Annotated in this window: 93 protein-coding genes and 3 tRNA genes (2 of these 96 only partly in view); 49 read left to right on the top strand and 47 right to left on the bottom strand. The window is 32.2% G+C overall.

Annotated features, from left to right (window positions below):
- On the top strand, nt 1-634 hold the 3' portion of the coding sequence (hutI, locus tag OZP06_RS15685; protein ID WP_269222698.1) for an imidazolonepropionase. 611 nt of this gene lie to the left of the window's left edge; 634 of the gene's 1,245 nt are visible here — the last part of the coding sequence; its start codon lies off the left edge, out of view; it ends in the stop codon at nt 632-634.
- A gap of 159 nt (nt 635-793) precedes the next feature.
- Here hutI and OZP06_RS15680 read toward each other — a convergent pair whose 3' ends face one another.
- A complete protein-coding gene (locus tag OZP06_RS15680) occupies nt 794-1,669 on the bottom strand; it encodes a hypothetical protein (protein WP_269222697.1) in 876 nt (291 codons plus the stop codon).
- Nucleotides 1,670-1,754: 85 nt separating this feature from the next.
- On the opposite strand from OZP06_RS15680, the gene OZP06_RS15675 reads away from it, so the two are divergent.
- The 3 genes from OZP06_RS15675 (at nt 1,755) to OZP06_RS15665 (ending at nt 4,770) form a co-directional block, all read left to right on the top strand.
- Nucleotides 1,755-2,795, top strand: a complete 1,041-nt coding sequence (locus OZP06_RS15675; RefSeq protein ID WP_281239823.1) for a formimidoylglutamase — start codon at nt 1,755-1,757, stop codon at nt 2,793-2,795.
- A 98-nt stretch (nt 2,796-2,893) separates the two neighbouring features.
- Nucleotides 2,894-4,144, top strand: a complete 1,251-nt coding sequence (locus tag OZP06_RS15670) for a DEAD/DEAH box helicase (RefSeq protein ID WP_281239824.1) — start codon at nt 2,894-2,896, stop codon at nt 4,142-4,144.
- 158 nt (nt 4,145-4,302) lie between these two features.
- Entirely contained in the window at nt 4,303-4,770 is a 468-nt protein-coding gene (locus tag OZP06_RS15665; protein WP_281323952.1) for an Hsp20/alpha crystallin family protein, read from the top strand.
- 30 nt (nt 4,771-4,800) lie between these two features.
- On the opposite strand, the gene OZP06_RS15660 is transcribed toward OZP06_RS15665, so the two are convergent.
- The 3 genes from OZP06_RS15660 to aroC all read right to left on the bottom strand — a co-directional run bounded on the left by OZP06_RS15660 (nt 4,801) and on the right by aroC (nt 9,579).
- Complete coding sequence (locus tag OZP06_RS15660) at nt 4,801-7,011, bottom strand: response regulator (RefSeq protein ID WP_281323951.1); 2,211 nt, start codon at nt 7,009-7,011, stop codon at nt 4,801-4,803.
- A 174-nt stretch (nt 7,012-7,185) separates the two neighbouring features.
- The gene (locus tag OZP06_RS15655) at nt 7,186-8,451 is read right to left on the bottom strand and encodes a cation:dicarboxylase symporter family transporter (protein WP_281239827.1); all 1,266 of its coding nucleotides are present in this window, start codon (nt 8,449-8,451) and stop codon (nt 7,186-7,188) included.
- A 66-nt stretch (nt 8,452-8,517) separates the two neighbouring features.
- The gene (aroC, locus tag OZP06_RS15650; RefSeq protein ID WP_269222692.1) at nt 8,518-9,579 is read right to left on the bottom strand and encodes a chorismate synthase; all 1,062 of its coding nucleotides are present in this window, start codon (nt 9,577-9,579) and stop codon (nt 8,518-8,520) included.
- A 320-nt stretch (nt 9,580-9,899) separates the two neighbouring features.
- Between aroC and OZP06_RS15645 the strand changes: the two genes are divergently transcribed.
- Nucleotides 9,900-10,400: a hypothetical protein gene (locus tag OZP06_RS15645; RefSeq protein WP_269222691.1), complete on the top strand. Its 501-nt coding sequence runs from the start codon at nt 9,900-9,902 to the stop codon at nt 10,398-10,400.
- Nucleotides 10,401-10,442: 42 nt separating this feature from the next.
- Here OZP06_RS15645 and bshA read toward each other — a convergent pair whose 3' ends face one another.
- The 12 genes from bshA to OZP06_RS15590 form a co-directional block, all read right to left on the bottom strand.
- A complete protein-coding gene (gene bshA, locus OZP06_RS15640; RefSeq protein WP_269222690.1) occupies nt 10,443-11,576 on the bottom strand; it encodes an N-acetyl-alpha-D-glucosaminyl L-malate synthase BshA in 1,134 nt (377 codons plus the stop codon).
- A gap of 162 nt (nt 11,577-11,738) precedes the next feature.
- Complete coding sequence (locus OZP06_RS15635) at nt 11,739-13,724, bottom strand: heavy metal translocating P-type ATPase (RefSeq protein ID WP_281323950.1); 1,986 nt, start codon at nt 13,722-13,724, stop codon at nt 11,739-11,741.
- A gap of 63 nt (nt 13,725-13,787) precedes the next feature.
- Nucleotides 13,788-14,942, bottom strand: a complete 1,155-nt coding sequence (locus tag OZP06_RS15630) for an efflux RND transporter periplasmic adaptor subunit (protein WP_269222689.1) — start codon at nt 14,940-14,942, stop codon at nt 13,788-13,790.
- Between the two features lie 9 nt (nt 14,943-14,951).
- Nucleotides 14,952-19,253, bottom strand: a complete 4,302-nt coding sequence (locus tag OZP06_RS15625) for a CusA/CzcA family heavy metal efflux RND transporter (protein WP_281323949.1) — start codon at nt 19,251-19,253, stop codon at nt 14,952-14,954.
- A 106-nt stretch (nt 19,254-19,359) separates the two neighbouring features.
- A complete protein-coding gene (locus OZP06_RS18040) occupies nt 19,360-19,677 on the bottom strand; it encodes a DUF6660 family protein (RefSeq protein ID WP_348651435.1) in 318 nt (105 codons plus the stop codon).
- Nucleotides 19,678-19,753: 76 nt separating this feature from the next.
- The gene (locus OZP06_RS15620) at nt 19,754-20,368 is read right to left on the bottom strand and encodes a phosphatase PAP2 family protein (protein ID WP_281323948.1); all 615 of its coding nucleotides are present in this window, start codon (nt 20,366-20,368) and stop codon (nt 19,754-19,756) included.
- 19 nt (nt 20,369-20,387) lie between these two features.
- A complete protein-coding gene (locus OZP06_RS15615) occupies nt 20,388-20,870 on the bottom strand; it encodes an ABC transporter ATPase (protein WP_281239834.1) in 483 nt (160 codons plus the stop codon).
- A 77-nt stretch (nt 20,871-20,947) separates the two neighbouring features.
- Complete coding sequence (locus OZP06_RS15610) at nt 20,948-21,724, bottom strand: phosphatase PAP2 family protein (RefSeq protein WP_269222686.1); 777 nt, start codon at nt 21,722-21,724, stop codon at nt 20,948-20,950.
- A 2-nt stretch (nt 21,725-21,726) separates the two neighbouring features.
- A complete protein-coding gene (locus tag OZP06_RS15605) occupies nt 21,727-22,518 on the bottom strand; it encodes a (Fe-S)-binding protein (protein ID WP_269222685.1) in 792 nt (263 codons plus the stop codon).
- 82 nt (nt 22,519-22,600) lie between these two features.
- Nucleotides 22,601-23,935 (bottom strand): (Fe-S)-binding protein, encoded by a 1,335-nt coding sequence (locus OZP06_RS15600; RefSeq protein ID WP_269222684.1) that lies wholly within the window; start codon nt 23,933-23,935, stop codon nt 22,601-22,603.
- Nucleotides 23,936-23,951: 16 nt separating this feature from the next.
- Nucleotides 23,952-24,902: an MlaD family protein gene (locus OZP06_RS15595; RefSeq protein ID WP_269222683.1), complete on the bottom strand. Its 951-nt coding sequence runs from the start codon at nt 24,900-24,902 to the stop codon at nt 23,952-23,954.
- Between the two features lie 57 nt (nt 24,903-24,959).
- The gene (locus OZP06_RS15590; RefSeq protein WP_281323947.1) at nt 24,960-26,096 is read right to left on the bottom strand and encodes an N-acetylmuramoyl-L-alanine amidase; all 1,137 of its coding nucleotides are present in this window, start codon (nt 26,094-26,096) and stop codon (nt 24,960-24,962) included.
- Between the two features lie 128 nt (nt 26,097-26,224).
- Between OZP06_RS15590 and OZP06_RS15585 the strand changes: the two genes are divergently transcribed.
- From OZP06_RS15585 to OZP06_RS15575, 3 genes are all read left to right on the top strand, one after another.
- Entirely contained in the window at nt 26,225-28,900 is a 2,676-nt protein-coding gene (locus tag OZP06_RS15585; RefSeq protein ID WP_281239839.1) for a putative LPS assembly protein LptD, read from the top strand.
- Between the two features lie 123 nt (nt 28,901-29,023).
- A complete protein-coding gene (locus OZP06_RS15580) occupies nt 29,024-29,929 on the top strand; it encodes an IS1595 family transposase (protein ID WP_269222159.1) in 906 nt (301 codons plus the stop codon).
- A gap of 81 nt (nt 29,930-30,010) precedes the next feature.
- On the top strand, nt 30,011-30,391 hold the full coding sequence (locus OZP06_RS15575; RefSeq protein WP_269222681.1) for a RidA family protein: 381 nt from the start codon (nt 30,011-30,013) through the stop codon (nt 30,389-30,391).
- On the opposite strand, the gene OZP06_RS15570 is transcribed toward OZP06_RS15575, so the two are convergent.
- The 5 genes from OZP06_RS15570 to OZP06_RS15550 form a co-directional block, all read right to left on the bottom strand.
- Nucleotides 30,372-30,746, bottom strand: a complete 375-nt coding sequence (locus tag OZP06_RS15570) for a methylglyoxal synthase (protein WP_269222680.1) — start codon at nt 30,744-30,746, stop codon at nt 30,372-30,374. The two genes, OZP06_RS15575 and OZP06_RS15570, sit on opposite strands and share 20 nt — an antisense overlap.
- Before the next feature lie 4 nt (nt 30,747-30,750).
- Complete coding sequence (locus OZP06_RS15565; protein WP_269222679.1) at nt 30,751-31,602, bottom strand: N-acetylglucosamine kinase; 852 nt, start codon at nt 31,600-31,602, stop codon at nt 30,751-30,753.
- A 135-nt stretch (nt 31,603-31,737) separates the two neighbouring features.
- Nucleotides 31,738-32,742, bottom strand: a complete 1,005-nt coding sequence (gene gap, locus OZP06_RS15560) for a type I glyceraldehyde-3-phosphate dehydrogenase (RefSeq protein ID WP_269222678.1) — start codon at nt 32,740-32,742, stop codon at nt 31,738-31,740.
- Nucleotides 32,743-32,785: 43 nt separating this feature from the next.
- Nucleotides 32,786-33,772, bottom strand: coding sequence for a 6-phosphofructokinase (gene pfkA / locus OZP06_RS15555; RefSeq protein WP_269222677.1), 987 nt, complete (start codon nt 33,770-33,772; stop codon nt 32,786-32,788).
- A gap of 305 nt (nt 33,773-34,077) precedes the next feature.
- Nucleotides 34,078-38,598 carry a translocation/assembly module TamB domain-containing protein gene (locus OZP06_RS15550; protein ID WP_281323946.1) on the bottom strand — a complete coding sequence of 1,507 codons (4,521 nt, stop codon included), beginning with the start codon at nt 38,596-38,598 and terminating at the stop codon, nt 34,078-34,080.
- Between the two features lie 121 nt (nt 38,599-38,719).
- Between OZP06_RS15550 and tsaD the strand changes: the two genes are divergently transcribed.
- From tsaD to OZP06_RS15515, 7 genes are all read left to right on the top strand, one after another.
- Nucleotides 38,720-39,742: a tRNA (adenosine(37)-N6)-threonylcarbamoyltransferase complex transferase subunit TsaD gene (tsaD, locus tag OZP06_RS15545; protein ID WP_269222675.1), complete on the top strand. Its 1,023-nt coding sequence runs from the start codon at nt 38,720-38,722 to the stop codon at nt 39,740-39,742.
- 3 nt (nt 39,743-39,745) lie between these two features.
- Nucleotides 39,746-40,453: a 16S rRNA (uracil(1498)-N(3))-methyltransferase gene (locus OZP06_RS15540; protein WP_269222674.1), complete on the top strand. Its 708-nt coding sequence runs from the start codon at nt 39,746-39,748 to the stop codon at nt 40,451-40,453.
- 30 nt (nt 40,454-40,483) lie between these two features.
- Entirely contained in the window at nt 40,484-41,125 is a 642-nt protein-coding gene (locus OZP06_RS15535) for a DUF4159 domain-containing protein (protein WP_269222673.1), read from the top strand.
- 333 nt (nt 41,126-41,458) lie between these two features.
- Nucleotides 41,459-42,409: a zinc metalloprotease gene (locus OZP06_RS15530; RefSeq protein WP_269222672.1), complete on the top strand. Its 951-nt coding sequence runs from the start codon at nt 41,459-41,461 to the stop codon at nt 42,407-42,409.
- Nucleotides 42,410-42,484: 75 nt separating this feature from the next.
- The gene (locus OZP06_RS15525) at nt 42,485-43,576 is read left to right on the top strand and encodes an AI-2E family transporter (protein WP_281323945.1); all 1,092 of its coding nucleotides are present in this window, start codon (nt 42,485-42,487) and stop codon (nt 43,574-43,576) included.
- A 2-nt stretch (nt 43,577-43,578) separates the two neighbouring features.
- The gene (locus OZP06_RS15520; RefSeq protein WP_269222671.1) at nt 43,579-44,757 is read left to right on the top strand and encodes a class I SAM-dependent methyltransferase; all 1,179 of its coding nucleotides are present in this window, start codon (nt 43,579-43,581) and stop codon (nt 44,755-44,757) included.
- Nucleotides 44,758-44,762: 5 nt separating this feature from the next.
- Complete coding sequence (locus OZP06_RS15515) at nt 44,763-45,329, top strand: hypothetical protein (RefSeq protein ID WP_269222670.1); 567 nt, start codon at nt 44,763-44,765, stop codon at nt 45,327-45,329.
- Nucleotides 45,330-45,394: 65 nt separating this feature from the next.
- Here the strand turns inward: OZP06_RS15515 and OZP06_RS15510 are convergent, their stop codons facing one another.
- Nucleotides 45,395-45,574 (bottom strand): hypothetical protein, encoded by a 180-nt coding sequence (locus OZP06_RS15510; RefSeq protein ID WP_269222669.1) that lies wholly within the window; start codon nt 45,572-45,574, stop codon nt 45,395-45,397.
- A 450-nt stretch (nt 45,575-46,024) separates the two neighbouring features.
- On the bottom strand, nt 46,025-46,678 hold the full coding sequence (locus OZP06_RS15505) for a M15 family metallopeptidase (RefSeq protein ID WP_281323944.1): 654 nt from the start codon (nt 46,676-46,678) through the stop codon (nt 46,025-46,027).
- Nucleotides 46,679-47,179: 501 nt separating this feature from the next.
- Here OZP06_RS15505 and cfa point away from each other — a divergent pair.
- Nucleotides 47,180-48,298: a cyclopropane fatty acyl phospholipid synthase gene (gene cfa, locus OZP06_RS15500; protein WP_269222667.1), complete on the top strand. Its 1,119-nt coding sequence runs from the start codon at nt 47,180-47,182 to the stop codon at nt 48,296-48,298.
- A gap of 227 nt (nt 48,299-48,525) precedes the next feature.
- Here the strand turns inward: cfa and OZP06_RS15495 are convergent, their stop codons facing one another.
- The 3 genes from OZP06_RS15495 to OZP06_RS15485 all read right to left on the bottom strand — a co-directional run bounded on the left by OZP06_RS15495 (nt 48,526) and on the right by OZP06_RS15485 (nt 54,267).
- Nucleotides 48,526-49,671, bottom strand: coding sequence for a hypothetical protein (locus OZP06_RS15495; RefSeq protein WP_269222666.1), 1,146 nt, complete (start codon nt 49,669-49,671; stop codon nt 48,526-48,528).
- Between the two features lie 37 nt (nt 49,672-49,708).
- A complete protein-coding gene (locus OZP06_RS15490; RefSeq protein WP_281323943.1) occupies nt 49,709-52,342 on the bottom strand; it encodes a DUF5916 domain-containing protein in 2,634 nt (877 codons plus the stop codon).
- A 68-nt stretch (nt 52,343-52,410) separates the two neighbouring features.
- Nucleotides 52,411-54,267, bottom strand: coding sequence for an alpha-amylase family glycosyl hydrolase (locus tag OZP06_RS15485; protein WP_281323942.1), 1,857 nt, complete (start codon nt 54,265-54,267; stop codon nt 52,411-52,413).
- Between the two features lie 205 nt (nt 54,268-54,472).
- On the opposite strand from OZP06_RS15485, the gene OZP06_RS15480 reads away from it, so the two are divergent.
- On the top strand, nt 54,473-55,543 hold the full coding sequence (locus tag OZP06_RS15480; RefSeq protein WP_269222663.1) for a histidine kinase: 1,071 nt from the start codon (nt 54,473-54,475) through the stop codon (nt 55,541-55,543).
- Nucleotides 55,530-56,267, top strand: coding sequence for a LytTR family DNA-binding domain-containing protein (locus OZP06_RS15475; protein WP_269222662.1), 738 nt, complete (start codon nt 55,530-55,532; stop codon nt 56,265-56,267). Before OZP06_RS15480 ends, OZP06_RS15475 begins: the two co-directional genes overlap by 14 nt.
- 117 nt (nt 56,268-56,384) lie before the next feature.
- Here OZP06_RS15475 and OZP06_RS15470 read toward each other — a convergent pair whose 3' ends face one another.
- From OZP06_RS15470 to OZP06_RS15450, 5 genes are all read right to left on the bottom strand, one after another.
- Nucleotides 56,385-58,601 carry a glycoside hydrolase family 3 C-terminal domain-containing protein gene (locus OZP06_RS15470; RefSeq protein ID WP_269222661.1) on the bottom strand — a complete coding sequence of 739 codons (2,217 nt, stop codon included), beginning with the start codon at nt 58,599-58,601 and terminating at the stop codon, nt 56,385-56,387.
- A 210-nt stretch (nt 58,602-58,811) separates the two neighbouring features.
- Nucleotides 58,812-60,389: a DUF6377 domain-containing protein gene (locus tag OZP06_RS15465; RefSeq protein WP_281323941.1), complete on the bottom strand. Its 1,578-nt coding sequence runs from the start codon at nt 60,387-60,389 to the stop codon at nt 58,812-58,814.
- A gap of 310 nt (nt 60,390-60,699) precedes the next feature.
- Nucleotides 60,700-60,773, bottom strand: a tRNA-Arg gene (locus OZP06_RS15460).
- A gap of 20 nt (nt 60,774-60,793) precedes the next feature.
- Nucleotides 60,794-60,868: transfer RNA gene (locus OZP06_RS15455), tRNA-Pro, on the bottom strand.
- Between the two features lie 67 nt (nt 60,869-60,935).
- A tRNA-Ser gene (locus OZP06_RS15450) sits at nt 60,936-61,019 on the bottom strand.
- A 475-nt stretch (nt 61,020-61,494) separates the two neighbouring features.
- Here OZP06_RS15450 and OZP06_RS15445 point away from each other — a divergent pair.
- Both OZP06_RS15445 and OZP06_RS15440 read left to right on the top strand, forming a co-directional pair.
- Nucleotides 61,495-62,679, top strand: coding sequence for an acetyl-CoA C-acyltransferase (locus OZP06_RS15445; protein WP_269222659.1), 1,185 nt, complete (start codon nt 61,495-61,497; stop codon nt 62,677-62,679).
- A 191-nt stretch (nt 62,680-62,870) separates the two neighbouring features.
- Nucleotides 62,871-63,632, top strand: coding sequence for a C40 family peptidase (locus tag OZP06_RS15440; RefSeq protein WP_269222658.1), 762 nt, complete (start codon nt 62,871-62,873; stop codon nt 63,630-63,632).
- Nucleotides 63,633-63,692: 60 nt separating this feature from the next.
- Here OZP06_RS15440 and OZP06_RS15435 read toward each other — a convergent pair whose 3' ends face one another.
- The 3 genes from OZP06_RS15435 to gyrA form a co-directional block, all read right to left on the bottom strand.
- On the bottom strand, nt 63,693-64,760 hold the full coding sequence (locus OZP06_RS15435) for a tetratricopeptide repeat protein (protein WP_269222657.1): 1,068 nt from the start codon (nt 64,758-64,760) through the stop codon (nt 63,693-63,695).
- Nucleotides 64,761-65,371: 611 nt separating this feature from the next.
- The gene (locus OZP06_RS15430) at nt 65,372-66,640 is read right to left on the bottom strand and encodes a hypothetical protein (RefSeq protein WP_269222656.1); all 1,269 of its coding nucleotides are present in this window, start codon (nt 66,638-66,640) and stop codon (nt 65,372-65,374) included.
- 37 nt (nt 66,641-66,677) lie between these two features.
- Nucleotides 66,678-69,323 (bottom strand): DNA gyrase subunit A, encoded by a 2,646-nt coding sequence (gyrA, locus tag OZP06_RS15425; RefSeq protein WP_269222655.1) that lies wholly within the window; start codon nt 69,321-69,323, stop codon nt 66,678-66,680.
- Nucleotides 69,324-69,583: 260 nt separating this feature from the next.
- On the opposite strand from gyrA, the gene OZP06_RS15420 reads away from it, so the two are divergent.
- The 3 genes from OZP06_RS15420 (at nt 69,584) to OZP06_RS15410 (ending at nt 74,287) form a co-directional block, all read left to right on the top strand.
- Nucleotides 69,584-72,151 (top strand): ATP-dependent Clp protease ATP-binding subunit, encoded by a 2,568-nt coding sequence (locus OZP06_RS15420; protein WP_281323940.1) that lies wholly within the window; start codon nt 69,584-69,586, stop codon nt 72,149-72,151.
- 139 nt (nt 72,152-72,290) lie between these two features.
- Nucleotides 72,291-73,661, top strand: a complete 1,371-nt coding sequence (rimK, locus tag OZP06_RS15415; RefSeq protein WP_269222654.1) for a 30S ribosomal protein S6--L-glutamate ligase — start codon at nt 72,291-72,293, stop codon at nt 73,659-73,661.
- 110 nt (nt 73,662-73,771) lie between these two features.
- A complete protein-coding gene (locus OZP06_RS15410) occupies nt 73,772-74,287 on the top strand; it encodes a YetF domain-containing protein (protein WP_269222653.1) in 516 nt (171 codons plus the stop codon).
- Nucleotides 74,288-74,443: 156 nt separating this feature from the next.
- On the opposite strand, the gene OZP06_RS15405 is transcribed toward OZP06_RS15410, so the two are convergent.
- The 4 genes from OZP06_RS15405 to hutH form a co-directional block, all read right to left on the bottom strand.
- Nucleotides 74,444-75,604 carry an IS110 family transposase gene (locus OZP06_RS15405; protein ID WP_269222240.1) on the bottom strand — a complete coding sequence of 387 codons (1,161 nt, stop codon included), beginning with the start codon at nt 75,602-75,604 and terminating at the stop codon, nt 74,444-74,446.
- A 532-nt stretch (nt 75,605-76,136) separates the two neighbouring features.
- The gene (locus tag OZP06_RS15400; RefSeq protein ID WP_269222652.1) at nt 76,137-77,471 is read right to left on the bottom strand and encodes an inorganic phosphate transporter; all 1,335 of its coding nucleotides are present in this window, start codon (nt 77,469-77,471) and stop codon (nt 76,137-76,139) included.
- A gap of 28 nt (nt 77,472-77,499) precedes the next feature.
- On the bottom strand, nt 77,500-78,144 hold the full coding sequence (locus OZP06_RS15395; protein WP_269222651.1) for a DUF47 family protein: 645 nt from the start codon (nt 78,142-78,144) through the stop codon (nt 77,500-77,502).
- Between the two features lie 49 nt (nt 78,145-78,193).
- Complete coding sequence (hutH, locus tag OZP06_RS15390) at nt 78,194-79,708, bottom strand: histidine ammonia-lyase (protein ID WP_269222650.1); 1,515 nt, start codon at nt 79,706-79,708, stop codon at nt 78,194-78,196.
- Nucleotides 79,709-80,364: 656 nt separating this feature from the next.
- Between hutH and thrA the strand changes: the two genes are divergently transcribed.
- The 3 genes from thrA (at nt 80,365) to thrC (ending at nt 85,196) form a co-directional block, all read left to right on the top strand.
- Nucleotides 80,365-82,812 (top strand): bifunctional aspartate kinase/homoserine dehydrogenase I, encoded by a 2,448-nt coding sequence (gene thrA, locus OZP06_RS15385; RefSeq protein WP_269222649.1) that lies wholly within the window; start codon nt 80,365-80,367, stop codon nt 82,810-82,812.
- A gap of 88 nt (nt 82,813-82,900) precedes the next feature.
- Entirely contained in the window at nt 82,901-83,821 is a 921-nt protein-coding gene (locus OZP06_RS15380; protein WP_269222648.1) for a homoserine kinase, read from the top strand.
- An 85-nt stretch (nt 83,822-83,906) separates the two neighbouring features.
- Nucleotides 83,907-85,196, top strand: a complete 1,290-nt coding sequence (thrC, locus tag OZP06_RS15375; protein ID WP_269222647.1) for a threonine synthase — start codon at nt 83,907-83,909, stop codon at nt 85,194-85,196.
- A 218-nt stretch (nt 85,197-85,414) separates the two neighbouring features.
- Here thrC and OZP06_RS15370 read toward each other — a convergent pair whose 3' ends face one another.
- Both OZP06_RS15370 and OZP06_RS15365 read right to left on the bottom strand, forming a co-directional pair.
- On the bottom strand, nt 85,415-86,269 hold the full coding sequence (locus OZP06_RS15370; RefSeq protein ID WP_269222646.1) for a DUF4249 family protein: 855 nt from the start codon (nt 86,267-86,269) through the stop codon (nt 85,415-85,417).
- A gap of 4 nt (nt 86,270-86,273) precedes the next feature.
- A complete protein-coding gene (locus OZP06_RS15365; RefSeq protein ID WP_281323939.1) occupies nt 86,274-88,469 on the bottom strand; it encodes a TonB-dependent receptor in 2,196 nt (731 codons plus the stop codon).
- 923 nt (nt 88,470-89,392) lie between these two features.
- On the opposite strand from OZP06_RS15365, the gene OZP06_RS15360 reads away from it, so the two are divergent.
- Together OZP06_RS15360 and OZP06_RS15355 are read left to right on the top strand one after the other, a co-directional pair.
- A complete protein-coding gene (locus tag OZP06_RS15360) occupies nt 89,393-89,839 on the top strand; it encodes an SRPBCC family protein (RefSeq protein ID WP_269222644.1) in 447 nt (148 codons plus the stop codon).
- Nucleotides 89,840-89,975: 136 nt separating this feature from the next.
- Complete coding sequence (locus OZP06_RS15355) at nt 89,976-90,383, top strand: VOC family protein (protein WP_269222643.1); 408 nt, start codon at nt 89,976-89,978, stop codon at nt 90,381-90,383.
- A gap of 331 nt (nt 90,384-90,714) precedes the next feature.
- Here OZP06_RS15355 and OZP06_RS15350 read toward each other — a convergent pair whose 3' ends face one another.
- From OZP06_RS15350 to OZP06_RS15340, 3 genes are all read right to left on the bottom strand, one after another.
- Complete coding sequence (locus OZP06_RS15350; RefSeq protein WP_269224626.1) at nt 90,715-91,098, bottom strand: DUF3037 domain-containing protein; 384 nt, start codon at nt 91,096-91,098, stop codon at nt 90,715-90,717.
- Nucleotides 91,076-91,870 (bottom strand): HipA family kinase, encoded by a 795-nt coding sequence (locus OZP06_RS15345; RefSeq protein ID WP_269222642.1) that lies wholly within the window; start codon nt 91,868-91,870, stop codon nt 91,076-91,078. Before OZP06_RS15345 ends, OZP06_RS15350 begins: the two co-directional genes overlap by 23 nt.
- A 300-nt stretch (nt 91,871-92,170) precedes the next feature.
- Entirely contained in the window at nt 92,171-93,019 is an 849-nt protein-coding gene (locus OZP06_RS15340) for an NAD(P)H-hydrate dehydratase (RefSeq protein ID WP_269222641.1), read from the bottom strand.
- Between the two features lie 362 nt (nt 93,020-93,381).
- On the opposite strand from OZP06_RS15340, the gene OZP06_RS15335 reads away from it, so the two are divergent.
- From OZP06_RS15335 to OZP06_RS15260, 16 genes are all read left to right on the top strand, one after another.
- Nucleotides 93,382-93,963 (top strand): hypothetical protein, encoded by a 582-nt coding sequence (locus tag OZP06_RS15335; protein WP_269222640.1) that lies wholly within the window; start codon nt 93,382-93,384, stop codon nt 93,961-93,963.
- Nucleotides 93,964-94,311: 348 nt separating this feature from the next.
- Complete coding sequence (locus OZP06_RS15330; protein WP_269222639.1) at nt 94,312-95,358, top strand: serine hydrolase domain-containing protein; 1,047 nt, start codon at nt 94,312-94,314, stop codon at nt 95,356-95,358.
- 45 nt (nt 95,359-95,403) lie between these two features.
- Complete coding sequence (blaOXA, locus tag OZP06_RS15325; protein ID WP_269222638.1) at nt 95,404-96,213, top strand: class D beta-lactamase; 810 nt, start codon at nt 95,404-95,406, stop codon at nt 96,211-96,213.
- 216 nt (nt 96,214-96,429) lie between these two features.
- Nucleotides 96,430-98,289 (top strand): U32 family peptidase, encoded by a 1,860-nt coding sequence (locus OZP06_RS15320; protein WP_269222637.1) that lies wholly within the window; start codon nt 96,430-96,432, stop codon nt 98,287-98,289.
- Between the two features lie 170 nt (nt 98,290-98,459).
- Nucleotides 98,460-99,014, top strand: coding sequence for a hypothetical protein (locus OZP06_RS15315; RefSeq protein WP_269222636.1), 555 nt, complete (start codon nt 98,460-98,462; stop codon nt 99,012-99,014).
- 222 nt (nt 99,015-99,236) lie between these two features.
- A complete protein-coding gene (locus OZP06_RS15310; RefSeq protein WP_281323938.1) occupies nt 99,237-99,812 on the top strand; it encodes a DJ-1/PfpI family protein in 576 nt (191 codons plus the stop codon).
- Nucleotides 99,813-99,958: 146 nt separating this feature from the next.
- Entirely contained in the window at nt 99,959-100,465 is a 507-nt protein-coding gene (locus OZP06_RS15305; RefSeq protein ID WP_269222634.1) for a GNAT family N-acetyltransferase, read from the top strand.
- Nucleotides 100,466-100,519: 54 nt separating this feature from the next.
- Entirely contained in the window at nt 100,520-100,984 is a 465-nt protein-coding gene (locus OZP06_RS15300) for an Mpo1-like protein (RefSeq protein ID WP_269222633.1), read from the top strand.
- A gap of 165 nt (nt 100,985-101,149) precedes the next feature.
- The gene (locus OZP06_RS15295) at nt 101,150-102,727 is read left to right on the top strand and encodes a phage tail sheath C-terminal domain-containing protein (protein ID WP_269222632.1); all 1,578 of its coding nucleotides are present in this window, start codon (nt 101,150-101,152) and stop codon (nt 102,725-102,727) included.
- Between the two features lie 40 nt (nt 102,728-102,767).
- Nucleotides 102,768-103,232: a phage tail protein gene (locus OZP06_RS15290; RefSeq protein ID WP_269222631.1), complete on the top strand. Its 465-nt coding sequence runs from the start codon at nt 102,768-102,770 to the stop codon at nt 103,230-103,232.
- Complete coding sequence (locus OZP06_RS15285) at nt 103,225-103,686, top strand: phage tail protein (RefSeq protein ID WP_269222630.1); 462 nt, start codon at nt 103,225-103,227, stop codon at nt 103,684-103,686. Before OZP06_RS15290 ends, OZP06_RS15285 begins: the two co-directional genes overlap by 8 nt.
- Nucleotides 103,687-103,777: 91 nt before the next feature.
- Complete coding sequence (gene vgrG / locus OZP06_RS15280; protein WP_281323937.1) at nt 103,778-105,250, top strand: type VI secretion system tip protein VgrG; 1,473 nt, start codon at nt 103,778-103,780, stop codon at nt 105,248-105,250.
- Nucleotides 105,251-105,324: 74 nt separating this feature from the next.
- Nucleotides 105,325-106,221 (top strand): IS982 family transposase, encoded by an 897-nt coding sequence (locus OZP06_RS15275; protein ID WP_281323936.1) that lies wholly within the window; start codon nt 105,325-105,327, stop codon nt 106,219-106,221.
- A gap of 43 nt (nt 106,222-106,264) precedes the next feature.
- Entirely contained in the window at nt 106,265-106,507 is a 243-nt protein-coding gene (locus tag OZP06_RS15270; protein WP_269222627.1) for a hypothetical protein, read from the top strand.
- 5 nt (nt 106,508-106,512) lie between these two features.
- Nucleotides 106,513-106,812, top strand: coding sequence for a PAAR domain-containing protein (locus OZP06_RS15265; RefSeq protein ID WP_269222626.1), 300 nt, complete (start codon nt 106,513-106,515; stop codon nt 106,810-106,812).
- A gap of 157 nt (nt 106,813-106,969) precedes the next feature.
- On the top strand, nt 106,970-107,920 hold the full coding sequence (locus tag OZP06_RS15260; RefSeq protein WP_269222625.1) for an NmrA/HSCARG family protein: 951 nt from the start codon (nt 106,970-106,972) through the stop codon (nt 107,918-107,920).
- 290 nt (nt 107,921-108,210) lie between these two features.
- Here OZP06_RS15260 and hypE read toward each other — a convergent pair whose 3' ends face one another.
- From hypE to OZP06_RS15240, 4 genes are read right to left on the bottom strand one after another with little or no spacing between them, the layout of a single operon-like run.
- Nucleotides 108,211-109,221 (bottom strand): hydrogenase expression/formation protein HypE, encoded by a 1,011-nt coding sequence (hypE, locus tag OZP06_RS15255; protein WP_281323935.1) that lies wholly within the window; start codon nt 109,219-109,221, stop codon nt 108,211-108,213.
- Between the two features lie 10 nt (nt 109,222-109,231).
- Complete coding sequence (locus OZP06_RS15250; protein WP_269222623.1) at nt 109,232-109,468, bottom strand: HypC/HybG/HupF family hydrogenase formation chaperone; 237 nt, start codon at nt 109,466-109,468, stop codon at nt 109,232-109,234.
- A 4-nt stretch (nt 109,469-109,472) separates the two neighbouring features.
- Nucleotides 109,473-110,309, bottom strand: coding sequence for a hydrogenase nickel incorporation protein HypB (gene hypB, locus OZP06_RS15245; RefSeq protein WP_281323934.1), 837 nt, complete (start codon nt 110,307-110,309; stop codon nt 109,473-109,475).
- A 5-nt stretch (nt 110,310-110,314) separates the two neighbouring features.
- Entirely contained in the window at nt 110,315-110,659 is a 345-nt protein-coding gene (locus OZP06_RS15240) for a hydrogenase maturation nickel metallochaperone HypA (RefSeq protein WP_269222620.1), read from the bottom strand.
- Nucleotides 110,660-110,795: 136 nt separating this feature from the next.
- Between OZP06_RS15240 and OZP06_RS15235 the strand changes: the two genes are divergently transcribed.
- The 5 genes in view from OZP06_RS15235 to hypF are tightly spaced (at most 21 nt apart) and all read left to right on the top strand, a layout consistent with a single transcriptional unit that may run on beyond the window.
- Entirely contained in the window at nt 110,796-111,917 is a 1,122-nt protein-coding gene (locus OZP06_RS15235) for a hydrogenase small subunit (RefSeq protein ID WP_281239887.1), read from the top strand.
- Between the two features lie 20 nt (nt 111,918-111,937).
- Entirely contained in the window at nt 111,938-113,674 is a 1,737-nt protein-coding gene (locus tag OZP06_RS15230) for a nickel-dependent hydrogenase large subunit (RefSeq protein ID WP_269222618.1), read from the top strand.
- 21 nt (nt 113,675-113,695) lie between these two features.
- A complete protein-coding gene (gene cybH, locus OZP06_RS15225) occupies nt 113,696-114,427 on the top strand; it encodes a Ni/Fe-hydrogenase, b-type cytochrome subunit (protein WP_281323933.1) in 732 nt (243 codons plus the stop codon).
- The gene (locus OZP06_RS15220) at nt 114,424-114,954 is read left to right on the top strand and encodes a hydrogenase maturation protease (protein WP_269222616.1); all 531 of its coding nucleotides are present in this window, start codon (nt 114,424-114,426) and stop codon (nt 114,952-114,954) included. Before cybH ends, OZP06_RS15220 begins: the two co-directional genes overlap by 4 nt.
- Nucleotides 114,944-115,343, top strand: partial view of a carbamoyltransferase HypF gene (hypF, locus tag OZP06_RS15215; RefSeq protein WP_281323932.1) — the 5' portion only. 1,883 nt of this gene lie beyond the right edge of the window; the window shows 400 of its 2,283 coding nt (coding positions 1-400); the start codon lies at nt 114,944-114,946; the stop codon falls past the right edge of the window. The genes OZP06_RS15220 and hypF overlap by 11 nt, the downstream gene beginning before the upstream one ends.

Below are 115,343 nucleotides of genomic sequence, written 5' to 3'. Positions count from 1 at the left end.
GCTGCCAGAAATTGCAGAAAATAAATTAGCTGATTTCATTGACGTTTTTTGCGAAACAGGTTATTTTTCTGTTGAAGAAACAGAACAAATAATGAAGGCAGGGATTCGATTAGGTTTAAAACCAAAAATACATGTTAATCAATTCAACTCTATTGGTGGAATTCAAGCTGGAGTAAAATACAACGCACTATCTGTAGACCATCTAGAAATCATGAAGCCCGAAGATATTGAAGCTTTAAAAAATAGCAACACTATACCTGTAGCTTTGCCTTCTTGTTCGTATTTTTTAAGCATTCCTTACACACCTGCACGTGATATAATTGCTGCTGGACTTCCTTTGGCTCTTGCAACCGATTATAACCCTGGCTCTACTCCTTCTGGAAATATGAATTTTGTAGTTGCCACAGCTTGTATCAAAATGAAAATGACTCCTGAGGAAGCTATAAATGCAGCTACCATAAATGGCGCTTATGCTATGGGGATTTCAAAAACACATGGAAGTATCACTTTAGGAAAAAAAGCAAATTTAATCATTACTAAAGAAATCCCATCCTATTATCAATTGCCTTATGCATTTGGAAGTAATTTAATTGATACTGTAATTCTGGATGGTGAAACATATAATTCAAAATAGACTTAAACAGATTCCATACTTAAAATCTACTTTACCTGGATTATTAAACTTCATAACGAATTCAAAATCAAGTTACTAACATAATCATTTTGATTCAGGGACAAAAAAAAGAGCGACATTCAAAATTGAATATCGCTCTTTTTTTTATAGTATAAAATATTATCTCAATGAGAAATTAGTTGAAGAAACCAATTGATCTTTATCGAAAACATTTACAGTATACATTCCTTTTGCAAAGTCTTTACCCGCTAAATCTTGAGAAACTTGAACAGTTTTATTTTCATATTTCACACTAGAAATAAAGCTATATGATAACATTTTTTCTCCAAAAGATATTGTTTTAGCCTCACCCAAAACATTGTTTTTACTGTCAATTACTTGAACATAATAATCTTTATCTCCTGATTTTGCAATAGAATTTTCAGCAATAGTAAAACTAATTTTAAGAACATTAGCTCTACTAGCTTTATCAGTTGCAATTTCTTTACCTGAACTTTTTAATTTATAAGCAGCAGTTTGTAAATTTAACACCGATAATCTAGATCCTTTTTCAACTGTTTTAGATAAATCTTCATTTTGACCTACTAAAACTTCATTAAATTTTTGAGCTTGACCTAATACAACTACAGTACTATCACGAGAAATTGTTAAACTTGTATTTTGTTTTTTCAATCCTTCATTTTCTTTCATCAATACTTTCAAATTACCTTGAAGCGTTTGTACTTGATTTTTATATTTTGATAAATCCCCGTTTGATTGTTTCAAATCATCCATCAATTTTACCACTTTGTCTCTTTCTTGTATTAATTCTTCAGACATTGAAGTATTTTCAGCTATTGCAGCATCATAAGTTGCTTTTAGATCTTGCAAATCTTTCATAACTGATTCTTTTTCAGTACTTACTTTTGTAATTTCTGTATTAACCGTTTCAACTTCTGAGGACATTTTAAAAATATACACTAAACTTCCTACTAATAAAATAGCTAAAACTGCGATAACGGCTTTTAGACTTGAATTGTTTTTTTGATTTTCCATTTTAAAATATAATTGTTTTTACAAATTTAATAATATATATAACGCAACTTAATACATTTATATTATTTTTGGGAAATATATTTTTATGGAAAAACTTATCACATTCAGTATTAACGATCTAGCCAAAATCACAAACCATCGTAATGGTGAAATCAAATTTGGTGAAAAAATGCTTACAATACCTAAAGGCATTGATCCGATTGATTTTATTAAATCAAGTGAAGCAAAGTTTGTTTTATTTGGCATTCCAGAAGACATTGGAGTTAGAGCTAATTATGGTAGACCAGGAGCTGCATCCGCATGGGAAAGCGCCATAAAAAGTATCGCTAATATACAACACAATCGTTTTTCAAAAGGCAATCAAATTATTGTATTAGGACAGCTGAATGTAAAACAAGAAATGAAAGAAGTTGAAGAACTTGATTTTAATGATATTGATGATCGATCAAAATTGAGCCAATTAGTTGAGAGAATTGACAAAGAAGTTTCTCATATAATATGCAAAATCATTCAATCTGGCAAAATACCAATAGTTATAGGTGGTGGACATAATAATTCCTACGGAAATATTAAAGGAGCTGCTTTAGCCAAAGGAAAATCCATTAATGCCATTAATTTTGATGCACATTCTGATTTCCGAATTCTAGAAGGTAGGCATAGTGGAAACGGTTTTTCATATGCTTACGAAGAAGGCTTTCTGAAAAAATATTTCATTTTTGGTTTACACGAAAATTACACTTCTAAAAGCGTATTGGATATAATAAAAAAAATAGAAGACCGGGTTCGTTACAACACCTATGACAGTGTAAATATTAGAAAAGAAAAAGATTTTCATCAGGAAATGGTTAATGCTCTCGATTTTATAAAAAATGATCCTTTTGGCATTGAAATTGATTTGGATGCAATACCAAATATTGCCAGTAGTGCTATGACGTTAAGTGGTTTTTCGATAGAAGAACTTCGACAATTTGTTTCTTTTTTTGCAAAAAATAAAAACGTTGCCTATTTGCATATTTGCGAAGGAGCACCAGATTTAGGAGAAGAAAAAAACAATCATTTAATTGGTAAACTTATTGGGTATTTAGTCACAGATTTCATGAAATCACAAAAAACAATTATAGAATAAATCTTACCTATTGAACCGGATCACTAATCAACAAAATAATAACACTATCTTTGTAACCTTATCTATGTAATTAATACAAGATATTTAATATATAAAATATGTTATTCGAAGATTTATCACTTTCCAAAAGTATACAAAAAGCCGTATTTGAAGAAGGCTATACCAATGCAACTCCCATACAAGAAAAAGCCATACCGTTAGTTTTGGCCGGCAAAGATTTAATCGGTTGTGCACAAACTGGAACTGGAAAAACTGCTGCATTTGCTATTCCCATAATACATCAATTGCATCGAATTGTAGGTTCGTCAAAAAAATCAAAAGTAATACGTGCTCTAATTGTAACTCCAACAAGAGAATTAGCGGTACAAATTGGACAAAGTTTTGATATCTATGGAAAATATACCAACTTAACACAATTAACGCTTTTTGGAGGTGTTTCTCAAAACCCACAAGTAGATGCATTAAAAAACGGAGTTGATATCCTAATTGCAACCCCTGGAAGACTATTAGACTTGCACAAACAAGGTTTTATTGATTTAGACCATCTTCATACTTTGGTTCTTGATGAAGCGGATCAAATGCTAGATATGGGTTTTGTTAATGATGTAAAAAAAATCGTAAAGCTTACACCAAAAAACAGGCAAACTCTCTTCTTTTCGGCAACAATGCCAATGGCTATTCGCGAATTAGCAGAAATGTTTCTTACCGATCCTGAAACTGTAACCGTATCTCCAGTTTCATCAACTGCTGAAAATGTAGAACAAAGAGTCTATTTTGTTGAAAAAACTGAGAAAAGAAACTTACTTTATCATTTAATAAAAAATGAGAATTTATCGGATGTTTTAGTTTTTTCAAGAACTAAACATGGTGCCGACAACGTGGTAAAAGCATTGAGAAAAAACAATATTGCTGCAGAAGCAATTCATGGTGACAAATCTCAAAATGCAAGGCAACGCGTTCTTGATGCTTTCAAAAACAAAGAAGTTGGTGTACTTGTAGCAACAGATATTGCTGCCCGTGGAATTGATATTGATCAACTACCATTTGTCATTAATTTTGACTTGCCAAATATTCCAGAAACATATGTACATCGCATTGGAAGAACTGGGCGTGCAGGTAATGGTGGAATCGCTATTTCTTTTTGCAGTAAAGACGAGCATGGGTATTGGAAAGATATTCAAAAATTAATAAAAGTAGACGTTAAAACAATTAATGAGCATCCATATCCATGGCATTCGGGAAGTCCATCAAGTGAAAATACTGCTCCAAAAAACTCAAATCGAAGCGGCGGAGCTCACAAATCTAGAAAATCTGAAGCTTCAAAACAGAACAAAAAACGTTGGTATTAAACCAACATAAATTGCTCCATAAATTATAAAAAAGCACTTCATAACAACACGTTAAAAAGTGCTTTTTTTTAATGTTAAAATATTATTTATCAACTATTTACAAGTTTAATATAACTACTTTTGATATAGTAAAATAATAACTTTAATAAATCAAATTTATGGAAACTTTAGTAAAAAGAGACGGAATGTTTCCGTCCATTATTAGTCAGTTTGCAAACCCACTTTTTGAAGATTTTTTTACAAGAGATATCTCTGATTGGGCTGACAGAAGTATTTCGGCAATTGGGGTTAATTTACCATCTGTTAACTTAAAAGAGACAGATACAAAACTTGAAATTGAACTAGCTGCGCCTGGTTTAAAAAAAGAGGACTTTAAAATTGAACTTGAAAACAATATGCTTAGTATTTCTGCTGAGAAAGAAGAAAAAAAAGAAATAACTAATAAAAAAGATGATTATGTTCGAAAAGAGTTTAATTATAAATCTTTTTACAGATCCTTTAATCTTCCAGATTATGCAGATGAAAACAAAATAGAAGCTACATACAAAGATGGAATTCTAGATGTTATCATTGCTAAAAAACCTGGAGATAGAAAAAAATTATCAAAATCTATTTCAATTAAATAAATATAATATTGAAAAAAAAAAAGCGTTGTATTAACTTACAACGCTTTTTGATTTTAATATGAGACAATTAATTACTTTAAACAATTGAATTGTCTCAAATGGCTTAACAATAATATCATTCATTCCTGCCATAATTGCTTCGTCCGTAATTTCATTCTTATCAAATGCAGTTAATGCAATTATAGGGGTTTCTATACCAATTTGTCTAATTCTTCTTGATGTTTCGAACCCATTCATTAATGGCATATTGATATCCATCAAAATAACATCAAATTGTTCTTTCTCTAATATTTCCAATGCCTTATAACCATCATCTACTACTTTACAAGAATAATTATTTTTTTCGATAGTTTTTTTTGTAATCAATTGGTTGATGTGATTATCTTCGACAACTAACACATTAAAAACTTGACTTGAAGTTAAATCAACTTGAATATTATTTATAATTTCTTTAGACTTATCCAAATCACATTCAAAGTCTATAACAAAAGTAAAAGTAGTACCGACCCCTAACTCACTTTCAACAGTAATATCACTCTCAAAAAGCCCCAAAAGCCTCTTAACAATTGATAATCCAAGACCTGTTCCTTGATAATCTAATTGCTTCCTTCCTACTTGAACAAATTTATCAAATATTTTATCTTGATCTAATGGAGAAATCCCAATTCCATTATCTTTTATCATTACTTTAATAGTATGCTTTTTGCCAACAACTTGAACTTGATTGGCTATTAAATACACTTCGCCATTTTTAGTAAATTTCAATGCATTACTTACTAAATTCATCATAATTTGAGCAAATCTCAATTTATCTCCTATCAAGTTATCAGGAATCGAGTTATCTATTTTTAAAAAAACTTTATTATTATTTTTTTTTGCAATAAATGATAATGAATTTACAATCATATTAAATTCATCTATCAAATTAAAGGTCAAATTATCCAAGACAATTTTATTTTCTTCAATTTTATTAATTTGCAAAATATCGTTTACTAGCGACAGCAAATAACGAGCAGAAAATTTCAATGAATTGAGATGAGGGCTTGAGGCAAGTTCTTTATGTTCTTCTAAAAGTAAATCGGTAATCCCAACAACTCCATACAGCGGCGTCCGCAATTCATGACTAATTGTAGAGACAAATTGTGTTTTCAGAATTGAAGATTCTTGAGCTTTCTGATTGGCAATTTTTAATTCTTCGTTAGCTAATAACAAATCTGCATTCGATTTAATACGAAATCTATTATTTTTTATTAATGAATTTAGAAACAATAATAAAACAAAAATTGCTATAATAAAGAGTAATACAATAATTCTAGATTTTTTTAAACTTTGATACTGTAGATCCTTTTCATTCTCGATTTTATCAATTGTTCTTTTATATTCATCCAACTCTAAGTTAATCCCTTCAATATTGGCTTTAGATAATTTTTCTTCAGCGTATAATTCTTCTGTTAGATTATTGTAAAGTGCTAAATTTTCGTAAGCATTTTTATATTTTTTATTTTTTAATAAAAACTTAGAATATTCGTAATATGAAACGGCTAAATCTGATTTTTCATTTCTTTCTTTCCCGATTTTTATGGCTTCTAAAAAGTGTTTTTCTGCTTTATCTGTATCATTTTTATAACTGTAATACATCCCGTTAAGCATGCTAATTATACCAGTTAAAGTAACATCTTTGTTTTTTTTATAATACGAATTCACAAATAACAATTCATCTTCTCCTTCTTTGAAATTCCCTATATCAAAAAAAGCCCAAGCCATATTAAGGTTTGTAAATGCCATTTGAGAAGTGTCTGAAATTCTTTTGCTACACTCTAAAGCTTTTTTGTAATAAAGAATACCTTTTTCGTATTTCTTTTTTTCAAAACAATACATATTTCCCAAATTATTATTGACTCTTTGTTTTACAGAATCATTTTCGGATAAATTGGCATAAACTAAAGCTTTATTGTAATAAAAAATAGCTTTATCAAATTCTATTAGCTCATTATAATTTGCTGCAACATTATTATAATTATCAGCAATAAGTTCGTTGTCTTTTATTAAAATTGCTTTACGCAAAGCAACTCTTGAAATCAATAAGGATTTTTCAAAATTTCCTGATTCACGTAGTTTAGATGCTTTTGAAATTAATTTATTAATTTCACTATTGGTTGGTAAATTAGCTTGAGCAATTACTACAGTTCCCGAAATATTAAACAAAAAAACAATTAATAGAGTTATTCTTATTAGGGGCATAAAAGTGGTTATTTTTTCAAATATACAGCATAATCCATAGATATATCACATTTTATGCAAGATTTTTTCACAATTGCAACATAAATTTACATACAAAAAAGCAGTTACATTATAGATGTAACTGCTTTTCTTTTAAAAAATAATGTCTGAAATAAAAGAGTATTGAGTCCTATTTTAACTATTCTCTTTTTCATCTTCCCATTTCCCCACTACTGAAGTTGCTAATGCATTTCCTAATACATTGGTTGCACTTCTAAACATGTCGCAAAAATGGTCAATTGGCAATATTAAAGCAATACCTTCTATTGGAATTTTAAACATCCCACAAGTAGCGGCAACTACTACTAAACTTGCTCTTGGTACACCTGCAATTCCTTTACTAGTCAGCATTAATACAAAAAGCATCGTAAACTGTGTTGGATAATCTAAATGTACACCATAAGCTTGTGCAATAAAAATACCTGCAAAAGTCATATACATCATACTACCATCAAGGTTAAATGAATATCCTAAAGGCAACATAAAAGAAACAATTTTATCTTTTACTCCAAATCGTTCAAGCTCTTCGGTAAGCTTTGGAAAAACGGCTTCTGAACTTGTAGTTCCAAAAGCTATAATCAATGGACTAACGATATGCTTTAATAATGTTTTCATTCTTTTTCCAAGAAAAAAGAATCCGATAGCAATAAGTATTATCCATAATGTTCCAATTCCGATAAGAAATGAACCAAAAAATTTAAAATAAGTAAAAGCTAATTCTTGAAAATCTCTTACAGCAAAAACTCCTGCAATAGCACCAAAAACACCAATTGGAGCAAATTTCATTACAAAATTCACCATTTTTAAAACAATATGCGAAGTTCTGTCTAAAAAATCAATTACTGGTTTTGCATGATCTCCTATTGAAGCGGCAGCTAATCCAAAGAAAATTGAAAAAATTACTATTTGTAAAATTTCATTGGTTGCCAGTGCTTCAAATAAACTCTTAGGGACAATATGTTCAATAAAATTTTCAAATGATAAACTTTGTGTTTTAGCTGTAACATCAGAAGCTGCAGTCAAATCTACATTGGATAAATTTAATCCAACTCCAGGTTGCAATAAATTCACGTACAACATGCCTATTAACAGCGAAATAAAGGAAGCTGTAAAAAACCAGGCTAAAGCTTTTCCTCCAATTCTTCCAACGGCTTTTATATCTCCTAATTTTGCAATTCCAACAACAAGAGTCGTAAAAACCAATGGAGCAATAATCATTTGAACTAAACGAATAAAAATTGTTGCTAACATTTTTATTTTGTTGCTAAATTCTTGAGCCGTTTCAATTGTAGCCGAATTATGAATAATCACTCCTAATACAGCTCCTAAAAGCATTGCAATTAAGATCTGACCGGTAAGGCCTTTAAAAAAGGGTTGTTTTTTGGTTGTAATCGTATTCATTAAATTAATTTCAAGGTTAAATCTCAATATTTAGCTCGTCAAAATACTGAGTATGCTTTATTTTAATTAAAGATAGGTTTTATTTATCAGATAAAAATCTGCTAAGACAATTGCAGCCATAGCTTCTACAATTGGTACGGCACGAGGAACTACACAAGGATCATGTCTTCCTTTACCTGTCATTTCTGTAATATTTCCTTTATTATCTAATGATTCTTGTTTTTGCATTATAGTTGCAACTGGTTTGAAAGCAACACGAAAATAAATATCCATTCCGTTACTTATTCCACCTTGAATTCCGCCAGAAAGATTCGTTTGTGTTGTCCCATCTGGATTATATAAATCATTGTGTTCACTCCCTTTCATTTTAACTCCTTCAAAACCACTTCCAAATTCGAAACCTTTAACAGCATTAATAGACAACATTGCTTTTCCTAGCTCTGCATGTAATTTATCAAAAACAGGTTCTCCCAAACCAATAGGCACATTTTGAATAACACAAGTTACGGTCCCTCCTACTGTATCGCCTTCTTTACGAATTTGACGAATGTAATCTTCCATAATTATGGCTGATTCTTCATCTGGACAACGAACAGGATTGCTTTCAATTTTTGAAAAATCCAATTCTTGGTATGGTTTTTCTAGAAAAATAGGCCCTACTGAAGATACAAACGCATTAATTTTAATATCTGGAAGCATTTGCTTAGCAATGGCACCAGCAACTACTCTACTAGCTGTTTCGCGAGCAGAACTTCGGCCACCACCGCGGTAATCACGCACACCGTATTTTTTTTCATAAACATAATCAGCATGACTGGGTCTATAATTGTCTTTTATATGCGAATAATCATCTGATTTTTGATTGGTATTTGGAATGATAAAACCTATTGGTGTCCCAGTAGTTTTGCCTTCAAAAATTCCTGATAGAAATTGAACATCGTCTGGTTCTTTTCTTTGTGTAACAATTGCTGATTGACCTGGTTTACGTCTAGACATTTCAAATTGAATTGCATTCAAATCCAATTGAATTCCAGAAGGACAACCATCTATAATTCCTCCTAATGCTTCACCATGAGATTCACCAAAAGTAGTTACTCTATATAATGTACCGTAGCTATTTCCTGCCATTGTAATAAAATTTTAGGCAAATGTAAGTCTTATGAATTAAAGAAAAAATTTTAAATTAGTAATATTTTGATATAATTTGACTCAAATTCGTTATAAAAAAGATATTTTTTTACAAATAGTAGAAATCAAATTCTTAAAATACAATGTAATATTCTTTATAAAAACACTAAAAACTATAATTTAAAATACTATTATATCATTTTATATTATGAAAAAACAAAACTTAACAATCTGATTAATCAATCATTAATTAAATATTCAAGTATTTTTTTTATTATATTTATAAAACTTAAGGATTTCAAATACTAAATAAATTAGAAATGAATAAAAATCTTTACTCCATTTATACAGTGATCGTTTTTTCATTAACTGTTCAAGCACAAGAAATTAGTTCTAAAAATACAATCGGATTGCGTTTTGGTAACAATCATGGTTTTGGAGTTGAGATTACTTATCAAAAAAAGATTTCTCTAAAAAATCGATTAGAACTAGATTTTGGTTTTACTAATGATAACCATACCGATGCACTCAAAATATCAGGTATTTATCAATGGTATTGGAAAATTGAAAAAGAATTAGATTGGTATGCTGGTTTTGGAGGTGGTTTAGGGTCTTGGAATACCAATGATAATTACAATAATGAATATGCTGGTGACAATGGACTATTTGCGGTACTAAATGGTAATATTGGAATTGAATATAATTTTAAAGAAATCCCAATACAATTAGCCATGGATACAAGACCTGAATTTGTTTTTAATAATTATGAAAAAAACGATTTTGGTTTTAATGTCGGATTGGCAATACGATATAGATTCTAAAAAAAACCCATCTTATTGTAAAACAAGATGGATCTACTAAAATTACTGATACTGATTTATTGCCTTTTCATAAAGAGCTTCATAAATAGGAAGTATATTTTTAATATCGAATTTCTCTGCTACGTGCAAAGCATTCTTTTTGAATTGAGCAAGAACGGCATCCTCTTTTAATATTTTTAAAGCATTTTGCGCCATTTCATTTATTTTTCCAACATCACTCAAATATCCAGAAACACCATCCATATTCACTTCAGGTAAACCACCAGAATTACTTGATATTACAGGCACACCACAAGCCATTGCTTCTAAAGCAGCCAATCCGAAACTCTCTGTTTCTGATGGTAAAAGAAACAAATCTGTAAGACATAAAATGCGATCTATTTCATTACTATTTCCAAAAAATATGACTTTATCCTGTATCCCAAACTTTCGACACATTTTTTCAGCCTTTTCTTTTTCTGGTCCATCTCCTACCATCATCAATTTCGCAGGGATTTCTTTCTGAATTTTATAGAATATTTTAATAATATCTGGAATTCGTTTTACTTTTCTAAAATTACTGATATGCGTAATGATTCTTTCATTAGGATTGGCCATTACCGAACGACTACATGGAACAGTAGGATCGTACTTGTTTTTATCTAATTCTATAAAATTAGGGATTACTTGAATTTCATTTTTTATATTGAATAATTTCAAGGTATCGTCTTTCAAACTTTGAGAAACCGAAGTCACAAAATCAGATTTATTGATACTAAAAGTTACTGCTGGTTTATAAAAAGGATGATTCCCAACCAATGTAATATCCGTACCATGCAACGTTGTTACCATTGGAATATTAATGCCTTCGTCTTTCAACATTTGCTTGGCCATATAGCCTGCATACGCATGAGGAATAGCGTAATGCACATGCAACAATTCTATTTTATACAATTTTACCATATCCACCAATTTACTTGACAAAGCCAATTCATAAGGCTGAAAATGGAATAATGGATATTCTGGAACTACTACTTCGTGATAATGAACGTTGGGATTTAATAATGCCAATCGCACAGGTTGGCTGTATGTAATAAAATGAATTTCGTGACCACGTCTGGCTAATTCAAGACCTAATTCTGTAGCAACTACGCCACTTCCGCCAAATGTTGGATAACAAACTATTGCTATTTTCATGTATAGATAATATTTAAATTTTGGAAACATGGTATCGCCATATTGTATTGGTTTATCACAACAAACTTGTTGTTAATGGCGATTTCATGTATGTTTTTTAAGTGGAACGAAATTAAGGAGATTAGGTCTCTTTAAGTATAAAATTAAGTTAAAATTTAACTTTTAAAATTTCATTCTCTGAATCCGAACAGCATTCAAAATGGCTAATAACGCTACTCCTACATCTGCAAAAACGGCCTCCCACATTGTTGCTAAGCCTCCTGCGCCAAGAATTAAAACAAATGCTTTCACTACAAATGCCATGGTTATATTTTGCCAAACAATTTTTTTCGTTTGTTTCCCTATATGTATCGCTGTGTAAATTTTTGTCGGTTGGTCGTTTTGAATGACAATATCAGCCGTTTCGATAGTGGCGTCACTTCCTAATCCTCCCATTGCAATTCCAGCATCGGCAAGGGCAATCACTGGCGCATCGTTTACGCCATCGCCAACAAAAGCCACTTTTAAATTTTGTGATTTTAATGCTTCAACTTTTTCTGCTTTATTTTCGGGTAATAAATCCCCATAAGCCAATTCGATATTCAGTTCTTTTGCAACAGCATCAACAACGACTTGCTTATCACCCGAAAGCATTATGGTTTTAACATTTATTTTATGTAAACTTTCAATAGCTGCTTTGGCATCTTCCTTTATTTCATCGGCAATTAAAAAATAACCTGAATACACATTATTTATGGCAACAACTATAATGGTAAATGGCGAATTATCCAGTTCCAAATCATAATTAATGTTGAAACGCTGCATCAACTTTACGTTTCCAACTATTATTTCGGCATCATTTACCTTTCCTTTCAATCCGTGTCCTGGGATTTCTTCTACTTCAGTAACTTTTAAAGTTGCATCTAATCCTTTTGCAAATTCTACAATTGCCGTTCCCACAGGATGTGTAGATTTAGATTCTAAAGCAGCTGTATAATGAACCAAATCATCTTCTGAAATACCTACGGCCTCCACTTTTTGAACTGTAAATATGCCTTTTGTCAACGTACCCGTTTTATCCAAAATCACCACTTGAATAGCAGACATTATATCTAGAAAATTGGAACCTTTAAATAGTATTCCATTTTTGCTGGCAGCTCCTATTCCTCCAAAATATCCCAATGGAATGGAAATCACCAACGCACAAGGACAGGAAATTACCAAGAAAACCAAAGCTCGATACAGCCAATCACTGAACACATAATGGGCAACAAAAAATAGGGGCAACAAACAAATTGCCATTGCCAAATAAACTACAATTGGAGTGTATATTTTTGCAAACTTTCGAATAAACAATTCAGTAGGTGCTTTTTTGGCAGTTGCCTCTTGCACCATTTCCAAGATTTTAGAGAGCTTACTATCGGTATAAGCAGTCGTAACTTCAACTTCAACAACTGTGTTTAAATTGATCATCCCAGCCAATACAATTTCATTTTTTTTCTTACTATCTGGCTTGCTTTCACCAGTTAAAGCGGCAGTATTAAAAGTAGCACTTTCAGAAATAAGTTTTCCGTCTAAAGCTAATTTTTCTCCTGGTTTTAATTGAATAATGGCTCCAATACCAATTTCGGATGCTTTAACTGAAACCGTTTTATTGCCTTCTAAAACAGTTGCAAAATCAGGTCTTTGATCTAATAATAATTTAATATTGGACTTGGCCCTTTTAACCGCTAGCCCTTGAAAATTCTCACCAATACCATAAAATAACATTACGGCAACACCTTCTGGATATTGACCAATAGCAAACGCTCCTAAAGTAGCTATTACCATCAATGAAAATTCTGAAAAAAACTGCCCGGTTTTAATACCTTCAAAAGTTTCTTTTAAAACTGGAAAACCAACTGGAATGTATGCAACAATATACCAACCAATTCGAACCCAATTTGTAAACCAAGTTTGAGGAAAATAATTATCCAAAACAATTCCAATTAGCAATAAACAAAAAGAAATTACAGATGGAAAGAACATTTGAAAATAACTTCCATCTCCGTGCGAATGGTCGTGGTCATGACTATCATCATCTGAATGTATGTGTTCATCATGAGTCGAACAGCAACTATCCGATTTATTTGTTTTTATATTTATAGAATCTTTAAATGTCTTATCCATTTTGTTTATTTATATCAAAATTATAACATAATAACCAATATTACAGTTAGTAAAATAACTGTTTTATTCTTCTCCACTACCTTTCGTCAATTCTGACAATAAATAATACGCTCCTTTGATTACAACTTTAGCTTCGGCTGGAACTTCATCTATTACCTTAACTTCGGTAAAACCTAAATCTGTAGTACCAATAGTCACTTTTATTTGTTGAAAGGTATTTTTACTTACTGAAACAAAAATAAAATGGTCGTTTCCGTTGTTCACTATTGCTTCTGTTGGTAGTGCCGTTGTGTTGTTATTATCAATTTTTACTCTCGCCTCTATATACATTCCCGGCAACAGCGTTTCAGTAGTTTCATTTATTTTGGCGTGTACCAAAACCGCTTGTTCATTGGGTTCAAATGCTTTGTTAATAGCATAAATTTTAGCTGGATGTGTATGCGAAACATCATTCGCATCACTAAAAGTAATTGATTGACCAATTTTTATTTTGTGAATGTCTTTTTCAAAAACTTTTAAATCCAAATGTAAAAAGTGATTGTCAATGATTTCAAACAAGACAGCGTTGGCTTCTGCAAATTTACCCATACTTAAATTAATATGCTGAATATACCCGCTTATTGGTGCCGAAATTGCAATACTCGAAGCAATATTTTTTGATGATAATTTACTTGCATTAATACCCAATTGTGCCAATTTAGAACTTAATGTTACTTTTTTAGCTTGGACAATTTGTAATTCTCTTTGAGCTTGCTGATACGTTTTTCCTGCATTGATATTATCATCTCTCAATTCTTTTTGGCGTTGGTATTCTTTTTCCAAATAATTAAGGTTAGCATTGTTCTCTAAGTAATCTTGTTGCAATTGTATCACTTCAGCATTGACAATGGTTGCCAAGGTTTTTCCGGCTGTTACAAATTCCCCTTCTTGAACCAAAATGTTTTTTACTACACCTCCCATCAATATACTCACTTGCGCTTGATGTTGTGGTGGCAATGATAATTTTCCATTTATCTTTAAAGTTGTGGTCAAGTTTTTCTTTTCAAAATTACCTAACTGTAAGTCTATCGCCTTTATTTGAGAATCCGTAAAAGTTACAACTAATTTTTCGGTTACATCCTCCTTCGAATCATTAGTTATTGGTGCTTTCTCTGCATTATTTTTGCAGGAGATTAGAGCTAAAACTAGAAAGAACAAGATTGCTATATTATTTTTCATTGCTGTATTTTATTTGTTTACTAAATATTGAATGTTGATTATCGTTTGATTGTAATTGTTCATTGCAATCAAATAATCACTTTTAATTTTGTTGGCATCTTTAAGGTTTTGGGTATATTCGATATAACCAATATCTCCTGATTTGTATAGCCGTTGCGCCGAATTGATAATCATTTCTGCCATTGGAATTCCCTCCGTTTTATAATAATTGAGTTGCTCTAAATATTGTTTTTGGAGTTGGTATTGTTGCAAATAGACAGTTGCCAATTCCTGTTGCGATTTCTCTAATTCTTTTTTAGCGATTTCAGTTTCTAATTTTGCCACCTGTGTTTTTTCCTCAATTCCATTTCTAAATAATGGAATATTAATCCCTACACTTCCATAATAAAACGGAGTTTCTTTGTCCAGACTTTGTGCATTGACACCCAAATTGAATGATGGATTTGCCTTTGCCTTTTCAGATTTAATCGCCAATTCTTTAGCAATAATTTGCTGTTGTAAAAACTGTAAAACGGGATGATTTTTGACTAAAGTACTATCGCTTAGATTAATTTCGGGTAAAGATTCATATTTTGTTGGGGCTTGATACTCTATATTATTTCGAGTCCATTTTTGCAATTCTGCCAAATAAAAAGATACATGAGTATTAACTTCTGCCAATTGCAATTTTAAATCCTTGTGTTGCAATTTGACGTTTATTTTTTCGAGTTTATTGCTTTCGCCAACCTGAAATTTCTTGTCTGCATACTTTTCATAGTCTGCAAAAATGTTGTCTATTTCGAGCAGCAAATTGTATTGTTGCACATTATAAATCCAAAATAAATAAGCACTTGAAACGTTTTTGATCAGTTCATTTTTGGTAACGGCTTCAAAAGATTTGGCAACGGTTACATTTTGATTCAGCAGATTTCTATCTGCTTTATTCGATAATTTAAAACCTTGTGCAACTCCTACATTATAATCAAACAATTTACTGTTCATTTGACCCAAATTACTATTAATATTGAATGGGTCCAGAATAGTAGCTATTTTTGTTAATGCTTGTTGCTGCTCTGTTTGCAAAGTTGCCTGTTGTATGGTTGGATAATTTTTCAACGCAGATTCTATCGCATCGTTCAATTGCAAAGGACTATTTTGTGCATTAGCATTAAAAGAATAACAACTAAAAAGCAAAACAACAATTGATGCAATTTTAGGATTAACTTTTATTTTTTTTGAAGACATAACTAAATAGTATAAAACGGGTAAAACAAACAAAGTCAGTAATGTTGAAGTTAACAAGCCTCCAATTACAACTGTTGCCAAAGGTTTTTGAACTTCTGCACCTGCACTTGTACTCAAAGCCATTGGCAGAAAACCTAATGAAGCTACTGTTGCCGTTGCTAAAATTGGTCGTAATCTCGCGCTACTTCCTTTGTAAATACGTTGCAAAAGATTGTCTTCACCTTCTTCTTTAAGTTGGTTATAATAGCTAATTAATACTATTCCATTCAAAACAGCAACGCCAAAAAGTGCAATAAAACCAACTCCTGCCGAAATACTAAAATTCATTCCACGGCTCCACAAAGCAAATATGCCACCTATTGAAGCTAAGGGAATTGCAGAGAAAATTATAGTAGCTTCTTTGAGGGAACGGAACGACAAAAAGAGCAGAAAGAAAATAAGCAAAAGCGCTAAAGGAACAGCCAATAGCAATCTCCCTTTGGCTTCTTGAAGGTTTTGAAATTGTCCTCCGTATTTTATAAAATAGCCTTCCGGTAATTTTAATTTGGCATCTAATTTTTTCTGAATTTCCAAAACTACACTTTCTACATCACGGCCACGAACATTGGCTTCGATAACAATTCTGCGCTGTGCTTCCTCCCTGCTTATTTGTGATGGTGCAGTTTTAAAATTGAGTTCGGCGACTTCGTTCAACGGAATTTGATTCCCTTTTGGTGTTGGTATCAATAAAGATTTTAAAGCATCAATGTCGGTATTTTCATCTTTAGGAATACGAACAACCAAATCAAATTTTCGTTCGCCCTCATACACTACACCCGTTGTCCCGCCTGCGTAAGCCGTATTCAGAATTCGATTCACCTCTGCAATATTCAAGCCGTATTGCGCAATTTGGTTTCGATTGTATTTCACAACTAATTGTGGCATTCCTGTAACTTGCTCGACTTTTATATCGGTCAAACCCTCTATTTTGTTAATAATTGAAACCGCTTTGTTGGCTTCTGAAAAAAGTTTATCCAAATCATCACCAAATATTTTTATGGCAATATCTGATTTCACCCCAGCAATCAATTCGTTAAAACGCATTTGAATGGGTTGCTCAAAAGATATATTACAACCTGGAATTTGGCTTAATTTTTCATTCATTTTATCGGCTAAATCTTCTTTATTATCGGCTGTTGTCCATTCTTTTTTGTCTTTTAAAACCATTATCAAATCAGCACTTTCAATAGGCATTGGATCTGTTGGTATTTCACTGCTCCCAATTTTGCTAACTGCTTCTTCAACTTCAGGGAATTCCTTTAAAAGTCTTTCTAATTGGGTGCCAACTTCAATGGTTTGAGGCAAACTGCTTCCTTGTCTAATGGTATAATTTGCAGCAAAATCACCTTCGTCTAATTCAGGAATAAACTCTCCACCCAATGAATTGAAAAGAAATAATGAAGCAATGAATAAAAAAACTGCACTACCAATAACCTCAAATTTTCGTCTTATAGCAATAACTAAAACTGGTTGATACCAATTATTTAATTTATTGATAAATCGGTCCGTAAAATTGGGTTCATTACTGATTTTTTTGCTTAAAAAAAGACTGCTCGCCCAAGGCACATACGTAAGAGAAAGTAATAATGCCCCAACGATTGCAAAACTTACCGTTTGCGCCATTGGCATAAACATTTTACCCTCGACACCGCTTAGCATAAACAACGGAATGTAAACAATCAGGATTATAATTTGCCCGAAAATGGCAGAACTCATGATTTTTGATGAACTTTTTATTACTTCATGGTCCATTTTATTTTGAGAAAGTGTATTGTGCTTATAATGCTTTGAAAAAATATGCAAAGTGGCTTCGACAACAATAACGGCGCCATCTACAATTAATCCAAAATCCAAAGCACCCATACTCATCAAATTGGCGCTTAAACCAAGCAGGTTCATTATGATTATGGCAAAAAGCATAGCTAACGGAATAACAGATGCAACTATCAAACCGGCTCTCAAACTTCCTAAAAACAATACTAAAACTAAAATTACAATTAGGGCTCCCTCTAACAAATTGGTAGAAACCGTACTAACGGTTTTCTCAATAAGTTTGGTTCTATCAACAAAAACATCAATTTTGACGCCTTTGGGCAATGATTTTTCAATTGATTGCATCCTTTCTTTGACACGCTCAATTACTCTAACAGCGTTCTCCCCTTTTTGCATTAAAACAACACCTCCAACAGTTTCTCCTTTTCCATTTCTGGTCATAGCTCCATAACGAGGTGCAAATCCAAATTTAACTTCGGCAATATCTTTTATTAAAATGGGAACACCCGAATTGTTTTTTACAACGATGTTATTAATGTCATCGATGTTTTGGATTAATCCTTCGCCACGAATGAAATAAATATTGGGGCCTTTGTCAATATAACTTCCTCCTGTGTTTTCATTGTTGTTTTGCAAAGCATCAAAAACATCAATAAGCGTAAGATTGTTGGCCGCCAATCGTTCAGGCTTTACCGAAACTTCGTACTGCTTAAGTTTTCCACCAAAACTACTCACATCAACTACTCCAATAGTTCCTAGTAATTGACGCCTTACAATCCAATCCTGAATGGTTCTTAATTCAGTTAAATTGTATTTTTCTTCATAACCTTTATCAGGAACTAATACATATTGAAAAATTTCGCCAAGTCCTGTAGTTGGAGGCAATAATTCTGGCATTCCGTATTGTTTCGGAATATTATCCGTCGCCATTTTTATTTTTTCATCAACACGTTGACGAGCAATGTTCACTGGCACGTTATCTTTGAAAACAATTGTAATTACAGACAAACCCGAACGGCTTGTACTTCGTAATTCAACCATTTCCGACAATGATTTGAATTCAGTTTCTAATGGATAAGTTATAAATTGTTCTACTTCTTGAGTAGCAAGGTTTGGTGTAGTGGTTATTACTTGCACTTGATTATTGGTTACATCTGGCAATGCATCAACACTTAATTGCGTAAATGAATAAACGCCAAACATAACAAAAATCGACAATAGAACTCCTGTAATCAGTTTGTTATTAACTGAAAATGCTATTATTTTATATATCATTTTTTAAATATAATGAATGAGAAATTGGACCTAAATGGTCTATTATTTTGTGGAAAAGCCACAACTCTCTATCCTAATATTCAATACTAATTGAAATCAGGTTTCATTATACTATTTGAGGGGGTTGCCAAATACTTCCGAAGAAATTGGAAGCAAGTATGGATTTATATTCTGGGATTTTGTTTTCTTCAAACTTTTTAAAAATAACAAAATCTAAATTTTTAATAGTTGTATCAATTGCAAAAATTTGAGAATTACAGCAGTTGCAAAAGCAAAAAGGGGAACAAGAATCATTATCTTGATTATGATTTGAGCTACTTTTTTCAACAACAGTGTGCATTGAATTATTCCCTTCTATATCTGCACAAGGCAAACACGAGAGTAGAATAAACAGTACTGACAATATTGAACTAGTCCATTTCACAAAAACAAAAATACATTTTACAATTAAAACTCAATACTTTTAAACTTAACACTTAAACTTTAAATCCTTAAATAAATTATTCCCAAAGCTTTTTCTGGTGAGGAGCTCTTTTTTTATTAATCCACTTATTCAATTTATAACACAAAAAAGCAGAACCACTACCTACAATAGCACCCGCTAAAACATCTGTGGGATAATGTACGCCAAGATACATGCGGGAATAGCCTACCGCACCTGCCCACAAGAAAGACGGAGCAATAACATACCATTTCGGGTAAGCCATACTCAAAGATATGGCTGTTGCAAAAGCAGCTGAAGTATGAGCCGAAGGAAAAGAATAACTGCTTTCTTCAGTAACATTATCTATCTCTGGATAAGTTTCGTAAGGTCTGTCTCTTTTAGTACTGCTTTTTAAAGCTATAGAAACAAACGCCGAAGCAGCTAATGTTTCTCCAATAAAAATTGCTTTTTTCTTAGTAGTACTATCTTTTTCTATTAATCCAACTGCATAAATAATTACCGGAGTACCGATACTGACAGGCATAGCACTATTGGTAATGCCAATCATTGTCGACTCGATACCAGTATTTCTATTGCTATTTATTTTCTTTAAAAGATCAATATCTGAATTTTGTGCATTTGAAATTGAAAAACAAAAAAAGAATATAAAAAGGGACAGAATTTTTGACATATTGACTTTGTGAATTGGTTTAAAAAAAACGGCTGTGCCAGCTATCTATGGCAGGAACTTCCCATGATTCATTAAACTCTTCAATATTATTAACCAAATTATTAAAGACAATAGTATTTTCAGTAACAGCTTTGTCTTTAACCATTTTTTTAAAATCAATTAATGGTTTATGTGCAATATGCTCTCCAAGTTTGAAAGTAACATTCATTTTGTCTAATAAATCTACATTGTATTTTTTTTCTAGACTTTGAATGAATTCTACAGAGGAGTCGATAGAACAACCCGTTGCTGCTTGCACTTCTTGATTAACAGCAATTATTATAAAACGATTGTATTTCAACAAATACGATGATTCAAGACTTGTTCCGTGTGCAGCCCATTCGTTAAGAAATGCTTGTAAATCGGTTTCGATTTCAGAAAACTCTGCATCCGAGAATTTTCTATTCGATTGATAAATCCAAATTCTAGATTCTTCGGGTAAATTTTCAAAAGGAACGTACATGGTATTTATATTTTAGATTGCAAAATTAATTTTATTGAGATTTATTTTTAGTTTCATCAAAACTAAAATTTTATTTATTAAAATGATGAAACAAATCCAAATCCAACTTGCTTGCCATTGTAATAAGGGATGAACGCAGATTTTTTATTTGGATTACTTTTTGATGCGAATATTTTATTTATTTTAGGAAACAACCAATAACCCGCTTTGGCACTTAAAATTCCTATTCCTGCACCTGCAGCTACATCGGTGACCCAATGCCGATTATTATATACTCTGAAGGCACCTGTGGCTGCGGCAACAAAATAGCCCGAAACACCATACCAAACAGAAACATCTTTATATTCTTGATATAGAAATTCAGCGCCCATAAAAGCAGTTGCGGTATGTCCTGAAGGAAAAGAATTATTACTTGTCCCGTCAGGCCTTTCTACTTTTGTGATTGACTTTAAACTTAAAACGGTAATATTCATTATTAAAAATGAACTGGCAAGAATAATTGATTTATCTTTCAAATTATTTTTTCCTTTTACACCAAAGGCACCCAAAGCATAAACAGCAGCTCCTGGGGCATATTGGGTAAAGTCATCAATTGTTATTTGTTTATCGATGTGCTCTACTACTTCTTCACTAACTTCAGAATTAAAATCTTTAATTTGATCACTATTAATACCAATTACACCAAATCCTATTAATGTAGCAGGAAGTATTAATTGTTTGGGATTGAATTTAAATTGCTTAACAGCACTCGAATCAGGAATTGAATCTTGAAAATTTGTTTTTACCAATGTCTGAGCAAATAAGGAACTCCAAATTGGCATTAACAGTAGTAAAACAATTTTTCTAAAATTCATATTTAAAGATCTTGAGCGTTGGCAATCAATTCGGCAATATCCATCACTTTAACATCGCCTTCTCTTTCTTTGTTTTTAACACCGTCGGTTAACATCGTATTACAAAAAGGACAACCAGCAGCAATAATATCTGGCTTCGTTTCAAGAGCATCTTCTGTTCTTTCTACATTGATTTCTTTATTGCCTGGCTCTGCATCTTTAAACATTTGCGCACCACCAGCTCCACAACATAAACCATTAGCTTTAGATCGTTTCATCTCTAGCAATTCAACATCCAATTTCTGAATTAATTCTCTTGGTGCTTCATAAACATTATTAGCTCTTCCTAAATAACAAGGATCATGAAATGTAATTCGCTTTCCTTTAAATTGGCCGCCTTCTATAGTCAATCGTCCTGAATCTAGCAATGATTTAAGGAATTCTGTATGATGTACTACTTCATAATGACCTCCTAATTCTGGATATTCATTTTTTAAAGTATTGAAACAATGCGGACAAGCAGTAACAATTTTTTTTGCTTCATACGCATTTAGCACTTCTATATTCATCATGGCTTGCATCTGGAACAAAAATTCATTTCCAGCTCGTTTTGCAGGATCACCAGTACAGCTTTCTTCGGTACCTAAAACAGCAAAAGAAACATTAGCACGATTTAATATTCGTACAAAAGCTTTTGTTATTTTCTTAGCTCTATCGTCAAAACTTCCTGCACAACCTACCCAAAATAAAACTTCTGGTTGTTTTCCTTGAGCTAGCATTTCGGCCATTGTTGGCACTATTAAACTTTCTGACATAATTTTTATGTTTTTTTTGCATTAAATGCCAAAACATTTATTGCTTGTATTTTTTTTCTTTTAAAACGAAATATTTATAAGTCTAATTTTCATCTTTCCAATTCAAACGATCCTGTTGGCTGTATTGCCAAGGTGCACCATTATTTTCAATATTGGTCATCATTGCATTTATCGGCAAAGGAGCAGCACTTTGTTCCATTACTAGATAACGTCTCATATCCATAATAATTGAAAGTGGACTAATACTTACAGGACATTCCTCAACACAAGCATTACAAGACGTACATGCCCACAGTTCTTCAGGAGTAATATAATCATTCAACAAAGCTTTGTTGTCTGGTACAAAAACACCTTTGTTTGCATCTATATTTTTCCCAACTTCTTCAATACGATCTCTTGTGGACATCATAATTTTACGAGGAGACAATTTTTTTCCAGTTTGATTTGCTGGGCAAGCTGACGTACAACGTCCGCATTCTGTACACGTATAAGCATTTAATAATTGAACCCAATTTAAATCTTGAATATCACTAGCACCGAATTTACTTGGGACATCATTTTCAGATATAGGTGCTGCTGCAAAAGGATCGGCATTGGGATCCATCATCAATTTTACTTCGGCAGTTACCGAAGCTAAATTATCAAATTGTCCTTGTGGATTTAAGTTGGCGAAATAAGTGTTTGGGAAAGCCAATAAAATATGTAAGTGTTTTGAAAAATACAAATAGTTCATAAAAATCAAAATCCCTACAATGTGTAACCACCAAAAACCTTCATTTAATAACATCACTAATTCATTGGTCATTCCGTTGAAAACAGGGGCAATAAATTGGCTTACCGGAAAAGATCCTGCTTTTATAAAATGAGAAAAACCTCCAGGTATATTTTGCAAATGCAAATCAGTAGCGTTCATTAATAAAAACAAAGTCATTAAAACTACTTCGAAATACAAGATGTAATTAGCATCATTTTTCGGACTTCCAATTAAATCTGAACTGATGAATCTTTTAAGTTTTATAATATTTCTTCTGATCCAAAAGGTAAAAACAGCAACCAAAACAAGAAGTGCTAATATTTCGAAAAAACCAATTAACACATCATAAACAACTCCAAGAGGAGCAAAAACTCTATGAGTACCAAATAACCCATCTATAATAATTTCTAATAATTCGATGTTGATAATAATGAAACCAACATATACAATAATATGAAGAATACCTGCAACTGGTCTTTTAACCATTTTGGATTGCCCAAGAGCAATCATAGCCATATTTCTCCATCTTACTTTTGCATTATCTTTGCGATTAACAGCAACACCCAGATTTATATTTCTGATGATTTTTTTAACATTCAAATAAAAATATCCGAATCCAATAAACAAAAGAATGGCAAATAACACATTACTTAGATAACCCATAAATAGTAGTTTTTTTTTATTTTGTGATAGAATCTTTAGGAGCACTATAAGGTTTGTTCTTCTTTCCAAAAACAGACACATTTACATAACGCGTAGGATTTAAGCGAACGTCTTGTAATAATAATTCTAACTCTTTAGACGTTTTGGATAAGTTTTCATATAGTGCGTCATCCTTCATTAATTTGCCCATTGTACCTTTACCCGATTCTAAACCTTTCATCAAAACGTCGACTTTAGTCAATGTTGCATTTAAATTACGAACAGTTAAACCTAAATCTGCTTTATTTAAAGAATCAGAAATTTGAACAAAGTTTTCAGATACTTTTTTGAAATTAGATACAACGCCTTTCAATTGTCCTTTATTTTCATCTAGAATTAAATTTGCACTTAATCCAGCTTTGTGAAACTGTTCCATTGTAGCACTAAGTTCTGCTAAAGATTTTTTTAAATCGGCTTGACCTTTAGCATCTAAAACAGTATTAAAACTAGAAATCAATTGATCAGCACTAGTCATTACCTTTTCAAGTTTAGCCATAACAGGTGTTGCTTTGTCTCCTAGCGAAGCTATTAAACTAGCTTCAATAATACCTTTTAAATAATCACCACTTTCGGCAATATTTTTATCGGAATAATTGGGTTGAATCGATATTTGCTTACCACCTATAAGACTAGCATCATAAATTGAAGCAGTACTAGTTTTAGATATTGGAAAATCAGTATCAATCTGTAATTCAACCAATAAAACCCCTTTATCACCTATGGAAATAGTTTTGACTTTTCCAATCGTAAGGCCATTTATTGTAACCAATGCTGATGGTGCAAGACCTTCTACATTTGTGTATTCAACATAAAAAGTTTTATAATTATTAAAAAGATCTTTCCCTTTTAAAAAATTATAGCCCCAAATGAACAATAAAATTGATGTGATAACTAAAATGGCAGTCTTTAACTCTTTTGTAATTTTCAAAATATCTATTTTTTTTTATAATGCGCAAATTTAATACAAAATATTCGAAAGTATAATCTATTTAATAGCTTCTTGAATGCTAATTTTTTTTCCGTTTTTAAAAGCGATTAAAAAAGCAGAATTATATCCTTTAGTTCTTGCCTCCTTTAACTGATTTTTAGCCATTTCATAATCGGATGTTTCTCCATATAAGTACTTATAAATATTATCTTCGTATACTATTGAAACATTTTTCAATCCATTAAAATTTTTCGGTTCCAAAGCCAACTTTTTTTTACTTGCTGAAAGTTGAATCTTATAAATAGAACCAAGAGTATCTTTTTTTATTTTTACTTTGTCTGCATCTATCATCTCATTAGTTTGCACTGGATTTTCTTTTAAAATTTGAGATGGTTTTTCTCCAAAAATTTCAGCACCTCCATCACCAAAGTATTCATTTTTATAACTTATAATAGCATCTGCAATTGCTTTAGCAATATCATATTGTCCCTCTTCAGAATTTAACAATTCACCTTCAGTAGGATTGGAAACAAATCCAGTTTCTACCAATACTCTTGGCATATATGCTTTATGCAACACCATAAAAGGGGCTTGTTTTACACCACCATGTCTTATTTTTTTTCCTAATAATGCAAATGCATCCTCAACTTTACCCGCTAAAGAAATACTGTTATCTAAATACTCTTCTTGCATCAAAGTCATTCCTATCATCGTTTCTGGAGAGTTTGGATCAAAACCTTCGTATTTTTGTTTATAATCTTTCTCCATAGTAATTACAGCATTTTCAGCTTTTGCAGCTTCTAGATTAGAGGCTATTTTATTCATCCCCATAACATACGTTTCTGTACCATCTGCTGCAGTATTTCTGTTAGCATTTAAATGTATAGAAACAAAAATATGCGAATCTGCTCTATTGGCAATATTAGCACGTTCTATTAAACCAATAAAAACATCGGTCTTTCTTGTATAAATAACATCAATTTTAGGATACGATTCTAAAATTTTACCCACTTTTAAAACAATAGCTAATGCAATATTTTTTTCAACACGTCCGCTATAATTTGCTCCAAAATCATGTCCTCCATGACCAGCGTCTAATGTCACTTTAAAATTATTGGATTGGCTGTATGAATTTATAGCAAACATTACTATTAAAAATGAGAATCCAATTTTTATTTTTTTTGATAAATACATCTAATAGTTAATTTAATTATAAGACTTCCGTTATAAATTTATGATTTGATTATTTTTGCCAAAAAATTATAGTAATTTTGGCTCGCGAATATTCGAGTCTTCATTTTACAAAAATAGCATTTAAACCTTTGCATACAAACTTATTTAATATCGTTTTACTATCATTTTTCCTATCTTTAGGCAGTTCTAATTTATATTCACAAGATATAAAAAAGAATCAAACTTCTATACCTTCTAAAAAACAAGAAGTTAAAAAAACTATTGAAATAGATAGTAGTAAAAATTCTTTGGCTCAAACCCCAACTGACACTGTAAAGTTAGACACTATTAAAGTTAAAAAAAACTTCCTTAATGGTAAAGTAAAATACAAAGCAGAAAAGTCCGTAAAAATTGAACAGAAGAAAAAACTCATAACATTATACGATAAAGCCGAATTATATTACCAAGATGTGGAATTGAAATCGGGTATTATAGTTATGGATTATGAAAAAAATGAAGTTTATGCTGGAAGAATTAAAGATTCCGTAGGCAATTATACTCAATTTCCAAATTTCAAACAAGGATCTAATGTTATAGAACCCGATTCCATTCGCTTCAATTTTAAAACCAAAAAAGCATTGATTTGGAATTCTAGATCTTCACAAGGAGAGTTTAATGTAAAAGCGGCCATTACTAAAAAAGAAAATGATTCGGTTTATTTTCTAAAAGGAGCACGATTTACAACTTCAAAAGACATAGACAACCCCGAATATTATTTTCAAACCAATAAAATTAAATTTACACCTGGTAAAAAAATTGTAACTGGTTTCACCAATATGGTTATTGCGGGAGTACCTACACCCCTATTCCTTCCTTTTGCCTATTTCCCTCTATCCAAAGAAACAAGTACTTCTGGTATAATTCTACCTTCCTATAATGATTCAAACGATAAAGGATTTTCACTACAAAATGGAGGATATTATTTTGCACTAAGTGACTATTATAACCTAACAGTCACAGGAGATTATTATACAAATGGGAGTTATGGAATAGGAATGCAAAGTTCTTATGCTAATCGTTATCATTTTCAAGGAAATTTTAATTTTAGATTTGAAAATAATATTATTAGTGAAAGAGGATATCCTGATTACTCAAAAACTAAAATTTACAATATTCAGTGGTCGCATTCCCAAGATTCAAAAGCCAACCCAAATTCTACATTTTCAGCTTCTGTGAATCTGGGAAGTAGTGAATATTTTAAACAGACTATAAATCAAGTCAATGTTGGTTCTTCATTAAACAACACTTTGAGTTCTTCGATCTCTTATAGCACTGTTTTTCATTCGGTTCCCGAAAGCAGAATATCGTTAACTGCTACTCATTCGCAAAACACCCAAACAAAAGAAATAAACATGACTCTACCTACATTACAGTTTAGTGTAGATAGAATTTATCCTTTTGCTTTAAATGATGGAGCAAAAAAAGGCCTACTTAAAAATATCAACTTGCAATACAATTTAAACGGAAGAAATAGTTTTGTAACCACTGATTCATTGTTTTTTTCAAAAGAGATGTTTAGTAATGCCGAAATTGGATTTCAACACAATATTCCATTAAGCACTAACTTTAAAATCTTCAAACATTTTAGTGTTTCTTCTTCAGTAAATTATCAAGAAGTTTGGTATTTTAATACCATCAAAAAAGAATTCAATGATCAACTAGGTACCGTTGTTACAACTGACATAAAAGGTTTTGATGCATTTAGAACTTATTCATCATCAACAAGTTTGGGAACTACAATTTATGGTACATTTAATTTTGGAGCAGACAAGAAAATACAATCCATAAGACACGTTATGCGTCCTGCTATTTCGCATAGTTACACACCTAGTTTTGAAAAATACTATGATACGTACGCAACAGATGGTAGTGGTACAATGAAAAAAGATTACACCCGTTTTGAAGGCGGAATGTACGGAACACCAGGCAATACAAGTTCCAACAATATAGGATTTAATCTTAGTAATACTTTTGAAGCTAAAGTAACGGATAAAGACAGCACAAAAGTAGAGCCAAAGAAAATTATGCTACTTAATAATTTAAACTTATCCACAAGCTATAACATCGAAGCCAAGGAACTTGCATGGTCACCTGTTAGAGTAAGTGGCGGTACCCAATTTTTTGACAATAAATTAAATGCCAATTTTGGGGCTACATTAGACCCTTATGCTATTGATAATTCCGGAAATAGAATTAACACTTTCAATATTAACAATGGAGGAAGTCTGTTCAGAATGACAAGCGCCAATTTGACCATGAATTATGCACTTTCAAGTGAGAGTGGAAAAAAAGATAAAAAATCTTCGCAAGGTAAAAGAAATGGTGGACGAGAAGATGATTTATTTGGTTCAGATATTGATGTTGGTAGTGTTAGAAATAGCCAATTCAATAATGAGGAGGAAAATGAAGACACCTTAACTGAATTCTTTAGATCAAAATTACCATGGGACATGACGTTTGCCTATTCTTTGACGTACGGAAACAATAATAGAGAGAAAAAGATAATTGGTAATTCAATTATGATTTCAGCCAATACCGATTTAACTCCAAAATGGAAAGCGGGTATTTCAACGGGTTATGATTTTGTTCAAAAAGGAGTTACTTTTACTCAATTGCGTTTTGAAAGAGATTTATTGAGCTGGAGAATGGATTTTAACTGGACCCCTTTTGGTGATAATGCAAGTTGGAATTTTTTCATTGGTATTAAATCTGGGGTGTTAAGTGATATTAAATGGGAGAAACGAAATCTAACAAATCAAAGATAATAGCCATCTAATACACGAATTATCTTCAATTTTATCTCAAAAACTATTTCAAATAAAGAATTTTTTGATTGTCCGTAATCACTCATAATTAATAAAAAGTGTTATATTTGATAAAAAAAAGCGATGAATTTATTCAGTTTTACAGCAAATTTCGGGAGTGAAGAATCTTGTAGACTTCATTTTAAAGAGGAAAGAGATAAAATCGGAGTTCAATGTAAATGCGGATGCAAAGAACATTTTTGGATAAAAAGCAGATGGAGTTATGAGTGTAAAAAATGTAGAAGTAGAATATCATTACGAAGTGGTACGATAATGCAAAGCTCTAATTTGTCATTTTTGATTTGGTACAAAACCATGTTCTTATTAACGGCAACTAAAAAAGGTTTTTCAAGTAAAGAAATTCAAAAACAATTGGGATTGAAGCGATACGAACCGGTTTGGTCTATGGTTCATAAGTTGCGAAAAGCAATGGGCAATAGAGATGCGCGTTATACTTTGGAAGGGATGATTGAATTTGATGAAGGATATTTTACAATTGAATCTACCGAAATAGAACAAGAAAAAGGAATTCGTGGACGTGGTGCTGTTGGTAAATCTAACGTTGCAATTATGGCTGAGTCGACTGTTTTAGAAGATATTGAAACTGGTAAAAAATCAAATCAATGCAGGTATTTTAAAGCAAAAGTTTTGACTGATCACACATCAGAACTGATAAATCAAACAATTCAGGAATCCATTTCGGAAAAAAGTATTCTTTTTACAGACAAAAGCACATCATATATAGATATTGCAGATTACGTGGAAATTCATATTACTGAAAAATCGAATAAAGAAACAACTACGGAAACTTTAAAGTGGGTGCATATTGCAATTAGTAATGCTAAAAGGAATTTTCTAGGAAATTATCATAAAATTAAAGGCAAATATCTTCAACTGTACCTAAATGAGTTCGTCTACAAGCTTAATAGAAGATATTTTGAGGAACAATTATTCGATAGGCTAGTAATAGCAAGTATTACAGGGTTATGACTAAAAACGGACAATCAAAAGAATTTATTCAAATAGTGATACTTTTAATATAATATACTCCAATAATTAAATTTTTAATCTATGAAAACAATAATTTACACCGAAAAAGCTCCCGCACCTATTGGACCTTACAATCAGGCAGTTTTAAAAGGGAACACTTTATATACTTCTGGTCAAATTGCACTACATCCTGAGACTATGGAGTTGGTAATCGATACTATCGAAGCAGAGACCAAGCAAGTAATGGAGAATATGAAAGCCGTGCTTGAAGCAGCAGGAATGACTTTTGAAAACGTTGTAAAAACAACCATTTTCATTATGAATATGAATGATTTTGGAAGTATAAATACAGTTTACGGATCTTATTTTAACGAAAAAACCGCTCCAGCTCGTGAAACGGTTCAAGTGGCTTGCTTGCCAAAAAACGTAAATGTTGAAATATCTATGATTGCAGTGCTATAGCATTCAATAATAACTGTGCCGTTGCTTCATTAGTTGCCAACGGTACATTATGAACATCGCATACCCGTATAAGCATATTAACATCTGCTTCATGAGGATGACTTGAAAGTGGATCTTTGAAAAAGAAAACCATTTGAGTTTTACCTTCAGCTACTCTACCTGCAATTTGCGCATCACCTCCCAAAGGACCAGAAAGCATTCTTTTAGTTTTAAAACCTACTTCTTCAGCTCTCCCGCCAGTTGTTCCTGTTGCTATAAGCTTTATGTTTTCTTGACTTAAAATCTCACGATTCTTTATAAGAAATTTAACAATATCCTCTTTCTTACCGTCATGTGCAATTATAGCTATTTCCATGAAATTATTTATTGGTAATGTGATAAGCAATAAGGCCATCAATTGGTCTTCTTAGAACATTTCCTAATTGAAGTTCATATTTTTCAAAAATTTCTGCTAATTCCTCTTTTAAGTAAAAAGCAATTGAACCTACAAAATGCACAGGAACTTCTTTACAATTTTCGAATTGCTTGATGTAATTTTTAATGAATGATTTCATTGCTTTAAAAATAATTTTTCTGCAAAATTCATGCTCTTTATTTTGAATCAAAAACTTAGCAAAAGTGGCCAAATAAGCATTAGGATTAGGCTCTTTATATAATTTATTTTTAATATAATCCGGTTCAAGATTGTATTCCTTTTCAAAAACATCCGCTAATTCCTTTGGCATTTTATTGAAGTAATATTTTCTAATTAATTCTTTACCAAAAACATTTCCACTACAATCATCCATTACGATATACCCTAATGATTGCACTCTTTGTTCCAATACTTTACCATCAAAATAACTGCAATTTGAACCAGTACCTAATATACTTACAATTGCTTTTTCTCCTTTTGGTGTAGTTGCAAATACTGCAGCATAAGTATCTTCTTCAACAACAACTATTGCATTTGGAAAATAGGATTTAAAAATTTCAGAAAGCATTAGTTTCATTCTATCTGTACCACAACCAGCACCATAGAAAAACAAATGGGTAGCTGTTTTTTTATTTTGCAATAAATCAAAACGGTCATTTATACGCTCAAGTATTTCATCACCATTAAGAATTTCTGGATTCAACCCTAAAGTTTGGGTAGTAAACATCACTTTTCCACTTTCATCTATTGCAATCCAATCTGCTTTAGTAGAACCACTATCAACTATTAATCTCATATTATATGATTTATGGGGTTACAATTTTTTGTTCCGTATTTATATCAATACTTTCACTCATAAAGGTATTAAATTGAACAAAAAAAATAAAATCCCATTAATTTTACTTAATGGGATTTTGTAAAATTAAAATTATTATTTTAATGAAGTAATATGAACAGCTAAGTCAATTAATTTACTTGAATATCCATATTCATTATCATACCAAGAAATGATTTTAAAGAAAGTAGAATTCAAACCAATTCCTGCATTTGCATCAACAATAGATGTTCTTGAATCAGAAACGAAATCTTGAGAAACCACTAAGTCTTCTGTAAATCCTAAAACACCTTTCATTGTAGTTTCAGAAGCTAATTTAAATGCAGCCATAATTTCAGCATAAGTAGTTTCTTTTGCCACTTTTACTGTTAAATCTACTACAGAAACATCAACAGTTGGTACACGCATTGACATACCTGTTAATTTTCCATTCAATTCTGGAATTACTAAACCTACTGCTTTTGCAGCTCCTGTAGAAGATGGGATGATATTACAAGATGCAGCACGTCCACCTCTCCAGTCTTTTCTAGACGGACCATCACAAGTCATTTGAGTTGAAGTAGTAGCATGAACTGTAGTCATCAAAGCCTCAACAATTCCAAAATTATCATTCAATACTTTAGCAATTGGAGCTAAACAGTTTGTTGTACAAGAAGCATTAGAAACAACAGTATCAGTTGCTAAAGCTTTAGTATGATTTACTCCCATAACAAACATTGGAGCATCAGCAGATGGTGCAGAAATAATAACTTTTTTAGCCCCACCAGTAATATGTCCATTAGCTGTTTCAATTGTAGTAAAGAAACCAGTACATTCTGCAACTACATCAGCACCAACTTCATTCCATTTTAAATCTGCTGGATTTCTTTCAGCTGTAACGCGAATATGTTTTCCATTTACATGTAATTGTCCTTCTATTACTTCAACAGATCCATTAAAACGACCGTGAACTGAATCATATTTTAATAAATAAGCCAAATGATCTACATCTAACAAATCATTAATTGCAACAACTTCAACATTATCTCTATTGAAAGATTCTCTAAAAACAATTCTTCCAATTCTACCAAATCCGTTTATTCCTAATTTTACTTTTGACATTGTATTTAATTTAAATTATTTTTTATTTTATTTTTTTTCTATTTTATATAGACATTATATCTGAAACACGAAGTAATTCTTCATCGATTTCACTATGTCCTTTGATCGCTTGTTCTAATGGAGTTAATTCAATTTTATCACATAATAAACCAACCATAAAATTTGATTTTCCATCTAATAAACTCTCTACAGCTTTTACGCCTAAACGGCTTGCTAAAACTCTATCAAAACAAGATGGAGCACCACCTCTTTGCATGTGTCCTAGTACAGAAACACGAACATCGTATTCTGGGAAATTAGATTCCACGTAATCTTTTAATTCAAATACTGTTTTTCCAATTTTATCTCCTTCAGCAATTACCACAATACTAGATGATTTTCCAGCTGCTTTGCTTTTACGTAAAGAATCTAACAATCGATCTAATCCTAAATCTTCTTCTGGTATTAGAATTTCTTCAGCTCCAGCTCCAATTCCTGCATTTAAAGCAATATGTCCTGCATCACGTCCCATAACTTCAATTAGAAATAATCGATTATGAGAACTTGCTGTATCACGTATTTTATCAATTACATCTACAACGGTATTTAATGCGGTATCATATCCTAAAGTATGACTTGTACCAAATATATCATTATCGATTGTTCCTGGAATTCCCATTACAGGAAAATCATACTCTGAATTAAATAACAGAGCTCCTGTAAAAGAACCATCACCACCAATTACTACCAGCGCATCAATACCAGCTTTAACTAAATTTTCATGTGCTTTTTTTCGACCTTCAGGAGTTCTAAACTCCAAAGATCTAGCAGATTTTAAAATAGTTCCACCTTTATTCACTATGTTATTTACTGAACGGGGACCCATTTCTTTAAAATCTCCTTCAATCATTCCTTGATAACCTCTATAAATACCAACACATCCTATGTTATGAAAAGCACATGTTCGTACAACCGAACGAATAGCAGCATTCATTCCTGGAGAATCTCCTCCAGAGGTAAGTACACCTATCTTTTTTATTGTTTTTGACATTTTTTTAAGTATTAAAGTGTAAATTTAGCAAATAACATAGACATTTTAGGGGTGCTTTCTAACATTTTAATAAAATAACCGAAATTCAAACGTTTTCGTTGATAAGTTTTTTTGAATCAAAAAAGTCTATCATTTAATTCATTTTTAAAATAAAAAATAACTTAAAAATGAACTCATTTTACAATTTAAACCTTCTTTTAAAAAGTCATTAATCTAATAAAACAGAAAAGGATACTAATTTAAGTTATAAAGTTAACTAAAATTAACCACAAAACCACAACACTCTAAATATCATATATTTACAACTAATCTTCCTCAGGAAGTACAGCGTCTTGATTTACTTTGGGTTTTTCAGGATTTTTTGTTTTGGATTTTGGAAAATTTATAAAATCAGGGTTCAAATTAGAATCAGAGTTATCTTCTTTGTTATTAGATTTATTTTCTTTAGTCAATTTCCTATTACCAAACATTTTATCCACTAACTCCCTAAAGGTATCAAAATCTATTTCATAAATTATACCTCCTCCTTGCGTATAACCAATATCTTGACCTATGTAATTCAAATCATTTTCTTTGTTGAAAACATGAAAATTAAAAGACCCATCATCATTTACTCTATATTTCACATCAACAGCACCAACAATAGCAGATTCGTTTACTCCACCAAAGGGAACACCAATTTTACCATTTATCGTAATTCTCTCATTCACCTTAGACGAAACAATAGCTTCCACCCTTCCGTCTGTTTGTGAGCTGGGTCTATTATCAGGAGAAACCACATTGATATTCATTTCAAATTTTTCATCATTAGATTGAATAATGCTACCCAACATACTAGATGCCGTTTCGTACATACTAGAAGTTACAGCTTGATTTGAACCATCTTTACTTAAAAAACTACCTGTTGATAGCAAATACAACGCTTGCGTTTGTCTAACATCTTTATCGGCTAATTCTGTTTGCAGTTCAGATTTTAAAACACTAGTAATTGTTGGGAAATCAATCATAAAATCTGGTTCAGGTCGAGTTAAATCTCCTCTTATACCAATAACAACTTCAACATCAACTTTTTTATTTACACTGGAGTTTTCTAATAATAAAGCTGGATTGGCAGATGTTTTATATACAGCTTCAAGATTTAATTGGGCTTTCATTGGATTTCCTTCCCAAATAATCGACCCTCCTTTTTTAACTTTAAATTTTTTATCAATTAATCCGCCATATTTAAAATTATAAGTCCCATCATAAGGCAAGAAATCTCCCCACATATTAAAATTCCCTAAGGTGTTGATTTTAAACAAAAGAGTTCCGTTGCCTCTTCCTTTCATTCCATGTCCTGAATTCCTGTCCAAAATTACTTCTACTTCAGCATTAGGATTGATTTCTAAATCAAAATCCAATTCTAAACCATTATAATTTTTAGTTTTATCAACAATCCCGTTAAATAAATTGAATTTTTCTTTTGGAGTTATAAAATGAATGAAGCTATTCTCACTAACACTTTCTGCATTATTAATTGGAATTTTCAAAGAAGATCCTTTTTCGGATTTAGCATCTACTTTTATCACTAAACCATTTGCTGGTCCTTTTATCGATGCATTTCCATCAATAAATGCAGTCCCAAAATAAGCCGCATCCTCACTATCTTTTGTATCTAACACCAGCAACCTTTTTGAATTTATCAACAAATCCAGTTTCCAATCAGAAAAATTCTTATGCTCTACAACACCATTTAAACTACCTATTGTATTGTATTTTGTATCTATTAAGGTATTGTTTCTAAAAAGAAACTTTTCGTTTGTGAGATCTACAATTGTTTTATCCTTTAAAGCATAATCAACATTTAAGTATGGAATTGCCAATCCTCCATCATTTACATACAAACGACCATTAATATCAGGTTTATTCAAAGACCCACCTATGGATGCATTACCAGAAACTAAACCTCTTATATTTGATATCACATCTCCTCCCAACGAACTTAATGTAGCTAGATTAAAGCGATCAAATTTTAAATTCAAATCGAACAATGTTTCTTTACCTACAATTTCAAAATTTCCATCTGCACTAAATGATTCGGAATCTTTATTTTCAATAGTAGAATACAAAGTGAATTTTTTGAAATTTTCATCCCCTTTTATATCAAAATTTAATTTTCCTAAACTATAATTATTTACATCTAAACTGTCAATAACTAAAGAAGCTGTGGGTTTATAAACGTTTTTATTTTGATTAAAATTTACTGTTCCATTTAGATTTCCATTAATAACAAAACTATCTTGTGCAGACGTTAATGCATTAACATCAAAATTTTTGAAATAAAAATTTATATCTTTATAGGAATTACCTTTAAATCCTCCATTTAGTTTTACTTCTTGATTTTTATTCGAAAGTATAAAATCATCAAGTGTAAATTCGTTTAACTTTTTATCAAATATCAGACGATTATTGGACGAATTTGCTTCATTTAAAAACCACAAACTATTTTTTAATTTAATTTCAGATTTACTAAAACCAATTACATTTTTATTTTCTTTATTAATAGTATGGTATAAATCCAAATTAAAATAATCTGCTCCTTTGGTACCTCCTTTAAATTCGGTTCTAAAAAACAATGTATCTTTTGAGGTTACGTTAATTAGATTAAAATCGCGGATTTTATAATCCTTATATTTTATGGTATCCATTTCAATATAAGCATTGTATAATGGATTCTTATTATCTAAGGAAAATCTAATATTATCAAATAAAACATCGTAAGCCGTTATTTTTGGAGAATTAAAATTAAATCTGAATTCATTGGTATCAGCATTAATATTTCCTTTAACCAATGTATTTTCACTGAGTTTAATTTCAGGAAAAAATACTTCAATGATCTTATTGTAGATTTCAAAATTAAACTTCAAAAATTGCCCTTTTTTTACTTTTACAGGCTTGTAATTAGTATAAAGACTTCCCAATGAATTAGCAACTAAGCCTTTTAATTCAGCATATTTGTATTTCCCCACAACAACACCATTGGCTATATCAGGAGCTGAAATTTTTATCGTACGAATTCTAGAATCATCAAAACTCGAATTTAAATTAATATCATTGAACTGATAGGTATTTGTAGAGTTTACATACGACGCATTATTTGCATATATATTCCCGTACATATCATCAAATGAATTTCCTCGAATATCAACAATTATATCCCCATTAAATTTGGAAATAGTATCTTTTACAAAATTTAATTTATGCAATTCAGCCTTATCAATTTTTATCTGAAAATCGTAATGACTTTCTTTTTTGCTAAGATCAACCAAGCCATCAAAGTTCATTTTTAAATTAGAATCATTTACTTTGACAGCTCCTTTATAAAATGGTAATTTAAAATTTCCATCTAAAGTTATATTTTTATAATTATACCCATTATAAGCAAAATTTGACACCAGCCCTTGTATTGATGTATCTAAATCTTTGACAGAAAATCCTTTACCATCGATATCGACATTTAAACTAACTTTTGTCAAATCCTTGTTATCTAACAAGTTTCCAACATTAAAATCATTCAAAACAACATAACCTTTATAAGCTGCTTTATCACTTTGATCCATATTAGCTATGGTAAATTTTGATTTTACAAGACCCAAATCTGTATTTGCAGCAAGATTAGCTCGAATTGAAGTTGTCGTAAGTTGAGTATTTCCTATTAACGATACATCTCCAAACTTTTTAAGAATTATTGGTAATCTCTTACCTAAAATATTAGGCAAAATGCGAACTAAAGCTTCGTAATTAGTGGTTAATTTATCAAATTTACCATTCATGTAAAATTCCTGAGTTTTATCCCCTAAAATATTTTTGAAATTAATAAAACCCATTAATTGAGTTCCTTTATTATCTTTTAGATTTAAATCCAGAAACTTCAAATTGTTCAAAGTACCTGTTATATGAGATTTAAGATTAAAATATTGATGTTTACCCAACTCATTATAAAAACAACGAATATCATTTGAAGCTAATTTTGATTTTTTTATTTTGAAATCAAACTCTACTTTATTTACAAAATCAGAGAAATCCTCAATTACATAATTTAAAGCTGCATATCCTTTGACACTAGATTCTTTGGTTTCAATCTCCATTTTATCTAATATCATGTGTTGTTGCGTAAAACTGTAATTACCTTTTAAACTCTTTACATACAAACCTCTATGATCCAAAAAAGACATTTTTTGAATATTGGCATACACTTCGGGTCCATAAACTTTAAAATTGGAAACTAAAATATTTAGTTTTGTAAAATCAACAGATTTTGGTGTTTCGTGATTTTCATCAGTCAAAATAAATCTACCGTTAGATAAATCAATACTGGTAGCGGTCAACAAAAAATGTTTTTTAGAAGGAACTTTACTTTTGCCAAAAGCATCAATAAAATAATCTAAATTGGTTTTCTTTTCTTTTTTGTAGGTCTTTAAGTTAAACAAAACGCCATTCATTGCTAAATCACCAAAAATCAGATCACCATCTAATATTTTTTTGGCTCCCAAAATAGAAGTATTTATTGTTTTGACAGAAATCAAAGTGTCTTTATGATGGTCAATTATCAATACTTTTTTTAACTTAACGCCACCAAAAAGCGTTAGTTGAACTTCATCAATTTCCAAATGAATGCCATAGTCTTTGCTGATGCTCTTCATGAAATACTGTGCTACAGCTGTTTGAACAATAGGCAAAGTAATCGCTATGAAAAATACTAGTAAAAGTAATATTAATCCAAGTAAGGTGCGGAATACTATTTTTTTAATCTTTTTGATAAGTATCGTTTTTATTTTTTTGTACAAATAAATAATTTGCCTTTAGAAATGGTAAAACCTTAATTAAAAATCTTTAATTTTGGCACAGCTGTAAAAATACTATTTTTATAGTAATCCATCAAATATACTTCAAAAATCATCTGTTGATATGCAAATTAAAGAGGTTTTCATCCTTGCCATAGAAAGTTCATGTGATGATACTGCTGCTGCCGTATTATGTAACGACAAAGTTTTGTCAAATGTTGTTGCCAATCAATTAATCCACAACCAATATGGTGGTGTAGTTCCAGAACTTGCGTCTCGTGCTCATCAGCAAAACATTGTTCCTGTAATTGAAGCGGCATTAAAAAAAGCAAACATCAAAAAAGAGCAATTATCAGCTATTGCATTTACACAAGGTCCTGGACTAATGGGATCACTTCTTGTTGGAAGTTCATTTGCTAAATCAATGGCGTTGGCATTAGATATCCCACTAATCGCAGTTAACCACATGCATGCCCATATTTTGGCTCATTTTATTTCGGAAGAAGGATTTGACAAACCAACTTTTCCTTTTCTAGCCTTAACTATCAGCGGTGGACATACGCAAATTGTACGAGTAAATGATTTTTTTGATTTAACTATTATCGGAGAAACTACAGATGATGCAGTTGGAGAAGCCTTTGATAAAAGTGCCAAAATACTAGGACTTCCATACCCTGGTGGACCTTTGGTTGATAAATATGCCCAATTAGGGAATCCAAAAGCATTTCCTTTTACAAAGCCAAAAGTTCCAGGTTTAGATTTCAGTTTTTCGGGTTTAAAAACAGCAATTTTATATTTTATTCAAAAGAAAAAGATAGAGAACCCTCAATTTATTGAAGAAAATTTAAATGATATTTGTGCTTCTATCCAACATACAATTATAGAAATTTTGATGGATAAATTAAAAATAGCCGTCAAGGAAACAGGTATAAAGCAAATCGCGATTGGCGGAGGTGTATCTGCAAATTCTGGAATTAGAAACACATTAAAAGCTACTGAAGAAAAATACGGTTGGAAAACTTTTATCCCTAAATTTGAATACACCACTGATAATGCTGCAATGATTGGAATTGTAGGTTATCAAAAGTACTTATCACAAAAATTTGAAACAGCAACAGTTGTTTCTAAAGCACGAATTCAATTCTAAACTATGCAATTATTTTATAACCCTAACATAAACGAATCCACAGAAACTTTTTCTTTTGATAAAGAAGAAAGTAAACATATAATTAAAGTATTACGAAAAAAAGATACCGATATATTATTTGTAACCAATGGATTAGGACTTTTATTTAAAACTGAAATTACATTAGCATCTGACAGTAAGTGCACGGTACAAATTTTATCTTTTGAGAAAACGCTAACACCAAAACACAAATTACACCTTGCGGTTGCACCCACAAAAATGAATGATCGATATGAATGGTTTCTTGAAAAGGCTACTGAAATTGGCATACATGAAATCACTCCAGTTTTTTGTGATCGCTCCGAAAGGAAAGTCATAAATCCTGAAAGATTTGAAAAGATTATCCTTTCTGCAATGAAACAATGCAATCAGATGTATTTACCTAAATTAAATCCTGCAATTTCATTGAAAGAATTTTTAAAAAAAGAAGATACAGGGACACTATTAATTGCCCATTGTGAAGAAACCAATAAGAAATCACTTAAATCTATTCTACAACCCAATACTGATTACACGATTTTAATAGGACCAGAAGGTGATTTCTCAAATAAAGAAATAGAATTGGCACTTGATAAAAATTATATCCCAGTTTCTTTAGGTGAAACAAGATTACGTACAGAAACAGCTGCAATTGTAGCTTGCCACTCTGTTGTTTTTATCAATGAGAATTAAATTAAAAAAAACTTATCAGTATAAACCATTATGAAAAAAACAATATTTTTAATTCTATTGTTTGCTACTTCAAGCTGTTTCGCACAAGAAATTGCTTTGCTTAAGTATAATGGTGGCGGTGACTGGTATGCAAACCCAACCTCATTACCAAATTTAATTAAATTTTGTAACGCTACAATTAATACAAAATTAAAATCAAAACCTAGAACTGTAGAGCCAAGTAGTCCAGATTTACTCTCCTACCCTTTTATTCATATGACTGGACATGGGAATGTTGTCTTTAACGATGCAGAATTAATTAATTTAAGAAATTATTTGCTGGCAGGCGGCTTTTTACATATCGATGATAATTATGGCATGGATGAATATATTAGAAAGGAAATAAAGAAAATTTTTCCTAATGATAATTTAATTGAGATTCCATCAAACCATGTTCTTTTTCAGAAGCCTTTTATTTTCAACAATGGATTACCAAAAATCCATGAGCATGATGGAAAAAGACCCCAAGCATTTGGTATATTCATTAAAGGAAAATTAGTTTTACTATACACATATGAATGTGATCTTGGAGATGGTTGGGAAGATTCTGAAGTACATAATGACCCCTATGAAGTTAGAGAGAAAGCTTTAAAGATGGGTGCCAATATTATTAATTATATTTTCACGAATTGACCTTTTACAACATTCTAAATCATTTATATAATTCATATTCAATACTTTTATATTGTAAACTATTTTAAACATTGCTCTTCTGTAATTTTTTTAACAAGATTTAAATTACTTATATTTGATTATTTTTTAAAAAATTCAAAACATAACTATTATTTATTAGGTTTTTAGCTACGTAATTTCCCCTAAATTACTATGTCTCAAGTCAATAAAACCGATAATTTTAACAAATAAAGAAAAAATAAAGTTACTAATATTAGAAATAATAAAGCTTTTGTTATAAAATTGTAAAATAATTAACCAAACAAACTTTTATTTAACAAATTTATTAGTATTATGAAAAAATTGATTTTATCAGCAACTGTATGTTTTATGTTGTTTTCATGTCAAAACGAACAAACTGAATTAACAACTGATGCTACAAATGCTATTACCCAAAGAACTTGTGCCTCACAAGATGTTTTAGAAGCACAAATGAAAGCTGATCCAACATTAGCCATTAGAATGAATCAAATAGAAGCATTTACTCAAAATGCATTATTGACAAAACGATTAGTTAATGGAAAAGTTGAAATTCCAGTTGTTGTCAATGTTTTATACAGAACTACTGCTGAAAATATTTCAGCAACGCAAATTCAATCACAAATTGATGTGCTAAATAAAGATTTTAATGCTTTAAATTCTGATTACAACTCAGTACCAGCACTTTTTTCAGGTGTAAAAGCTAATGTAGGAATTACATTTGTATTGGATCAAGTAATTAGAAAATCGACTACTAAGACATCTTGGGGAACTACTGATGCCATGAAAAAAACGAGTAAAGGTGGTCTAGCACCAACATCTCCGACAACTAAACTTAATTTATGGGTTTGCACAATTGGAGGAGGAATTCTTGGATATGCTCAATTTCCTGGGGGTGCATCTGCAACAGATGGTGTAGCTATCGATTCAAAATATTTCGGATTATCTGGATCTGCAAATGCTCCTTATAATTTAGGTAGAACAGCAACTCATGAAGTAGGACACTGGATGAATTTGAGACACATTTGGGGAGATGCAAATTGTGGAAGTGATTTAGTATCTGACACTCCTACACATAATGATGCAAATTATGGTGTTCCAACTTACCCACATTATAGCACTTGTACAGGTACTCCTGTAGAAATGACAATGAATTATATGGATTATACTGATGACAATGCTATGTATATGTTCTCTACTGGTCAAAAAAGCAGAATGTCTGCCATATTTGTTTCAGGTGGAGCAAGAGCTGCTTTTGGAGTATAATTTAATTTGTTATTCCTTTTTAAAACTCGCTACTTGTTAGCGAGTTTTTTTATCTTTATAACCTAAAATAAAGACATGATATCATCAAAAATTATTGCTAATGGAATTTTAAGAGCTATTGCCACTTTGGTTTTAGTACTAGCTTTACTATATTTTCTATTTCAAATTCAAAATGTATTAATTTATTTAATTGTTTCCTTAATTCTAACTTTGATTGGGATACCAATTCTTGATTTTCTAAAAAAAAGATTAAAATTCAGACATACAATTGCAGCCATTTTTGTTTTAACATTTTATGTTTTAATTATATTTGGATTTATAATGCTCTTCATTCCCTTAATTATTTCACAAGGTCAAAACTTATCCCTTCTGAACACAGCTGAAATTGAAAGAAATAGTCTGGAATTAATCAAACAAATCAATTCTTTTCTAGAACAACACCATATTGATTCTTCGGCAATATTTGATGGTAAAAACTTTAAATCAATATTTAATTTCAATTTAATTCCCAACTTTTTAAACACTGTAATAGGAACAATTAGTAATTTTGGAATGGGATTGGGATCTGTACTATTTATTACATTTTTCTTTCTTAAGGACAAGTCAATATTTTTGAACGGTGCAAAACTACTGATTCCTGACTCACACGAAGAAAAAATTTTAAATTCATTAAATAAAATAAACCTCTTATTATCTAGATATTTTATTGGATTACTTTTGCAATTACTCATTGTCTTCATTCTTTATATTATTGTTTTATCAATTTTTGGAATACCCAATATTTTTGTGATCGCATTTTTGTGTGCAGTCCTTAATATTATTCCATATATCGGGCCATTAATAGCTTCAATTTTAGCGGCCGTTTTAACCATGATTAGCAATTTAGGTTCCGATTTTCAAAGTGAAATTTTACCAACAACCATTTATGTTTTAATAGGTTTTTGGATCGTTCAGGTAATAGACAATAACCTATCACAACCTATCATTTTTTCTAAAAGTGTAAGTTCTCATCCATTAGAAATATTTTTGGTAATCTTGATTGCAGGTTTCTCCTTTGGTATTTTAGGCATGATCATTGCGGTTCCTTTATATACAATTATCAAAGTAATCGTTAAAGAGTTCTTCCCAGACAATAAGTTCATTCAACTGATAACAAAAAACATATAACATTGAATTTAGACATTTTAGAACCTAAAATACAAGCGTTTATAGAATTAAATATTGGAGTTGAAGTTTCAAAATTGGCACTTCAAAAAAATCCATTTCCTAGTGTAGAATGGATTTCTATTTTAAATCAAATTTCAGCAAAATCAAAAGCTAAAGATAAACTTCCAACTTGGTTTTTGACCCCAAATATTATTTACCCCAATAAAATTTCTGTAGAACAAACATCTTCAGAAAAAACAGCGCTATACAAAGCCAGTATCGTTTCAGGTGAAAATTTAATCGACCTAACGGGAGGTTTTGGTGTAGACGACTATTATTTTTCAAAAAAAATAAAAAATGTAGTCCATTGTGAAATCAATGAAGAATTATCGAATATTGTACAGCACAATGTTAAACAATTAAATATAGCTAATATCAATTGTTTAGCCGGAGACAGTTATGATACATTGACCAAAATAAACATTAATTGGGACTGGATTTACATAGATCCATCAAGAAGAAATGATGTCAAGGGAAAAGTTTTCATGCTAAAAGACTGCCTTCCAAATGTACCTGAAAATTTAGAATTCTATTTTAAAAAAAGTAATTCTATTTTAATAAAAACAGCTCCAATACTCGATATTTCGGCAGGAATAAATGAACTTGACTATATTAAAAAAATACATATCATAGCAATTGAGAATGAAGTAAAAGAACTTTTATGGGAATTACATAAAAACTACAAAGGCAATATTACCATAAAAACAATAAATCAAACAAAAGATACGAAAGAAACATTTGATTTTATACTAAACGAAAACACTACTTTATCTTCTTATAATTTTCCAGAAAAATATCTGTATGAGCCCAATAGTGCTATCATGAAATCGGGAGGTTTTGATGAAGTAGGACTCTTCTATAAATTGAATAAGTTGCATAAACACTCCCATTTATATACCTCGAAAGATTTGAAAAATTTTCCAGGTAGAGTTTTTGAAATAAAGAATAGCTTTTTTTATACTAAAACCAACATGAAACTATATTTGGAAAATAAAAAGGCTAATATTACAACTCGAAATTTTTCTGATTCAGTTGATCATATTCGAAAAAAATGGAAAATAAAAGATGGAGGAAATGAATATTGTTTTTTCACAACAGATGTAAATGATAATAAAATTGTTTTAATTTGCAGCAAAAAATAAAAAAAATGAAACAATTACTTTTACTTGCTTTTTGCATTTCAAGTTTAAACCTATTTGCCCAAAAAAATTGTGAATATTCAACGAATGTCACTGATTCTATAGGCACCTATAAAGCAACTAAAGAATATTTGATAAATGAAAAAGTTTTTGCCGGAAACTCAAATTACATATTTTATTTTTTAGCATTAACTGATGGAATCCCGACCCTAAATGTTCAATTTATACAAAAAAGTAAAGATTTCATGAAGGCGACATGTTTTGATAAAAATTCAAAAATATATTTACAACTTCAAAATGGAAAAATAGTTACATTAATTCATATTGATCAAGAAAATTGTGGTTCAATGGTACGAGATGATAAAGGATTTGACAATAGAATTAAAACTGGAATCTTTATGTTTACAAAAGAAAATTATGAAGATCTAAAAACTATACCTGTAACATTAATGCGAATAAAATCCTTGACAGAAGCAGAAGATTATATAATTAAAAAAGAATTCACAGCAGAACTGGACGGAAAAGTTTACCATCCTGAGAATTATTTTATAGATAATATGCGCTGTATAGAATAAACTAATTCATTTTATATAAAAAAAAACATTTTCAAAAGATAACTAATCCATTTGAAAATGTTTTTTTATGCTGTAAATTGTTCCTGATTTTCATTATGTTTATCAATATTGAAAACATAATTCTTAACATTTTTTACTACGATAGGCATCAAAACACCTACTACTACTACTTCGATAAATGTAATTCCTGATTTATTTTCTGGGCCAATGCATTTAAAAAAACTATTTTGCAATATCCTTTTCATCTTCAATATGTATTATTCTTTAATATGGTTGGATAATGAAATATCAACTTTTCATAATGATGATGTCAATTCCACATTTTAACCAAATCAAAAAATTGAATTCAAAAGCAACTTTTAAGCGTACTATTATATTCAATATGGGGGTTACTGATTTTTTAACTTCAAACCATTGTTTTTAAATGATTTATGGCGCAAAAGTAAATATATAAAACAATAAAAACACAATTTTATCGATGAAATGCGTATTTTTACGCATTTTTAAAGTATTAACCTACATAAAAGCTAACATTCAAGCTTTAAGTTACTTAGTATTTATATTTTTTTTCACAAAAAAATCATTTAAAATAAACACAACTGCAACTTCCTAAGTATAAGAAAACAAGAAAAAAGAAATCTTTATTTAAAATAAAACAACTAATAATGGTGTTTAAAATTAAAAACAAACGTATATCAATTGCAATTCCATTTAAAATTAGAGACGGTATCATTCAATCCTGCTTTCAAATTATAATGCCACCATTCAGAATCAAATGAATTAAAATGAGATTTTTTCATTATTTTTCTTAATTGATTTCTATTGTACTTTATAGTTGAAGAAAATTCAGGATAATCATGACTGGCTTCTTTTCCAAAGAAATCAAAAGTTGTCCCCATATCCAATTCATTTCTATTAATATCAACTAAAGTTATATCTACAGCACCTCCTCTATTATGAATAGAACCTTTACTCGGATTTGCTACATATTGGGGATTTGGAACAATCGCCCACATTCTTTTTTGAATATCTAAGGGGCGATAACAATCAAAAATCTTTATTTTCAAACCACTTTTCATAAATCTACGATTTGCCTCAATCAATGCTTTTACAGTTTTATAACGCAAATAACATTCGGCACAATCATACACTTTAGATTTTAGAAAATTATCATCGGTAGCATATTTCATATCATAAACAAAATCTTGACTGTAATCTTTTAAATTAACAAATGTTGTATCATTGATATCCGTCTTAGATTTAGAAATATTCAAAATAGTTTGAGAAAAACAGCTTATTGCACTTGACAGAAAAATGAAAACCAAGAAATTTTTAAAATAGGGGATCATATTAATTAAATTTTCATAAAAATAGCAAAATAAAAAGTAATGAATAAAAAGCGACTAAATTAGTAAAGATTTTTAAAGGATTTTATCAGTATTGATGATTCATCTTTTTTTTCAACTCTAAAAAATACGCAATTAAATATTAAAGATAACAGATTATATATTAATGTTTTAAAATTAAAATAAATACTCTTTTTTTTATTTATATAACTGATTAAACTTAAAATTGTCTGTTTTTTTTGTACTTTTAATAGTCCCAAATTTAAAATAATTCCTATTGATTTAATAGCAAGATATAAATAAATGCAAGTATTATTAAATAATATTTAGACTAAAATTACTTCGCTTTTTTTGAATTATTTTATAAAAAACTAACTATACCCAAACATAATATACAGAATGCCTCAAAGAATCTAACATGCATAATGAAAGCCTATTATTCATTTCATTTGAATTAATTTATAAAGATTATAAGTAATATTTTAACAACTTAAATTAATAGACATGAATATTAATAAAGTTTTAATAGAACGATTATTATCAGAAGCTGGAATTACTATTGATGGGAAAGAATCATTTGACATTCGCATAAAAAATTCAAAATTTTACGAACGTGTATTACGTGATGGATCAATTGGATTAGGAGAAAGTTATATGGAAGGCTGGTGGGAATGTGATGCTCTAGATGATTTTTTCTGTCAACTTTTTTTGAAACAGATTGAAAAAAAATTCTCTGATAATTTTAGTCTTAAGTTGCAAATTTTTAAGGCTAAACTATTCAATCTTCAAACCAAATCAAAAAGCCAATGTGCAATTGAGAGCCATTATGACATTGGCAATGATTTATATAGTAAAATGCTTGATCCATTAATGATGTACTCCTGTGGCTATTGGAAAAATGCAACAACTTTGGAAGAAGCGCAAGAACAAAAACTAAAACTGATATGTGAAAAATTGCATCTTAAACCTGGACAAAAAGTGCTTGATATTGGATGTGGATGGGGTGGATTTGCCTATTACGCAGCAAAAAACTATAAAGTAAATGTTGTTGGAATTACCATATCAAAAGAACAACATGAATTAGCAAAAAAACGTTGCATTGGGCTGAATGTTGAGATTCGCTTTCAAGATTATAGGGATATTGATGAACAATTTGATCGTATCGTTTCTATTGGAATGCTTGAACATGTGGGCCACAAAAACTACACTACTTTTATGGAAACTATAAATAAAAACCTGAATGATACCGGCATATGTTTGCTACATTTCATCGGAGGAAATGAAACCAATCTTGCATTAGATAGTTGGATCAATAAATATATTTTCCCTAATGGATTAATTCCTTCATTGGCACAGATAGGTAAAGCGATGGAAAACCAGTTGATCATCGAGGATCTTCACAATATTGGTATCCACTATGATAAAACCCTCATGGCTTGGTATATGAATTTTAAAAACTCTTGGAATGAAATCAAAGAAAATTATAACAATACTTTCTATTTAAAGTGGATGTTTTATCTTATGTATTCAGCTGCATCCTTCCGTTCTAGACGCCTAAGCCTCTGGCAAATTGTCATTAGAAAGCCGGGTCTTCTTGTGGAATATGAAAGTGTACGTTTTTGATTTTTTTAATGATTATACAGAAATAACTAAACTTTTTACGATCACAGATTAATAACATTTACTACGTAATCAAATCAATTATGTAAACTAACAATTATAACTTCATCCACTTTTAAAAGATAAAAAAAGAAATATATTCAATAAATTTCTTTTATAAAATTTTATATTTAGACAAAAAAATAAAGGAAAAATCTAAATCTGATATGTTATATAATCATTACTACCTTTTAATATTTATCTACCTCCGAATAATTTTTAGGCACATCAGCATACTCTAAGATTTGCTTCCAATATTCCACAAGACTTTCCGGTCTTGGTCTCCAATCAGGATCTGCAATGTTTTCTTTGGCTGCTTGCCAATTCTTTTCTGTAACAAAAGAGAAATCAATATCACAACCTGAAAGTTTATTCATGGGTTTTAAAAATACATACCCATCAGTAATGTCTTCTAAAGCTAAGTTTGCATGCCCTATGGAATAATAACTGTCATCAGGCAACTTCCCTAATGGGGTATTAATTACATCAAAACCTATAGGTATATTATTCAATTTTCGCATTATAGTTTCAATTGCACCATTCGCAGGAGAAATTAATAATGGCTTAGTATCAGGTCTATTCATGAATGGTTTATGTAATAAGATAGTATATACATTCTGTGGATATTTAGCATATAAAATGTTCCCAAAATAACCATTTTCCAATCGTACAAAATCCATTCCCAAAAAATCATACACTGGAAATCTATACTTTGTAAAAGCATGAATATCTCCGGTAAGAATTAAAATCTTTTCTCCTTTCTTTATAATTTCTTTCTCAACAATTCCAAATCTATATACTTCTGTATTTCCTTTGTAAAATACTTTCTTCATCTTTTCTGGAGTTCGGTAACCTGAAAAAGAAGACCAATTGTATCGATAACTTAAATTTAAAATACGAAATTTCTTTGCTGAAATAGGTATTGTTTTATTAAAAGCCCATACTGCTTGATAAACATCCGTATATCCTTTAAAAGCCCAACCTGAATTATAATTGAACATCAATTTTCGGGCTATATCTTCGTTATATTCTGGTGCCAAAAGTAAAGAATCAAGTGTCTTTTGATTTTCGCTGGCTCCAAATTCCATCCCAATTGTATAAACTCCTTTATTATATAAAAAAGGAACCAAACTTTTTACCAATTCTAAATTCTCCTTAACCCTATGTTCTTCGGACAAAAGGACTATATCTTTTGTTCTAAATTTAGAAGCAATATATTCTTCAGGGGACATTTTGTTTGCTGACAAATATCGAATTGAAGTTTCTATAATTTCCGATTGTGAAAACGAAAAAATCGGAACTAATATAAAAATAAACAGAAATATTTTTTTTGGCATAATAAAAATTTTCTTTTAAAATTAATAAAACTTTCAATTATAACAAAAAGCGATATGTTGCTTTTAGTACAAATGTATTTTGAGGTTTTTTTCCTAAAATTTGTGCATCCAAATTCACAAACAAATCATCTAAGGGGTTTCCTGAACCATTAGTTCCTTGTGACCACACCAAATAAATTTCGGAACCTGGTATGTATTCCCAACGCAAAACCAAATTGGAACGAAATTGAACAAATGAAAAATTAGGATTCAAAAAAGAATAATCCGTTGATCCATTTTGATTCTCATCTACTTTATAACTATTTGTATTGCTGTCATAAGAAATTTGATTTTTTGCATACGAAACTGTTCGGTTCCCAAAATAAGAAGCTCTTGGGTTGGTAACATAATTAAATTCTGAATATTTACCTGTTGACGCAAATGGCTGTCCATAATACTGTATGGTGAAATTTGGATTTATATTATAATTTAATCGCAAAGAAGCACTAATAGTCTGTTGATCCAAATGCGAAGTGACATAACGTATCCCTTTTTCAAAAGAAGATTGGGTCACATATTGTGTTTTGCTTTGGTTGATATTAAAATTAGGATTAATAGTAATCGACAACGAATTTGTAGGTTGGTATGTAACACTTGGATCCAATTCCTTGTATGAAAACGAATTGTTTTTTCCCTGCGCAAAAAAAATACCTGTTTGAAAACGAATTTTTTTTCTCGTGTCGGTGCCGAAAACGTTATAACTTACAAACTCTTCTGAGAATCTGAATTTTGGTCCACCTTGTAAATACGCATTATTGAATATTCTGGGTTTGTATGAAAAACCAATATTTGCCCACCAATAATTTTTAAATTCTGCTTTTCCTAAGAGATCATAATACGTTCTATTATGAAAACCCCCAAAATCATAAGTTGTAAAAGGCTCAAAACGAACCATACCACTTCTAAAAGCGGCAAATGGTTTTAAGGACTGATAGCTAACATATAATGTTTGTTTAATTTCATCGGCCTGACGAAGAAAACCTATGTCATTGAGTTCTAATTCCGGTGAACGCCAAGTCACACTTGCATTGTATCGCCAATGTCCATCAGACACCTTGCCTGCTTCGATTTTTCCTCCCGTTCCTGTTAATGATGTTCGATTAGTATCTACCGAAACATAATCTGCATCTACGCGCTGGAACAAATGTGTTATTTCCTTTTGCGTATTGGTAATGGATTCTTTTGATCCAAAAACATGGCTACCTACAATATTTCCTGCAATAAAATACTTCCTGTTTTTCCAATTGTGCTTAAAATCCAATCCTCCCGAATATGCCGCTTCTCTTAATAATGAAAATTGTGGCTCATCCGTCTTTCTATTGGTTGCAGTTACAATTGCACCCAAAAAACTATTTCTATCATTAAAATCTTTTTGGGCACGTCCAACCAAATAATTGGTAAGCGGTTCTACCAACACATCGCTACGTTCCGACCCCTTATCAATTTTTGCATATTCATTTCCAGTAATGCTTTCTAAAATACCTAATGACCAGCCATCCTTTGTTTTACCACTAAATTTTGCAGCACCCAAAATAGAGGTATTTTGTGGTCGCTTGACAAATTCTCCAGTTGAAGTAGAAATAATACCTTGAGGGCTTCTGCCGATACGTCTAGAATAAAAAAGATTATCTTCATTATTTCCAAAATTATAATCGAAAATATTTTTGTTTTCGATGAAAAATGGACGCTTTTCCTGATGAAATACTTGAAATCCATCCAGAGCAATTACCGCTGGATCAGCTTCTACCTGACCAAAATCGGGCTTGATAGTTAGGTCTAAAGTCAAGTCATTTGTAATTCCAATTTTAGCATCAAGACCCGCTTTCAAACTAAAATCTTGCCCTTCTCGAAAAGGATTCCCTATTTCTTGTTCATATGTATCTAATTGCGTTAAGAAATAGGGCTGAATTTCAATCTGTTTTTGCGGTTTCAAATTAATTAATCCTCGTAATTCTCCAAACTCACTTACCCATCCAGGGGCATCTGCCGGAATGCGTTGCCAAATGGAACGTTCCTGTTTTCGAAAATACCGGCGAGTTGCTTGAAAACCCCAAACCTGATCTTCGCTGGCACTAAATTTTAACTGACTCAATGGTATTTTCATTTCCGCAGTCCAGCCTTCGGTATCCATGTTGGTTTTTACATACCAAATTGGATTCCAACTCGAATCCCAAATATTACCATTATCAGCAATAAATTCATCACTTTTAACTCCTGAAGCTGATATTGTAAATGAAAATCCTGTTCTTTTATCATGATAGCTATCGATATTTACCTCTACAAAATCACCATCAAAACCATCTCGTCTCGAAAGCCGTTTTACAATTTTATCTGGTTCCTTATCATAACACTTGAAAGCAACATACAAAAACTTGGAATCATACACTATTTTAAACTTGGTCTGCTCCGTGGGAGGCGTATTTTCATCTGGCAAATTTTCAATAAAATCCGTTTGCCACTCCACAATATCCCAACTAGCATCTGTTAAAAGTCCGTCAATAGTTGGCGAAGTATTATTTTCTAATGATTTCGTGGTGTAAAACCTTTTTTCTACACTTTTAGAGCTCTGCCCAAAACTGAATTGAAATAGCAGGAATAAAAGAAATAGGTATTGATTTTTGTATGTTTTCATTTCAAAATTATTGTTAATCAAAGAAATATATGGGTATACTAAAATCCAATATTAAAATAATCATTACTTTATTTTTTTAATTCTAAGACCCACATTTTCATGGCAGGAATAGTTGTTATATTCGAAGTATTCAAGCCATCCTCAGTAATAACATTTTTTGCAGTTGTAAAACCAGCTGTTCTTTCGTCATACTTATGAAAGTCAATTTCTTTTTCAGAATTGCTCGTATTCATAACACACATTATGGTTTGATTTTCATCATATCTAAAATAAACATACAAACCATCTACAGGAACATAGTGCATCATTTTTCCTGTTTTAAGCGCCGATGCTGTTTTCCTGAAATTGGCTAATTTTCGAACTAAATTTTGAGTTGATTTTTCATCCTCTGTCATTCCTTTTCCTGTAAACGCGTTTTTAGCATCTTCTTTCCATCCTCCGAGAAAATCAGCACGAACCAATCCATCTGGAGCTTTAAGTCCTTTCATCAACACTTCCGAACCATAATACAGTTGTGGGATTCCTCTACAAGTTAGTAACCATTGAAAACCAATTTTTTGCTTTTCGACATTCTCTCCCATTAATGAAAAAAAACGGGATTCATCATGATTATCTAACAACAGTACTTTTTGCATTGGGTTTTTACTTAAAAAATCACTGCTCAAAGTATAGTACAACCTGTTCACTCCTTCTTTCCATCCAAAAGGTTCTGTCAAAGCAGGAATAATTCCATAATATAAACTTTGAAAATCCACCACCGAAGGCAAGTTGCTTTTGAAACTAACATCCATATTATTTTGCTCAAAATACGACTGATTTGCCACGCCATGAACCATAATTTCACCAAAAATGGTTATTTTCGGGAATTCATCCATTATCGCTTTATTGCAACGATTCGCAAAATCCAAATCATTATAAGTATAGGTGTCGAGGCGAACTCCATCAATACCAAACTTTTCAATATGCCAAATGCAGTTTTGAATAATGAAGTTTGCCATAAATGGATTGTCTTGATTAATATCTGGCATTATTTTATCAAACCAACCATCGCTCATTCTTTTTTTATCCGATTTTGTTCCATAAGGATCAAACAAAGGAATCTCTCTATAATTTGTTTGTGTATAAATAGGCCAACGATGTACCCAATCATTTGCAGGTGGATCCATTTCTAAAAAGTGAAAAGATCCTAAATGATTATAAACCGCATCAAAAATAAGTTTCATACCTCGTTTGTGCAATTGATCACTTAATTTTTCATACATAACATCTCCACCGTATCGAGCATCAATTTTATAATGATTGGTAATGGCATATCCGTGTTCAGTCCTTTTCTCCATATCATTTTCCATGATTGGAGTAAACCATAAAGCAGTAACACCAAGTTCTTGAATATAATTTAAATTATTTAGCACTCCTTGTAAATCACCACCATGACGATCATACATTTCATTTCTATTAAGAGATTGATCACGCATTCCTTTTACCTGATCATTCGAAGTGTCTCCATTGCTAAAACGATCCACCATTATCAAATCAATAAAATCACTCGAAGTTACTCCCTGTGCATATTGTGTTCCATTACCTGATCTTCGATTATACAACGGCCACTTTATTTTATGCTTACCTCCTTTTTGATTTAATTCGATAATTACATTTCCAGCAACTGCTTCAGGCCCAATAACAATATCTATGGCAATGTATTTTTGGTTCGGAAATGAATACGTTTTGCCAACAGTTATTCCCGGATAATTTATTTCTACTTTGTCTGAAATAAATGGATCATCGGTACTTCGAATGAGTAATTGAATTGAATTAGTCTTCATACCTGTCCACCAGTTTGTGGGATAGACTTCGGTGTTTTGGGCATTTGTTACCAAAGAAAAACCAAATAATAGCATTAAAATATAAGTTGTTTTCTTGATCATAATTTCTAAAGTTTTTAAAAGTCTGTTAAAGTTATTTTACTTTTCGGATATCAAAAAGCAACTTATTTAAACAACCTGATTTGAGTTGTAAACAACATAAGTGCAACTAATGTTATTTAAACACAAAAAAGTGTTTTCTAAACCAGATCAATTTTTATTGTAAAACAAAACCCTTAGCTTTACATGACAGAAAATTAATTCTACAATGAACAATTCAGCTATGTATTCCGGAAGTACATCTCAAAAATTGAAAATATATACAATCTATTGGTTGGGATATATCTTATTATTTAGTTTGATACAAGGACTACCAACAGCAGATTTTTTGAGAGCATTATCCAATGAATTTTATAGCGTGTTCCCGAAAATATTATTTGTTTTACTGATTGTTGAAGTAGCTATGCCGGTTTTGTTCTTCCAGAAAAAAAAGACACTTTTTATTTTTACCTATATATTATCAATCCTTTTCTTTGCCTTCATTCAGCGATTAATAGACAATTACATAATTATTGCTTATAATTTAACCGAATGGAAAAGTGAACCATTACTATCGGCACCCGTATATTTGTACAATGTGATTAAATTACAGTTTGTAGTCACCATCCCTTTAGCGATAAAACTGGTCTATTACCTTGCTGAAGAGAAAAACAGGGTGCAAAAAATCCTGTCAGAGAAATTAAAAGCTGAATTATTTTCATTACGAAATCAATTTCACCCTCATTTTTTATTCAATGTACTCAACGGTTTGTATTCTAAAATTCTAAGTAAATCGGATGATTCTGCGGATATTGTTCTTAAAATCTCTGATTTTCTTCGGTATTCCGTCTATGAGGTAAATACCAAACATATCCCTTTAGAAAAAGAAATTGAATATCTAAAAAATTATATTTCGCTACAACAATTGCGATTTGACAATCGACTCGAACTAAGTTTCAGTACCAATGGAATTATAAAAAACCAAGTAATCGAACCTTTCTTAATACTTCCATTCATTGAAAACAGTTTTAAATATTGTTTAAATGATACGAATTCCCAAGCATGGATTACCATTTCTATAACTGCTTCAGAAGAATGGCTAAGCATTAAGATTGAAAACAGTTTATCTTCTAATTGTATGAAAAATAAAAATAGTGAAACCCAATACAGCGGCGTTGGAATTAATAATGTGAAAAGAAGATTGGAATTACTATATCCAAATCAACATATTTTGACCATAAAAAATGACGTTGATTCCTTTTTTGTTTCTTTAAAAATTAAAATTAATGACATCCCATAAAATCAATTGCATCATTATAGAAGATGAACTTCCAGCCTCCATATTACTTGAAATGCATATGGCTAAATTTGATTTCTTGGATTTGAAAGGTAAATTCATGAGTACAAACAATGCTATAAATCTTATCAAGAGCCAAAAAATAGATTTACTATTTTTGGATATTAATTTACCAGGAAAATCAGGAATTGAATTTGCAAAATCGTTACCAAAGGAGATCGGAATCATTTTCACTACTGCCAATCCACAACATGCAGTAGAAGGATTCGAATTGGATGCTATTGACTATTTATTGAAACCAATTTCATTTGAACGTTTTTCGAAAGCAGTACATAAATACTGTAAAATCAAGAAAACAAATCAGGAATTTGAACAACTCAAACAAGCAGAAACCGAACGTCCTTTTATATTTGTTAAGTGTGAAAGAAAAACTATTAAACTTTATTTGGACGAAATTGACTATTTTGAATCACAAGGCAATTATTTAAATGTCCATACCGAAACTGATTGTTTTAAGACACACCAATCCATTACCGAAATGATTGAGAAATTACCCGAAGGATTATTTTGTAGAATTCATCGTTCTTTCTTGATTACAATTAAAAAAGTTACTCAATTCAATAGTCGTTCAGTTACTATAAAAAATAAAAAATTACCTATTGGACGATTTTATGCTTCAAATGCAAATGATTTATTGCATTCTATTGTAAAACCAAAAATAATTTGAAGCCTTAGGATCAATTAGCTACTATTATTTTAACTATTTTCCTTGTATTAAATAATAAAAGCTACAATTTTTAAAAAATCGTAGCTTTCACAACTAACTATAATCACTAAAATGATCTTATTTCAGTATAAAACTCACTTTCGATTTTATATCTGTAGAGGATGATCCAATTAAAGCTTCAAAATCACCTGGCTCAGCAATCCATTCGTGTTTTTTATCATCAAAAAAACTTAGAGCAGTTTTATCAATCACAAAAGTCACTGTTTTTTCTTCCCCTGCTTTAAGAGAAATTTTCTCAAAACCTTTTAATTCTTTTACTGGGCGAGGCAAAGATGATTTTAAATCACTAATATATAACTGAACTACTTCGGAACCTTCACGAATTCCAGTATTTTTAACTTTAATTGAAAATGAGATTTGATCTCCACTTGACAATTGTTTTTTATTGGCAATTGCTTTACTATATTCGAAAGTCGTGTAACTTAACCCATGACCAAAAGAAAATAAAGGTTTTATCTTTTGTTTGTCTGTCCAACGGTATCCTACAAAAATACCTTCTTTGTAAGTTACATCATCTCCGCCTGGAAATTCACCTAATTGGTGAGCACCGTTATCGTTTATTTTTACTGGAAAAGTAAATGTCAATTTTCCAGATGGATTCACATCCCCGACCAAAACTGCCGCCAAAGCAGTTCCAGCCTCACTACCCAAAAACCAACCTTGAATAATACCTGGAACATCCTTTATCCATGGCATAGCTACAGCATTTCCCGAAATATTTACAAAAATCACATTTTTGTTTACCTTAATCAATTCACTAATTAATCGATCCTGATTGTACGGAAGGCCTAAATCTTTACGGTCGTTTCCTTCCGCGTCTTGAAAATCACTTTTGTTCAAACCTCCAATAAAAAGGACAACATCAGCATCTTTGGCTACATTTACGGCTTCGTTAATTAATTCTGCCGCAGATCGTTTGTCTTCCAGACTCACTTTTGCCACTACACCATTATAATTACTGGTTGGATCTCCCACATAACCACGCGCATAAACCACTTCAGCTTGATTTCCAATTCTTTTCTTTAATCCTTCAAGTGGTGTAATTTCATATTTTGCTTTAAGCGAAGAACTTCCACCACCTACCGTCATCATTTTAATTGCATTCTCACCGATAACTGCGATTTTTTTTGTTTTAGATAAATTAATTGGAAGAATATTATTTTTATTTTGTAATAAAACAATTCCTTCTTCAGCAATTTTTAAACCAGCTTCAGCATGTTCTCTTGTTCCGAATGACCCATACGGTCTGTCTTTATTCATTGTAGTTAAAAATGATAAACGCAAAATACGTCGTACTTTTTCATCAAGTTCTTTTGTTCCAACTTCACCAGATTTAATCATAGTTGAATATGGTTTTGCCAAATAATAGTTATCATACGCATTACTGGTTCCCCATGAAAGTCCATTTGTCCAAGAACCAAATTCCATATCCAATCCATTATGAATAGCTTGTTTGGTATCATGAACTCCTCCCCAATCTGAGATCACAACACCTTTGAATCCCCATTCACCACGAAGAATATCATTCAATAAAAACTCATTATGGCAACAATGTTGTCCTCTATATTTATTATATGATCCCATTATTGCCCACGCATCACCTTCTTGAACAGCTGCTTTAAAAGCGGGTAAATAAATCTCATACAATGCACGATCATCGACAATCACATTAACGGCATTACGATTTGTTTCTTGATTATTTAATGCAAAATGTTTTACACAGGCAGCAACTCCGTTAGATTGTACTCCTTTTATGTACGGTACCACCATTTTGGAAGTTAGAAAAGGATCTTCTCCCATATATTCGAAGTTACGGCCGTTTAATGGTGTTCTATAGATATTTACTCCAGGTCCCAACAATACATTTTTGTTTCGGAAACGAGCTTCTTCTCCTATTGATTTCCCATACAAGGAAGCCAATTCTTTGTTCCAAGTTGCTGATAAAGCTGCAAGTGCCGGAAATGCAATGCAAGAATCATTTGTCCAACCTGCTTGATCCCATTCGTCCCATAAAACTTCAGTACGAATTCCATGAGGTCCATCAGTCATCCAATTATCAGGAATTCCTAAACGCGGAACACCTGGCGAACTGAATTTTGATTGTGCATGAATCATCGCAATTTTTTCTTCAGTCGTCATTTTAGAAAGTGCATCTTCTACACGCTCTTTAATATTCTTTGCATCATCAAGATAAACAGGAACTTTATTTTGTGCATTCAAACTGAACGAACTCAACAGCAGTAAAACAACAATTGTTTTAACATTTTTAAACATAACTCTTAAATTTATTAAAGCATTAAAATTTACAATTTAGGATACCAATTTTCGAAAGTATCTTTATTAGGATATTGTAAAGCTAAAACCTAATAATGCAGCTTTTAATTTTAAATAAAAAAAGTAGTGATTCTAAAAATCAATCAATTATATATCAATTATTTACTAGATTACGAACACAAAAAAAAGTAGTGAATTTAAAACTTATAGTTAACTTTTGAATGCTACTAATCCAATTTTCATGACCGTTTCTTCAAAATTATTTCGGTCAATTACAGCTTTGTTCCGAGCTCTTGTGCGGTAATTATAAATAGTACTTAAGGAATAACGAAGAAAAGCAGCGATTTTTACACTATCTGATATCCCAAGACGAATTAAGGCAAAAATACGAAGTTCAGTATTTAACAACTCTCCTTGTTTCAATACAATTTGCTCATCCTTAATAAGTAATGCATTAAAATCTTTTACAAAAGTGGGATATAGATTTAAAAAAATCACATCGAAATTCTCGTATAATTCTTCGAGCTCTTTCTCAACCAAAGTGGTAGATTTTAGCATTTTATAAATATCATCAAACTGTTTGACAGCAGCTTTTTTGTTTAAAATAATGCGATAATTTTCTAACTTATTAATGTAAGATGAACACAGATTAAAAAAATGCGCAATATATTCTTCCTTAATGTGATTGGATTCCGATAATTGTGCGTTTCGTTCCTGCAGCTGATTGTTAGTTTTAGTAATATCTTTATTTAATTCGGCTAATTTCTCACTGGTTTTAAAAAGTTCTTCTCGAATGCGAGATACTTTTTTCATTTGTTTGTAAACATAAATCACCGCCACAATCAAAAACCCAGATAGCAAACTGATGCATACCAAATAAAATTGCAATTCGTTTTTTCTTTGGGCTTCCCTTTCTAAATAAGCTGTATTAATTATCGAATAGACCTCAGACATGAGCAGCGTTCGAAACTGAACATTACAATAAAGAGCATCTTCAATGGCCGATTGTGTGAGTTTATAAGCCATATCTACATCTCCAATTTCATAAAAAACTAAAGCCAATTCCTGTAGCGAAGCATTATCTTTTATGGCATTTTTTATATCTGCTGTTGCTGAAAGTGCAAAATATTTTTTTCTTAACTCTAATTGATTTTTACTTTCATAAATATACCCAAGAAGGTATGTAATCATAGCATATTGTGAATCTTCCAGTTTTGTATCTTTTAATAAAATCAATAATTGCTTTTCAGCAAGAGTTCCCTTTTTAGTGAAAATATTTTTCTGAATTTGATTGATTTTATAATTCAAGGAATTAGGTTGTAGAACACCTAATAAAGAATCCCTATATTTTATTATTTGATCAATGTGTTCTTTACTATTACTATTTGCATTGTAATGTTCGAAAAACTCTTTATACACTAAATAATAATAAGGAAGTAGCGATTTGTCTAATGCTTTTTTAGTTATGCTTCGCAAAATAGACTCAGATTCACGGTATTTCCCAGATGAAGAATAGAGGTTGGCCAATTGCAATTGAGCTAAATCTAACAAATATTTATTTTTAAGCTCTTTAGAAATCAAAAGATTCTTTTTAACATATAAAATTGCCGAATCAGAATTGAATTTTTGGTATTCTGTATATAAAGTTTTATTATAATTATACTCTTGCTCTTTCGATAAATCTACTGATTTAATTTTTTTGAAGTTAACAATGCGTTCTTCTTTTAGTAAAACATATTGCTGTTTATTTTTTAATGCATCATTTAGCTTATCAAAAATAGAATCCATATTACCCGATGAATAACCAGAATAACTTATCGCAAAAAACAAAAAAAATTGAAGATAATTTTTCAAACTATAATAACTAAAAGATGTGAGTTACAAATATAATAAAGTAGCTATGAAAAAAATGGTTTTAGATTTCAAAATACAACAGCAACTTCATTATTAGATATCAAATAAGATATTTTGTAATAGTTTCTTTTTGTTCAAATTAATTAATCTTTTTGCTTAATCACCAACTTTTGTACATGATCCCATGAACCATTAATATCAACATATATAAACGCAAAAAACCCACTAAAATAGTGGGTTTTTGTGAAGGCAGAAGGATTCGAACCTTCGACCGCCTGCTTAGAAGGCAGGTGCTCTATCCAGCTGAGCTATGCCTCCATTGCTCTTGAATAATAGTGTCGGGGTGGCAGGATTCGAACCTGCGGCCTCCTGCTCCCAAAGCAGGCGCGATAACCGAGCTACGCTACACCCCGAATTTCAAAACTTTAAATTCTATGATAATTATTGAATCTTGCTAAAATCCTTATCATAAAAAAATCGCGGAGAGACAGGGACTCGAACCCTGGCACCGATCACTCGATGACAGTTTAGCAAACTGCTCCATTACCACTCTGGCACCTCTCCAAAACCTTAGGAAACGTGTCCTGTTTTGCGGTTGCAAACTTAAGACATGTTTACGTTTCTCACAACTTTTTAAGCAACTTTTTTCATATTTTTTTTATGATTATTTAAAACATCTTAACTATCAAACAAATAGACACGAATAAAAAATGGCATTATTTATCATTTATCAGCCAAAAGCCACATTAAGGACATTTTGAAACTAAAATAAAAATTAAATTATAAATAATTCACTTTACTACTAATTCTTGAAATATAATATAGACTCCTGAAAACAGCAAAAACATTATTTTATTTAAAAACCCTAATATCTATTCATTAATATTAGTAGAATTTTTAAATTCATCTCATTATTGATTTACCCATAAAATTCAAATAAACCATACAATTATCATTAAATCATTAATTATAATTTGAATAAAATTTGAATCTATCAAAAATAGTTTAAATTTGCTTTATAAATCAACATATAATAAACATGAGCAAAAGAGTTGTTATCGTTTCGGCTGTTAGAACACCTATCGGCAGTTTTATGGGTGGATTATCTACAATTACAGCACCAAAATTAGGGGCAACTGCTATAAAAGGGGCGCTAGACAAAATAAAATTAGATCCAAACTTAGTCCAAGAAGTATTCATGGGAAATGTTGTGCAAGCTGGCGTTGGTCAAGCACCTGCACGCCAAGCTGCGCTATTTGCCGGTCTATCTAATGATGTTATTTGCACAACAGTCAATAAAGTTTGTGCTTCTGGAATGAAAGCATTAATGTTAGGTGCTCAAGCCATTCAATGTGGTGATGCCGAGATTGTAGTTGCTGGAGGGATGGAAAACATGAGTTTAATTCCACATTATATGCACTTAAGAAACGGAACTAAATTTGGACCAAGCACCATGATTGATGGACTTCAAAAAGATGGCCTTACAGATGCATACGATAATAACGCTATGGGTGTAAGTGCCGACTTATGTGCTGCAGAATATAATATTTCTAGACAAGAGCAAGATGATTTTGCAATTCAATCATACAGTCGTTCAGCAAAAGCTTGGAGTGATGGTAAATTTGACAACGAAATAGTCCCTGTAGCTGTACCTCAAAGAAAAGGAGAACCACTATTGTTCTCAAAAGATGAAGAGTACACAAATGTATCCATTGAAAGAATACCTTCTTTAAATGCCGTTTTCACAAAGGATGGCACTGTAACAGCTGCAAATGCCTCAACCATCAATGACGGTGCAGCTGCAGTTATACTAATGAGTGAAGAGAAAGCAATTTCGCTAGGTTTAAAACCATTAGCTTACATAAAAGGATATGCTGACGCCGCCCAAGAACCTAAATGGTTTACAACAAGTCCAGCCAAAGCTCTACCAAAAGCGTTAGCAAAAGCGAATTTAACTATAGAAGAAATTGATTTTTTTGAATTTAACGAAGCTTTTTCGGTTGTTGGAATTGCTAATGCTAAAATACTTGGCTTAGATAATAATAAAATAAATGTAAATGGAGGCGCAGTATCATTAGGCCATCCCCTTGGATGCTCTGGAGTTCGTATTATTGTAACACTGCTCAATGTACTAGAACAAAACAATGCTATATATGGCGCAGCTGCTATTTGCAATGGTGGCGGTGGAGCATCAGCATTTGTAATCGAAAGATATATTTCATAAGTAGATATTATTTGTTTTTTATAGGAATATGGCATCGCCAGACTTTCATTGGCGTTTACGACATCTTCTTTCATGCGATTTCATAGCTATTTAATTCAAATAAATATAAAATATTAAAAAATACAATTTGAAAATGACTATTTTTACAGCCATCTTTGATTTGTATTTTTTTTTAATTCTAATTTATATAAATGTTTGGAATTTGTAATTTAGCCATGATTCCTCTTCGCGCGGAAGCTAGTGACAAAAGCGAAATTGTATCTCAAATTTTATTTGGGGAACATTTTGAAGTTTTAGAACAAAACAAACAATGGACCTACGTTTTAACACAATATGATAATTATAATGGCTGGATAGATAGCAAACAATACCAAGCAATTACAGAATCAAATTACAATCAACTATCTTCGGATGCTATTATACTAAATGCTGATTTAATTGAATACATAAGCACTCCGAACAACATATTAATACCAATTCCACTAGGATCTTCATTATCTTTTTTAAACTATCCAGAAATAAACACTTCAAAATTCAATTTTGAAGGAACTAAAGCTAGTGGGCAAAAGCCGAAAAATAAAATCCTTGAAACTGCTTTTATGTATTTAAATGCTCCATACTTATGGGGAGGAAAAACACCTTTCGGAATTGATTGTTCAGGCTTTACACAGATGGTCTATAAATTAAACGGCTATACACTTCTGCGCGATGCATCTCAACAAGCTAAACAAGGAGAAGCATTAAGTTTTATTGAAGAAAGTGAACCTGGTGACTTAGCATTCTTTGACAACGAAGAAGGAAACATAACTCATGTAGGAATAATTATGGAAAATAATTATATCATCCATGCAAGCGGAAAAGTAAGAATTGACCGCCTGGATCATTTAGGCATTTACAATGCTGAAAACAATAAACACACCCACAAACTGAGAGTAATCAAAAAAATAATATAAAAAAAATGCTAGAATTTAATCTAGCATTTTTTTTATATTATTTTTTTTAAGTAGTTTTTTTTACATACTAGTGGATTTTAAGGCATTATAATCATCTGTCATATCTAACGATCTATAAACCCCCAAAAGCGATTTAATAACATCCAGATTTTTAGGTTCTATTGCCAAAGCTTTTTTCAAATATGGTATAACACTTTTAACTAAATCATCCTTTTTTGTTTTCAATTTATCATATTGTTCCATTTCTTTCGGAGTATTTCCTAATGCATTCATCTCATCCATTATAGGTTTTTTACCTTCTAATTTTAAATAAGCCATATTTATATACCCATCTATATATTTAGGATCAAGTTCTAAAACCTTAGTATAATAACTTTCAGCTTTGGCCAGATTATTTTTTTCAAGATATAAAAAAGCTAAATTTTTATTAATCTCCATTTTCTTGGAAGGTGAATCTTCGTTTCGAGGTTTCTCATAAAGCTCTGACTTTAAACTAACTTCCCTAACACTTGGCGAAATAAATCGTTCTTCTAATTTTGTTTTTTTATTTGTGGCATAATAAGAAACTCCCTTTCCTGAATATTTAAGTTTATCCAACTCTTCATAATATTTAATAGCAGAATCATAATCTTTAACTAACATAGATGAAGATGCAGCATAATATAAATTCAAAGTATCCTTTTTATCTAACAAATATACTTTGTAGCTTTTTTCAGCACTTTCTTTATACTTTCCAATTTTGTAATCATCCGAAGCACCATTCACAAGAACAGACTTCATATCGCGTAAAGCTATATTGGCTTGTAAAGTATATTTAAACTTACCTGATTCACTTTCGGCATTTATCAATTCTTGATAAGCCTCAGATGCCAATGATAAATTATTTGCTACATCAATTTGTTTTGAGGCAATATCTTTTAAAACATTTCCTTTTAAAAAATAAAAATCGGACTTCTCTTCATCTGTTGAATTAAAAATAAGGTATTCTGTCTTTTTTAAAACTACTAAAGCATCTTGAGAATTTCCACTATTAAAAATTGCTTGTGCATTTTTAATTTGTTCTTTTTGAGCAAAAACGCCAACATTTATCAATAACACTATTGATAGCATTACAAATTTTCTTTTCATTAGGTTAAGTATTAATATTAATTTTTGGGTTTGGTTGTGTAAAAAATCTTTAAATAATTGTTATTTATAAAATGATTTTCAAAATATATATTTTATTTTAATTACGATTTTAAGATCAAACATATCATTATTCAATTACGAAATCATATTTCTAAATAATTAACAAAACTTAACATACAACTGTTTTTAAGATCTGTTTTTTAATTAATCATGATACTAATTTGCATCTAAAATAAAATATAAATTTGATTGAACAAATATTTTTAAGACTTATTTCAATTTAATTACAACGATTTCGTAAATCAACCAATATTCAAGTAATTTTTTAATATAAAATGAATTATTACTATCTTCATAGTCATTATAGTTATTAAAAAAACAAATAATTTAAAAAAACATATTTTAATTCTAAAATTCATATTTTTCTTAAAAACTATATTACAGATTAAGAATTCATACAAAAAAAATACAACCCTTAAATCAGATCCATTTTAATATCTATTTGTATTAATTTTCATAATTAATTAAAAAAAACCAATAAATGATCTGTAAAAAAAATCCTGCAGCGAATTAAATATCGTGCAGGATTCAATTTAGTCTTAAATTATCAACTACATTTTTGCTTTTAACGCTTTGTATTCAGTTGTCATTTCTAGAGCACTATAAACATTCAATAATGTTTTCACTACATCTTCATTTTTAGGCTCTAATTCAACTGCTTTTGAAAGATAAGGAATGGTGCTTCTAAACAAGTCTTCTCTTTTCTTTTTCAAAACATTATATCGTTTCATATCGTCATTAGAATTCCCCAATTTATTCATTTCATCAATGATTGCTTTTTCATCTTCTAATTTTAATGCTGCCATATTTATGTAAGCATTAATATATTTTGGATTTAATTCTATTACTTTGTTATAAAATTTTTCAGCTTCAATATTGTTTTTAGCACCTGCACTTACAACACCTAAGTTAAATATCAAATCAACATCGTTTGGATTTTTTTCTAATGCTTCAGAAATCAACTTTTTGTATGTAACCATATCTTTGGATTCAAGATATAAATTAGCTTCTGTTAATATTAAAGAAGTATCATCAGGATTTGCAATTCTAGCATCCGAAACTGCTTTTTTTGCTAGGTCCATTTTTCCTTCCTGAACATAAATCAAAGCAATATTTTTATAGATCTCACCTCTTTTTGAAGGCACATTTTCATTTCTTGGCTTTTCATGAGTTCCCATTTTAACCATACGATCTCTATCAGCAGCAGTAGTAAAATAGTCTTCTTGAGCATTTACTTTATTAACAGCATAAAAATAAGTAGCTTTTCCAGAATAGTTTAATACTTTTAACTCTTCATATAATTTAAGAGCACTATCATAATCTTTAGCATTTACATAAGTAGATGCAGCATAATACAAATTAATAGTGTCTTTTTTATCCAACATATATGCCTCATATAATTTTTTAGCGCCATCAGCATCTTTAGAAGCTTTGGTATCAGCAATTGCAGAATTTATTAATTTCCCCTTAATTTCAGCAATTGAGGTAGCTGCCTGAGTGGAATACTTAACTTTACCCGAAGCTTTTTCTAATTCTAATAATTCTTTATATGATTTTGCTGCAAGACTCAAATTCTTACCTTCTTCTACATTTTTATTAGCCAAATCCAAATAAGCATTCCCTTTTACAAAAAAATACTGTGCTTTTTCAGCATCTTGAGCATTGGTAATCAAATATTCCGCACCATCCAAAATTGTTATAGCTTCTTGCGAATTCCCTCCCTTAATAGCTTTTTCAGCTGCTTTTATTTCATTTTTTTGAGCAAAACTTGCTACTGATAAAAATAATGCTGACGCTATTATTACATATCTACTTTTCATATTAATCTATTTTATATTTATTATTCTAATTATTTAATTACGCCTCATCATCTGAATCATCTTCTTCCAAATCATCTTCTTCAACTTCTTCTTCATCCTCATCCTCGTCTTCATCAGACACTCCTTCATCTTCTAAAACCTCAAGTACAGGCTTCACTCTTTCAATGGTTTCAGCTTCTATAACATTACCGTCTTCATCAAGAACCACTTCAACAACATCATCTTTCATAACTTTTGTTACTGCAGCAATAGAATCTTTTCCTTTAAGGTTTATTAATTTAACCCCTTGAGTAGCACGTCCCATTACACGTAGATCTTCAATCGCCATTCTAATGGTTAATCCTGACTTATTAATAATCATTAAATCATCAGCATCAGTCACAGCGTTTATCGAAATTAGTTTTCCTGTTTTTTCTGTTATATTAAGCGTTTTAACACCTTTACCCCCACGATTAGTGATTCTATAAACATCTTCACCATCTTCATCTACTAATTTAGTACGCTTACCATATCCGTTTTCAGTAACCACTAAAATTTGAGAATCGTTTACACTATCTTTTTCAACTGTAACCATACCAATAACTTCATCAGTATCATCTTTTAAAGTAATACCACGAACTCCTGATGCGGTTCTTCCCATCGGGCGCGTTTTTGTTTCTTCGAAACGAACTAATTTACCAGATTTTACAGCTAAAATTATCTGACTTTGACCATCTGTTAATTTTGCTTCTAATAATTCATCACCTTCTTTAATAGTAATTGCAGCCACACCATTGACTCTAGGCTTAGAATATTTCTCCAAAGAAGTTTTCTTAACCTGACCTTTTTTGGTCACCATTACAAGATTATGACTGTTTATATAGTCTTTGTCTTTTAAATCTTGAGTACAGATAAAAGCTTTTACTTTATCATCACTTTCAATATTTACAAGATTTTGAATAGCCCTTCCTTTAGCAGTTTTACTTCCTTCTGGAATTTCATAAACCCGCATCCAGAAACATTTTCCTTTTTGAGTAAAGAACATCATATATTGATGATTTGTTGCAACAAACATATGCTCTAAGAAATCTTGATCTCTTGTACCAGCACTTTTTTGTCCAACTCCTCCTCTATTTTGTGTTTTGTATTCAGACAAATTCGTACGCTTGATGTATCCTGCGTGCGAGATTGTGATTACTACGTTTTCATCAGCAATTAAATCCTCAATACTTACATCTCCACCAGAATATTCGATTTGAGAACGACGTTCATCACCGTATTTGTCACGAATTTCTGTTAACTCTTCTTTAATCAAAGCAATTCTTAAGTTTACATCTGCCAATAAAGCTTTTAAATGCTCGATTAACTTCATGATTTCTTCATATTCTGATCTTAACTTATCTTGCTCAAGACCCGTTAATTGACGCAAACGCATTTCAACGATTGCACGCGATTGAATATCTGATAAATTAAATCGCTCTATTAATTTTTCTCTTGCCTCTTCAGTACTTTTAGATGCTTTAATTAAAGCAATTACTTCGTCAATATTATCTGAAGCAATAATCAAACCTTCCAAAATATGCGCTCGTGCTTCCGCTTTTTTCAATTCAAATTGCGTTCTGCGCGTTACCACATCATGACGATGCTCTATAAAATAATGAATCAAATCTTTTAGATTCAACATTTGTGGACGCCCTTTGACGATTGCAATATTATTTACACTAAATGAAGATTGCAATTGTGTAAATTTATAAAGCGTATTCAAAACTACATTTGGCGTTGCATCACGTTTTAAGATGTAAACAATACGCATACCGTTTCTATCCGATTCATCACGGATATTCGCGATACCATCTATTTTCTTTTCATTTACTAAGTCAGCAGTACGTTTAATCATATCCGCTTTATTGACTTGGTATGGGATCTCAGTAACAATAATTGATTCTCTACCATCAACCTCTTCAAAACCAACTTTGGCGCGCATAACTACCCTACCTCTACCGGTTTTAAAAGCTTCACGAACTCCTTCATAACCATAAATAATACCTCCAGTTGGAAAATCTGGGGCTTTGATATGCGTCATTAATTCATCAACCTCAATGTCATTATTGTCCATATAAGCCAATGTACCATTGATCACTTCTGTTAAGTTATGAGGAGGCATATTTGTGGCCATACCTACTGCAATTCCTGTTGCCCCATTAATTAACAAGGTAGGAACACGAGTCGGCATAACCGTAGGCTCTTCTAAAGTATCATCAAAATTTAATTTAAAATCAACCGTCTCTTTATCTATATCAGCCAAAATTTCTTCCGAAATTTTGCGCATTCTAGCCTCAGTATAACGCATTGCAGCTGGACTATCACCATCAACAGAACCAAAATTACCCTGACCATCTATCAATAAATAACGCATACTCCACTCTTGAGCCATACGAACCATGGCATCATATACAGAGGTATCTCCATGTGGATGATACTTTCCTAATACTTCTCCAACGATTCTTGCGGATTTCTTGTGAGCCGATCTAGAGTTTACTCCTAAATCATGCATTCCAAATAATACTCTTCGATGTACTGGTTTCAAGCCATCTCTAACATCTGGAAGTGCTCTGGATACAATAACTGACATCGAATAATCGATATAAGCTGTTTTCATTTCATCTTCAATGTTAATAGGAATTAACTTTTCTCCTTCAGACATAATATATTCTTAAATTAAAATTATTTTGTTTTAAAAAATCCCGCTAATATAACCTTTCTCAATATGATTTCAGGTATAAACAACCAGAATTTTATTCATTTTATTAACAAATTAACATTGCCATTTAGTTAATAAATTAAGTTCGTTTTAACTGTATGTTCATTATTTTTTTTGTCAATTAGCTTTAATCGATTTTAAAGGTATGATTTTTGCTTTTAAACATCTTATTCACTAAATTTACAATAACAATACATAATATTATGGATGATAATTTTTCACCAAGAGTAAAAGACGTTATTACCTATAGCAAGGAAGAAGCATTGCGACTTGGCCATGATTTTATTGGTACTGAACATTTAATGCTCGGCATTTTAAGAGATGGCAATGGAAAAGCAATTCATATATTGAATAACCTTGATATAGATCTAGACCACCTTCGGAGAAAGGTTGAAATTCTAAGTCCTGCCAGTCCTAATGCTGAAGTAAGTATTGAAAAGAAGAATTTACACCTAACACGACAGGCAGAACGCGCTTTAAAAACTACTTTTTTAGAAGCAAAAGTTTTTCAAAGCTCTTCAATTAGCACTGCACACCTACTATTATGCATCTTACGAAATGAAAATGATCCCACAACCAAGCTATTGAATAAACTTAAAATTGATTACGATGTAGCTAAAGAACAATACATTAATATGACTCCAAACGAAGAAGAATTTTTAGAAAACTTGCCAAAAAACGAATCATATAATGATGATTCAGGACAAGATGACAGTCTTAAAGAAGGGAATTTTAATAATCCTGCCAACAAATCAAATAAAAAATCTAAAACCCCAGTACTTGACAATTTTGGGAGAGATTTAACAGAGATGGCTGAGGAAGGAAAACTTGACCCTGTAGTAGGACGTGAAAAAGAAATCGAACGTGTTTCTCAAATTTTGAGTCGCCGTAAAAAAAACAACCCCCTTTTAATAGGAGAACCCGGAGTTGGTAAATCAGCAATTGCCGAAGGACTTGCTTTACGTATCATTCAGAAAAAAGTTTCCCGCATTCTTTTTAACAAACGAGTGGTAACACTTGATTTGGCAAGTCTTGTTGCTGGGACGAAATACAGAGGTCAGTTTGAAGAGCGCATGAAAGCAGTAATGAATGAATTAGAAAAAAATGATGATATCATTCTTTTTATTGATGAAATTCATACTATTGTAGGTGCTGGCGGAGCGACTGGTTCATTAGACGCTTCTAATATGTTTAAACCCGCATTATCAAGAGGGGAAATTCAATGTATCGGAGCCACAACATTAGATGAATATCGTCAATATATTGAAAAAGATGGAGCACTTGAAAGACGATTCCAAAAAGTAATTGTCGAACCAACCACTGTTGAAGAAACAATAACAATATTAAATAACATAAAAGATAAATACGAGGACCATCATAATGTAACGTATACTCCTGAAGCAATTGAAGCCTGTGTAAAGTTAACAGATCGATATATGTCAGAACGCTTTTTGCCAGACAAAGCAATTGATGCTCTTGATGAAGCTGGTTCCCGTGTTCATATAACCAATATTGATGTACCGAAACAGATTTTAGACTTAGAACGTCAATTGGAAGAAGTTCGTGAATTGAAAAATTTAGTTGTAAAAAAACAAAAATACGAAGAAGCAGCAAAACTTAGAGATGACGAGAAAAAAATAGAAAAAGATCTTGCAATTGCTCAAGAACAATGGGAAGAAGATTCAAAAAACAATCGAATTCTTGTTAGTGAAGACAATGTTGCAGATGTCGTTTCTATGATGACTGGAATTCCTGTAAATCGTATTGCACAAACCGAAAGCAACAAACTGGCTAAATTACCAGAACTTATTCAAAATAAAGTTATTGGACAAAATGAAGCCGTGTTAAAAATAGCTCGCTCTATACAACGAAATCGAGCAGGATTGAAAGATCCAAATAAACCAATTGGTTCTTTTATTTTCTTGGGTCAAACAGGTGTTGGTAAAACACAATTGGCTAAAGTTCTTGCTAAAGAATTATTCGATTCTGAAGACGCTTTGGTTCGAATTGACATGAGTGAATACATGGAAAAATTTGCAATCTCCAGATTGGTTGGGGCACCTCCAGGATATGTAGGCTACGAAGAAGGAGGACAACTCACAGAAAAAGTTCGAAGAAAACCATATTGCGTAGTATTGCTTGATGAAATCGAAAAAGCACATCCTGACGTATTCAATATGATGTTACAAGTTCTTGATGATGGTTTTTTAACAGATAGTTTAGGTCGAAAAATTGATTTTAAAAACACAATTATTATCATGACCTCAAATGTTGGCGCACGTCAATTGAAAGATTTTGGACAAGGAGTTGGATTTGGAACCGCTGCCAAAGTAGCACAAGCAGATGATAATTCTAAAAGCATTATTGAAAATGCATTGAAAAAAACTTTTGCTCCTGAATTTTTAAACAGAATTGATGATGTTATTGTATTTAATACTTTAGAAAAAGAAGATATTAATTTGATAATTGAAATCGAATTGAAAAAATTAGTTGATCGTGTAAAAGAATTAGGATATCAATTAAATCTTTCTGACAAAGCAAAAGCTTTTATTGCAGATAAAGGATTTGATAAACAATTTGGAGCAAGACCACTTAAAAGAGCAATTCAAAAATATGTAGAAGATGCACTTGCTGAAGAAATTATCACTTCAAAAATCACATCAGGTGATGAGATCTTTATGGATATCGAAGAGGGTTCTCAAGAATTGACTGTAAAAGTTCACAAAGCTGAAGAACCTAGAAATCAAGCTGAAGAACCTACAAATCAATAATTTACAACAATTTATAAAATTACAAACCCGTTACGTTTTAATAACATAACGGGTTTATTCTTTATATAAATTTGTTGTATTTTTTAAAAACAAATATTTACATTTGATAATTATATAAAAGTTCAACAAAAATCAATTTATGCTTCAAAATAAAGTTATACTGGGTAGTGAAGAATGGTGCTCTTTTCCAGAATTAGGAATTCCTACAATTAAAGCTCGCGTAGACTCTGGTGCCAAAACATCTGCTTTGCATGCCATCAATATAGCTCCATTTATAAAAAACGATGCCAATTGGGTAAAATTTGACATTAATCCAATACAAAACAACATAAAAACGGTGATTCATTGTGAAGCGCCATTGGTAGATAAAAGAATCGTAAAAAGTTCAAGCGGATTTAGAGAACATCGCTATGTTATCCAGACCAATCTAGCTATAGGGGATTCCAAATGGCCTATTGAGATGACATTGACCAATCGAGATTCGATGGGTTTTAGAATGCTTTTAGGACGTGAAGCAATGAGCGGAAGAATATTAGTTGATCCTGAACAAAAATATCTTTTGGGACAACCAACCCCTGAAAGCCTTAAAGAATTGTATATTAATTCTGAAAAAGCCAGTTCAGGATTACGAATTGGACTTTTGGCTAGCAATCCTGAACTTTATAGCAACAAAAGAATCATGGAAGCTGGAGAAATGCGCGGACATGAAATGCACTTTTTAAACATCAAGGAATGTTATATGAAACTGGATGCCAAAACTCCAGAAATCCATTATCGTGGTGGAAAAATACTAAATCAATTTGATGCCATAATTCCTAGAATTCGGCCTAGTATCACCTTCTATGGTTGCGCTTTGACCAGGCAATTTGAAGCGTTAAAAGTATATTGTTTAAACTCCTCAACTGCTATCACACAATCTAGGGACAAATTATTTTCATTACAACTTTTATTAAATCATGGAGTAGATATCCCTACTACGGGATTCGCCAATTCTCCCTTAGATACCGATAATTTAATCAAAATGGTTGGAGGTTCTCCGCTTATTGTAAAATTATTAGAAGGTACTCAAGGAAAAGGAGTTGTATTGGCAGAAACCAAAAAAGCAGCAGAAAGTGTAATTAATGCATTTAAAAGTCTGAATGCAAATATTTTGGTTCAAGAATTCATCAAGGAAGCAAATGGAAAAGATATTCGTTGTTTTGTAATTGATGGTAAAGTAGTCGCTGCCATTCAAAGAGAAGCCATGCCAGGAGAATTTAGAGCTAATATTCATTTGGGAGGTACTGCATCAATAATTAAAGTTACACCTGAAGAAAAAAAGATAGCAATTAAAGCAGCCAAAGCTATGGATTTAAAAGTAGCTGGTGTAGATATCATTCGCTCTGCAAAAGGACCTTTATTGCTTGAAGTAAATTCTTCTCCAGGTCTAGAAGGAATTGAAGGTGCCACCAATAAAGATATTGCTGGAGAAATGATAAAAGCAATTGAGAAGAATTTTAAAATTAAGTAGCCTATTATTTTTGAACACTAAAAACAGACGGAAGATCGAAAAAACAATTTAAAAACTTAGCGTGCTGTTTAGCTTATTTAATTTGAATTCAAAATCCGAAATCCGAAAATATGAATCCCTACCTTGATGTAATTATCCGAAGTGCAGCTGTATATTTATTCATGGTTATTGCCTTACGTATTTTTGGCAAAAAAGAATTATCACAATTGAATACTGCTGATGTTATTTTGATTTTATTGATTAGCAATGCAGTTCAAAATGCAATGGTTGGAAACAACACAACACTTTTGGGTGGGATCGCAGCTGCAACCGTATTATTCACAATTAATTTCACTTTAAAAAAATTAATGTATCGCTTTAAAAAATTCAGCGATTTTATGCTCGAAAAACCTGAAATTCTCATTCATGATGGCACTTTGGATTTTAAAATCTTAAGCAAACTGAACATCACATCGGATGAATTAAAAGAAGCGATGCGGGAACATGGAGTTGAATATTTTGCTGATGTAAAATTGGCTATGCTTGAAATTGATGGTAATATTAGCATCATAACTGGAGATAAAATGCTAAAACAAACCCATTACAAGCGAAGAAAAAATCATAAAAACTTAATTCAAGGAATGTAAAAGCTTTTAAATTCCTAATAACTTTTCTTTCGATTGTTTTCTATCACTAACCATTAAAGATTTGATCCAGCTATTATTTTTTTGAGAAAGTTGAATAAATCACTAAATTTCTAAATTAGGTACTATCTTCAATACCTAATTTATTTTGGTTAATTTTTATATATTTGTTACACCGAGAGGAAGCTTCTTGCGATTATTCACTGGATGTTTACCTTGTGTAGCCTCAATTTTTATGTTGGGGCTATTTTTTGCTATTGTGTCTTCTTCGAAGCCAATTGCCCGAGAGGTCAACTTTTGCTCCTCTTCTTGGATATTTAGCTGATAAATAGCATCGTAAGCTTCATTCTTTTTCCATAAATGATAAATCATTGTCAGTATCTTTTTTTGAACCGCCACATAACTTTTCATTTTTATTCCATGTTTTTCATAGGTTCTATCATATAAATCTTTGAAGGGTTTAACTTTGCATTGAATAACTACCAATGACGGCATATGTAAGGCGCGTCTTATTCTTGAATTCCCTCTTTTTGATATTTTGGTTTTACCAACACGCTTTCCTGATTGTGCTTCAACTACGTCATAACCCGCATAAGACACTAACTGTTTGTAATTCGTAAATAATGTAAAACCGTTGGTTTCAGCCAAAATAGTACTCAATGTTAAAATTCCTAATCCTTTCATTTTCAATATATTTTCAGTCTTGTCATAAACTTCTTTATTAGATTTCAAATGAATCTTTATTTCTTTGTCCAACTCTTTGAGCTGTGTCTCAAATAAAATTATGGTTTGCTCTAATTGATTTGTAACTGAATCCAAATGGTGCATTGCAAAACTCAACGCATCTAATTGGTTTTTTAAAACCGTTTTCAATTCGGTAACATTTTGATGTTGCCTTGTCAACAATCGTAATTCATAGAAAAAGGATCCCATTGGTTGCCATAAATCTAAGCACTGTTCGGCTCCCATTTGTGATAATCCTTTGGCATCAATGCTGTCATTTTTTGATTTGAGCCCAATAGCTTCCAAATATTTTTTTGCTTTATTAGGCAAAATTATAGAAACATCAAATCCTTTCCCAAACAAACAATAAGCACAATTCTCATGATAAATCCCTGTAGCTTCCATGCAAATTACCACAGGAATAGTTTCCTTTTTATGCTTTAAAATCCACTCTTCCAAAGAAGAAAATCCTTTTAATGTGTTAGAAATAATGGTACTTGACTTTACAGTTACCTTTTGTTTTTCATCAATAACACTAATACAAGCATTAATTTTTTTGCTTGAAACGTCTAATCCAACAGAATACTTTAAATTCATAACTCTTTGATTTAGAATCAATAAACAAAATATTACATAAATCTTTGCTCATTTTTTATACAAGATCCAAATTAAATTCTGGTCTTTAAGTACTATTGTGACTCGAAATGTAATAAAAACGAAATGGATTAACCTAATGTCTACAATATCATCAAAAGATGTATTTCGCCCCGATAGAATTTGGCCATTTCGTTTTGCTTATCAATTGTTGTATTTCAAAGATACATTTCATATTTTTAACATAGTCAAAGATATGAGCCCCGATAGAAGTGGCATCTCCCGATTTAGAAAAACAAGGCTTTTTTTGCCGTAGTTTTTGTTAATTGGGAATATAACGGATAGCGGGACTTTTGGTCTTCCTTACGCAACGCTGTGCTCCTAAAAATACTATTTCAAATTCTGATTCTATGTTAGACTTCATGACGAATTCAAAAGCAGAATATCTGGGTTTTAAAAATTTTTCTTTTGCATGTAAAAAAAAACCATTCTATTACGAATGGTTTTTTTTTATAAATTTTGACAGTGAAAAATATTACAAGAAAATACTAAGAAAGTAGTAGCAGATAGCAGCTAATAAAGCTGAAATTGGAATAGTTAAAACCCAAGCCCAAATTAAACTAACTGTTACACCCCAACGAACAGCTGAAATTCTTTTAGTCAAACCTACACCAATAATAGATCCGGTGATTGTATGCGTTGTACTTACTGGTACTTTGAAGTGTTCTGTGATATATAAAGTTAATGCTCCAGCAGTTTCTGCCGCTACACCTTCAAAAGAAGTCACTTTAGTTATTTTTGACCCCATTGTTTTTACAATTTTCCAACCACCACTAAGTGTTCCTACTGCTATTGCAGTATAACAAGCTAATGGTATCCAATCTGGCATTACACCTTTGATACCTTTATCGTCGTTAGCAAGGGTTACTTGTAACCAATCCGGTAGACTTTCTATTGCAACTCCACTTGTTTGAATATAAACAGCAACTGCAGCTGCAATAATACCCATAACTTTTTGAGAATCATTACCTCCATGTCCCAAACTAAAAGCAGCAGAAGAAACCAATTGCATTTTCTTTAACCATGCATTGGCTTGGTGCAAATTAAGACTACTGAATATCAAACAAAACAAACTTACTGTTAGTATGATAAAAGCAACCAAAAACCATTTTATGTTATGTGATTCAAAAACAACACTCCAGAAATGTGAAACAAAACGAGGTTTTTCAATATCTGCAAAGCTCACCATTTGACCTTGAACAAACCAAATAGTTAAAATCATTAAGGCCACCGTAAAAATCTTTGGAAAAATACTTTTTCGAGAAGCATTTAGCAACCAAATTGAAATTAAATATGACATCAATGCACCTAATAAAGGAGCCAATACAATGAAGGCAATAATAATAAGCACTCCTGATGGCATTCCACCATCTTTTCCTGCCTTATACCAGCTTACAATATTGTACCAATGATGAACATTTCCATCTATAGTGTAATCAGAAAATCCATGTACAGCAAAAGCATGAGCCAATGCAGCACCAGCAAAACCACCAATTAAAGTATGGGATGAACTTGAAGGAATTCCTTGCCACCAGGTAATTAAATTCCAAATTATTGCCGCAACAACACCAGCTAGAATAACAACAAGGTTAATCTCACTTGCTTCGGCTGTTTTTGCAACCGTATTTGCCACTCCCAAACCAAATACCCAATAGGCCAAAAAGTTAAAAAAAGCGGCCCAAAGTACTGCTTGAAAAGGAGATAACACCTTTGTCGCTACTACTGTAGCAATTGCATTGGCAGCATCATGAAAACCATTAATATAATCAAAAATTAATGCTAGTACTATAATAATTATGAGTAAAGTCATATCTATATCTTAGATTGATCGAATTAAATTAAGAATGTTTTACTGTAATGGATTCCAAAACACTGGCAACACTCTTACATTTATCGGTTGCTGATTCTAAAACTGACAACACTTCTTTGTATTTAATGATATTTTTGGCATCGGTTTCGTTTTCAAAAATCTCAAAAACGGCTTTATTGTAAACCATATCCGATTTATTCTCCAATTTATTGATTTTAGCACAAGCATTGGTGATGGTTTTCATGTTTTCTAAGTTTTTCAACTCTTTAACAGCAACATCAATGTTTTGACAGGCTTCTAAATTGATTTCAGTCATTTTACGAATGGACTTTGTAATTTTATCCACTTGATATAAACGCATTCTAGAAGCAGCACCATGAAGATAATCAGCTACATAATCAATTGAAGTAATCAAAGAGTGAATATCTTCTCTATCAAAAGGAGTAATAAAATTTCTACTCAATTCCAAATTGGTTTGACGAGTAATATCCTCTCCTTTTTGTTCTAATTCATCTATTTTCACAAAAAGAGCTTCTCTTTCTTTCAAAGGAAGATTTACAGCTTCGTGTAAAATTGAAGCCAATTCGATTAAATTACTAGACGCTTCTTCAAAAAGAGGAAAGAATTTTTTGTCCTTTGGGACTAAAAATTGAAAAATACTATTTAATGACATTTGTTTATTTTTTAGTAGTGCAAAATTAATTCATTATTTAAAGCCAATGTTAAGCTAATGTTAACAAATCTTCTTCTATTTGAAAACTATTTAAAAAGGAAACAGTTTTCTCAATATCATAATGCAATATCCTATCCTCATTTACCAAAGGAACTTCTTCCCTGTAGGATTTTAAAAACATTTCGATAAAGTCACTAGACTGCAAAGGTCTACGATATTCAATTGCCTGTGAAGCATTCATTAATTCTATAGCCAAAATGCGTTCCAAATTATCCATTACTCGCAAACATTTTGTAGCACCATTTGCCCCCATGCTCACATGATCTTCCTGTCCATTACTCGAAACAATACTATCTACACTTGATGGAGTCGCCAACTGTTTATTTTGACTTGCGATACTTGCAGCAGTATATTGCGGAATCATAAATCCAGAATTCAAACCAGGATTATCAACTAAAAATGCAGGAAGATTTCGCAATCCTGAAATCAATTGATACGTTCTACGTTCCGAAATACTACCAAGTTCAGCCAATGCGATAGCCATAAAATCCAATGCTAAAGCCAGCGGTTGTCCATGGAAATTGCCTCCTGAAATAATCTGGTCGCTTTCGATAAAAATATTAGGATTATCGGTTACCGAATTAATTTCAGTTTTGAACACTTTTTTTACATAATCAAAGGCATCTTTTGAAGCTCCATGCACTTGTGGAATACATCGGAAAGAATAGGGATCTTGAACATGATTTTTATGTTGTTCTATTATTTCGCTTCCATCCAAAAATTCTTTTACCCTTTTGGCTGTTGCGATTTGACCATTATGTGGTCGTATATAATGTATTAACTCATTGAAAGGCTCAATTCTACCATCAAAACCTTCTAAGGAAATTGTTCCGATTAAATCGGCTAAATAAGAAAATTTATTGGCTTTCATCAAAATATGTGCACCATAAGCACTCATAAATTGAGTTCCATTAAGTAATGCCAAACCTTCTTTGGATTTTAAAACGATTGGCTCCCATCCAAAATGCTTTAACACAACACTCGAATGCACTTTTTTACCTTCGAACCAAACTTCTCCCTCTCCTAATAAAGGCAATGACAAATGTGCCAAAGGAGCTAAATCCCCAGAAGCCCCCAAGGATCCTTGGGTATATATTATAGGAAGGATATCCTTATTATAAAAATCGATCAATCGTTGAGCCGTTTCTAACTGAATTCCTGAATGCCCATAACTTAACGATTGAATTTTAAGCAACAACATTAGTTTAACAATATCATTTGGAACTTCATCCCCTATTCCACACGAATGAGACTTTACAAGATTTTCTTGAAGCTTAGAAAGATTTTCATTGGATATTTTCACATTACAAAGAGACCCAAAACCGGTATTAATTCCGTAAATAGGATCTAAATTGGAAGCCATTTTAGCATCTAAATACTTTCTACACTTTAGAATATTTGTTTTAGCTTCTTCAGAAAGTGATATTGATTTATGATGCGAAATAATCTCTTGTAAACTTTCGAAAGAAAGTAGGCTTGTACTTATATAATGTATATTATCCATTTCATTTGATTTTAAGTGTTCAAAATTCAACAAATCAATATTAAAAAGCAATTATTTTTGAGGATAATTAAAAATATGATTTAAACCTATTTCAACTTTATTAAATTAGCCCCAATATATCTTATATAAAAACATATAAATCGAACAAAGTTTACAATTATTGTTTTAAAATTAATACCCGCATTTTTTGATTAATAATCAACATAAACCCCGATGAAAATCAATTTTAAAACAAAGATAATCTCAATAAAAGCAGAAATAAATTATGCAATATTAAATTTTATCCCATATTAAAATCAAATATTAAACTATTCGTAAAAACACTCCCAAAAGCTTTGTTTTTTTATAAAAAACAGTACTTTTGGAAAATCAAAAATGAAAAATTTTAACAGTACATATCATCCTTCGATAACAACTCAAACTAGAGTTGAACTTGCTGTTACAACTACATCTACTACAACTACTACCCCTTAGGGGTATACATTTTACATATAATCCTATTAACTGTACTTTTCTTTAAAAGAAAGAAAGTGTTGGGTGTATAAAAGACATTTGCATTTTAAAAAAAAATACTATAAAATCGTTAGACTTTGACAAGAATGTTTATCAAATAAAATAACGAAAATAAATTACAATAAAACAAATACAAACTTATCATGAGAGTATTAAAATTTGGCGGAACTTCGGTAGCCAATGCAGAAAACATAAAATTAGTTTTAGACATCGTAATAAACAAAGCCCAAGAAGAAAAACTTGTAGTAGTCGTATCCGCTTTAAGCAAAGTGACCGATTTACTGCAATTAGCAGCTTCGAAAGCAGCGGCTAATGATGAAAGCTTTAAAGACATTGTTACCGATATTGAGAAAAAACACTTAGAAGCACTAAAGCAACTTATTCCAGTTAGTGAACAAAGTGGATTATTAAGTCATATCAAAAGAATCATCAATCACTTAGAAACATTGCTTGATGGATGTTTTCTTTTGGGTGAATTATCCCCAAGAACTTTGGATACTATTTTAAGTTTTGGAGAATTACTATCGTCTTATATCATTGCCGAAGCTTTAAAACAAAAGCTAAAAAATAGCGGATATAAAGACAGTCGAGAATTAATCAAAACCAATAATCAATTTGGTAAAGCAGCTGTAAACTTTGAGGTTTCAAACCAATTAATTGCAGCTTTTTTTGCATCCAATGACAATCAAGTCGTAGTGATGCCTGGTTTTATTGCCACTTCTGAAGATGGAATTAACACTACTTTAGGTCGTGGTGGGTCTGATTATACTGCAGCAATTATTGCAGGTGCTCTAAATGCAAGTGATTTGGAAATTTGGACTGATGTGAACGGAATGTTTACAGCCAATCCAAAAATTGTAAAACAAGCACAACCAATCGCTACAATTTCGTATCAAGAAGCCATGGAATTGTCTCATTTTGGTGCCAAAGTATTGTATCCGCCAACAATTCAGCCTGTTTTAAGAAAAAACATTCCCATTTTAATCAAGAATACTTTCGAACCGCAAGCCGAAGGAACTCTAATTTCAAATGCCGTTTCAGCACAAACAAATCCTGTAAAAGGGATTAGCCATATTGACAACATTACTTTGATTACTCTGGAAGGTTCTGGAATGATTGGGGTTGCAGGTTCTTCTAAACGTTTATTTGAAGTTTTATCGAATGAAAGCATTAACGTCATTTTTATCACTCAAGCATCATCGGAACATTCAATATGTATTGGTATATTAAATTCAGATGCCGATACTGCCGAAAACGCCATCAACAAAGCGTTTCAAATCGAAATTGCCCAAAACAAAATTGATCCTTGTATTGTAGAACAAAACCTTTGCATTATTGCTTTGGTAGGTGAAAACATGAAAAACCACCAAGGTTTGAGCGGAAGAATGTTTAGTACTTTAGGAAAAAACAACGTCAACATTCGTGCGATAGCTCAAGGTGCTTCCGAAAGAAACATCTCGGTTGTCATCAATGAAAGAGACGTTAAAAAAGCATTAAACACTTTACACGAAAACTTTTTTGAAGAGAACACCAAACAATTAAACTTGTTTGTAATGGGTGTTGGAAATGTAGGAGAGAAATTCATCGAGCAAATTAACCAGCAAAAGAAATTCCTAAAAGAAAATTTAAAAATAAACCTTAGAGTTATTGCAGTTTCTAATTCTAGAAAAATGTATTTTGATGAAGATGGAATTCCATTGAAAGAATGGCAATCCCTTTTGGAAAATGGAGAAACTGCCAACAAAGAACAGTTTATTGCCAACGTAAAAGCACTCAATTTACGTAACAGTATTTTTGTGGACATTACTGCCAATGAAGAAGTATCTAAAACTTATGAGCAGTATTTAAAACAAAACGTTGCCGTAGTAACTTGTAACAAAATTGCATGTTCATCTGCGTATGACAATTACAAAAACTTAAAAAGTTTATCCCGTCAATTCAATGCACCATTCTTGTTTGAAACTAACGTTGGAGCTGGATTACCTATTATTGATACCGTAAAAAACCTGATTGCATCTGGAGATAAAGTACATAAAATTCAAGCCGTTTTGTCAGGTAGTTTGAACTTTATTTTCAATAATTTTGATGAAAATAATACTTTTCATGACGTAGTCAAAGAAGCTGGAGTTCAAGGGTTTACAGAGCCAGACCCAAAAATAGATTTAAGCGGAATTGACGTAGCCAGAAAGATCCTTATTTTGATTCGTGAAAGCGGTTACCAAATGGAAATTGATGCTATCGAAAACAAATCATTTCTTCCGGCAGCATGTATGGAAACTACCAACAATGAGGATTTTTTCACTTCATTAAAAGTACATGCAAAACACTTTGAATCAATTTTGGCTGAAGCCAATCAAAAAGAAAGCCGATTAAAATTTGTTGCTCAATTTGAAAATGGAAAAGCTAGCGTTGGTTTGCAATTCATCCCAAAAGACCATCCATTTTACAATTTGGAAGGAAAAGACAATATCGTTTTATTCTATACGGATCGTTACGTTGATCAACCTTTATTGATAAAAGGAGCTGGCGCAGGAGCTGCTGTTACCGCTTCGGGAATTTTTGCTGATGTGATTCGAATAGGTAATAACTAGTGTTCAGTGATCAGTTAATTAGTAATCAGTTAAAAACTGACTAGAAAAACTTTATGTCTTTGTGCCTTTGTGGCAAAAACTAAAAAAAATGAAAGAAATAAAAATATTCTGCCCAGCCACTATCGCGAATCTTTCGTGTGGTTTTGATGTACTCGGACTTTGCTTAGCGACTGCTGGCGATGAAATGATCGTTCGCAAATCAGACGTAAAAGGAGTGCGTATTACAAAAATATTGGGAGCCGATTTACCAATGGAAACCGAAAACAATGTGGCCGGAGTTGCTGCTTTGGCAATGCTAGAAGAAGTGGAAACCGAATTCGGATTTGAAATCGAGATCTACAAACACATCAAGGCAGGAAGCGGAATCGGAAGCAGTGCTGCCAGTTCAGCGGGTGCGGTTTTTGGAATCAATGAATTGTTGGGACGCCCTTTTACAAGAAAAGAATTGGTGAAATTTGCCATGCAAGGCGAAAAATTAGCCAGCGGTAATGCTCATGCAGACAACGTTGCCCCTGCCCTTTTGGGAGGTTTTACTTTGGTAAGATGTTCAAATCCTTTGGATATCATCAAAATTAAAAGTCCATCTGAATTATATGCAACTGTAGTTCATCCACAAATTGAATTAAAAACATCAGATGCACGTTCCGTACTGAAACAAACTGTTTCCTTAAAAAGTGCCATTACCCAATGGGGAAATGTGGGCGGATTAGTAGCGGGATTGTACACTCAAGATTATGAATTAATCGGACGTTCATTACACGACGAAATCATAGAACCCGTTCGCAGTATGCTGATTCCTGGATTTGATTTAATCAAACAAACGGCTTATGAAAACGGAGCTTTGGGTTCTGGAATCTCTGGTTCTGGGCCTTCTATTTTTGCTTTAAGCAAAGGAAAGGAACACGCCGACAAAATTGCCAAAGCCATGAGTGCCGTTTACGATCAAATGAATTTACCTTATGAAATTCACGTTTCCAAAGTGAATGACGAAGGGATGAAAATTATTTAAGAAGTATTTAGTCCTTAGTGATTAGTAATTAGTATTAATCACTAAGGACTATTCACTAATTACTATTCACTAATCACTAAGAAGAATGAAATATTACAGTTTAAACCATAATGCACCAAACGTTTCTTTTCAGGAAGCGGTAATACAAGGATTGGCAACCGACAAAGGGTTGTATTTTCCGGAAACTATTACGCCTTTGGCTCCAAGCTTTTTTGAAACTATCGAAAGTTTATCCCATGAAGAAATCGCTTTTGAAGCCATCAAACAATTTGTGGGAGACGAAATCCCTGCCGAAACGTTAAAACAAATCATATCCGAAACATTATGTTTTGATTTTCCTTTGGTCGAAGTTGAAAATGGAATCTATTCCCTTGAATTATTTCATGGTCCAACCATGGCATTCAAAGATGTAGGAGCGCGTTTTATGTCACGTTGCCTTGCCTATTTTAACAAAGACAATGCCGAAAGTAAAAATACCGTTCTAGTAGCCACTTCCGGAGATACTGGAGGAGCCGTAGCCAGCGGTTTTCTTGGTGTAAAAGGTGTTGATGTCGTAATTCTTTATCCTTCAGGAAAAGTAAGTGACATTCAAGAAAAACAATTAACAACTTTGGGTCAGAATATAAAAGCCCTTGAAGTAGATGGTGTTTTTGATGATTGCCAAGACATGGTCAAAAAAGCCTTTTTGGACGAAAGCCTGAACCATATGCAACTAACGTCTGCCAATTCGATTAATATTGCCCGTTGGCTGCCGCAAATGTTTTACTTTTTCTTTGCTTACAAAGCATTAAAAAGTCAAGGTAAACCATTAGTTTTCTCTTGCCCAAGCGGAAACTTCGGTAATATTTGCGCGGGTATTATTGCTAAGAAAATGGGATTGCCAATTGAACATTTTGTTGCTTCTACCAATGTTAATGATACGGTACCAAGATTTCTTTCTAACGGAATTTACAACCCAAAACCATCGATTGCTACGATTTCGAATGCTATGGACGTTGGAAATCCAAGTAACTTCATCCGTATTCAAGAAATGTATCAAAATGATTTGGAGCAATTCAAAAAAGATTTTACGTCATACACTTTTACCGATGCTGAAACTTTAGTAGCATTAAAAGCCATTTATAACGAAAGAGGTTATATCGCCGAACCGCACGGAGCTGTTGGCTATTTGGGATTGAAAAAAGAATTGCTGAACATACCAGACGCGATTGGTGTTTTCTTAGAAACGGCACATCCTATTAAATTCTTAGATGTTGTAGAACCTGCTTTAGGCGTAACTTTGCCCCTGCCAACTCAAATTGAAAGCGTAATGAACAAAGAAAAAGTGAGTGTAAAAATCTCAACTTATGATGAATTAAAGGCTTTTTTAGGTTAATAAAAAACATTATTTTCAAACGAAACATTGACCGAAAGGTTGATGTTTTTTTTTATTTTTTATTTTAGCAAGGCTTATAATTCGCTAAAGTGAACTTTAAGTCCTGCTAAAAAAATATTGTTACTACTATTGTGAATAAAGTAGAAATACTATTTCTAAATTAACTATTAAATTAGAGGAACAAAAGCATTCTAGATTTTCAATCAATAAAAACAACCTCATTCTTGTTTTCTAGTTTGCAACGAAACAACCGATACACCATATCCCGCCCATATACCTAAACCACCAATGATATTAGACTTTAAACTTGTATTGGCGGGGAAAATTGGATTTAAACCATTAACGATTTCATTTTGATAATCATTCCAAAAATCAAAAGCTGCCTTATCCATTGTTCTTAATTTTACAAATACAAAGTCGCCATCAGAAAAATAAGGCTTAAACTGATTACTTGTTATTAATAATACTCCTCTATTAATTTGAAAATTAACAGCCGAAGATGAAAAATTGTCATCATTTAAATTACCATAGAAAGCGGGAACATAAACAGGTTCTTTTCCATCGACTTTCGTCAAAATCTGATAATGATTTTTTTCATTAACTGGGTCAACAAATTTAACAAAAACATAACCCGTTGAATCTAAGGGATTATTTTTAACATAATTTAATTCTCGAATAGGAACAGACTTTGGAATTGTAGTAGTCGATTTTAAAATACTTCCAACATATTCGACTTTTATGCTATAGGTATTTCCTGATTTTCCAACAATAGTTTTTCCAGTGTAAATCAAAGGTGGAATCCAATTTTTATCAAATTGCGGAATCAATACTTCTGAGTTGGTTCCATCCGAAACGGTAACTTTTGCAAAGAGAAATAGATGTTTCAGAATCGACAAAGTATCAACCGTTGATCCGATAGGTACACTTGTGGATAAAACAACATGAGAAACGTCTCCTTCTTCTATATATCCCTGTAATACTATTTTTGAAACCACTTCTACCTCTTCCTTATAATCCACCGTAGTACATCCCAAAAGAAACACCAAAATCAGTACTGAATAGTTTGTTTTCATCTTTCTAAAATTTAAATTTCCAATTCAATGTAGGTAATATGCCATATATATATTTTTCTTCTTGATTAACAGAAACTGAACGCCCTTCGTTATCTATATTCAAATTAAAATGGATATAAATAGGATTTGAAATATTTAATGCATTGTATATAGAGATACTCAATGCGCTTTCTTTTTTTGGTTTTTTTACAAACCAATAAATCACAGATATATCGGTACGAAAATAGTTGGGCATCAATGCATTATTATAGTTTCCATATTCTTTAATTGGATTATTATTTATAAAATACCAAGTTATCGGCATGGTAAACCGATTTCCCGAACTAAAAACCTGGGTTATTCCAGCAGACCATTTAGAATTAAAATCATAGGTACCAACCAGAGCAAGATTATGTCGCCTATCATATTTAGAATAAAAAGGACTCCCATTATTGATTTCATCAAATTGGCGTATAGACCAACTGTTTGTGTAGCTCAACCATCCTTTTAGTTTTCCTCTTTCTTTCTTAAACATAAATTCGAATCCATAAGCCTCCCCATTCCCCACAAGCAAATCGTTTTCTAAGGTTGAAATTTCGTTAAACTGGGTTACTCCATAAGGATATTCGAGTAGATTATGCATCGATCTGTAATATCCATCAAGAGAAACATTATATTCGCTAGATAGAATTCGACTGTAGCCTCCCGAAAAAGAATTCGCCGATTGCCATGGAATCCCATTGCCACTAGCAACCCAAAAATCGGTTGGAAAACCAATGCTAGAAGTGGTTACCAAATTCAAATATTGATTTTGCCTAGTATAAGACACAAAAAAAGCATCTTTAGTTGTCGGACTATAGCTCACCCGAATACGAGGTTCCAATTGAAAATTATGATCTGAAGTTCTTGTTGCGCCTGCATAATAGTAATTGAATCTCAAGCCTACTTCGGCACTAACTGTCTCCAGTAATTTTGGTTTGGCAATAGCAAATACAGCGTAATTACTAGAATGTGTAGTAATTGATTTTCCAGTGTTCGCTATCGATTTTATATTTTCAATTTCAATGTTTTGCGGTTGTAATTCATAATAAGCACATTGAAATCCACTTTCAAAAGGTATTTTGCCAAGGGTATAATTTACTGTATTAGTAAACCCAAATTCTTTTACATAGGAAGAAATACCCAACTGAACATTCTCTTGTCTCATTAGTAAGTCATTTTCATATATAGAAAAATAAACCGAATTAACCATTTTTACTTTTTCCGAAAATGTTGATTCCCAAGAGGGTGTTAAAACAAAATTACTCCATTTTAATTTTGCATCGAGACCCATATTTGAATCCACTATTTTCAATACGTCTCCACTTATGAAAGCATCAAAAACAAATTTTTGTGTTCTCGAAATCTCTGAAATAAAGATAAAATTACCATCTGAAAAACCATAATTAAAATCCTTTTCATTGTTTTTACTCTTTTTATTTGAAGAAAATAGAGGCCCAATTATTTCATCAATATAGGTTTTTCGACCCGAAATAAACATACCTGTTTTCGTACCGATCGGGACTGCCATAGTAAGCTGAGATGCCAACATACCTGCATTTCCTTCTAACGAAATTTTGTTGGGAATCTCCCGATAAGGAGTTACATAAACAGTCGAGCTTAACCTACCACCAAATCCAGCGTATGTACTCGATTTATCAAATTGAATTTCTTGAATTGGATCGGCATTATAGAACGGGAAAACACCTAATAAATGAGCCATTCCATATACAGGAGCATTAGCATAAAGCATTAAATTGTGTCCTGGATCTCCTCCTCGAACATACAAATACCCATTAGCATCACCAGAATTTTGAACTCCTGGAGTTAACTGCAACAATTTAATAACATCAACTGTTCCTGTCAAATTAGGAACCAAACTCAACTTATGAGGGTCAAAAGATAATTTTCCGCCACTTACAGTTTTTATTTGTTTTTTAGCAAGAGTTGAAATAACAACAGTCTCTAAAACGGTGTTTTCTAATTCTAACACAAACGAAAGGGATGTGTCCTTTTGAATAGACAATTCCTGTTTTAAGCTATTATATCCGACACAAGATACATCAATATGGCAAACTCCTTTTGGTATTTTCAACAGAAAAAAACCTATAGAATCTGTTACGGTGTTAAAAATCTGTTGTTGCAATGCGATCTTAACCGATACTCCTTTGATTTCTTGCATAGTACTTGAGTATACGACACCGTTGAGTATCACTTTATTTTGGCCAAAAAAAGTGTTACCCACTAGTAATAGTATAAGTACAATTTGCTTCAATGGTTAGTTATTTTGAACCTTTAATTTACGATTTAAATATGTTAACATTTAAATAAAAACTTTTATTTAAATGTTAATTTTAAAAGAAATATTTAACAGATTTAACATTTATAAAAAACAATCCTCATTCTAAACAACAATCGAAACACATCTGAATATATTGGTTTTCAGTGTGGTAATCGATATTGTGAAATTTGTTGAATGAAATTAAGAAAGTTACTTCTCTATAGACTTAATTAACACACTGAGTAAAAATCAAATCTTAACAATGAAAAATATAACGTTGCTTTTTTTGTTCTTAAAAGTATTATTGTAAAAGAAAACTTTTTTGTAGTCTTTTTTAAGACATTCCATCTTATATGGGTTTATCTTAAAATTTGTAAAGTAGGGATACTAACTTTGGGCTTTACTTTGCCATTGCCAACACAAATAGAAAGCGTGATGAACAAAGAAAAAGTGAGTGTGAAAATCTCAACTTATGATGAATTAAAGGCTTTTTTGAATTCTAAGTAGTTTTTTCTAAAAAAAAATAAACCATATAAGTCCTATAAGATTTTTTAAAGAATTACAATCTAACCCAATAGTCTTGATTTAATGCCATTTAAGTTTTGCCAGTGATTTGTAAAATTTAAATGGTTTTTTTATACCAAAAAATATCTCTTCCCTGCTAGCGAGAGCATCACGCTCGTGAACGCCACGAAAAGCCAATAGGAAATCTAACGAGCGTGACGCTCGCGCTAGCATTTGAGAAAAAGTTTATTTCAACAAACCAGATAAATTTAATCCAGAAAACAGTAATTTTAACTTTCTTTATAATAATAAAAAAAAACATGCCAAATAAAATTACACTTCATAGAGTTTTTTCGGCACCTCCAGAAAAAGTATACAAAGCATTCTCAGACGCAGATGCAATGGTGTCTTGGATTCCTCCTTATGGTTTTACCTGCAAAGTACATAGCATGGATTTCCAAATTGGCGGAAAATACAAAATGTCGTTTACTAATTTTACTACGGGTAACAGTCATTCTTTTGGTGGCGAATATTTAGAAATTGTGCCGAATGAACGATTAAAATACACCGACGAGTTTGACGCCCCAAACTTACCGGGACAAATGATTACCACAATCGAACTCCGGAAAGTACTATGCGGTACAGAACTTATTGCCACACAGGAAGGAATACCTGATGCAATACCCACTGAAATGTGCTATTTAGGCTGGCAAGAATCCTTAGATAAATTAAAACGTTTGGTAGAACCGAATATCCCAGATGCTTAACGCAGTACAACCATATATAATTCATTTGTCATTTCAACGAAGGAAAAATAACATTACATGAGCAACTAATGAGATTTCTCCTTCGTCGAAATGACAAAACAAGCAATAAATATTCTTATTAAAAAACTAAAAAAAAGTGGCTAAACAAATTTTTATCAATTTAGCAGTAACTGACTTGCAAAAATCTATGGCTTTTTATACTGCATTAGGCTTTAAAATTAATCCTCAATTTTCGGATGACAGTGGAAAGTGCATGGTTTGGTGCGAAAATATTTTTGTAATGCTCTTGACACACGAAAAGTTTTCAAACTTTGCAACCAAACCAATTGCAGACACAAAATCAAAGGTAGCAGGACTTTTTTCATTATCGACTGAAAGTGTTGATGAAGTGAACAGCATTGTGTCAAATGGATTAAAGGCTGGCGGAATAGAACCTAGCGAAATGAAAGATTATGGTTTTATGCAACAGCGGACTATCGAAGATTTTGATGGGCACACTTGGGAAATTTTCTATATGGATGTTTCAAAATTTCCAACAGCATAATAAAATAAGTCCAATAGCTAACCCTAATTGAAAACTACAAAATAACAAACCGTTATCTTGTAGTTTTTTTACATCAACTTTTCACCACTAAATTTCTCCTTCCCCGTGAATCTCGCGTAAGGGATTACCTCACATTGTATTTATTTTCATTGGAGTTCAGTGAATTTCATTTGCGGAGGTATCTCCCGATTTATAAAAACAAGACTTTTTAGCCGTAGTTTTTCTAAATCGGGAATAAAACCAAAAGCCCGACCCCAAAGTAGCAGGAAGCCGAATCATTTACGAAATCTTCTGCTTTGGGGTTACGCCCAAATTATAAAAATGGTAGGAGTTACAAAACCAATTCTTCAAACAAGCGTTGAATGGTTTTATCCAAATCTGTGCAGAAACCCGAATGCGGTCTGGAAGTTTGTATTGCCGAGCTTCGGATAGCAGTGAGCCAACGAAAACGAGACGGAATATCGAACTCGCCAATAGGCCCGCCGGATTTACCTCCGTGAGCAATTTTTTGAAAGGAAGCCAAATTCAATTCGAGTTGCTCCAAATCAAAATCTTCTGAAAATAGCAGCAACTTAGCTTCATTAACCGAATAGAGCATTTTTATAAATTTGGCGCTTTTGCAAAACAGAATTACGCCTACATTTAGGAATTCTTCGCGCTCTACCTTAGGCACAACACGAATAACGGCATATTCATATAAGTTTTTCTCTTGCATTTTGGGCTTCATTTATAAAAATTTCGGAATAATTTAATCTTGTCCACAAAAACTGAAAGTAAATAGATCTGATTTCGTCTGGAGTTTGCTTGTTGTCTTCCCAATGGAGCCAATCTTCTGGTATATAATTAACAATATCCTGCAATATTTCTTTGGTAAGTAACTTCCTGAAAGCATAATCGGTTGCTACCAATTCACTGGCTTGAGGCAACAACACATGGTCTTTTATCAGGGCAAAAGGACTTTTGGCATGTGTTTCCCATGTATTCCAAGAATGGTGAAAATAGAGTGAAGCACCATGATCAATGAGCCATAACTCTTTGTGCCAAATAAGCATATTGGTGTTCCGGAATGTGCGATCAACATTGGTAATAAAAGCATCCAACCAAACAATTTGCGATGCCAACTCAGCAGATAATTTGGTCACTACGGGATCAAAAGTAATGGCGCCAGACAAAAAGTGTAATGCTAGATTTAGTCCCTGGCTTCCTTGCAGTAAATCCTGAATTTCCTCATCGCCTTCGGTACGGCCAAAAGCTTCGTCGAGATTGGCAAATACCAATTCGGGCATTTTTAGATTGAGAACTCGAGCAATTTCACCGCCTATCAGTTCAGCAATCAAGGCTTTTACACCATGTCCCGCACCTCTAAATTTCAAAACATATTTAAAATCATCATCCGCTTCGGCAAGTGCGGGCAACGAACCACCTTCCCGCAGCGGCGAAATGTAGCGCGTAACATTTACGGTTCTTAATTCAAGTGGTTTTTTCATGGTACAATTTTACGAACTACAAACTTACAAATAACTATTCTTTTTGAAGATGCTAAGTTACTAAGAAACTAAGATGCTAAGCTTTAAGTAGGCAGTTTAAACCCGTTAAAAGTATATCAACAATTAACTATGCTAACATTTAAATAATAAACTAAAAAATGAGACATTATTAAAGTTGTTTAGAATTTCTAACCTTTGTCAAATTTTTAAACATTGACAAAGGTGGTAGACGAAATTATATGAATATAGATTTTTTGATTTACTGTTAAAATTCACCAAAACCAAACATTTTAAACAATCTTAAACCTCCAAACTCAAATAGGCTTTCCCAATATGTTCAAGAATAGACGTAGCGATAAAAGATTGATAACCTGTTTCGGGCAAAGCGATATCTGCCGTTAAACCGTGTAGGTAAACACCCAATAGTGCAGCATCAACAGGTTTATAGGATTGTGCTAGCAAACTTGTAATCATACCCGTCAAAACATCTCCACTTCCCGCAGTGGCAAGAGCGGCGTTTCCGGTAGTATTTTCATAAATATTTTCGCCGTCAATAATGTAGGTAGGCGCTCCTTTCATCACAATAATAACTTGGTTCACCAACGAAAAAACTACTGCTTTACCAAACTTCTCTTCTTCGGTGTACCATTTTCCTATTAAGCGTTCCAATTCTTTGGGATGCGGAGTCAATATTGTTCTTGGAGGCAAAAGTGCTACCCAAGAAGGATTATGAGACAGTATATTTAGTGCATCAGCATCAATAACCAAAGGCAAACTAGTTTTAGATAAAAAATCATGAAAGGCCTTTTGGGTTGCCATTTTTTGTCCCATTCCTGGGCCAATTCCTATGGCGTCAACCTCTAACTCTATACTAATATCTGTCAGGTATTTTTCGTGCTCATCGGTTACTACCATAACTTCTGGAATGGTAATTTGTAGAATTTCATAACCACACATAGGAACAAAACTGGTTACCAAACCACAACCTGTTTTCAATGCAGCTTTACTCGATAAGCTTATAGAGCCAATCTTACCATAGCTTCCACCAATAATCAAAGCATGTCCCTGTATACCTTTATGTGTGAATTTATCCAAGGGTTTATACCTTTTTAAAATTTCATTTCGATCAATCGGAATTGGAATATTCATCAGCTTATAATTTCTATTAAAAGTACGAAATTCTTAAACTCAAATTTCAATAATCTAAATTCTAATTTATTATTGTTTTATTACATTTTTCATTGGCAAAAGTTGCATTAAAATTAACCTCAGAAACCTAGGTTTGTTTTTACAATACTTATCGATACTTAATTGAAAGAAATAAAAATTTAAAAAAACCGAAACGATGTACTATATTCGAAATAATTCTAAGCACATTTTTTATGAATACTTATTGTTTTCAATACTATTTAGAAACCGAAACATATTAATAGTAATTTATTGTTAGTTTAACATTGCAAAAAATGAAATAAAATATTTTTGCAAAAAACTAATACTATTATAAAAATTAAATGAAAAAATTATTACCTATTGTTGCTGCAATGCTTTTTGCTTTTTCTTCCTATAGCCAAACTAGCAATTATGCCACTCTCAAAGTTAAAATATCAAATCAAGTAGTCGATTCGTTAGTAATCGTATCCTATAAAAATCCAAATTTCAAAAAAGTCATCAAAGCGGACAAAGATGGAGTATTGAAAGATACTCTAAATGTAAAAAGTGACAAATATTATATAAGTAACCTTACGAGTTTTTTTCCAAACGGCATTTACTTAAACAATGGTTATGATTTAAAAATAAGCATCGACGCTAAACAACCTGGAAAATCATTAGAATTCACAGGAAAAGGAGCAATAGAAAATGAGTTTGTAAATACTTTCGCAAAAAATGAAGAGGAATTCGACTATGAATCATTAATGCAATTGGATGAAAAAGATTTCTACAAACAAATAGAAAAAATACGTTTAAATTTATTTTCTTCATTGGATAAAAAGAAATATTCCTCTGATTTTGTGGTCTACCAAACAGCCTATTTGGATACATTTGTAGAAATGAAAACCCAAACCTACAAAACTATTTTAGAAAGCAAACAATAATAAACTTTCAAACCGTTTAACGCTTAAAGGAATTTACAAATTTTCAATCTGCCCCAAAAAGTTACACACTTTTTGGGGCATTTTTTTTGAAAGAAAAGTGAAGTGAACTTATGTAATTAAATTTAGAATGAGTAGAATTAATTTTAAAGAAACATTTTTCAGATAATCATCTTTTTAACCAACTGCAAAAAAGAATCTCAAATAAACTATAAAAATAACAACAACACTACTATTAAAACCCGAAGACTTTTAGTACTTTTATCATTTTATTGCAAATATAAAAGACCTAAAAAAACAATTTAGATTAAATTACAAAAACTTATAAATCAAAAACATTATACATTTTAAATGAATAATAAATTTAATACCAAATATTTTATCTTTTTTATTATTCTATTTGTGAGTTGTCTTTCCTTTGGACAAAATAAAAATTCTTTCGAAAAAAAAATTGATTCCTTAATTGAAAGTAAAACAACAAAACCTTTCAACGGAATTATTTTAATTTCGCAAAATGGTAAAGTCAAATATTCCAAAATTGTTGGTTATTCAGACCTTGAAAAGAAAACCCCTTTACAAATCAACAACCAATTTGTAATAGGCTCCATTAGCAAGCAAATTACAGCGGTTTTGGTACTACAAGAATATGAAAAGGGACATTTAAAACTAAATGAACCCTTACACACCTACTTACCCGAACTCACGCAAAAATGGGCAGATACCGTTACAATTCATCATTTATTAACTCATATGCATGGTATTGTAGCACTTGATAAACCAACAGCGTTCAAAGTTGGATCACAATTTAATTATTCCTATTCCAACACAGGTTATGATTTGTTATCAAAAATCACAGAACGAACTTCAGGAAAATCCTTTGCTATGCAATCAAAAGAATTATTTCAAAAATGTGGAATGAAAAATACTTTTCATCCCGATGATAAAGAATATAAAAACTTGGTAAAAGGATATTCTGAACAAGAGAACGGAGAGCTACTTTTTGAAGAAAATAGTTTCAGAAATGCACCCGCGGCTGGTTCTTTTGTATCAAACGCAACCGATTTGAATATTTGGAATCAGAACTTACAAGCTGGCAAACTTTTAAAACCAGCTGCTTTTAAAATAATGACTTCAAAACAAGAAGGTGCAATTAGACAACATCCATTGTCTGGAATTACCCATTATGGATATGGCATAACTATAGATACTAAAGATAAAATGACACAATTGGGTCAAACCGGTTTTGCACCAGGATTTGTATCTATGAATTTTTATTTCCCTGAAACAAAAACAAGTCTGATCATTTTAGAAAATATTGTTTATGAACCAAACTATTTAAAAAAAACATTCTTTTATCATAGTGAAATTTTAAAAATTATAAGACAGGAAATAAAATAAACCAATGCTAATTCGTCAAATACTGATACTTCAAAAAAAAATAAAATGAAAAAAATAGCTATACTTTTAAACTTATTTTTATTAGTTAACATTTCTGTTCAAGCACAAAAAAAGAACGAAATTAAAAAACCCGAATTTGGAACTATCTTGGACAGTTTGAAAGTAAAAGGAGCCATTTTAATTTATGATGTAAAAAACAACACTTACTATTCGAATGACTATGCTTGGGCAAAAACAGGAATAATTCCAGCCTCTACTTTTAAAATTCCAAATTCAATTATTGCTTTGGAAACTGGAGTAATAGCAAACGATTCGGTTATTTTTAAATGGGATGGAGAAAAACGCAATAATAAAAAATGGGAACAAGATTTGACTTTCAAACAAGCTTTTCAAGTTTCTTGCGTGCCTTGTTACCAAGAAATAGCTCGAAAAATTGGCGTTACGCGAATGAAAACCTATTTAAAAAAATTAAATTATTCTGGAATGGTTTTCGATACCCTGACTCTTAATAATTTTTGGTTACAAGGAAAATCAAAGTTCTCACAAATGCAGCAAATTGATTTTTTAGAAAGGCTTTATTTTTCTAAATTACCCATTTCCAAAAGAACTGAAAATATCATGAAAAATATTATGTTAATAGAAAAAACCGAAAGATATACTTTAAGTGGAAAAACGGGTTGGGGTATGCGAGGTGAATTGGATAATGGCTGGTTTGTGGGTTATTTAGAAACCCAAAATACAGTATACTTTTTTGCTACAAATGTCGAAATGAAAAATGCAACTATGGATAATTTTCCTGCTATTCGAATGAATGCAACCAAAGAAGCATTTAGGAAAATGAAGTTGATGAATTAAGAGTCAATAAAATTTAAACTACAGAATAATACCTAAAATTTTAAATTTAGGTTTCTCATTATTTATTATTTCTATCAAAAAAAACTGTTTTATGAACTACTTTTTAAAATAAATCCTTTTAGGCTAGAAATCTTGGAATAATTATAAGAACTTTGCACGCTTTTTGTGAAAAACAATCCAAGAGTCCATTAGAAATTATAAAATGATCATCAACTGATGAAGAAGAAAGTAGAAATATTAGCGCCTGCAAAAGATTTAATTCACGGTATAGCTGCAATCAACAGTGGTGCTGACGCCGTATATGTTGGTGCTCCGCAATTTGGAGCACGTTCCAATGCCACCAACTCTATTGAAGATGTTGCGGCCTTGGTACAATATGCCCATTTATACAATGTTCCCGTTTTTGTAGTTATCAATACCATTCTTTATGATAACGAATTGGAAACTTGTCGACAGTTAATTTGGAAATTATATGACATAGGAGTTGATGCCCTTATCATTCAGGATATGGCCATTATGGAAATGGACTTGCCTCCTATCATCTTACATGCCAGTACGCAAGCCAACAATAGAGATGCCGACAAAATGAAATTCTTGGCCGATGCTGGAATCAAACGTGTCGTTTTGGCTCGTGAATTAAACTTACACCAAATCAAAGAAATCAGCGACGCAACTGATGTCGAACTGGAATTTTTTGTAACAGGTGCTTTGTGCGTTTCTTTCAGTGGAAACTGTTATATGAGTGTTGCTAATGGAGAACGCTCTGCTAATCGTGGTTCTTGCGCTCAAAACTGCCGTTTACCCTACAACTTAATTGATGGTCATGGAGAAACATTAATCAAAAGCACACACTTACTTTCTATAAAAGATTTTGATGTTTCGAATGAAATTCCGAATTTAGTTGAAGCGGGTGTTTGTTCGTTCAAAATCGAAGGTCGTTTGAAAGATATCGTTTATGTAAAAAATAACGTTTCGTACCTTAGACAAAAACTAGATGCTTTCTTGGAAGATAATGATAAATACACTAAAGCTTCTTCTGGAAAATGTACTTTTACATTTGACTCTGCTTTGAACCGTACCTTTAACCGCGGGTATACCGATTATTTTGTTAACGAGCGACATGATACTATTGGTTCATGGGAAAGTCCAAAATCCAAAGGGCAATACATTGGTAAATTAATCCGAACTGTTGGAAATGCGTACGAAATTGAAAATGGAAACGTATTAAACAATGGTGATGGTTTGTGCTACATCAATGAAAATAACGAAGCTGAAGGAATCTATGTCAATAAATCTGAAAATGGTCTTGCTTATCCTAATGTTCTGAAAGAAATCAAAGACGGTACTTTCATTTACCGAAACAATGACGCTGCTTTTATAAAAATCGTGGAACGCGAGGATAGTGCTGTTCGAAAAATAAGTACTTCATTGTTATTATTCGAAAACGAAACTGGTTTTGAACTGCTGGCCACTGATGAAGATGGCAATACGAGTACAGTTCAATTGGTTCATCCAAAAGAACAAACCAAAAACAATCAATCCATCGAAGAAAATATCAAAACACAGTTGGCCAAAACAGGATTTACGCCTTATACAGCCGATGAAATAAATGTTCAATTTTCAGACAATTGGTTTTTACCCATTTCAAAAATCAATGAAATGCGCAGAACGGTTTACGAGCAACTAACAGAAACTCGTTTGAAAAACTACAAACGCGAAGAACGCAAAATCGAAAAAACGTCTCACCCTTACCCTGAAGAAAAATTGGATTTCATGTACAATGTTTCCAACAAATTGGCACGCAAGTTTTATGAGCGCCATGGTGTAACCGAAATCGAAAAAGCCTTCGAATTGCAATGGGATCCAGGGAAATCTCGTGTAATGACCACCAAATATTGCATCAAATACGAGTTGGCCAAATGTCCAAAATACCACAAAGACACTATGGAAACTAAACTAAAAGAACCTTTGGTATTGAAACAAGGAGAACTGGAATATAAACTGAAGTTCAATTGTAAACCTTGCGAAATGGAAATTTGGGAAAAAGACGCCGAATTTGAAATTGAAGAAGATTAAGGTCTCAATTCTATAAACTCACATACAAAAACCACAAAGTAAATTGCTATTTATTTTGTGGTTTTTTTAATGTTTAATTTTGGAGTAAATCGTCATAAAAATAACGAACACTGAATTCAGTGGGGTATTATTTAAAATCCTAAATTTGTAACAAAACAATAAAACCAAACATGAAAAATCTATTTACTCCCCTATTCATTATAGCATTTGTGTTGATTTCCTGCAAAAATGAAGCTGAAAACCAAGCTCCTAAAGTAGTTGTTCCTTTTTATCAAGTTGCCAATCAGCAGCAAAATCAAACGTTAAAAACTCCACAGCCAAACCAAAGTCAAAGTCTATACCCAGCCCCATCTGCTCAAAATACAACGACTCAGACACAAACCGTGACTGCTCCAGTGACTGTTGCAAAAGGAATGAATCCTTCACACGGTCAACCAGGTCACCGTTGCGATATTCCTGTAGGAGCTCCATTGAATTCTCCAGTTGCTACAACAAATCCATCAACAACTCAAGTTACTTCTAAACCAACTGTAACAGTAATGCCTTCTACAACTTCAGCTACTACAACTCCCACTCCAAAAGGTATGAATCCCCCACACGGGCAACCAGGACACCGTTGTGACATTCCTGTTGGATCTCCACTAAATTCTCCAGTAGCCGCCGCTAAACCTACACCGCCACCAGCAGCTTCAAATTATACTGTAACGGTTCCAACAACTAATTAGACAACAGTTCTAACACCTGCTACGACCCCTGCACCAAAGTAGGAAAGAAATTATTGATACCTATTAAATCTACCGCACTGAAAATCAATTTTACAAAACCTTTTTCATAACTTTATAAAACATAAAAATCAAATTCAGCTTATTTAATCTTTGTCAAAGTTCAAAACTTTGACAAAGATGGCTTAATAAAAAACTGGTATTAATTTAAAAATGAAAATAAAAATGAAAAAAGTATTGTTCTTAACAGGCGATTTCACCGAAGATTATGAAACTATGGTTCCGTTTCAAATGCTAGAAATGGTAGGATATACTGTTCATACTGTTTGCCCCAATAAAAAAAAGGGAGACACTGTAAAAACAGCAATTCATGATTTTGAAGGCGACCAAACGTATACCGAAAAACCAGGTCACAATTTTGCTCTAAATTATAGTTTTGATGATGTAAAAGTAGAAGAATACGGTGGACTAGTTATTGCAGGAGGAAGAGCTCCCGAGTATTTGAGATTGAACGAAAAAGTACTTGAAATAACAAAGCATTTTTTTACCACCAATAAACCCGTTGCTGCCATTTGCCACGGTATTCAGATTTTAACCGCTGCTGGAGTTGTCAAAGGTCGAAAATTAACCGCTTATCCTGCAGTAGGACCAGAAGTAACATTGGCTGGTGGAGAATTCCAATCTATTCCTGTTGATGGAGCATTTGTTGATGGAAACTTAGTCACCTCCCCTGCTTGGCCAGCTCATCCGAGTTTTATAAGAGAATTTCTTAAAATTATGGGGACCAAAATTGAAATTTAATTTCACATCAAAATAAGGCATTCCCTTAAAGTTTAGATTTAAGTAAAACAATTCAATAACTATAACAAGAAGTAATTTTGTTGTAGTTTTTTTCACCTTTGAAAATCATTACCTTTTTATACCAATACAAGATTACAATTAATTTTATGATTACAACAGCAACACTAGAAGATGTAATTTCTTTAGAAAAATTAATCAATTCTGCCTACCGTGGAGAAACTTCAAAACAAGGTTGGACCACAGAAGCAAACCTTTTAACGGGAAAAAGAATTGCTTTAGATGAATTGTCAGAAGTTATTCAAAACAAAAGCAATAGCATTTTAAAATACACAAAAAACAATCAAATCATAGGATCTGTTTTACTGGTCAATAAAAAATCCAAACTCTATTTGGGGATGCTAACCGTTTCACCAGAATTACAAAATAGCGGTATTGGAAAAATATTACTAAAAGAAGCCGAAGTTCATGCTTTATCTATGGGTTTGCCTAAAATTGTAATGACCGTAATTTCCATCAGGAAAGAATTAATTGAATGGTACAAACGCCATGGTTACGAGGACACGGGAGTAAGAGAACCATTTCCGCTTAATGATACTGATGCAATCATTTCCAAAGAAGCATTGGAATTTATAGTTTTAGAAAAAATACTGTAACAATTTTATCTCTATTGTCTATTATTTTATAAATTAGTAAAAAAAATATCAATTATGAAGACATTAGATCAATGGTTTGAAGAATACGCAGTAAGCCACCAAAACCCAAAAAATAAGGCCATACACTATATCTGTGTTCCTGCTATTTTCTTTTCAGTATTGGGTTTATTGATGAGTATTCCGAGTGGATTTTTGAATTCTATTTTTCATTTAAACCAACCTATCATTGAAAACTGGGGATTTGTAGCTTTGCTATTTGTTTCTATATTTTACATCAGATTGTCAGTTCCTATGGCTATCAAGATTATCATTTTCTCTTTTCTTTGCTTGATTCTAAATCATTACATCGGACAGTTTGTGCCACTTTGGGCTTTCTCAATTGGCGTTTTCATTATTGCTTGGATTGGACAATTTTATGGACATAATATTGAAGGCAAAAAACCTTCGTTCCTAAAAGACATACAATTCTTGATGATTGGTCCTGCTTGGGTGGCGCAAAATTTATTTTCTAAAAAATAATGGACTGATATTATTATTTTATTCATTATAGTCTTACAATAAAAAAAGAACTACTTTTACTTAAAGCTACTTGCAATACTTATTTTTAGATTGCACTATTTATAAGCAACTCTAATCTTGGTTTTTTGTTTTTGTAGAACAATAATGATTAATATTTAAATGTCAATGAAATCATCCAAAATCGAAAAACCAGGTGTTTATATACAAGAATTAAATGCTTTTCCAAATTCAGTTGTAGCAGTTGCAACTGCTGTGCCAGCATTTATTGGTTACACACCGCAAGCACTATACGAAGGAAAATCTTATAAAAATATACCAGTAAGAATCACTTCGTTTTCAGAATTTCAGGCCTGTTTTTGTTTTCCAGACCCTCCGTTTCCTGCTAGTCCTGCTAAACAATACAGTCCCGAATATTATTTAGTGCAACAAAATAGCCAACCCACAAAGGGAGATTCTATATTGATTAATGGTTCTTATTATTCTATAGTTCCAGATTCCAATACTCTTTATTATTTGTACAATAGTGTAAAGCTGTTTTATGAAAATGGCGGTGGCGATGCTTATATTGTTTCAGTTGGTTCGTATGGTCCTCCTTCCAAAAAGGCAATAACATCAGACACAACAATTGTAAATCCAAATGTGCAACTCAATGACTTATTGTCGGGACTTGCTTTATTGAAAAACGAACCTGAACCCACATTTTACATCTGTCCGGAAGCAACCTTATTAAGCATTGAGAACAACGCAACACTCATACAAAATATGCTCCAGCAATGCGTAACAATGCAAACTGCGATGTGTATTTTTGATGTGATTGGAGGTAACAATCCCGATCCCATTTTATACACAGAAGATATTTCAAATTTTAGAATGAATACGGGTTCGATTGGACTGAATTACGGAATGGTTTATTATCCTTTTATTGGAACAACCATCATGCAAAATCAGGACATTGATTATACCAACTTATTTGGTGGAGACATAAAACAATTAGAAGCCATTATTAATCCTGCGAGTAATCCCAATCCAAGCATCAACACAATTATTGCAAACATCCAAAATCCGGAGAGTGGTTTGACGGTTACCCAAAACAATAATGCTCTAATAATTGCGAGCCCAATCTATTCCTTGATAATAAAACATGTATTAAATGATGCCAATATTCTTCCTCCAAGTGGTGCAATGGCAGGTTTAATCACTACAATTGACAATCAGGTAGGACCTTGGGAAGCACCCGCAAACACTTCTATCGTTGGAGCTGTGTCATTGCCTATTTCCATTTCAGAGAGTCAACAGGGTAATTTAAATATAGATGCTGTTTCAGGAAAATCCATAAATGCCATTCGATCATTCAATGGACTTGGTATTTTGGTTTGGGGAGCTAGAACTCTAGATGGGAATAGTCAAGACTGGAAATATATTCCTGTACAAAGAACAATGATTTTTCTTGAGCAGTCTTGCAAATTAGCTGCTCAGGCTTATGTATTTCAACCGAATGACAAAAATACTTGGGAAGCTGTAAAATCAATGATAACAAACTTTTTAACAGAGGTATGGAAACAAGGCGGACTGCAAGGTGCTAGTGCATCCGATGCCTTTTCAGTGGCATGCGGTTTGGGATCAACAATGACGAGTGAGGATATCCTTAACGGATTTATGACTGTTACCGTAAAAGTTACTGTTGTTCATCCAGCCGAATTCATTGTCTTAACATTCCAACAACAAATGGCAATCCCCAGTTAATTAACTAACGAGTGAATTTTAATTTGAAAAAATAAATAATATGGCAACAGATGATGGTAGCATAGAAGGCGGAACATGGCCAATGCCAAAATTTAGGTTTGAAGTTGACTTTGGAACAGAACTTACAAAAGTAGCCTTTCAGGAAGTATCTGGAATGGATGTAGAAAACCAAATAATAGAATATCGAAGTACTAATAGTCCTTTATTTTCTGTAGAAAAAATGCCGGGCATTACCAAATACGGAAATATTACTATGAAGCGAGGCATCTTTGTGAATGACAATACTTTTTGGGATTGGCATCAGCAAATTGTAATGAATACAATCAAAAGAAGAACGATTGTAATAAAATTGTTGGACGAAAGTGGAAATGTAACTATGCAATGGACATTAAACAACGCGTGGCCCACAAAAATTACCAGCACCAACTTAAAATCAGACGGAAATGAAGTAGCTGTTGAAACCATAGAAATTGCACATGAACAATTAATTATTTCAAATGGATAATGATACTCCAATAGGATTTTATTTTAAACTTACTTTTAAAGATCAAGATATTGCTTTTCAAGAAGTTTCGGGTATTTCAAAAGAATTCAGCATTGAAGAAGTTGCAAGTGATGGTGAAAATCAGTTTAAATACCGCTTGCCAACTGTTTCCAGTAGCGAAAATTTAGTTCTCAGGAGAGCTATTGTACCACCTGATTCCTTATTAGTGAATTGGTGTGAAAGTTGCATTAATCAAGGATTGTCCAGTCCGATTCAACCCGAAAATGTGACATTAAGTTTAGTCAATGCAAACGATCAAACAATCATGCAATGGACTTTTCATAACGCTTTTCCTGTAAAATATGCTGTTTCTGACTTGAATACACAGTTAAGTGATATCGCTATAGAATCATTAGAGCTGGCCTATACCAATTTTGAAATTTCTCCAATTACAACTACTAATCTTTTTACCTAAAATAATGAGTACAACAAACTAAATATCAAGTGGTTCAATTGCAACCTATTGTATAAAAATTAACGGAAGTGCAATACCTGATGTACTATCTGTGCTATCCGTACATGTTGAAAAAAAAGTAAACCGAATCCCAATTGCCAAAATAGTAATTCTGGATGGAGAGCCCAATACTGGAACATTTGATGCTAGCTCATCAGCTACATTTCTGCCTGGTGCCACAATTAGTATTGAAGCAGGATATGATTCAAAAAATGAATTGATTTTTAATGGAATAATTACAAGCCAATCGATTCGCATTGACAATATAGTGGGTTCAGCATTAGAAGTTGAATGTCGAGATCCTGCAGTTAAAATGATTGTGGGGCGAAAAAGCACTACCTACAACAATAAAAAAGACAGTGAAATTATTTCAAATATTATAGAAAACTATCCCGAATTGTCTGCTGATGTAACGGCTACAAATACAATTTGGCCCGAACAGGTTCAATATTATGTAACCGATTGGGACTATATTTTGGCTCTTGCCGAAGCAAATGGATTAATTGTAACAACAATAAACGGGAAAGTTGCTGTTAATACACCAGACAGCAATACCTCATCTGTTTTGAAAGTTACTTATGGGGATGGCTTGATGGAATTTAATGCAAAACTGAATTCCATTACTCAACTTGAAAATGTAACTTCTAATTCTTGGGATTTTAAAAATCAAGCAATACTAAATGGTCAAGCGACTCCAAATGAAGCTGGAGCCGGCAATCTATCTACAAAAAAACTTTCTGAAGTCATTGGTCTTTCTGCCTATCAATTACAAACCTCGGCACCATTAGAAACCAAGGATTTAAACAATTGGTCCAAAGCACAAATTGTAAAAAACGAATATTCTAAAATAATGGGTGAAGCCAAATTTCAAGGTACGAGTTTAATTGACCCAGGAAAATGTATGACTTTTGATGGGCTTGGAGATCGTTTTAATGGCGATTACCTCATCTCTGGCGTGATTCATGAACTATCAGAAGGCAATTGGCTTTCGACAGTAAATCTTGGTCTTTCTCCCAATTGGTTTACAGAAGAACCCGATGTGATGGCACCACCAGCATCTGGCCTTTTGCCTGGAGCTCGAGGCCTTTTGAACGGAATAGTCAAACAACTATTTGGCGATCCTGATTCTCAATATAGAATTCTCGTAGATGTTCCCGTATTTGATGCAAACGGAGCGGGTATCTGGGCTAGACTTTCCAATTTTTATTCCACTAGTGGAGCTGGAGCCTTTTTTTTACCAGAAGTGGGCGACGAAGTGATTCTTGGTTTTTTAAATGAAGATCCCCGTTTTCCTGTGATTTTGGGAAGCTTGTACAGTAATTCGAAAATAAAACCTTTTACTGGATTAGAACCCAATGAAAAAAATTCAATAAAAGCCATCGTTTCCAAATCTGGAATTTCAATTGAATTTGATGATGAAAATAAAATTTGGACAGTGGCTACACCCAGTAAAAACACCATAATTATTAGTGACAAAGACAAACAAATTACTATTAACCTGAACTCGATTAATAATTTAGGTTGAAAACATTGCACAAAAAGGCAAAATTTAGTATATTTAAATCTCTGACAATTAAATATTTAACTAAATTCTACCTTATGATTTGTTTCGATAAAATTACTGATATTTTCTCTATTGTTGATGAGTTTTGTAAAGATTTTGACAAAACAACACAACCTTTTCTGTTAGGAAAGCCTTCCAAGCGTCCTTCAATTATGTCAAAATCTGAAGTAATTACAATTTATTTGCTTTTTCATTTGAGCGGTTTTCGTTGTTTCAAGCACTATTATATTTTTTATGTTCAAAAGCATATGCAAGATGAGTTTCCAAACACAGTTTCTTATAATCGTTTTTTAGAACTGATGCAAAGTGTTCTTTTACCAATGACTATTTTTGCAAAAACTTGTTGTTTAGGCAATTGCACCGGAATTTCATTTGTAGACTCAACACCAATAAGAATTTGTAAAAACAAAAGAATCAGTAGAAATAAAGTGTTCAAAGGCACTGCGACTACAGGAAAATCTACAATGGGTTGGTTTCATGGGTTTAAGCTCCATATAATTATTAATGACAAAGGAGAATTATTAAGCTTTGCTGTAACTCAAGCTAATGTTGATGATAGAGAACCACTGAAAAATGAGGGTTTTTTGAATGCTGTATTTGGAAAGTTATTTGGCGATAAGGGGTATATAAGCGAAAAACTCTCCCAATTATTATTTGTTGATGGAATCCAATTAATTACAAGTATTCGCAATAATATGAAAAATAATTTGATGGAAATGAGTGATAAAATTTTACTTCGTAAACGTTCAATAATCGAAACAGTTAACGATGAACTTAAAAATATTTGCCAAGTTGAACATTCTAGACATCGCTCATTTACTAACTTTCTATCAAATCTTATTGCTGGAATTATTGCTTATAACTTTCTACCAAAAAAACCTTCGTTGAAATATGAAACAGTTAAAACTAACCAATTAGCGGTGTTTTATTAATCGAGTTCAGGTTATTAAGGATCAAAACCAAAATAGCATCGTAATGTCCAGTAGCGGCATCGATATGTCGAGTCCAAAAAGCATAAACATTTCAGCTCAGGAAAAAGTAACCATCAAAGGAACTCAAGGGATTGAAATTGAATCCAATGGCGGTGATGTTGAAACAAAAGGGTTGAATATAAAAGAATCAGCAGCTATGCAATACGCCGCTCATGGTGAACAAATGGCGGAAGTATCAGGAGGAATGGAATTAACGCTGAAAGGCGCAATGGTAATGATAAACTAGACAATATGCCAGCAGCAGCAAGACTTACAGATTTTCACGAATGCCCAATGGTAACTCCAGGCTTACCTCCTATTCCGCATGTCGGTGGTCCAATCGTTGGCCCAGGAGAACCAACCGTATTAATAGCTGGATTACCCGCCGCAAGAGTTGGTGATATGCTAGTTTGTGTTGGCCCACCAGATTCAATTGTTAAAGGATCGGCAACAGTAATGATTGGCGGAATGCCAGCAGCAAGAATAGGTGATCAAACAGCACACGGTGGATCAATACTATTGGGAGCTTTTAACGTAATGATTGGAGGATAAAAATTTTAACCATCATTAATAACAACAGAGTTCCATAGCATTTTATAAAACTTAGTACCATATAAATCATACCCAAATAAAATACAACTTACTAATAATCAAATATTTAAAACATTTTTATTAATTTTATATTCCTAATAAAACAAAATAAATAAAAATGGAAACCAAAAAGATAATCACCGTATTTGGTGCTACAGGAGCACAAGGTGGAGGATTGGCCAGAGCAATTTTGGCCGATACAAATAGTGAATTTACAGTAAGAGTGGTGACAAGAGATTTTAATTCTGAAAAAGCTAAATCGTTTATTGAATTAGGGGCTGAAGTTGTCGAAGCTAATATTGATGATATACAAAGTATTAAAAATGCTCTAAAAGGCGCTTATGGTGCTTATTTTGTTACGTTTTTCTGGGAACATTTCTCGGTAGACAAAGAACTACAAGAAGTGCGAAATTTTATTGAAGCGGCAAGAGAATCCCATCTTAAACATATCATTTGGTCAACATTGGAAGACACCCGAAACTGGATGAAATTAGACGATGACAGAATGCCTACTTTACAGGAAAAATACAAAGTTCCTCACTTTGATGGAAAAGGAGAAGCCGATCATTTTTTTAGAGAGGCCGATTTGCCTACTACTTTTTTAAGAACTTCTTTTTATTGGGATAATTTCATCCATTTTGGTATGGGTCCTCAAAAAGGTGAAGACGGGAATTACTATATTGCTTTCCCAATGGATGACAAAAAGCTAGCGGGAATTGCTGCGGAAGATATTGGTAAATCTGCTTATGGAATTTTCAAAAAGGGAAATGAATTAATTGGAAAAACGATCGGTATTGCTGGAGAAAAATTAAGCGGATATGAAATGGCTGAAAAACTCTCAAATGCATTGAACATACATGTCCTTTTTAATCCTGTAAGTCCCGAAGTATATCGCAATTTTGGATTTCCAGGAGCTGATGATTTGGGAAATATGTTTCAGTTTAAAAGAGATTTTAATGATGATTTTAATGGAGCACGGAATGAAATTTTTGCAAAAGAATTGAACCCTGAACTTCAAAACTTTGATGCATGGCTTACCAATAATACTTCAAAAATTCCTATAGATTAACCCGTTAGGTGAAATTATTTTTTACCACATAGAAACATAGAATTTATAATTTTTAAAAGAAAGAAATAGACGTTTTACTATTCACATAGCTATTCTATGTGAGAAATAGTGATATTTCTATTTATTCTTAGCCTATTTAGCATTAATCTATGATTCTATGTGGTTAAATTTTTATTTTATTTGAATTTCACCAAACGGGTTATAGATTAACTTTGAAAAACAGACCAACAAAAATTGGGGGCAGTTCGTTTCATAATCACATATCTTTTTTCTTTCTTAGATTGAATAACTCAGCAAATTCTAGGCAACTGCTCCCCAATAAGTGGACTCACCACTCTTTTTCCTCCAAAAGAACTCTCTAGAATGATTTTGGCTTTTTCATCGTTGGTAACAACTCCAATTACGGATGGTTTTTGGCCCATACTTTCTAAAATTTGTATAATTTCAGTTTCAAAACCTTTGCTTGCAATGCACACAAATACTCCTTCATTGGCAACGTAAAGTGGGTCTAATCCTAAAATTTCGCAAGCGCTTTTTACTTGCTTATCAACACTAATAGCATCGTCTTTCAAAAGCATTCCAAGTTTGCTTTCGGTGGTAATTTCATGTAAAACAGAGGCCAATCCTCCACGTGTGGCGTCTCTAAGAAAATGGATTTCATTACCACAATTGTCCATTAATGTTTCTACAAACTTGTTCAGGTTACTGGTATCACTGAGGATTTCACTTTCAAATTGCAGCCCTTCCCTTTCAGACATAATCGCCATTCCATGAGAAGCTATCGGCATATTGATGATAATAGAATCCCCTGCTTGGATTCTTTTAATACTAATATTTGCATTTTTATGCAAAACTCCAACCCCTGCAGTATTGATGTAGATTTTATCTCCTTTGCCTCTCTCAACCACTTTTGTGTCGCCAGTAACAATTGAGACTCCTGCTTTGTCGGCAGTTTCTCTGATTGACTTTATAATTGCTGTGAACTCATCCATTCCAAAACCTTCTTCAATAATAAATGCCAAGGAAAGGTATTTTGGAATTGCGCCACACATGGACAAATCGTTTACGGTACCATTTACCGCCAATTCGCCTATATTTCCTCCTTTAAAAAATATCGGATGCACGACATAACTATCGGTTGTAAAAGCCAATTTGCCTTGTATATCAAGGAAAGCACCATCATGTCGCACATTTAATATTGGATTATCCAAATACTTAAAAATTACTTCATTTAGCAATCTAGTAGTGTGCTCTCCCCCGCTTCCGTGATGTAAATTGATTTTTTCCTGAGATTCTTGCATTGTACTAAAATTAAATTTCTTCGCCCATTTGTTTCAGAACTTCCATGGTGATTTTGGCTTCTTCTTCATTTATGATTGCAATGGCAGCTCCAACATGAACTAACAAATAATCTCCTATCTTGGCTTCGGGAACCAATGTCAAATTTACTTCTTTCACAACACCATCAAAGGAGACACTTCCTATTCTGAAAGTTTCGTCAATTTCTTGTGTTATTTTTTCTAATTTACCAGGAATTGCTAGGCACATATCTTTAGTTTATTATTGATTTTTTTAAAAAGTCATACCAACCTTCTAAACCTTCTCCTGTATAAGCTGAAACTTCAAAAAAGGTAAGATGAGGATTTACCTGTTTGGCATAATTTTTCAATTTTTCGATATCAAATTTCAAATAAGGAAGTAAATCAATTTTGTTAATGATGCATATTTGAGAACCATAAAACATATCTGGATATTTAATCGGTTTGTCTTCCCCTTCGGTAACCGAAATAATTACCGCTCGAGTATTTTCTCCTAAATCAAACATAGATGGACATACTAAATTTCCAACATTTTCAATCATCAAAATCGAATGATCCACTGGAGCTAATTCTTTGACGGCTTTTGAAATCATATCACTATCCAAATGACAACCTTTACCTGTATTGATTTGTATTACGGGAACTTCAAGTGCAGCGATTCTATCGGCATCATTGGTAGTTTGCTGATCACCTTCAATTACGGAGAAAACTATTTCTTTTTTCAGATCAGCAATGGTTCTTTCCAAAAGAGAGGTCTTTCCAGAACCAGGGGAACTTACCAAATTTATAGAAAAAATATTTTTAGCATCAAAATAGCCTCTGTTTCGCTCCGCCAATAAATCATTTTTATGTAAAATTTCTTTTTCTAAATCAATTTCTTTGGTTTCATAATGAAGATGCACATGATCGTGATCGTGATCATGCGTATGTTCATGATCATGAGTATGTTCGTGATCATGCCCATGATTATGCTCATGCGAATGAACGTGAGAAGTCTGTGCCTTTTTATTGTTTACGTCTATAATTTTCACCTGGTTATCATCAGGATTACACCCACAAGTTACACACATATCCATTATCTATTTGAGATTACTAATTTATTGATTTTAAATTCTTTTCCCGAAATAATACTTTTAAAGGGACTATTGCATTTGGTACAAGAATCATATATTTTTTCTAAATGATATTCAAAATCGCAATCCAAGCATTTGGCTTTTCCTTCGGGTTGAGTAATGGTGACTTTTGAATCTTGCAAAACCGTTCCTTTCGTTGCCAATTCCCAAATAAAATTTAAAGAAGCTATTTCTATCCCGGAAAGCTTACCAATTTCTAAAAAAATTTCCAAAACTCTTTCGTTTTTATCTGTAATTTCTTTTTCGGATGTTTTTATAATGGATGTCACAACAGACAGCTCGTGCATAATTACGATATTTTAGCATTACCTACAAAATAACTACAAATATAGCATCAAAAATATGATAATTATCATAAATCAACATACGAAAACGTTGTATATTTGTTTGATTTACAATTTATTAACAAATAAATTAAATGTTATGAGTCAAGAAATTAAAAAAAACGAAACCTATTATGAAAGTATTCAGAGACAGGGATACAACCGAAGGGATTTTTTAAAATTTGTGGCCTTCATTGGTGCTTATATGGGAGTAGAATCTTCTACATTAGGACAAATTGCAAAATCCTTATCGACTAAACCAAGACTCCCTGTAATATGGGAACACTTTCAGGAATGTACGTGCTGTAGCGAATCGTTTATACGCTCAGACCACCCTATCGTGGCGGATATTATTTTAGATAAAATTTCTCTTGACTATACCTTAACATTAATGGCCGCATCGGGACATCAAGCAGAAGCTGCCAAAAAAGCAACCATGGAGAAATATAAAGGAGAATATATCCTTTGTGTCGAAGGATCAATTCCTTTGGGTGACGACGGTAATTATTGTTGTATTGGTGGAAGAAGTGCGGTAGAAATTTTAAAAGAAGCTGCTGCTGGAGCAAAAGCAATTATTGCATGGGGAAGTTGTGCAACATCTGGCTGCGTTCAAGCTGCTAAACCAAATCCAACTGGTGCTGTATCCATTGATAAAATTATAACAGATAAACCGATAATCAATGTACCTGGTTGCCCTCCAATAGGTGAAGTTATGGCTGGTATTATTGTACACGTTGTCACTTTTGACAGACTTCCAGAACTTGATGACGCAGGAAGACCAAAAGCTTTCTATTCCAAAAGAGTACATGACAGCTGCTATAGAAGACCTTATTTTGATGCCGGCTTATTTGTAGAAAATTTCGATGACGAGAATGCAAAAAAAGGCTATTGCTTATACAAAGTGGGTTGCAAAGGACCAACTACCTATAATGCCTGTGGCAACATCAAATGGAACGGAGGCGTAAGTTACCCTATACAATCGGGTCACGGATGTCTTGGTTGTAGCGCCAAAGGATTCTGGGATGCAGGAAGTTTCTATTCGAGAGATTTAGCAATGGGAGGTGCAATTGAAGCCGATGCCGATACAATTGGAAAAGTAGCTTTGGGTGCCGTAGTTGGTGGCGCTTTGATACATGGAACCATTTCTAATATTGCGAAAAGGAAAGAATTAGAAAGAAGAATTAAAGACGGAATAGACGTTGAATCAAACATTGAAGATTAACAAACCAAAAATAGAACAAAATGGCAGAAAGAATCGTAGTCGACCCAATCACCAGAATTGAAGGACATTTAAGAGCCGAAGTAGAAATCTCAGATGGAACTATACAAGAAGCTTTTGTTTCTTCAACAATGGTAAGAGGTCTTGAAAATATAGTAAAAGGAAGAAATCCAAAAGATGTTTGGGCATTTGTGCAAAGAACTTGTGGTGTTTGTACCGCAGTTCATGCCACAGCATCGGTTAGAGCTGTTGAAGATGCTTTAGGAGTAAAGGTACCGCCAAATGCAGAAATGGTTCGAAACATCATGCTTGGGTCATTATACATACACGATCACGTTGTTCACTTTTACCATCTTCATGCTTTTGATTGGGTGGATGTGGTAAGTGGCTTAAGTGCTGATCCTGTAAAAACGTCACAATTGGCTCAAAGCATTTCAAATTGGCCCAAAAGTTCCCCAGGTTATTTCTCGGATTTGCAAAAAAGACTGAAAAAATTTGTTGCAAGTGGTCAATTGGGAATCTTTGCTAATGGCTATTGGGGGCATCCCCAAATGAAACTCCCGCCAGAAGCAAATCTTATGGCAACAGCCCATTATCTTGAAGCTTTGGAATGGCAAAAAGAGATTGTAAAAGTTCATGCTATTTTTGGAGGTAAAAATCCTCATCCTAACTTTTTAGTGGGAGGAATGGCCTGCGCTATCAACCTTGACGATGCCAGTGGACTCAATGCGGAGCGATTGGCTATGGTTGAAAAATTACTAATTCAAGGAAAAAATTTCGTGGAGCAAGTTTACATTCCAGATGTATTGGCAATTGCGGGTTTCTACAAAGATTGGGGAGCCATTGGTGGATTCCACAATTTTATGAGTTTTGGCGATTTTCCAATGCAAGGATACAACAACACCAATACCAATACTTTCAAATTCCCATCGGGTGTAATTCTAAATAAAGATTTAACAAAAGTTCATAATCTTGATTTAAGGGATTTAAAAACCGTTGAAGAATATGTAAATAATTCATGGTACGATTATGAAGGCGATGGAAATGCAGGTCTTCATCCTTGGAAAGGTGAAACCAAAATCAATTACTCCGGACCAAAACCACCCTATACCCATTTGGATGTAGACAAAAAATACAGTTTCATTAAAACGCCAAGATGGAAAGGCCATGCCATGGAAGTAGGCCCTTTGGCGAGAACGCTAATTGGTTATGCATCGGGAAGACCTGAATACAAAGAAATTGTTGACGCAACACTGTCTAAACTTCAAGTGCCTGCAGCAGCTCTTTTCTCCACATTAGGAAGAACAGCCGCTAGAGCTTTGGAAACACAATTAGTCGCCAATTGGAATTTGGAATTCTTTAATACTTTGATAAGCAACATCAAAAATGGGGATACTAGAATGTCCAATATGGAAAAATGGGAAACTTCTACTTGGCCATCCGAAGCAAAAGGAGTTGGATTGGTTGAAGCTCCAAGAGGTGCATTAAGCCATTGGATCGTAATCAAAGATGGGAAAACAGACAATTACCAACAAGTGGTTCCATCTACTTGGAATGCCTCTCCTCGAGATCCAAAAGGACAAAGATCGCCTTACGAAAGTGCTTTATTAAACACTCCTGTTGCTAATCCGGAGCTCCCATTAGAAATCATCCGAACGCTTCATTCTTTCGACCCATGTATTGCTTGTGCGGTGCATTTGTATGACGAAAAAGGAGACATCATCAAAGAAGTAAATGATATTTCTGTCTGTAGTAAATAAAAACCTCAAAAAATCTTTATTATGACAGTACAAGATTATAAAAGAGCCTACGTTTGGCAACTTCCAGTTAGGGTATTTCATTGGGGTAATGCCATTGCAATAGTGGTATTAATTATTACAGGGTTACTAATTGCGCATCCTCCTGGAATCATTTCCTCCAAAGAAGCATCGGCTCAATTTTGGTTTGGATACATCCGAAAAATTCATTTTATGAGTGCTTATATAATGTTTGCTTTATTAATAATGAGAGTCTATTGGGCTTTTGTTGGAAATAAATATTCCAATTGGAAAGTATTTTTCCCTTTTAATAAAAATAGAGCTGCTAGTTTTTGGCACACTATCAAACATGATATTTTTCTTTTGAATGAAGAAGTTCATAACGACAAAAATGTGCATACGGGACATAATGATGTTGCGGCTGCGTCCTACCTTGTCATGTTTTTTATGGCATTGATAATGGTCTTTACGGGTTTTGGATTGTATGCCGATAATGCGACATGGTTTCTTCCTCGATTATTCAAATGGGTTCCCGAATTTATGGGAGGTGACACAAATACAAGAGTAATTCATCATGCTACGATGTGGACCTTCATATTATTCTCGGCTGTTCACATCTATTTGGTATTATTCCACGATTGGTTGGAAGGACGAGGAGAATCATCGGCTATGGTAAGTGGTTATAAATTTGTTCGATCCGAAAGAACCAAAAAAGAAATTGAAGAAGAAATTGAAGAAGAAAAAAAACAATTATGAGAGATGAATTATTTCCGCATAAATTGGATGAATTCCATAACAATAATAATGAAATCCTAATTCTAGGAATAGGCAATTATTTAATGGGAGATGAAGGTGTAGGTGTTCATTTTGTAAATAATTTGGATGCATCCGAATATCCCGAAAACATTACAATCATTGATGGAGGAACAGGCGGATTCTTGCTGGTTCCTTATCTAGAAAGCCATCCCATTGCCATTATTGTTGATGCCACCATGGACGGAAAAGAAGCAGGAACCGTAACGCTTTTGAAACCTAAATTTTCAAATGATTTTCCATTAGCGCTAAGCGGACATAATTTCGGATTGAAAGACATGGTCGAAATTCTGACGTTGTTTGACAGAATGCCCGAAATTTACCTGTACACAGTCTCAATTGATTGCATGGACCCAATGGTTACGGAGCTTTCGCCAAAAGTGAAAGAGGCATTGAACGTAGTAAAAACTAAAGTGCTACTGCTATTAAATGAATTAAAAACAAAAAATAACCTTTTAATTGAACACTAATATTTCTGCTATTTACATTTCCGGAAGAGTTCAGGGAGTAGGCTTCAGACCTTTTATATATAATTTGGCAACAAAATATAATATAAAAGGTTTTGTTACTAATAATGAATTTGGGGTTTTTATACTTGCCAATGCAGATCCAAACGATATTGATACGTTCTACAAACAAATATCAATTCAGAAACCAATTGGTGCCAAGATAAGTTCAATTCGAATAGAAGAAATAGTTTCTAATGAAACCTATTCTTCTTTTTTTATAAAACCAACAGAACCCAACTTAGAAATCGATTTGCCACTCACTCCAGATTTTGCAATTTGCCACAATTGTTCTAAGGAAATGCTGGACACCAAAAACCGAAGATATCATTACCCTTTTACGACCTGCACTC

Source organism: Flavobacterium sp. IMCC34518 (genome assembly GCF_027111095.2).
Classification (GTDB): domain Bacteria; phylum Bacteroidota; class Bacteroidia; order Flavobacteriales; family Flavobacteriaceae; genus Flavobacterium; species Flavobacterium praedii.
The sequence above is the reverse complement of the archived record's forward strand: the minus strand, read 5'-3'. Positions and strand labels throughout refer to the sequence as shown.

Bases quoted from the DNA above. Each gene is read 5' to 3' on its own strand.
- OZP06_RS15310 (WP_281323938.1), top strand. From the start codon at position 99,237: ATGAAAAAAGTATTGTTCTTAACAGGCGATTTCACCGAAGATTATGAA.
- OZP06_RS15445 (WP_269222659.1), top strand. From the start codon at position 61,495: ATGAGCAAAAGAGTTGTTATCGTTTCGGCTGTTAGAACACCTATCGGC.
- OZP06_RS15440 (WP_269222658.1), top strand. From the start codon at position 62,871: ATGTTTGGAATTTGTAATTTAGCCATGATTCCTCTTCGCGCGGAAGCT.
- OZP06_RS15535 (WP_269222673.1), top strand. From the start codon at position 40,484: ATGAAAAAAACAATATTTTTAATTCTATTGTTTGCTACTTCAAGCTGT.
- thrA (WP_269222649.1), top strand. From the start codon at position 80,365: ATGAGAGTATTAAAATTTGGCGGAACTTCGGTAGCCAATGCAGAAAAC.
- hypE (WP_281323935.1), bottom strand. From the start codon at position 109,221: ATGCAAGAATCTCAGGAAAAAATCAATTTACATCACGGAAGCGGGGGA.
- OZP06_RS15430 (WP_269222656.1), bottom strand. From the start codon at position 66,640: ATGAAAAGTAGATATGTAATAATAGCGTCAGCATTATTTTTATCAGTA.
- OZP06_RS15365 (WP_281323939.1), bottom strand. From the start codon at position 88,469: ATGCAAGAAATCAAAGGAGTATCGGTTAAGATCGCATTGCAACAACAG.
- OZP06_RS15675 (WP_281239823.1), top strand. From the start codon at position 1,755: ATGGAAAAACTTATCACATTCAGTATTAACGATCTAGCCAAAATCACA.
- hutH (WP_269222650.1), bottom strand. From the start codon at position 79,708: ATGGATAATATACATTATATAAGTACAAGCCTACTTTCTTTCGAAAGT.
- pfkA (WP_269222677.1), bottom strand. From the start codon at position 33,772: ATGTCAAAAACAATAAAAAAGATAGGTGTACTTACCTCTGGAGGAGAT.
- OZP06_RS15590 (WP_281323947.1), bottom strand. From the start codon at position 26,096: ATGTATTTATCAAAAAAAATAAAAATTGGATTCTCATTTTTAATAGTA.
- OZP06_RS15330 (WP_269222639.1), top strand. From the start codon at position 94,312: ATGAATAATAAATTTAATACCAAATATTTTATCTTTTTTATTATTCTA.
- OZP06_RS15410 (WP_269222653.1), top strand. From the start codon at position 73,772: ATGAATCCCTACCTTGATGTAATTATCCGAAGTGCAGCTGTATATTTA.
- OZP06_RS15635 (WP_281323950.1), bottom strand. From the start codon at position 13,724: ATGGATAAGACATTTAAAGATTCTATAAATATAAAAACAAATAAATCG.
- OZP06_RS15350 (WP_269224626.1), bottom strand. From the start codon at position 91,098: ATGCAAGAGAAAAACTTATATGAATATGCCGTTATTCGTGTTGTGCCT.
- OZP06_RS15275 (WP_281323936.1), top strand. From the start codon at position 105,325: ATGATTTGTTTCGATAAAATTACTGATATTTTCTCTATTGTTGATGAG.
- OZP06_RS15660 (WP_281323951.1), bottom strand. From the start codon at position 7,011: ATGCCCCTAATAAGAATAACTCTATTAATTGTTTTTTTGTTTAATATT.
- OZP06_RS15405 (WP_269222240.1), bottom strand. From the start codon at position 75,604: ATGAATTTAAAGTATTCTGTTGGATTAGACGTTTCAAGCAAAAAAATT.
- OZP06_RS15290 (WP_269222631.1), top strand. From the start codon at position 102,768: ATGGCAACAGATGATGGTAGCATAGAAGGCGGAACATGGCCAATGCCA.
- bshA (WP_269222690.1), bottom strand. From the start codon at position 11,576: ATGAAAATAGCAATAGTTTGTTATCCAACATTTGGCGGAAGTGGCGTA.
- OZP06_RS15305 (WP_269222634.1), top strand. From the start codon at position 99,959: ATGATTACAACAGCAACACTAGAAGATGTAATTTCTTTAGAAAAATTA.
- OZP06_RS15615 (WP_281239834.1), bottom strand. From the start codon at position 20,870: ATGTACGTTCCTTTTGAAAATTTACCCGAAGAATCTAGAATTTGGATT.
- OZP06_RS15670 (WP_281239824.1), top strand. From the start codon at position 2,894: ATGTTATTCGAAGATTTATCACTTTCCAAAAGTATACAAAAAGCCGTA.
- gap (WP_269222678.1), bottom strand. From the start codon at position 32,742: ATGTCAAAAGTAAAATTAGGAATAAACGGATTTGGTAGAATTGGAAGA.
- OZP06_RS15680 (WP_269222697.1), bottom strand. From the start codon at position 1,669: ATGGAAAATCAAAAAAACAATTCAAGTCTAAAAGCCGTTATCGCAGTT.
- OZP06_RS15230 (WP_269222618.1), top strand. From the start codon at position 111,938: ATGGCAGAAAGAATCGTAGTCGACCCAATCACCAGAATTGAAGGACAT.
- OZP06_RS15480 (WP_269222663.1), top strand. From the start codon at position 54,473: ATGAACAATTCAGCTATGTATTCCGGAAGTACATCTCAAAAATTGAAA.
- OZP06_RS15465 (WP_281323941.1), bottom strand. From the start codon at position 60,389: ATGGATTCTATTTTTGATAAGCTAAATGATGCATTAAAAAATAAACAG.
- OZP06_RS15525 (WP_281323945.1), top strand. From the start codon at position 42,485: ATGATATCATCAAAAATTATTGCTAATGGAATTTTAAGAGCTATTGCC.
- OZP06_RS15505 (WP_281323944.1), bottom strand. From the start codon at position 46,678: ATGATCCCCTATTTTAAAAATTTCTTGGTTTTCATTTTTCTGTCAAGT.
- OZP06_RS15490 (WP_281323943.1), bottom strand. From the start codon at position 52,342: ATGAAAACATACAAAAATCAATACCTATTTCTTTTATTCCTGCTATTT.
- OZP06_RS15605 (WP_269222685.1), bottom strand. From the start codon at position 22,518: ATGTCAGAAAGTTTAATAGTGCCAACAATGGCCGAAATGCTAGCTCAA.
- OZP06_RS15320 (WP_269222637.1), top strand. From the start codon at position 96,430: ATGAAGAAGAAAGTAGAAATATTAGCGCCTGCAAAAGATTTAATTCAC.
- OZP06_RS15240 (WP_269222620.1), bottom strand. From the start codon at position 110,659: ATGCACGAGCTGTCTGTTGTGACATCCATTATAAAAACATCCGAAAAA.
- OZP06_RS15565 (WP_269222679.1), bottom strand. From the start codon at position 31,602: ATGAGATTAATAGTTGATAGTGGTTCTACTAAAGCAGATTGGATTGCA.
- cfa (WP_269222667.1), top strand. From the start codon at position 47,180: ATGAATATTAATAAAGTTTTAATAGAACGATTATTATCAGAAGCTGGA.
- hypB (WP_281323934.1), bottom strand. From the start codon at position 110,309: ATGTGTGTAACTTGTGGGTGTAATCCTGATGATAACCAGGTGAAAATT.
- OZP06_RS15395 (WP_269222651.1), bottom strand. From the start codon at position 78,144: ATGTCATTAAATAGTATTTTTCAATTTTTAGTCCCAAAGGACAAAAAA.
- thrC (WP_269222647.1), top strand. From the start codon at position 83,907: ATGAAATATTACAGTTTAAACCATAATGCACCAAACGTTTCTTTTCAG.
- OZP06_RS15645 (WP_269222691.1), top strand. From the start codon at position 9,900: ATGAATAAAAATCTTTACTCCATTTATACAGTGATCGTTTTTTCATTA.
- OZP06_RS15340 (WP_269222641.1), bottom strand. From the start codon at position 93,019: ATGAATATTCCAATTCCGATTGATCGAAATGAAATTTTAAAAAGGTAT.
- OZP06_RS15665 (WP_281323952.1), top strand. From the start codon at position 4,303: ATGGAAACTTTAGTAAAAAGAGACGGAATGTTTCCGTCCATTATTAGT.
- OZP06_RS15220 (WP_269222616.1), top strand. From the start codon at position 114,424: ATGAGAGATGAATTATTTCCGCATAAATTGGATGAATTCCATAACAAT.
- OZP06_RS15510 (WP_269222669.1), bottom strand. From the start codon at position 45,574: ATGAAAAGGATATTGCAAAATAGTTTTTTTAAATGCATTGGCCCAGAA.
- OZP06_RS15600 (WP_269222684.1), bottom strand. From the start codon at position 23,935: ATGGGTTATCTAAGTAATGTGTTATTTGCCATTCTTTTGTTTATTGGA.
- OZP06_RS15285 (WP_269222630.1), top strand. From the start codon at position 103,225: ATGGATAATGATACTCCAATAGGATTTTATTTTAAACTTACTTTTAAA.
- OZP06_RS15470 (WP_269222661.1), bottom strand. From the start codon at position 58,601: ATGTTTAAAAATGTTAAAACAATTGTTGTTTTACTGCTGTTGAGTTCG.
- OZP06_RS15300 (WP_269222633.1), top strand. From the start codon at position 100,520: ATGAAGACATTAGATCAATGGTTTGAAGAATACGCAGTAAGCCACCAA.
- OZP06_RS15655 (WP_281239827.1), bottom strand. From the start codon at position 8,451: ATGAATACGATTACAACCAAAAAACAACCCTTTTTTAAAGGCCTTACC.
- OZP06_RS15580 (WP_269222159.1), top strand. From the start codon at position 29,024: ATGAATTTATTCAGTTTTACAGCAAATTTCGGGAGTGAAGAATCTTGT.
- OZP06_RS15270 (WP_269222627.1), top strand. From the start codon at position 106,265: ATGTCCAGTAGCGGCATCGATATGTCGAGTCCAAAAAGCATAAACATT.
- aroC (WP_269222692.1), bottom strand. From the start codon at position 9,579: ATGGCAGGAAATAGCTACGGTACATTATATAGAGTAACTACTTTTGGT.
- OZP06_RS15495 (WP_269222666.1), bottom strand. From the start codon at position 49,671: ATGCCAAAAAAAATATTTCTGTTTATTTTTATATTAGTTCCGATTTTT.
- OZP06_RS15475 (WP_269222662.1), top strand. From the start codon at position 55,530: ATGACATCCCATAAAATCAATTGCATCATTATAGAAGATGAACTTCCA.
- OZP06_RS15575 (WP_269222681.1), top strand. From the start codon at position 30,011: ATGAAAACAATAATTTACACCGAAAAAGCTCCCGCACCTATTGGACCT.
- blaOXA (WP_269222638.1), top strand. From the start codon at position 95,404: ATGAAAAAAATAGCTATACTTTTAAACTTATTTTTATTAGTTAACATT.
- OZP06_RS15620 (WP_281323948.1), bottom strand. From the start codon at position 20,368: ATGTCAAAAATTCTGTCCCTTTTTATATTCTTTTTTTGTTTTTCAATT.
- OZP06_RS15485 (WP_281323942.1), bottom strand. From the start codon at position 54,267: ATGATCAAGAAAACAACTTATATTTTAATGCTATTATTTGGTTTTTCT.
- OZP06_RS15435 (WP_269222657.1), bottom strand. From the start codon at position 64,760: ATGAAAAGAAAATTTGTAATGCTATCAATAGTGTTATTGATAAATGTT.
- OZP06_RS15400 (WP_269222652.1), bottom strand. From the start codon at position 77,471: ATGACTTTACTCATAATTATTATAGTACTAGCATTAATTTTTGATTAT.
- OZP06_RS15260 (WP_269222625.1), top strand. From the start codon at position 106,970: ATGGAAACCAAAAAGATAATCACCGTATTTGGTGCTACAGGAGCACAA.
- OZP06_RS15530 (WP_269222672.1), top strand. From the start codon at position 41,459: ATGAAAAAATTGATTTTATCAGCAACTGTATGTTTTATGTTGTTTTCA.
- OZP06_RS15235 (WP_281239887.1), top strand. From the start codon at position 110,796: ATGAGTCAAGAAATTAAAAAAAACGAAACCTATTATGAAAGTATTCAG.
- OZP06_RS15370 (WP_269222646.1), bottom strand. From the start codon at position 86,269: ATGAAAACAAACTATTCAGTACTGATTTTGGTGTTTCTTTTGGGATGT.
- OZP06_RS15335 (WP_269222640.1), top strand. From the start codon at position 93,382: ATGAAAAAATTATTACCTATTGTTGCTGCAATGCTTTTTGCTTTTTCT.
- OZP06_RS15295 (WP_269222632.1), top strand. From the start codon at position 101,150: ATGAAATCATCCAAAATCGAAAAACCAGGTGTTTATATACAAGAATTA.
- rimK (WP_269222654.1), top strand. From the start codon at position 72,291: ATGCTTCAAAATAAAGTTATACTGGGTAGTGAAGAATGGTGCTCTTTT.
- OZP06_RS15420 (WP_281323940.1), top strand. From the start codon at position 69,584: ATGGATGATAATTTTTCACCAAGAGTAAAAGACGTTATTACCTATAGC.
- cybH (WP_281323933.1), top strand. From the start codon at position 113,696: ATGACAGTACAAGATTATAAAAGAGCCTACGTTTGGCAACTTCCAGTT.
- gyrA (WP_269222655.1), bottom strand. From the start codon at position 69,323: ATGTCTGAAGGAGAAAAGTTAATTCCTATTAACATTGAAGATGAAATG.
- OZP06_RS15540 (WP_269222674.1), top strand. From the start codon at position 39,746: ATGCAATTATTTTATAACCCTAACATAAACGAATCCACAGAAACTTTT.
- tsaD (WP_269222675.1), top strand. From the start codon at position 38,720: ATGCAAATTAAAGAGGTTTTCATCCTTGCCATAGAAAGTTCATGTGAT.
- OZP06_RS15625 (WP_281323949.1), bottom strand. From the start codon at position 19,253: ATGATATATAAAATAATAGCATTTTCAGTTAATAACAAACTGATTACA.
- OZP06_RS15360 (WP_269222644.1), top strand. From the start codon at position 89,393: ATGCCAAATAAAATTACACTTCATAGAGTTTTTTCGGCACCTCCAGAA.
- OZP06_RS15345 (WP_269222642.1), bottom strand. From the start codon at position 91,870: ATGAAAAAACCACTTGAATTAAGAACCGTAAATGTTACGCGCTACATT.
- OZP06_RS15610 (WP_269222686.1), bottom strand. From the start codon at position 21,724: ATGAATTTTAGAAAAATTGTTTTACTACTGTTAATGCCAATTTGGAGT.
- OZP06_RS15265 (WP_269222626.1), top strand. From the start codon at position 106,513: ATGCCAGCAGCAGCAAGACTTACAGATTTTCACGAATGCCCAATGGTA.
- OZP06_RS15250 (WP_269222623.1), bottom strand. From the start codon at position 109,468: ATGTGCCTAGCAATTCCTGGTAAATTAGAAAAAATAACACAAGAAATT.
- OZP06_RS15630 (WP_269222689.1), bottom strand. From the start codon at position 14,942: ATGAAAAATAATATAGCAATCTTGTTCTTTCTAGTTTTAGCTCTAATC.
- OZP06_RS15570 (WP_269222680.1), bottom strand. From the start codon at position 30,746: ATGGAAATAGCTATAATTGCACATGACGGTAAGAAAGAGGATATTGTT.
- OZP06_RS15380 (WP_269222648.1), top strand. From the start codon at position 82,901: ATGAAAGAAATAAAAATATTCTGCCCAGCCACTATCGCGAATCTTTCG.
- OZP06_RS15315 (WP_269222636.1), top strand. From the start codon at position 98,460: ATGAAAAATCTATTTACTCCCCTATTCATTATAGCATTTGTGTTGATT.
- OZP06_RS15515 (WP_269222670.1), top strand. From the start codon at position 44,763: ATGAAACAATTACTTTTACTTGCTTTTTGCATTTCAAGTTTAAACCTA.